We start from the raw sequence: 115343 nt of genomic DNA, 5'->3' as shown, positions 1-115343 counted from the left end.
TTGGGCATCACCCGGGTGGGCGTGCAGGACGATTTTTTCCAGCTCGGTGGCAACTCCATTTTGGCTATCTCCTTAAGCCACAGAATATCCACAGTGCTGCAACGTGAGGTCAGTCTGGCCACTTTGTTCAGACACAAAACCATAGCCCAACTGACAGAACATGGCCTGAGCAAACAAGCTGTGCTGATCCAGCCTGCGACTGTGACAGAAAAACCTCTGTCTTATGCACAAAACCGACTGTGGTTTTTACAACAGTATGAACAAGACTCCAGCGCTTATCATATTCCGTTGTTGCTTAAACTCAGCAGCCATAAAACAGACTGGTTAGCTGTTGCGCTGCACGCCGTACTGGAACGCCATCAGGTGTTGCGTTCTGTTTACCACGCTTTCGATGAACAGACAGAATTACAACTAAGGGACGCGGGTACCCTTTGCATAGAGCATCATCACTGCGCTTTACCTGCATTGGATCAGTGGCTAAAACACCACATCAGTCTGCCTTTTGATTTAACAGAGCAGTTGCCAATACGCGCCAGTCTGATCCACACAGAACAAGAGCAGTACCTGCTGCTGGTGATCCACCATATAGCTTTTGATGGCTGGAGTGTGGATCTGCTGCTGAACGAATTGAGTCTGTACCAACAGCATCTGGTGTCAGCACAACCCCTGCACTTACCTGAATTACCGGTGCAATACAGCGATTTTGCCATCTGGCAACGGCAGTTTTTAGCTGTGGACGAGCTGGAACGTCAACTGGATTATTGGCAACAACAATTACAGGGTTTTGAACCACTGCAATTACCAGAGTCAATGCCACGACCAAAAGCCTTTGATTACAAAGGTTCGAACTTACAGCTGACGCTTGAAAACGACTTGAGTCTGCAGTTGAAAAAACTGGCCAGACAACAACAGATCAGCTTAAACAGCCTGTTATTGGCCGCCTTTAATCTGTTGTTATCTAAGTACTGTAATCAGCAGGACATCGTCATCGGCTGCCCTGTCGCTAACCGGCACTATCAGGGCACTGAATCCCTGATCGGTTTTTTTGTGAACGCCTTAGCTATACGAAATCAGATTGACCCGGAGCAGCCTTTCAGTGCTTTTGCTTTGACTGTGCATCAGGGGCTGGTTGCAGCACAGGGCCATCAGGATGTGCCTTTTGAGCTGATCGTCGACAGAATGCAGGTGGAACGGGACAGCAGTCGTCACCCTATTTTTCAGGTGATGTTTTCAGTCCAGAGTTTTGGTCAGACAGAACAGCACTGGTGTCAGCTGCAAAGTGTTGATCAGCTCTACCCTGTGGCCAAACATGATTTAACCTGTTTTGTCACAGAGCATCCAAACCATCTGACGCTGGAGCTGAACTACGCCAGCTCCTTATTTAGCGCAGATTTTATCACGCAGCTGGCAGAGTCTTTCCAGAGCATTCTGCTGCAATTGCTACAGCAGCCGGATGCAAAGTTAACCAGTTTTGAGGTGATAAGCCAGACGCAGCGGCACTGGCTGCTGTATGACAATAATCAGCACCAGCAACAGCTTCCATTCAGCCATTTGTCAGAGTACTGGCGCCATTCAGTGGCCAGGCAAAACACAGCCACAGCGCTGCGTTGCAACGGCATCAAGCTGAGTTATCAGCAACTGGACCAGTTGTCGGATCAGCTCGCTGGCTATATCCATCAGCAGCAGTATTTATCAGAGCGGCCTGTGATTGCCTTAGTGCTGGACAGATCCATTGAGTTGTTTATCTCCTTGCTCGCCAGTATCAAACTGGGGGCAGCCTATCTGCCCATCGACAGCAGCACTCCGGCAGAGCGTATTGCCTTTCTGCTGGAGGACAGTCAGGCCGATTTGGTGATTAGCAGCGAAACCCTGCGCCACCTGATCCCACAACAGCTGCTGGTGTTGGATTTAAACCAGCTGGAGCTGTCTGGTGTTCAGGCGGAATTACCTGAGCTTGAGCTATCGCCACGGGATCCTGCTTATATTATTTACACTTCCGGTACTACAGGTTTGCCCAAAGGGGTGTTGATCAAACAAAGTTCAGTGGTCAATTACATTACCAATGTGGCCAACAGCAGTATGACTCCGGGGGCTGTGGTGGATTTCTCCTCCAGTATGGCCTTTGATCTGAGCGTCACCACCACCCTGGCGCCCTTAATGCTGGGCAACGAGATTGTCATTTTTACTGAAACACTCAAAGACTTAGATGCCTACCGCCAGCATCTGATTTCAGAGCAGATTACCTTTGCTAAATTAGTGCCCAGCCTGGCTGAACAAGTGTTTTTAGATGAGCATCGCATTCACCTCAACTGCCTGATGGTGGGCGGTGAAAAACTCAAAGCTCAGCAAAAAGCCTTGTTATTGCAACATTGTGATCGGCTTTTAGACGAATATGGCCCAACCGAAACCACAGTAGGTGCTTGTCTGGCGAATGTGGCTCTGGATCAGGGCATAGGCCGCTCTTATGCCAATTACAAATTGTATGTGCTCAATCCAGAGCAAAAACCTGTACCTGTTGGGGTATGGGGAGAGCTGTATATTGCAGGCCATGGCGTGGCTTTGGGTTATCTGAACCGGCCAGAACTGACAGCAGAACGTTTTATCGCCAACCCTTTTGATCAAAGTGAAGACTACCAACAACTGTACCGCACAGGCGACACAGTACGCTGGTTGCCAGAGGGTGAACTGGAATATCTGGCACGAAACGACAGTCAGGTGAAACTGCGGGGTTACCGTATTGAATGTGGTGAAGTCGAAGCCGCAGTAGAGCAATTGGAACAGGTGCAGCAGTCTGTTGTGGTGCTGAAACAGGTCGGCCAACAGCAGGCGCTGGTGGCTTATTATGTGGCTGCTGAAAAGCTGGATGAGGATCTGCTGCGTGACAGGGTCGCCAGTTTTTTACCAGACTATATGCAACCTGCTTATTATCAGTGGCTGCCCGTCTTACCTCTGACTCATAACGGTAAGCTGGACCACAAACAATTGCCAGATCCGGTGATCCGGCAGCAAAAATTCGAGCAGGCAGAGGATCCGTTAGAGCAACAATTGCTGAGTATCTGGCAACCTCTGCTTGCCGTAGAGCAACTGGGCGTCAACGACGACTTTTTCCGCAGTGGCGGCGACTCTATTTTGTCTATTCAACTGGTGTCACGTTTACGTAAAGCTGGCTTGAGTTTGTCGGTCAAAGATCTGTTTGAACATCGCACAGTGCGAAGCTTAGCAAGACATCTGCAGTCAGCCACCATAGAGAGGCCCGGCGTTCAGCCTGGTCTGGCGCAAGGCCAGTTTGGTTTATTGCCGATACAACAGAGCTTTTTCCGGCAGCTTGAGCAAGGACTGCTCCAACAGCCCCATCACTGGAATCAGAGCTTTTTTATTAAAGTGCCAGGGCTTGATCCGCAGCAACTGCAAAAGGCCTGGACTGCACTTATTCAGCATCACGATATTCTGCGCTGCGTTTTTGTCTCTGACCAGGGTCAGTGGCAACACAACTACAGTGCACAACAAGGCCGTGAAGTGACACTGATTGATGCCAGGGCTTTAGATGAAACCCAACTGGCACAAGAGTTAAATAAGCTACAACAAAGCCTGAATATTGAAACAGGTCCTTTGTATTCTGTGGCTTACCTGATCGATGCTGAACAGCAAGGCCGGATTTTTGTCTGTTGCCATCATTTACTGATAGACGTCGTCTCCTGGCGTATTGTGCTGGAAGATTTATACGCGCTTTATCAGGGCAAACCTGTGGCACAAAGCACCAGCAGCTATCAGCAATGGGTCAGTTACCTGCACTCCTACCCCACAGTCTTCGCTGAAGAAAGCAGCTATTGGCAACACTTAGCCCAACAACAGGTCGATTACACAGCTTTAGTCACACAGCCAGAGGCGAATAAGAGCCAACACCGTATTGAGTTTTCAGCAGAGCTGACGCACAAGCTGTTAAAACAAGCTCACAACGCCTATGACACAGAAATTAATGACCTGCTGCTGACCGCCCTTGCCAAAGCTCTACAACAGCTATTTGGTTTGGATGCCGTTTCTGTCACTCTGGAAGGTCATGGCCGCCAGCCCCGGGACAACCAGCTGGATTTAAGCCATAGCATTGGCTGGTTTACCAGCCAGCATCCGGTGCATTTGCAGGCAGCGGACGAACCCGGACTGGCGATACGTCAGGTGAAACAACAGCTTCGGCAAGTTCCAAACAAAGGTTTAGGTTTTGGTGCCTTTGCCGGGCAGCTTCAGCTGGATTTACCTGCGGTGCAGTTTAACTATCTGGGTGTATTAAGTGCGGACAACCATGACGAATGGCTGTTGCAACTGGATGAGCTGTCTTGTGGCATAGCGCCTTGCAATCAGCAATCCTGGCTGCTGGATATCAACGGCGCTGTAGAACAAGGCCAGTTGTTTTTTGATATCAGCAGTGCTTTGTCTGAAGAGCAAAGTAAAGAGTTTAGCCAGCTATTCAAACAGCAGCTCACGGGGTTGACTGAACATTGTGCCGCTTTGCCAGACGCCGGCCCCAGACAAAAAACACCAGCAGATTTTGGTGTGCCTCTGACGCTGGATTATTACGATCAACTGATGAAACAGCACCAGCTGGACGCCATTTATGCTGCCACCTCTTTGCAAAAAGGCTTTTTGTCTCATGCGCTGATGCACCCGGACGATGATGCCTACAGAGTGCAGTTTGTCATTGATTATATGCAACGGCTGGATGTCGATTTATACCGTCAGGCCTGGCAACTGGTGGTGCAACGTTTCCCTGTGCTTCGAACCAGCTTTGACTGGGCTCAGCAGCCAGTGCAGTTGATCCACAGCTCAGCTCAGCCTGAACTGGTGCTGCTGAACTATAGTCAGTCAGACCATGCAGCGCAGCTGTTGCAGGAGCTACAACAACAGGACCGCCAACGCGCCTTTGACTTACAAAAGCCCTGCCTGCTACGGCTTTATCTGATCAAACTTTCTGAGGATCATTATTGCCTGTTACGCAGCGAACACCATTCGATTTCGGACGGCTGGAGTGGGCCGCAATTGATGAAAACTCTGCATAGTTATTATCAAACTTTGTTAAGCGGCAGCAAACCCACAATCACAGTGCAACAAAGTTACTTGCAGGCACAAAGTTATTACCAATATCACCAGCAAAGTTGTCAGGCGTACTGGCAACAACAACTGGCCGATATGACCACAGTCAATGATTTATCGCCGCTTTTTGATCTGCCATTCACCAGAAAAGCAGCAGAGCAGCATCTGGTCACTGATGCAGGTCAGGTGTTTTGTCAGACCAGTGTGTCAGCTTTAGCTGAACTGACACAACAACATGGCATCACCTTGAGCACTTTGCTGCAGTTTGTCTGGCACAAGCTGATTGCCAGCTATACCTTTGCCACCCAAACCATAGCAGGCACAACGGTCTCAGGCCGTGCTTTGCCTGTCGAAGCCATAGAAGAAAGTGTCGGGCTTTACATCAATACCCTGCCACTGCTGGTGAATTGGGATAATAGCAATACGGTACTGCAGCAGTTGCAGCAGATCAGCAAAGCCATTAACTCAATGAACCATTTCTCTTTTGCTGATTTGGCTGAGTTGCAACGCGGACGAGGCTCGTTATTCCAGTCCATTCTGGTGTTTGAAAACTATCCGTCCGCCGGTGAACAACAAGATATTCAGTATCAGTATCGCGAAGCCTTTGAAAAAGTGAATTATCCGCTGGTGCTGGTGGCCTATCAGCAAGGGGACAGTCTGCATTTTGGCCTGAAATACGACGCGACCCATTTGTCAGGCCACAGAGCCAATGAATTACTGTCGCAGCTTAATCTGTTGCTTGCCGCTTTACCTGATGCTTTGCTGCGGCCTCATTCAGAGCTTTGTATTCAGCAATCCACTACAGCAGCCTGGTGCCTGCAAGGACCCAAACGCGCTTTACCTGCGCCTGATATCATCCATTGGTTTGAACAAACAGCTGGGCGTTACCCTGATCAGAACGCCATCTATTGTGACAGCAACTATCTGAGCTACCGTCAACTGGACCAACTCAGTGATCAACTGGCATGCCGGCTTCAAACACAGCTGCAAAGCCAGCCTGATGCAGTGATAGCACTTTGTCTGCATAAATCTGCAGTGATGATTATCGCCATGTTGGCGGTGCTCAAAGCCGGAGCTGCCTACCTGCCACTGGTACCTGATGCTCCGGTGGAACGCACTCTGTTTATGCTAAAAGACAGCAGAGCTTTACTGGTGCTGACAGACGAAGAGAATCACCCCTCTGTCGCCGCATTCAGCCCCTGCCCAGCTATGGCGCTGGATCTGAAACAAATGCAATCAGAGGCTGAGCAGGCTGACAAACCCAGCTGGACAGTAGGCAGTAACCAACTGGCCTATCTGATTTACACCTCAGGCACCACAGGCCAACCTAAAGCTGTGATGACAGAACATCAGGGCCTGGTGAATATCAGTCAGTCCCAGCAGTTATTATTGGCGCATAAACCTGGCGACAAAGTGCTGCAGTTCTCAAATTATGTCTTTGATGCCTCAGTGTTTGAGATTTTCCCTGTATTAACCAGCGGTGCTTGCCTCTATCTGCTGCCACAACAGCTACAAAATGATGTGAATGGACTGGTGGACTACCTCTGCACTCATCAGATCATCACGGCTTTTATCAGTACTGCAGTGATCAAACATCTGTATGGGCTGGAGCGCACTAAGCTGAAACAACTTTATACAGGGGGCGAATCACTGGAAGGTTTGCAGCAGTTACCACCTTGCACCTTATGGAATCAATACGGCCCAACCGAAGCCAGCGTTTGTGTATTACAAAGCCAGGTGGTGGATCATAACAACATTGCGATAGGCCGCCCTGTACAAAATATGCGGGCTTATTTGCTGGATCACTGGGGTTTGCCTGCATTACCTGGTGCTATTGCCGAGCTGTGTTTAAGCGGTATAGGCCTGGCGCGCGGTTATTTGGATGCAGCAGAACTTAGTGCAAGGAAATTCAGGGCCAACCCATACAGTTCTGAACCAGGTTTTGAACGTTTGTATCATAGCGGCGATTTGGTCCGCCTTGGCACTGACGGTCAGCTGTATTATCTGGGCCGTCGTGATCAGCAAATCAAAATCAGGGGCTACAGGGTTGAACTGGGCGAAATTGAGCAGGCCATACTGCAGCATCCGGCCGTTGATCAGGTGCTGGTAATGCAGCGTCAACAGGACGAGCAGTTACTGCTGGTGGCTTATTACCTGTCGCGCCAGCAGGTGGACAGCAAAGCGCTGCAACAGCATCTGAAAACCTTGTTGCCAGACTATATGCAACCTCAGGCCTGGGTAGTGCTGGAAAAAATGCCACTGTCAGCCAGCGGAAAAATTGACAGAAATGCGCTGCCAGATGCGATATTTGTTACAGGTTCAGTCAAAGCCAGTACAGAGACAGAGCGAAAAATAGCACAGCTTTGGCAACAAAGCCTTGGCGTCAGTGATCCTGGTATAGAGGATGATTTTTATCAGCTGGGTGGAGACTCTATTCTGGCCATCAGTCTGAGCCAGCAGATCGCTTCAGCTTTTGCTTGCCCCCTGAGTGTCAGCGACTTTATCAGAGCTAAAACCATAGCGGCTCTGGCTCAGATCATCGATCAACACCTGCTGCAGCAAAACAGCTTCGACAGCGGAGAGATTTAACCATGCAGCTAACAGAGCTTTTATATCAGATCAATGAGCGTGGCATTTTTTTATGGGTAGAGCAGCAGGAAGGCGTTGAGGACAAACTGAAATTTTCTATTCGCCAGCCTCTGGCGGATAAAGATCAGTGGCTGGCGAAAATCAAACCACACAAAACTGAGCTGATCGCCTTGCTAAAAGGTGCTGGAGTGCTGTCGGACAGCCTGCAGTTGCCTGTAATTTATCCAACCAACCAGCAGCCCTTTGTTTTATCTTTTGCACAAAAAAGGCTGTGGTTTTTACAGCAGTTTGAGCCAGACAGCGCCGCCTACAATGTGCCGCTTATCTTAGAAATGCAAAACGGCAACTCAACACAAAACGCTGTTGCCGCAGAGCAGGCTTTAGTGGCCGTGCTGGAGCGGCATCAGGTATTACGTACTGTGCTGATACGGCAAAGCGCTGAACCTGTAGGTGTATTAAAAGCCGCGACAGAACTGGAGTTTAACCACCAGATACTGCACCCAGAGCTTGATCAAGATGCATTGCATCATCTGCTGCGGCAAGAACTGTCCAGGCCTTTTGTGCTGGAGCAACAATTGCCGGTGCGGGCTTGTTATTACCAGCGACCGGACCACAAAGCGATTTTGTTGATCACTTTGCACCATATAGCCGTAGACGGCTGGAGCCTGCCTTGTTTATTGCACGAGTTTCAGCAGTTTTACCTGCACTTTAGTCAGGGTACTCCAGTTCAGTTAGCCCCTTTGACTTTGCAGTATCAGGATTTTGCCTGGTGGCAGCAGCGACTGCTGCAAGGTGAGCTGCAACAGCAGCAATGGCAATTCTGGCAACACCAACTCAGCGACGTGCAGACACTGGAATTACCTCTGGATCGCCCCAGACCCGCGACTTTTGATGCAAAAGGCGACACGGTAAAGTTGCAACTGGACAGCAGCACTTCAGAAAGCCTGCATCAATTAGCCCGCTCTTTAGGCTGTAGTTTTTATGCCTTAACCTTATCGGCTTATTTTGTGTTATTGCACAAATACAGCCAGCAAAACGATCTGCTGATTGGCACTGCAGCAGCCAACCGTCATTACCCGGGCACCAGCGATATGATTGGCTTTTTTGTCAACAGCCTGGCCATTCGCTGCCAAACCAGAGCAGACATCAGTCTGACTGAACTGGTGCGCTCTGTGCACCAGAGCCTGATTTCTGCCCAGCAGTATCAGGATATGCCTTTTGATTTGCTGGTAGAAAAACTGCAGTTACCCAGGGATCCAAGCTGCCATCCTTTGTTTCAGGTGTTTTTTGCAGTGCAACAGGCCGATGAACAGGCCCAACAGCAGGAGTTCAGCCTGCTGACCCCTGAAGGTCTGTATCAGGTTGCCAAATATGATTTATCGCTTTTTATCACTGAAGCCAAAGATGGCTTAACGCTGGAACTGAACTATGCCACAGCTTTATTTGATCAAAGCACTGTGGCACAGATGCTGGCGCATTATCAGACTGTATTAAAGCTGTTGTTAGCAAAGCCCACTTTGCCATTAAACCAGCTGCAGCTATTAAGCCAGCCGCAACAACAGCATCTGCTGCTGGAACTCAACGATACGGCCAAGGCTTTACCTGATGTATCCAGTGTCACCGCATTATTTTCTCATCAGGTGAGCTTAACACCTCAACACAGAGCCCTGAGTTTTGTCTCAGACAGCTTAAGCTATCAGCAGTTGGATCAACGCAGCACTGAACTGGCCTTAATGCTGCGCCCCCTGCTGGAGGCTTCGCCATCCAAACTGGTGGCGTTGCTGATGTTACGTTCGCTGGAGCTGATTGTGGCTATTCTGGCTATTCATAAAGCCGGTGGCGCTTATGTGCCTGTAGCAGCTGAATTCCCGCTTGAGCGCCAGGATTATATTTTAAAGGACACCCAAGCCGCAGCTTTAATAAGCCATCAGGCGCTGCGCCACAAAGTCACAGCGCTGTCGGGTTCCACTCCGGTGCTTTGGGCCGATACAGGGTTATGGCACCAACCGGCGCCAGAGGTACCGGCACCAGAGAACAGGGCACAACAGCACAGCTTGCCAGACAAGATTGATGGCGATCAGCTGGCTTATATTATTTATACCTCTGGCACCACAGGAAATCCAAAAGGCGTGATGCTGGAACATCAGCACCTTTTGAACCGTATTGACTGGATGCAAAACACTTACCCGCTGACGGCTTCGGATAAAGTGCTGCAAAAAACCCCATATATTTTTGATGTGTCGGTGTGGGAGCTGCTATGGGCCAACGCTTATGGCGCTGAAATTGTGCTGGCAGAGCCTGAAGGCCATAAAGATCCGGATTATTTGTACCAACTGATTGAACAACAACAGATCACAGTGCTGCATTTTGTGCCTACCATGTTTCAGGCCTTTTTGGATGATCTGCAACGCCGTGGCCGCATTATTCCATCGTCGTTGCGTTATATTTTTTGTTCAGGCGAAGCGCTGCCTGTCGCCACAGTGCAGCAATTTCAGCAGCTGGATCAGCAGCAAAACACCCAACTGCATAATTTATATGGCCCTACAGAAACGGCCATAGACTCCAGTTATTTTTATTGTCAGGGCGAACTGCGCTGCGTGCCTATTGGCAAACCCATCCAGAATACCCAGTTGTATATACTCGATAACAACCAACAACTGGTGCCCAAAGGCGTGGCGGGCGAGCTTTATATTGCAGGCCATGGCGTAGCCCGTGGTTATCTGAATTTGCCGGAGCTGACAGCTGAACGCTTTTTAGCTAACCCTTTTTACCATGCCACAGACAATGCTCAAGCTGGCCGGCGTATGTATAAAACCGGTGACAGAGTAAGAATGCGTGCTGACGGCAATATAGAGTATCTGGGCCGCAATGACTTTCAGGTGAAATTACGTGGCTTTCGTATTGAACTGGGTGAAATAGAAGCGGCGCTTTGTGCTTTGCCACAGATAAGCCAGGCCTTAGTGATGGTCAAACAAGCCTCAGGACAAGACCAGCTTGTGGCCTATTGCCAAACTGAAGCCATGCCAGAAGCGGATCAGCTGCGTGCTTTGTTATTAAAAAAATTGCCCGATTATATGGTGCCTGAGCATTTTATTGGCCTGAGCCGTTTTCCGGTGAATGTAAATGGCAAGCTGGACCGCAAGGCTCTGCCAGAGCCAGAACTGAAAACAGAGCAGTATGTAGCACCAGCCACAGAGCAGGAAAAACAGCTCTGTGCTTTATGGCAACAGGTGCTGAAATTAGACAAAGTGGGAGTTGAAGATGATTTTTTCCGCCTCGGTGGCAACTCCATACTGGCGATCAGTGTCTCTCATGCGATGGCCGAACTGTTGCAGGCCCACTACCCTGTAGCACGGCTGTTTGCCGATAAAAACATTCGTAACGCGTTACTGAATATAAAGCAAAATTCAAACCTCAGTTTAAAGCAGAATAGTCAACAGCAGCGGGCTATACAGCCCTGTTTTCTGGCCGAACCCAGCTTGTCTTTTGCTCAGCAACGGCTGTGGTTTTTGCATCAATACGATGCAGGCAATACAGCCTACAACATTCCTGTTGCGTTACAAGTGCAGACAGGTTCGGCCCTGCAGTTGCAACAAAGCCTGACGCTGCTGGTAGAACGGCATCAGGTATTACGCTCTTTGATCAGGCAAAAAGATGAACAAGCCCATTTACTACTACAAACCACAGACAGCTTCAGGCTGGAAACCCTGAAGCTTGCTGACGATGAGTTTGCCGAAACTTTTAAGCGCTGCGTCAACTACTGCTTTAACTTAGAACAGGACATCCCCATCAAAGCCTGGTGTTTTGAACTGACGTCAGGCCAAAACATAGAAAACACAAAAAACACAGTGCTGTTGATCAACATTCACCACAGCGCTTTTGACGGCTGGAGCCATGGCCTTTTTATGGCAGAGCTGGAACAGGCCATGCATCATTTCTGCAAAGGCCAGCCTCTGCAGTTAGCTCAGTTGCCACTGCAGTACCAGGACTACGGCCACTGGCAGCGTCAGGCTTTTGCCGAAGGTCAGTTTGACTCCCAGTTAAACTACTGGCAGCAGCAGTTGCACCAGTTAAGCCCACTGCAGATGCCATTGGATAAGCCACGCCCTGCCAAACTCAGTTATGCCGGTGATAACCTGCTGTTTCAGTTTCCTGCTGCTTTAACCACTAAGTTAAAAGCGCTGGCAGCTGCTCGTGGTTGCACCTTATATAGCCTGATGTTGTCAGGTTTTGCTGTACTGCTGCATAAGTACTGCGGCCAGCAGGATATCCTGGTCGGCACACCTTTTGCGAACCGGCATCATCAGCACACAGAGCAACTGATTGGCTTTTTTGTCAACACCCTGCCGCTTCGCCTGCAGATACAGCCCGATCAAAGCGCTGAGCAATGGCTTGAGCATGTGGTGGCCAGGGTCACAGAAGCCCAACTGAATCAGGACCTGCCCTTTGAGTATCTGATTGATCTACTGAAGCTGCAGCCGGATCAATCCCGTCATCCGGTGTTCCAGCTGCTGTTTTCGATGGACCAGTTTGAGGATACAGCCCAATCGGACTATTTTTCTGCCTTTGATTTAGGCGAAACTTATCAGGTCGCCAAATACGATTTGTCTTTGTATATCAAAGATGAAGGTGAAGAGTTACTTGGAGCGCTTAACTTTTCCACTGCGCTTTTTAATAAAAACACTATGCAGCGCCTGACCGAACGTTATCTGGTGTTAATGCAGCAGATAGCAGAGCAACCTCAGACCAAAATTGCTCAACTGCAGTGGTTTAGCGCTGCAGATCAACGGGTCTTGTCCGAAACAAAAGCAGCAGCTCCTGAGCACAACAGCGCCAGTTTTGCCGGATTATTTTACCAACAAGCAGCCCAAAGGCCGACACAACAGGCTTTAGTCTGGCAAAACCACAGCTGGACTTATCAGCAACTGGATCAAGAATCCAACCAGCTCGCCCATCAGTTACGCCAGCAAGGCTGCGACAGGGGTGATTTAGTTGCTTTGTTGCTGCCACGAGGGCCAGAGCTTATTTTGTCGATACTGGCCATACTCAAAGCCGGTGCCGCTTATGTGCCCATCAGCCCGGATTACCCGCTGCAGCGCATTCAGTTTATGCTGCAGGATGCAAAGTGCCGCCTGCTGTTGACCGACAGAACAGACTTAGCAACTGAAGTTGAGCTCTATAACCCAGCGAGCAACAGGCATCACAACCAGCCCAAAACCGCCTTAGCGCTTTACGCCAGCAGCACAGATCTGGCCTATGTGATTTATACCTCAGGCACCACAGGCCAGCCCAAAGGTGTGATGATTGAACAGCACAGCTTTACTGACTTTTTGCTGAACTTCCCGCTTTATATACCGGATGATCAGCAGGTACAGCTGCTCTCTTTAACCTCTGTCACTTTTGATATTTTTGGCCTGGAGTATGGTCTACCCTTGCTGCGTGGTGGCACTTTGTATTTATCCGATCTGCAAAACGCTGTGCCGGATTTACAACGCCATCCACAGATTAATATGCTTCAGCAGACCCCTTCGGTGTTACGTACCCTGCTGGCGATGCAGGGAGCTGATTTCAGCGCTGTCACTTGTCTGGTTGGTGGTGAGGCACTGGATCATGACTTATTACAACAGTTACAACAGCAGTTTACCCAGGTGGTGAATGTGTATGGTCCTACTGAAACTGTGATTTGGAGTACCTGCCATCTTTACAACAACAATACAGACAACAATCCGCTGCTGATTGGCAACGCCTTGCCGCATGAGCAGATTTATGTGCTGGATTCAGAGTTACAGTTCCTGCCTTCTGGTGTGATTGGCGAATTGTTTATCGGTGGTGCCGGATTAGCCCGGGGTTATCTGAACAGGCCGGAGCTGACGGCAGAGCGTTTTATTATTCACCCACAGAGCCAGCAGCGACTGTATAAAACCGGTGATCTGGTGAAACAAAGACTGGACGGTCAGCTGGAATACAAAGGCCGGACTGATTTTCAGGTCAAAATTCGTGGCCATCGTATTGAATTGGCAGAAATTGAAAGCACATTGCAACAAGACAGCCGCATACATCAGGCTCTGGTGCTGGCCGTGCAAGAGCAACAGAGTGACGCTTATCTGCTGGCCTATTATCAGGCCGATTCTGAGCTTAGTGCAGAGCAACTGACAGAGATCGTCGCCCGGTATTTACCTGATTATATGTGGCCTGAAGTTTATATCCGGGTTGAACAATTTAGTCTGACGGCCAATGGCAAACTGGACAGAGCCGCATTGCCAAAGCCAAGACGGGATCAAACGGCAGCAGCAGAGTATCAGGCGCCAACAACGGCCTTTGAGCAGCAGATCTGCCAGATATGGCAACAGGTGCTGGAACTGGATCTGGTGGGCCTGACGGATGACTTTTTCCGTTTAGGCGGTAATTCCATGAAAGCCTTGCTGCTGTGCCATAAGTTAGCCAAAGAGGCCGCCTGGCCGCTGGCTGTGGCCGATTTGTTTCACTACAGAACTATTGCTGCGCTTATCAAATACTGCAGAAGCAACAGCACAGGCAAGCAGCAACACCTACCTGTATCAGAGCCTGATAACCACAGAGCTCCGTTGTCTTTCTCACAAAACCGGCTGTGGTTTTTGTATAAGCTGGAACCACAAAGCACGGCTTATCATATTCCTATGTTACTGCAGCTGAAAACACTGGATGTCGCTCGTTTGCAACAGGCATTCACTGGCTTAGTTCAGCACCAACAGCTGCTTTGCTCCGTCATTGAAGAGCATGAGGGCAAAGCCTGGCAGCAACTGGTGTCTGTTGAACGTTTTCATCTGGCTTATCACCAACTGAAGGCCGCTCAATTGCCGGAACAGATCCAGGCTGCAGTGCAGATGCCTTTTGTGCTTGAGGCGCAACTGCCCATTCGTGCCACTGTATTTGAGCTTGACGACGGTACTTATTATTTACTGATCCTGCTGCATCATATTGCTTTTGATGGCTGGAGTATGGACTTGTTATTTAGTCAGTTGGATACCTTATACCAACAACAAAACCATACTCTGCCGCCTTTGGATTACCAGTACCGTGACTATGCGCGCTGGCAGCAACAAAAGCCCGTGGCGCTTGAGCAGAACCCCTATTGGCAGAATTTAAACCAGGTGCCACCGCTGGATTTACGTCCCTGCTACCCCAGACCAAAAACCTTTGATTACCAGGGCGCTGACTATCACTTTAGCCTGGGCCAGAGTTTATCCGCCCAAGTGCAGGCGTTAGCCAAACAGCAGCAGGTCTCTGTTTATAGCCTGTTGCTGAGCGTCTGGAGCTTAACCCTGCATAAACTGACGGGGCAACAGGACATACTGCTGGGCACTCCTATGGCCAATCGCCAACTGCCTGGCTCTGATGCCTTAATAGGTTTTTTTGTCAATACTCAGGTACTGCACCATAGCATCCATCCAAAGGCTGACTTTCCTGCCCTGTTAGCGCAAGTGAGCCGGCAAAATACCGAAGCACAGCGTTATCAGCACTTGCCTTTTGAACAGCTGTTGGAGCAACTGTCCATAGAGCGGGACGCAAGCCGTCACCCGCTGTTTCAGGTGATGTTTTCAGTCCAGACTTTTGCGGAAAAAGCCTCAACACTGGACTGGTTAAGCCCTGCCCCTTTGCCTGCTGGCGGATGCACTGCCAAATACGATCTGTCGTTGCAGCTGGAGCTGCGCGATCAACAGATCAGCGGCGTACTGAACTATGCCAGTTCTTTATTCAGCGAAAAACGTATTGTGCTGATACAACAAGGTTTTGTGAATCTGCTGCAACAAGTGGTCGACTCACCTCAAAGCCAGAACAGCCAGCTGTCTTTGCTTACTACAGAGCAAAAACTGGCTATGCTGGCACTGGGCGACAGGCAACAGACCCATTCAGATAAAAATTCAGCGAAAGAGTACAACACCACACTCAATGCGTTATTTGCACTTCAGGTGGCCGCTTATCCACAGCAGATAGCCGTGCAACTGGACGATCAACAGCTGACTTATGCAGAGCTGGATGCTTTATCCAGCCAATTGGCGCATCAGTTAGTGCAACTGGCTGGTGAAAAGCAGCAGATGATCGCTCTATTGCTGCCACGGTCCATCTGGATGATAGTGGCTATTCTGGCCGTACTGAAAACAGGTTCGGCCTGGGTGCCAGTTGAGCCTGCAACTCCTTCACAACGCCTGCAGCATATACTCAAAGACACCGAAGCTAAGCTGGTTTTGAGCCTTTCTGATGCTTGTCAGCATGGCCAGCAGGATTTACCAGAGCAATGCCAGATGCTTTATCTGGACCAGCTTGATCTGTCGCAGCAGGCCAGGACTGCGCCTGGTATTCTGTTGTCAGAGCGGGATTTAGCTTATGTTATTTACACGTCTGGTACTACGGGTGTGCCTAAAGGTGTGCTTATTGAGCATCAGTCTGTGCTTAATACGGTGCTGCAACAGCGGCAAAGATACCAGACAGGTCCTGGCTCTGTGCTTTATCTTGGCCTGTCTTATGCCTTTGACGCTGCTGTGGCTGTGATTATGAATGCGCTGCTCTCTGGTGCTAAGTTATTGCTGAGTAAAGAAATAGACTTTAACCAGCCCAGTATGCACAACGTCAGTCATCTGATTTTATCCGGTGCTGTGCTGGATCTGTTGCAGCCAGATTGTTTTCCCAAGCTGAAGTATCTGATTTATGGCGGTGCTGCTGCAAGCTCTGCCGCCTTACAGCGCTTTAGTCATGTTGAAATTTATGCCGAATATGGTGTCACTGAAGCTGCTATTACCTCCAGTCTGGCGAAAGTCGACCTGACTCAGCCCGCTGGCATTGGTTTACCGCTGAACCATATCAGCCTTTATGTGCTGGACTCTGAACTTGAGCCTGTGCCTGTTGAAGTGACAGGCGAGCTTTATATTGGCGGTGTAGCTGTTGCCAGAGGTTACCTGAATCAACCAGAGCTTAACCTGGTCTCTTTTATTCCAAGCCCCTTTATTGCCGGTGATCGCTTGTATAAAACCGGTGATCTGGTGCGCTGGCATCAGGGCGATAAAGACAACTGCCAACTGGTCTTTCAGGGCCGTAAAGACAAACAACTTAAATTACGTGGTTATCGTATTGAACTCGCAGAAATAGAGCAGCAGTTGCTAAGCCATAAAGATGTGCAGCAGGTGGCGCTGAAGCTGCATCAGGTGAATGGCCGTGATCAGTTGTTGGCTTATCTGGTGAGCTCAAAGCCCGATATAGAGCCCATAGTTGCAGAGCTAAAACCACGACTGGCCGATTTTATGCAACCCGATCACTGGTTATGGCTGCCGCAATTGCCCTTGACCAGCAATGGCAAGTTAGATGAAGCGGCTTTGCCTTTGCCACAACTACAACACGGTTATATTTGTCCTGCCACCCCCACAGAAAAGCAACTGGCAATGCTTTGGCAACAACTACTGGGTGATGTCACAGTCGGGCGCAATGATGATTTTTTCCAGTCAGGAGGCGACTCCATACTGGTGATGCAGCTTGCGGCTTTATTGAAAAAAGCCGGCTGGCACTGCACTGTGAAAAACCTGATGCAACACCGCAGTTTAAAAGCCATGGCGCTACTGCTGGATCAACAACAAGAGCAACAGGAAATGATTGCAGAGCAAGGGCAACTCAGCGGTAGCTTTGAGTTGTTGCCCATTCAGCACTGGTTTTTTGATTTGGTGCAGTCGGGTCAGATAGCTAACCAGAACCACTGGAATCAGTCGTTTTTACTTAAAGTGCAGCCGTTAAAGCCAGAGCTGTTGCTGCAAGCGGCCAGACAACTGGTTATGCATCACGATATGTTAAGAGTCCGATTCAGCCGTACGGCTGATGGCTACCAGCAGTCTTATCTGGCCGATTTGCCGCAGTTTCATATCGAACAACTGGACCGCTCAGCCGTTACAGAAGAGGAGCTGGAGCAGCAATTATCAAAATGGCAAAGCCAGTTTGATATTGAACAAGGCCCGCTGTTTAAACTGGCTTATCTGTACAACTACCCGGATCAAAGCGCACGGCTGTTTTTTGCCTGCCATCATTTGCTGATTGATGCAGTCAGTTGGCGTTTGCTGGTGGAAGACTTAAAAGCTCTTTATCAACAGCAGCAATTGCCAGAGAAAACCAGCAGTTACCGGCAATGGGTCGCAGAACAACAGGCAGCACCACAGCTGTATCCGGCGTTTTATTGGCAGGCCTTTTGTGCGGCTCTGCCTGAAATAAAAAAACCTGCGATCACAAATAGTACCCAGGCGCAGTTGCAACTGACAAAAGAGCAATCGAAGGTGCTGATGCAGCAGGCTCATCTGGCTTATCAGACTGAAATCAACGAGTTATTGTTGTCGGCTTTAGCCCTGGCATTGCGGGACATCTGGGGCAATACCGATCAGGCTGTGCTGCTGGAAAGTCATGGCCGCCAAACGACTAACAGCAGTCTGAACCTGAACCGGACTTTAGGCTGGTTTACCAGTTTTTATCCTGTGCTGTTAGCTGCGACTGACGATCTGGCACACAACATTCATTACAACAAAGAAACGCTGCGACGCGCTTCAGGCTATGGCCAGAGCTATATCAGCTCAGGTTGTTACCGCCAGGCTAAGGCAAAACAACTGGCGGTGAGCTTTAACTATCTGGGACAAATTAATGCGGGTAACGCTGCCGATGACTGGCAGATCCTGGCTGAATCCAGTGGCGCTAATTATCCATCACAGCAGGATGCTCTGGACCCTGTGAGTATTTTGGCTGTGTTTCAGGATCAGCAGCTCAGATTTTCCTGCACTTCCTTGTATGGCCAGCAGTTTAGCGACCAGCTTGCCCACTGTCTGGAACAGCGTCTGCAGCAGCTGATTGACCATTGCTTGCAGCACAAAGGCCCTGTACTCCCATCGCTTTGTGATTACCCGCAGTTTGCTCCGTACCAGTTGCACCAGGGAGAACAAGCCAACACAGTCTTTGTGTTTCCGCCAGGTGAAGGTGATAGTGTTGATTTTTATCAGCCTTTGCTTCAAAAGCTGCCCAACACCCGTGTGGTTTTGTTCAATAACTTCTACCGTTATTTAGCAGAGCAGCATGCCGGACAAGCTGCGTTAACAAGTTTCACTGAGCTTGCTCAGCAGCTTATTCCGCTGATTAAACATCTGCAACCACAAGGTCCATGGCATTTTGTTGGCTGGAGTTTTGGTGGTGTACTGGCACTTGAAGTCTGTCGTTTGCTGGAGAAACAGCAGCAAACACCAGGATCTGTGCAACTGATCGACAGCTATTTCAGTCTGAATAAAGCCCGGTTGGGTTCACCAGAGCTGGATACACTGCTGGTCAGTTACGACAGCAGTCAGAATATCAACGCCCGGCATCTGCCCTCAACTCAAGTGCAGAGCAAAGTCAGGTTGTATAAGGCATCCTGTCCTTCCGGCGGTAAATTGGCGGAGAATTTGCAGCTGTTAGAACAGGCCTATCTGAGGACCCCGGCTAACTTTATTGAAGACTTTGCGGCCAAAGTTGAAGTAGTACCTTACCAGGCCGGACATTTTGACCCGCTGACAACTGAACTGGCAGAGGCTTTGGTGTTGGGTGTCGCGGCCGGGCTTGGCACTGCCAGTCCATAGGCACAGCGGTATCAATAAAGGGGCGGGGATAAACCCCGCCCCTACATTTTTTGCAGGATACAGATGAATTGGCATCAGAATTATTGTAGGGGCGGTCCTTTAGGGTCGCCCGCTGGCATTGGTATTTTAGCTATTCATCCACTGCTGTACTGCCGACACCAACTCATCCGGATGGAACTTGGCAATAAACTGATCGGCACCGACTTTTTTCACCATGGCTTCGTTAAAAACGCCACTTAAAGAGGAGTGCAGAATAATATGCACATGGCGTAAATGCTCATTGGCTTTTACTTCAGCTGTTAAGGTATAACCATCCATTTCCGGCATTTCGATATCAGAAATAATCAGCGGGACTTTGCCTGAGATATCACCGCCCAACTCCTGCGCTTTGGCTTCGAGCCAATTCAGCGCCAGGCGGCCATCATTCACAGTTTCAACATTAATACCTATGGTAGATAAAGCACGTTTTACCTGATTACGGGCTACAGCTGAGTCATCTGCCACTAAGACAGTTAAATCTTTAAAGTCTGCGTTTTTAGCTTTGTCTTTCACTGCTTCACTGACAGTTTCATCTACCGGAGATATTTCGGAAAATACTTTTTCCACATCAATAATTTGCACCAGCTTTTTATCTACTTCAGTCACAGCAGTTAAATAATGTGAACGGCCTGCACCATGAGGCGGAGGTAAAATTTGCTCCCAGTTCACGTTAACAATACGGTCTACACCACCGACTAAAAAGCCCTGGGTATTACGGTTGTATTCAGTCACCAGAATAAAAGCATTGGATAAATCGGAAATAGGTTTACCACCAGTGGCCTGACTTAAATCTATCACTGTCACAGGCACACCACGTAAATGCGCTATGCCACGCACATGAGGATTGGCACCCGGCAATTCGCTGAGTTCAGGGCAACGTATTACTTCACGCACCTTGAATACATTAATGCCATAAGGCTGAGGCCCATGCAGACGAAACATCAGAAGTTCGAGGCGATTTTGACCGACAATATTGGTGCGCTGGTCTACTGAATTCATCAAACTGGTCATACGATACACCTCTTCTTACTAAAATTTTGTCGCCCAGACAGGCTTTATGGCACCAACACAGAGTAGTACTGACTTAGCTAATCGACTAAATATCAGATTTACTTAACTTTTATTTTAACCCAGGCTCGCTTTATTATACATACAGCTTTTGGTGACACTCTTGATCTGCATCATAGCTTACCGCCTCAAAATGAAAAATACGATAAAAACTAAAATTTAGCAACAATGTACCCACAGAGCTGACACTACAAAACAGAAAAAATGCGAATGAGTTAATAGCATAGCTGGCATACCACAGATAAACAGCGGAAAAAATAAACTTTATATCAATAAAGTAATGGGCTCAGACTGTGACAAGGGGAATAAAACCAGACAAAAACCAATGCAGCTAACCAGGCTCATATTTCTGTTTTACCGGCAGTTTTAACATCACAGAGGTCTCCTTGCTGTCTGACAACCAACTCACCTCTGCACCAATAGCTTTAGCCCGGTGTAATTGACTGGCAAGCCCCCTGCCACCGCTTTGAATGGCGTCAGTCAGTTCAAACCCACCACCATTATCAGTCACTGTAACCACCACAGAATCCGCGTCAAGACGGGTGCTTAGCGTCACTTCTGTGGCTTTGGTATGTTTAATAATATTGGTGAAAGCTTCCTGCAAAATCCGTAAAACGTGTAACGAACTTCTGGGATCAAGCCAATCCAGCGGCGGGATCTGCGCCACTTTCCACTGCAAACGAATGCCGGTATTTTCAAGCCTGGCCCCCAGACGAAACCTCAAAGTGGCCAGCAGCAGCAATAAATCGTCATCGACAGGCTCTATTGAATCAATAGCCAGTTTCAAATCGTCGATACAATCTTTCAGTACACCAGCCAATTCACCCGACTGCATTTTGCCATTTTCAACCACTCGTAAGGCACTGACCAGAGACGAACCTAAGCCGTCATGCATTTCCTGCATCAGCCTTTGTCGTTCCTGCTCCAGCGTCTGAGATTTTTCAATAGCACGCAATTTTGCATTGCTGTTGGCCAGTTCAAAGGTCATGGTAATAGCGGACAATGTTGTTTTAGTGCTGTTCAACAGCTGGCCCAGCAAGGCAAAAAAGTACAGAAAACCCGCCATAGCCAAGGAATGGTAAATAATGTCTTCCATAAACCAGAGCTTAGAAATGATACCTGTCACTTGCGGCAAGGCAAAAGCAAGATAAAACAGCGGAACAGGCGACAAGGTTGCCAGACTCCCCCCTAACATGCCGGCAAAAACCCCCATCACTAAAATGCCTTCAACGTCACTGACATTACTAAGTACCAGCCAGCTCAGCAGCCCCCAGGTGCAACCGTCAACCAGATGCAGTACGGTATATATCATGGCTTTACGCCGGATTTTCACCTCAAGCCTTGTGCGGTTCAGACAATACCAGCTGTAGAGTTGCAGCAGCAGGTTGGATGAAACAGCCCCAGCCGCCCACCAGTGCAGGTAAGGCGTATTGACTTCATTCGAAAGTGTCCACCATACCAACAAACAAATGGGAATGATCACCAGAGTGCTGCGAAAGTGCCGCATGACCAAAGTGAGTTGTTGCTGCAAGATCTGTGGTTCTGCCAGACGAAACGGGTTATGCATATTCAGGCTCAGCTCAGTACAGAGTAAGTTTCACTCTTGTGATTAAAAACAACAGCTTATTTATCCAGTAACCCCTGGATCCTCGCTTCATAAATAGCTTCAGTTTTAGAGTTTACTTTCAGCTTGGCGTAAATACGTCTGATAAACGTCAGTACAGTGTGATGAGAGACGGCAATTAAAGCCGCAATTTCATTGGAGGTAAAACCTTTGGTGATTAACTCCAATACCTCCTGTTCTCTGGCTGAAAGCGTAACACAGCTGTCATCCGCCTTCACAGGAGCTTTATTCATCAATGCCTGATCTGGCCGGAACCGCATCAGTATTTTACGGGCGATCAGCGGACTGATAGGGCTGCCACCCGAGTGCAAACTACGTAGTTCACTGATTAAATTTTGTTGGCTGCTGTCTTTTAATAAATAGCCAGTGGCCCCGGCTTCAAGCGACTTCATCACATTGGATTCATCGGCAAAGGTGGTGCTGACCATAATGTTGCAGGTAGGCCATTGCTGATAAGCCTGTTGCACCAGCTTGATACCAGAACCATCAGGCAAACCCAAATCGACAATTAATATATCTACTGGCGGCGCTTTGAGTAGTTTTAAACCTGCTGACAGAGTTCCGCTGACTGCAACTAAAGCCATATCTGGCGCCAATTTCAGCGCTTCTGCAACCGCCGTCTGAAAACCTGTGTCGTCATCCACTAAGGCAACTCGCACAACGGACGGATTAATTTGCTGCGGCATAGAAGAAAACTACCTCAAAAGATGAAAAGGCTATCCTTGTTTATCACTTTATCGGCGTAAAGGAAAAACACTCTGTTTTTCACTGTCGTTGCCAAATGCTGCTCAGCAGTGCTGTTGGGTAGTACTCCAAACAGATAGTCGAGTATAGCCTAACTAAATTGTTGTTTAGCCTTCAATTTGTCACTAGTTCTAGTGACAGACTGACTCCTGACTGAGCGCCTATGATGAATGTCAGTCGAGATGGCAAAACAACAAAAAGCGCCACAGGATAAAACACAGGGTTACTCGAAATCCAATGTGTTTATCAGGCCAGAGGAGCTGTACCCATGCTAAAACGAGGTCCGTTTCCACCGGGACAGCTGTACCCTTTTGCACTCTCACTGGCGGTTTGTAGCTTAGTGGCCTGTACAGCCAACACCACTCCTTTTGGTCAATCCGGTCACCTGAGTGCTGAAGCAGTTGCCAGCCAACGTTACCTGCAAAAACCTTATGGTCCTGTGCAACAAAATTTGACTGAAGGTATAGCGGCTTTAACCCAGGGTAATGCAACAAAAGCAAATCAGGCCTTTAATACAGCTATTTCTTTGGATATGCACAATGCGGCTTTACATACAGCCAATGCATTGGCCTATCAAATTCGCAGCCGCCATGGTGAACGGGATTTATTTGAACTGGCTGAAACCGGTTTTCTGATCGCACTGGAGCAACAGCACGACTCACAAAACGCTGTGTTACAGCTGGCTCATTTGTACCTTGAACATAAAAAATATAAACAAGCTCAGCTTGCTGCGGCCTACGCCCTGAAGCTGGATGCCGCTGATCCGGAATCCTTACAGTTGCTGGCCAGCGCTTCTTATTATCTGGGTGAAACTGAACTGGCATTATGGGCAGTACAACGACTGCAAAACATTGCGCCTCAGGATGCCACCACAAACCGGATCTCCCTTCTTATTTACAGTTCAGCCGGATTAACGGCTGACGCCATAAAGCTGTACCAGAGTGTGCAGCAGAACCTCAATGCACAAGACCAGCAAAAACTCAGTCAACGTCTGACACAGTGGCAAAGCTCGTATCAATTCAATGATACGAGCCAGTTGCCTGATGAAAAGAGCAACATAGTGCCTCTCCCTCAGCCCGCAGCTTCAGTAAAGACAACTGATGCATCAGGCCCGGTGATGTATGCCTGGTCTGACTGTGTACAACGCCTGACACCAGTTGCAGAAACATCAGACACAGATTCAGGTTCAGACGATTCACCAACTCAAGGTGTGGCAGTGGATGAAACCAAAGTATTGCCCAGCCTGCCCTCACCTTGTTTAGGACGGCCCTTGCCACAAATGGCGGTCATTGATGTGGTGATTTTGCGCAACAACCAGCTTAATACCTCCAGCACAGGGTTAAATTTGCTGGATAACCTGGCGGTCAGCATTCAGAACACCACCAATAAAGTAACCACTACCACCTCAGGTGAACCCGGCATCACCAACACCACCTTAACCAGAGATATAGGTTTGGGTACTTCAGCAGGCGGTGCTATTGCCTATTCGCTGAATATTGCCAATGTGACAGAACAAACCACCGAAGTGGTAGCCCGCCCCAGCTTATTGGTGCTGGACAGGCAGTCTGCACAGTTTTTCTCAGGATCAAATATTGCAGTGGGGCTGGCTGGCAGCGATGGTGGCTCAAGTTCATTTAATCAAATCAATGTGGGGGTCAGTCTGTCGGTTACCCCTACTTTTATTGACGACGAACATATGCTGTTGAACGTCAAAGCCGCCCGCACCTTTTTTGAACCTATCACCGGCTCTTCCACCTTCTCGCAATCCGTTCAAACCTCAAGAAATACGGTGTCCGCCGCCAGCAGTGTCAAAGTCAATGAAACCCTGATTTTATCCGGCCTGGTGGAAAGTGAAGTCATTTCCGGCAGTTCAGGTGTGCCTTTGATTAAAGATATTCCGGGTGTAAAAAACCTGTTTTCAAGAAATACCCAACAGTCCTATAAAAAATCTGTGCTGATCCTGATCACCCCACGAAGGGTGCCAAGCTACGACAGAACACTGCAAGGCGCCGAAACCTCAGAGATACAAGCCGAAGAGCCTGCAGAAAGCATGAAAGAGTTGCGCCAGTTGGCCCACAAAGAACTCAGCGAAAAATGGCCTGATCTGATGGCCCGTACTCAACCTATGTCTCGCAAAGTTCGTGCTTTTAACGCCAGAACCCATGATATCCAACTGGATGACTGGTTTGCCTTGCCACGGATGCAAAACATTTTACAAGAGGTGACTGAACCTTAAATCAGCACGACCTGATGTATTTATTTTGGAGTTTTTTCACAGGATGAACACTTGATCGCTGGAAGTTGTGCTCATCCCGCCCAACCACAACCGGAGTTACACAATGAACTTAAAGAAACATTTCACGTTATCTATTGCTGCAACAGCAGTGCTTTTATTAACTGCAGGCCAGGCTCATGCTCAGTCAGGCTCACGCCTCTGCGGTTTTATTTCAACAGATACAGCAGGTAAAGTAGGCCTGTTATACGAAGCCAGAACCAAAGATGCTTCATACAAAAAGCAATGTGATGAAGCCATCAGCAAAATGAAGCAAAAAATTGAAACTACTGCTGAGCTGAAAGCCATGAACTGGCAGGAAGTAAAACGCTGGACATGTGAAGACGTAGGTAACAAAGGCTTTGTCAATCCGGGTGAAAGCTCTGACATCTGCGAAAAAATGGAAGCCAAAGTAGGTTACAAAGTCGTCAAAAAAGGCCCTGCAGCAGCCGAATACACCAAGCAATAATTGTTTTGTCTGAAGCCCTGTAGGGAACAGAGTTAACCTCTGATCTTCAGCGGGTTGCGTATTTTTCCGGCAACCCGCTTATTGTTTTTGTACTTCCTGCCGCACTCTGTTCAGCCCTTGCTTCTGATTTTCACTATCACCCTGGCTTTAATTTTTATTTGGCCTGAGCTTAATTTGTTTTAAGCTGTCAGCGGCAGAACAAAAATCATGGAACTCATATGAAAATCAAAGCATTAAGCCTGCTGACTTTGTTAGCTTGCTCAGGCCCGGTTTGGGCGGATAAACAGTATTCTTACACTATTCTGGTCGACAACGGCGTCAAAGCCGGCGAACAGATAGTCAAAATCAGTGACAGCGGTGACATCAGCGTTCGTTATATTTTTAAAGACAATGGCCGTGGCCCTGAACTGGATGAAAAAATCAGCTTAAACAAAGAAGGTTTTATTCAGGACTATCAGGCCAAAGGCAATACCACTTTTGGCTCTGTCATTAATGAAAGCTTTAAAGTTGAAGGCAATAACGCCAGCTGGAGCACAGGCCAGGAGCTACACAAAGCGCCTTACCAGAACAACGCCTTGTATCTGCCGGTCGACGGCTCGCCTTATCTGTCTTCTATTGCCATAGCTGCTATGGCGAAAAGCGGCAAAAACTCTTTGCCTTTATTACCCAGCGGCACTTTAACCCAGCAAGTCGTCAGCGAACTGATGGTAGATAACGGCGGCGAAAAACAACAGGTTCAATTGCTGGTGCAAACAGGAATAGGTTTTGAACCTAACTTTGTCTGGGCCACCCAAGGCGAAAACCCCAGGCTTTTTGCTTATTTAGCACCTGGTTACCTCACTCTGATTGAAGAAGGCTGGCAGCACAATGCCAAAGCCATGCTGACTATCCAGCAGCAGGCAGAAACAGCTTTACTTGAAAAGCTGGCGCAATTGCCGAAAAAGTTACAAGGCCTGACGGTGGTTCGTAATGCCCGTATTTTTGACAGCCAAAGCCTGAAACTAAGCGCAAGCAGCGATATTTACCTGCTGCGGGGCAAAATCACCAGCATAGTGCCAGCCGGAACTTTACAGAGCCCGGTACAACATGAAATTGATGCCTCCAACCGTATTGTGTTACCAGGCCTGTTTGATATGCATGGCCACTTGTCCCGTTGGGAAGGCCCTTTGCATTTGGCCGCAGGTGTTACCACCTTAAGGGATATGGGCAATGACAACGCCACCTTGCAGCAAATGATGGATGAAATCAGTGCCGATCAGCTGTTAGCGCCAGCCATAGTGCCCACAGGTTTTCTCGAAGGTGAAAGCGCCTTTTCAGCCCGCAATGGTTTTGTAATTAAAGATTTACCCGAAGCCAAAAATGCAATCGACTGGTATGCGGCCCATGGTTATCCGCAGCTGAAAATTTACAACTCCTTTCCAAAAGAGATCCTTAAAGACACTGTAGCTTACGCCCATAGCCGTGGTTTGCGGGTCAGCGGTCATGTACCGGCATTTTTAAAAGCCGAAGACGCCATAGCAGCAGGTTTTGATGAAATTCAGCATATTAATCAGCTGATGCTGAATTTTTTAGTCAAAGCCGACACAGACACCCGCACCTTAGACAGATTCTACCTGCCTGCCCAACAAGTGGCCGACTTAGATTTACAGGGCAAAGCAGTGCAGGATTTTATCCGGTTGCTTAAAACCAACAAGGTCACTGTTGATCCCACACTGGCGACTTTTGATTTCCTGAAAAAAACCGACGGCACTGTGGGTGAACCCTGGCGCGCTATAGTCACACACCTGCCGCCTGATATTCAGCGCTCTTATGCCCGCGCTGAACTGGATATTCCTGATGCAGCCACTGCAGAGCGTTATGCCAAATCCTATGCCAAAATGGTTGAGTTTGTAGGCATGATGTACAAAGCCGGCATTCCTGTGGTAGCAGGCACAGACGAACTGGCAGGTTTTACCTTACAGGGTGAACTGGAGTTATTAGTCAAAGCCGGCCTGACGCCAGCCGAAGCTTTACAGGTCGCCACCCTAAACGGTGCCCGTTACAGCAAAGTGGAACAGCACAAAGGCCAGATTAAAGTGGGTTTTGACGCCGACTTATTGCTGGTCGATGGCGACCCAACCAAAAACATCGGCGATATCCGTAAACTGGCGCTGGTGATCACCCAGGGCAAAGCCATGGTGCCTTCGGATTTATACCGCCAACTGGGTATAGAACCTTTTGTCAAAGAGACTGTAAAAATCCGCGACTTTGCCACAGAAACAGCACAAGGCGGTGGCAAAACCCGGCAAGGACACCGGCATTTGCATTAAATTCCATAGAAACAAGGGGCGATCTTTATGGTCGCCCGCTGTCCTAACGGCCTGACTTCGGCACATTTTGCATAGACTTCAACTGCTACCCGAATGATATCCAAATGTCTTAACGGGCCTGACTTCGGCCCATATTCCACAGAAACTGTAGGGTGCGACCTTTATGGTCGCCCGTTGTCTTCACGGCCTGACTTCGGCCCATATTGCATAGTATGGTAATGGCTTATTATGAGCCACTGGAGTGAAATCCAGACCAAAATCGAGGAACTTATTGAATAAATAGTTCAGCCACGTATAGTGATCAGGCTTTGGCAGAGAAACGAAATGCTCTTTAAAAAACAGTTACAAAGGCGTTAAAAAAATAGCAAACTTTGTACCTATAAAACAGTGCGATAAATTTGATTGCAAGCTGTTGATTTTGTTAAAAGAAAAAACAGCTTGGAGCCAAAGCACTGCCCCGCCAACTAAGGGGATTAAGACATTAAGCTCGGTCTCGGTGTAATCCTCTGGCGCCAAAGCACTGCCCCGCCAACTAAGGGGATTAAGACCAGGTGACAGCGCATTTATTGCATTCCAAGCAAGCCAAAGCACTGCCCCGCCAACTAAGGGGATTAAGACGCAGCTGATACCTGCCACTTGCCGTTTTGCCAAGCCAAAGCACTGCCCCGCCAACTAAGGGGATTAAGACTCAGGTGTAACGCCTTCACGCCATATGTATCTTGCCAAAGCACTGCCCCGCCAACTAAGGGGATTAAGACATGATGACCGAGCTTCTTATTACACCGTTAATAACGACACTGGGGGTCAGGTCTTGAATCCTGCACGCATTAGGGCCAAAGTGCTGCCCCGCCAAATCAGGGGATTAAGACTCTTCAATTGCCTCTTCTACTGTAGTGTTTTTGCCAAAGCACTGCCCCACCAAATAAGGGGATTAAGACACACTCACCCTATTTGAAAAATCATTCATTTTAGCCAAAGCACTGCCCCGCCAACTAAGGGGATTAAGACAGAGCAAAATTAAGATCATACTCTGCATCAACGCCAAAGCACCGCCCCGCCAAATAAGGGGATTAAGACCGAATACGGCTTCTGGACTACGAAAGACACTGGGGGTCAGGTCCTGAATCCTGCACGCATTAGGGCCAAAGTGCTGCCCCGCCAAATCAGGGGATTAAGACATCTAACATATGCCGAGACGTCAACTCTATTTGCCAAAGCACTGCCCCGCCAACTAAGGGGATTAAGACTTTTCTTCATAGTTTCGGTCCGCCCTTTCTTGGGCCAAAGCACTACCTTAAAAATACACGATTTCCAATCCTCTGCGGGTGACCATAAAGGTCGCCCCTAGGCTCAATCTGAGGCTATAGCTTCAGGCGATCTGATTAGCTTAGCTGTACGTCTGGGATCTGAAAAAATGTGTAGCAGGTAGAATCTGCACCTAAGGTGGCCAGAACATCCGACTGATGTTCTGGCTTTAGAGGAGCTTTTTAGAAGTAGTAATTCAGGCCAACAGACAGATTGCTGGACTTAATTTTTATCTCATAAGGCCCTTCAGAGAAGGTTTCATCCGGCAGTTGGATGTATTCAAGATTCACAGCAAAATTGTTGGCAAATTTAACTTCAGCACCCAGACCCAGAGCAATACCATTGACCGTATCCGTTTCTGAAAAAGAGAATGTCGAACCAGTTGCTTTGTAGCCAAAATCCGTTTTGCTGTAGCCTGCAACAGCAAAAACTGAAAAAGCATCAGACAAACTGTAGTTGGCTCTGGCTAGCAACATAGTTTGCAGATCGACGCCAAATTTTTCGCTGTAGTCGCCGTCGCGGTCAGATTCATCTTTTACACCAGTGCCGACACGGGCTTCTACTGCAAAATAATCATTGAATGAATAACCAGCCAAAGCGGTCAGGCTGCCAAAATCCACAGAAGAATCACCGCCACTGGCTTTTAACGTAGTTTTGTTGTACTGACCACCAAAGTAAAAGTTCTGCATTTCAGCCTGAACTGCAAAGCTACCTACTAAAGCCCCAACCAACACCATTTTTTTAAACAACATAAAACGTCCTATTTTATTTAGTGCAATAATCGCGGCGGTTTTATATCTGAAATGAGTTTGTTAGTAAATAGTAACAGCTAAATAACATCATTAGTGGGGCGGACGATATAGCTACAGAGGCGACGACAGAGAGGCAAAGTGTGGGCATAGTCCTGACCATGCCCCACTTCGTTTGATTTATTGCGACAGGCTTGCTGTTATTGGCTGCACATCCAGGCCATAACCTAACCACACCGCACCAATCAGCACCACAGAAGATGCGATCAACAGTTTCACCATCAGTGGCCAACAAAAACGGAACCAGTGGCCGTAAGGCACGCCGGCAATACCTATAATGCCCATCAGCACCGCATTGGTTGGAATAATCATATTGGAAAAACCATCGCCAAATTGGTAGGCCAATACAGCCACTTGCCTTGGGATCTCTAATAAATCACTCAGCGGCACCATCAGCGGCATGGTGACATAGGCCTGACCACTGCCCGAAGGGATAAAAAAGTTCAGGAAGGTTTGGATCAATAACATCCCAACAACCGCAATTTCAGCGCCAACGTAAGACAACGGCAAAGACAAAGCATGCACCAGCGTATGCAAAATCTGACCATCTTCCATTACTAAAGAAATTCCCCGCGCCACACCAATTAACATGGCTGTGGTGGTGAGCTCCATTGCACCTTCAATAAATTTCTGCGCAGCAGTGTCCGCTGAAACCCGGCCAATCACTATGGTGAACAAACCCCAGGCAATAAAGCAGGCGCTTAATTCATACAAATACCAACCATGCGCCCGTATGCCATAAGCCACTACACCAATGGTGCTGACGAAACTCAGCAGGATCAGCCGGTGCCGCCAGTTCAGCTCTGGATAACCTGGTGTCGCTTTATCGCCCAGCGGACAAGGCAAACCGGCCACCATAGACTGTGATGGATCCGCCTGAACTTTTTTGGCATAGCTCCAGACATGGTGAAAACCAATCAGCACAAAAGGCAGGAAAATAGCCAGCCGCAGCGCCATGCCAGACAACACCGGCAGATCAGCAATTTGCTGGGCAATCACCACGGTAAAAGGGTTGATCGCTGACACACCATAACCAATGCCATAACCGGCCACCGTCATCCCTACTGCGGTCATCGCATCCAGTCGCATCGCTTTACACAGCGCCACCAAAATAAGCACAAAGGGAATATATTCACCGGCAGTACCTATAGCGCTGGACGCCATGGCAAAACAAAACACCACCATCAGGATCAGCATTTGTGGCCGTTCGCCGTAGCGGCGCAATAAGCGACCGATCAGCGCGTCGACTGTGCCGGTAGCGCGGGCAATGGCCAACACACCGCCTAAAATCAGCACAAAGAAAATAACATCCTGGGCACTGGCGAATGCCCGGGGTATAGCTGTTAATAACTGCCATGGACTCAGATAGTGCTGCTCTTCCACCAGCGCAAAAGTGCCCGGCACCACAGCAGCACGGCCATTGGCAAGAGTTTGAGTTTCAAAAAAGCCCTGCGGCACAATCCAGGTGGCGATCATCGCCAGCACCATCATGCCAAAAAGTAGCGTCAGGGTATGAGGAACCTTGATAAATTTCTGCATTGTTAACATTTCTTTTTCAGTTCAGATTTAAGCGCGCCAGTATACAAGAAAAATTCCGCACCAACACCCGTAACCTGAAGTTAACATAAGACACGCCCTGAGCTGTACTTTTGCAACCTCAGTTTAAGTGTCAGAGCACCGACGCCACAGAGGTTGAGGGATGATTACCGGGGACGAGGGCCCGCCAAATAAGGGGATGAAGACTGATAAGTTTTCTGAGTTTTAATGTCTTGATGCCAAAGCACTGCCCTGGTCACTAAGACAAATAATCCGGACGAGCAGAAAAACTGAGTGATGCCGATGCGCTATTTCACTGTGTTTGATTGCACTGTGTATGATTGCATAAGGATCAGTCTGAGGAATTTGGCGCACTGCTGCTTTGCAGCGAGTGCAGCCAGAAAATCGGGATCACTGAATAAAGCTAGATCAACGCAACTTCAATATCGTCCTGGTCAAAACCAAAGACGCTACCATCAAAGTCTACCGACAAACGGCAGCTGTTTCCCGGTGAAGATATCCGGACTATATGCCCTACCTGACCATAACATTCGCTGGTTGAGTCCGTCACTATTACATCAAGACCCACAGTCCACAGTGGTTTTGTCATCAGTTTCTCCAAAATTGACGCCTGATTAATACAACAGGTATTAATCATCAGCCGGGCAGTGTACGCGAATTGACCTTTTAAAGCGAGATAAGCTTGCAACTGCTTTACCGGCATGCTAAGGAATCAGTATGTGCAATAAAGCCTGAGCCCTATAAAGATAGTGCTGTCCTATGCAGTTAAAACCATCAGATTTAACTACAGCAGATAGGAACGGCCTGGAGTTACAGCCGCATTTCTAACGTATTGGATATCAAAGCACACAGATTATTTACCAGGTTATCTTTTGTGCTTTCACCGAATAAATCAACGGAACTTGCTGACCTCTATGTAGCAACTGATAACCAAGGTTGGGTACATATTCTAAGCCGTTAAAGCAGTTGTAGGGGCTATATTTATACTCAGAGAAGCCTTGAATGATGAGGCCTGCTCCAATCAGCGCTGTGATGACTTCGCTTAGTGAGTGGGGCCACGTCACTATCTTTGATTTAGCCCCGTCACAATTCTCAGTATAAGTCCCCTCTTCTTCAACATCAGGCTTCGCCTGAGGGAAATAAGAGTAGCCACCAAGCAAATCATTAAATGTATGAAATTCTATAAGATGGAACATCCCCCCGTTTTGAGTGACTTTGCTATAGTGTTTGCCCATTCGTCGAGATTTGGTAACCAACACAGCACACCATAGGACGTATAAACAATATCGTATTGCTTTGTATGTTCGCGGCCAAACTGGCAAACATCACTCTCAATAAAGGTGGCTTCTAACCCTAAGTCATTTTTAAGTGCATTGGCTTGCCCTATAGCGTTGCTGGATAAGTCCACACCTGTGACGATCGCCCCTAACCTGGCCCATGACAAAGTGTCTTGCCCAAAATGGCATTGCAGATGTAGTAACGACTTTCCTTCAACATTGCCAACTTCGTTAAGCTCGACAGGATTGAGCGAACATTTTCCTTTTTTGAACGAATCAAGGTCGTAGAACTTTGAATCGACATGAACTTCTGTTCTTTTGTCCCATGCGTTTTTATTTATTTGCAAATAGTTCATTTATTATCCTGTATATCACCTGAATGTTTTTGCTGAAACAGCATAAAATCTGCTGGATAGACAACTCACTTTTCATACAAGGGCCTTTAGCTAAGCCACAAGAACTAAATAACTGGTAACGTATTCATACTCAATGCGGTTGGTGTCTTTGGTTTTGTTTGGCGACTGATCAGATCACGCAAACCGCATTGAGATCCCTTACGCAAGTGATCTGTTAAACGGAACAGTTATTTAGTTGATTTTCTGCTTTCCGTTTCCAATGCACATCCACAAAATCACGAAGCCCTTTTGGTAGTTTCGATGCTCTATAAGACACCATTTTTTATGCTTTTCCATTCCGTCTTTTACTCGTTTATACAAGCGTTTATTGCCTCTAAGGCAGGTCGCTAACCCTTACTACACCACCCTGAAATAGCCCCAGGTAAAGTACTTTTTGGTTATTTTCTATGCGACTGGTCATACTGAACACTCCACCATATATGGTGTTGTCTGAATGAGTGTACTTCTTCCACGTTTTCCCGGCATCATGGCTGATATCAATAATAAGCGGCTGTGGAGCTATACTTTTGGTCCAGCCAGCTGTATAAAAATGACCTTCATTTTCACTGTCTGGGATAACATCGAAGTAAAAACGATGTTCATTATTAACAAAGAATCTTTGCCAATCATTTCCGCCATTTTTGGACTGAATAATTCCGCCTTCAGCACAAACGAGCAGATGTTGTTCATCAAATGGCGAGTAACGTATAGCAAGAACTACACTCGGAGCGGGCAACAGCGCTGTCGCGGCCAAACTAAAATCTAAAGTTCGTCCCTGTGTCAGACTATGTTTCCTTAGCACTAAACTTTCGAGTGCCCCTTGGCCTCCATACCAAATATCAGTCTTATCCGAGCTTAGCGTAATGGATCTTAAACCTGTCGAAAACGCCCCCCAGAAGCCATCAATTACCTCCCAGTTGCGACCATGGTCGGAAGAGCTGGCAACGACATCAAACCCAACGCCATATAAGTAACTATTTTCAACAACCATTTTAAATAGAGGTTCGTGGTTACCTTGCTCAATATGCTCGCCACCAAAGTTATGTACAATTTTTTGCCATAACTTTCCGTTATCTAAACTTTCGTATAGCTCATAGCGGGTGGGATTGCCCACTAGTGGATCGGCATCTGAAGTACTGATGATCCAATGCCCGCTGTTGATTACTGCCCAATCAATGATCCGCCACGAAGAGTCACCAAGTAACTCCCAACTGTTGCCTGACGTCTGGCGATATAATCCTTTATCGGTTGCTGCGTGCAGACTACCGTCAATTACTTCTAGTTTATAAACGATAAGGCCGTTTAGACCGACAGATCGAACGGTCAACTTCTGCGAGTTATCGTTGTTAGTATCGGTTGAGCTTGAACCACAACCATATATCGCCAGTAACAGCGTAAACAAGTACAGTCGAATGTTTGTATTGAAATAATCTAAGCGCATGTGTCACCTCTGAACACTAAATCTCTCGATGATTGTTTTATGTACACACTTGAATATCAACCTACCCAAAGGGGCTCTGGTAGGATTGAATGTTGGTCTCATGATGGTCCAATGGTGTCCAATGTTTTTTCTACGCCAAACTCAAAAACAGGTCGTAGGCATTTACAGCCTCGACTATGCACGACTCGTGTGGCATGCAGAATTCGTCGTAAAACCTCAAAGTGTCGTCCAGTAGGAACACTAAGTTGTTCACCGATAAATGTCGGTGGGGAACGTACTTTCGTCCCAGGCAAATCTGCTTGTAACCCATCAAGGTCATCAGCGAGATACCACTTAATCCAACGATTCACACTGGGCCTTGCGGCCTGTAACCGCCGGGCAATCTCAGCTTTGGGCTTCCCCTGAGCCCACAACAAAATGGCATTGGCTCTGCGCGCCAGTGGCCTGCTTGGGTTCCATTGCATCATTTTTTAAGGTGGTACAGCGCCTGTGGCGTAAAAAATGGTAACGTATTCATACTCAATGCGGTTGGTGTCTTTGGTTTTGTTTGGCGACTGATCAGATCACGCAAACCGCATTGAGTTCCCTTACGCAAGTGATCTGTTAAACGAAACAGTTATTTAGTGTTAAACCAGACCAGAGCAAGCTTAACGTCAAGATCGTCTGTTCCGCTAAATACGATAGAATTTACCTGAGGCGTTTAAAATTAAAAGCCAAACAGTAGCTCCGCAAACAGCTACTATTTGGGTAAGCCCTAAAGTATTAGCACTTGCCGGCCGCTTTTAGCAAAGTGTTACACACAGTCCCACTTTTTTGCTCTGTCCCGCCAGCTTCAAGCACACTGCAAACCGCGTCAGAACCACTGGACATGCCAAAACTCATTACTTTGCCAAAACCAGATGATTCATATATATAGCAGTTGTACCTTGTACCCTCTTTAGTACTGATAGCATATTCAGTTCTCACAGAGCCACCAGGTGCTTCTCCTTCGCGCTGATTGGTAATAGTGAAACTGCCGACTTCCCGGCCAATCGCAAAAGCAATTTTTTGCTGTGCTTTGTCTTCGGGAGTTGCGGTGACAGCCTTGTTGCCTGACATGGTAGCGCAACCTGAGGCGGCAGTGGCAAGCAGCAGTGGAAACAACAGTCGATTAAATTTGTGTAACATTTTTTTTCCTTCCAGTTGATAGCAGGCCACGGCTTTTGATTCATCCTGGCCCAGAGTTTTGCTGTACATTTTGTGGTTGTTTAACAGGTTTTCTATTCAACTGGTTTCAGTTGCTGCAGGTCCCCTTAGATTCAGAGCTGTTTCTGTTGCGGCTGGCCAGATCACGACGACCGCCCCCCGCTTCCTGCCTGTATCGCTATGTCGATGAGCATCTGGCAAGCTGTCTGACGGATAAATCCGCTCTGTCACGGCATGGATCTGTCCCTGAGCAGCCAATTGCAGTAATTGAGTTAAATCTTCACTGCGTTCATCCGATGGGCCACTGATACAAACTTTTCCGTCTTTTCGTCTGGTCATCAGTTCCGGCAATCCGCCAGCTACAGCGACATACCTGCCTTTGGTTTTTAGTAGGGGTAAACATTCTCGAAAGCTTCGTGCTGCAACAGCATCAATAATCACGTCAAACTCAGATTGAATGGGTAAGGACTCAGCATTGTCGTACGCCAGCGTTTCGTCAGCCCCAAGCTCGCGCATCAGTGCCTGATTACGTTGACTGGTTAAGGTGGTGACTCTGATCCCCTGAAGTCGGGCAAGTTGCACCAGGGCGACGCCAACAGCACCAGATGCGCCTATGATCAAAAGATGCTCACCAGTCTTCAGCGCTGCTTTTTTTAAGAAATGCATAGCGGTTAAACCACCAAACGGCAAAGCCACTGCTTCGGTAAAGCTCAGTGTTGCAGGTTTTAACGCAGTGCAGTGGCTGGCTGAAACTACACAATACTCAGCATGGGCCCCCTGCCTGAAGCCCGTCATAGCAACCACATGATCACCAGGCTTGAAATCAGTGACTTTAGTTCCAACTTGCTTTACGACCCCGGCGACATCGACTCCGAGCACCTGCTGACGAGGACGACGTAAACCAAATATCAACCGGCCAATCAACCCCATACCCGATGGAAATCTGCAGCTGCGGATCCTTACGTCGCCCGATGACACTGTACTGGCACACACCTGAACTAAAATGTCGCCTGCGCCAACTACAGGTAAAGGACGATACTGCAATTGCAATACATCTGCACCGCCATAGCCTGTACAAATCCAGGCTTGCATGAGAGAGGGTAATAATAGCGACATTCAGGCCTCTTGACTTACACTGTAAGTTGAATGGAATTAGCCTAATGCTTACACTGTAAGTACGTCAAGTTAAACTTTGTATTTTTTGTAAGAGTGTGATGCCTAAAGAAAAACCTGCACTATCAGTGCAACGTATAGTAGAAAGTGCTATGACCATTGCCGATCAGGCCGGATTGGACGCATTAAGCATGCGGAAAATAGCCAAAAGTCTGAGTGTCGAAGCGATGTCGCTTTACAACTATTTGCAAAATAAAGAGCTATTGCTTGATGCAATGGTCGAAGCTGTAGTGGCTAAAATTGATCTGCCAGATCCAGCCTTACCATGGAAGATGGAGATGAAGAAAAGATGCAGCTCCGCCTATCAGGTACTGAAAACCCATCCCTGGGCTGCCCATTTATTAATGGCGCGACTAAATGTTGGCCCTGCCATGTTGCGGTACGTCGATGCCAGCCATGGTTGTTTATTGATGGCAGGATTTAGCCATAAAGATGCCGATCTTGCCCGCAATCTGCTGGACAGTTATATCTATGGTTTTACCCTGCAAGAGCTGACGTTTCCAATCGAGCCTGACGACTATGCCAGTACTGCCGCAGAATTTCAGCCACGCCTGGACAGCAGTGTTTATCCGTATTTAACAGCGCTTGCGGCCGAGGTAGCATCAGGCCGATATGATGGCAAACTGCAACTGGAGTTTGGGTTGGAGTTATTGCTTGAAGCCTTGGAATCAAAACAGAAGTCAAAGCTGAAGTCTTGACCCGCAGCAATTAGACAATGAAGTGAACTCAGTGTGGTCCGGCGCAAAGTGCCGAAGCCGCACTTTTCAGTATCAGCGCTCTTTGTTCTAGTTCCTGGTTGTAGTTCCTGCCATCGGGTTCAGGCCAACAACTACTACAGCGCTTTGATTTATTCAGTCACTTAAAAAACAAAAACGCCACCTAAAAAGGCAGCGTTTGTGTTTTAGAATTTGGTGCGTCCTAGTGGACTCGAACCACCGACCCCCACCATGTCAAGGTGGTGCTCTAACCAACTGAGCTAAGGACGCATATGTTGTGTTGTTACTATATCGTCACAACGGGCGCTATGTTATGCAGCGCATGCTTTGCTTGCAAGCACTTTTTTTAAAAGACGGTGTGTTTGCTGTTATTTTAAACGCTTCAAGGCTTTAGGCTGGTCTTTGCTGGTTCAACCTGGTCCACCAACGGCAGTAGTCCTGCCGCTGCGGGCATATACCTTAGCTCAAAATCTATAATAGGGTGACAACTGTTGTTTTGCGTTTGCCTTTCGGCATCCGTTAAAGCTCTGGCCTGAAACACTTCACCCGCCCTGGAATTTTGACGGAATTGCTCGCGTATCAGCGGCACGTTACAAGGCAATAGCTGCAAAAAATCCTGTCGCTTTGCTTCAGAGATTAAAGCAGCACCAGCACCATCCTGCACCCAAAGCTGCAATGTCTGGCTTTGCAACTGATGCGCTGCCGCCAGCCATTTTTTTGCAGGAAGCTGGCCGTTGTAAAACAAGCTGATAGCCAAAGGTTTTTCTAACAAACCATCTAACCCTGTCAGCTCGCCGCTTAACCACTGCAAATAAGATGCAGAGGTAAAATCTGTATCGTTCAGCTCCATCGGCAAATACCAGCCTTGCAGCTGAAGTGGCAGCTGTTTTAAGACATTGAGCCAGTGACGACGTACTTGCAGAGATAACTTCAGTTGCTGCTTAAAATAGAGCTGCTTTTGCGGCTCAGCACTCTGCATCTGCTTAAAATAATCCGGGTCGGCGTATAAACCAAGCCAGACGGGGATTTGCAGTTGCTGCAATGCGCCAAGTAACGCGGACGATGGGCCTTGTGGATCAAAAAAAGCCACCTCCCCATGCTGCCCCCACTGCAATGCCAATGCGGTCATGCCTTGCTGCTGTGCCCGGGTTAAGATGTATAGCCACTGCTCAGCACTCAACTGCTGATCGCGCAACAAAGGCTGATAAAATACGGTGCTGCCCCCTGCTTTGACAGAAAAACAGCAGATCAATATTGATAAGACAGCTGCAAAGATAAAGCGTGTTGATCCCTGCTTAAATCGCCGGCCAGTTGATACTGCCATTCCAGGTTGATCTCCAATTTATGCCGGTACGCATCATACTTAGTTTCGCCCAAGCCCAAACGTGACTGCAGACCCAATCCGGTGGTCCACTGCCAGCCTTCGGCATTCAGATTGGTCGTTGCGGCTTTTTGTTTACGGTAATCCAGCTGACTTAATACATAAGCACGGGTGACCTGAAACAGACTATCGTCATAGCGAACCACCTTGCCCTGTTCAAACTTAGACTGCAACAGAATTTGACCGTCGGCGGGCCAATACACTGCATCGACAAATAACTTACGTTCTCGCCAATGATCCAACTCTGGTTGCCATTCGGATCGCCATTGACCCTGATTAAGAAAATCACCGGTCAAACGCACCAAAGTACGCCAGTCACCTTTGCCCAGGGGATATTGCTGTACAGCAGCACTCAACCACAGGTTGGTATTATCTAAAGCTTTATAGGCCATACCAAATTCCTGACCAAAGTTGCGGTAATACTGTTCGCTGCTGCCATTGGCTGAAATTTGCATGTATAAACTGGTGTCACGTTGTAAAGTATCGGTAAAATGCTCCAGCCGCACTGAAACTTCATTACGCACAGTTTCGGGATCAGGCGCAGGCTGCGTTGCTGAACCGAGTACCGTCAGACTGGCACCATGACGCAACGCTGTGCTGGCGCTGACTTGCCAGTTCTTTGCTATAGTCTGATGGTAACGCTTTAACCGATACAGCTCTGTTTTGCTCAGTTTATTTTGTTTGTCAGTTTTGTGCTGACGGTCAATCGACTGCTTTAACCAATACAAGGTTTCATCGGCATCCCTCTCTTCTGCCGACAAATAAGCCACTTGCCCTGCAATGGCAACATCATTGGCATACTGGCTCTGGCGCGCAGCATAACGTAAATGCTTTAGTGCTTCTTTAGTGCGATTCATACCCACCAGCAAGTAGCCATAGCCAGCATGTAACTCTGCCTGTTCGGGCGCTTTGGCAAGCGCTGCACGCCAGGCTTGTTCAGCTGCCGGATAATCCTGCATTGCCTGATATATCCAGGCCTTTTGCAGATACAAACTGATCCATTGCTCTTTGCTGGTGCGAACTATTTTATCCAGATAGGCCAAAGCAGCTTTGTTTTGTTGCTGCTTACGTTTTAGTGCGGCGGCTTCCAGATACCAGAGCGCCTGATCGGCGGAAGAGAGCAATAAATATTGCTCACCTGTCCCCAGTTCATCCAACTCCAGCGCCAGTTGCGCAGTATTTTGTTTATCGTCATCCGATAAACTGCTGATATCTAAAGAAGTAAAGGATAGAAATGCAGCAACAGGGTCATTTAATTTCTGCTGCAAATAAGCAATATTCAGCACGTCCGACTCTTGTGGCTGCAACTGATAAGCTTTTTGCCAGTGTAACAACGCAAATTCCGCTTCATGCTCTTCCTGACACAAAGCCAGACTACGCCAACCTAATGCGGTGCTTGCTTTACCTGCCAACAAGCTCAGCGTTTTATCGCAACGTCCGGCTAAACGCCATAGTTCAGCGCGTTCAGCGGCCAGTATTGTCCAGCTGTCGGTTTTTGCTAATACCGCTGTATTAATGGTTTTCTGCTGCTTTAAAAGCTCCAGTACCCGCTGTGGTAGTATCTGCTGACGCTGAATGTCAGCGTCAAAGGGCAAGGCTTTTGCCAGCAGAACCAGCGCTTTGTCGGCTTCGTTTGCCAGAATATATTGGTAACTCAGTTCATCCAATGTAGGGGCACTGGCTTTGTACTGATGCAGTTTTTGCATCGACTGCATTTTCTCTGCACTGGCGGGTAAAGCCTGAGTACTGGTCAGGATCAGATCATACTGTGCACTTTGTTTAGGATCGGTCAGTAATTGCTGTAATACCTGTTGATACTGCCCTGCTGCCAGACGTTTTTGCGCCACTAAGCGCCGTTGCTGCGCCTGCAAATGCTCTGCGGCCAGATACTCTGTACTGATCTGATCGGCATTAAGCCATTTCTCGGCGTACACCAGCCAGCTGTCAGGATTAGTGCTGGAAGGACACTGCACAAACATCGCATTCGCGCGGTTTTCATCACCCGCCTGCATATATAAATCGATGCGCTGCCAGCAGTTCAGTTGTAACCTCTCAGCCAATAAAAAAGCAGTATCCCAGTATTTCTCAGCCACAGCCCACTGCAGTTTCTGCAGCATTTCATCAGGGTTTAGCTGGTGATACGTTTCGATAAAGTCAAAGCTTTGCAAAGCAGCGTCCCAGTCCTGCAACGCTATGTGCTGCTGCAATAGCTGACGGTGATACATCAACGCGGCTTCAGACTTTGGTTCGGACTCAATCAGAAACAAGGCTTTGTTTGCGTGCCCTGTTTGCATCAGCGCCATCACTAATCTGGTTTTATCTTCAGCGGATAACTCTTCAACTGGCAAAGATGATAAATCGCTAATCACCTGATCGGTGAAACGTAACGATTCAGCTAAAGCCGCATTTAACTTGAGTACTTCTGCTGGTAATGGCTTTTTTGCCGCCAGCCACTGATAAGCCTGCTGCTCTTGCTTTAATGCAATAAGGCGGGATGTCACGAGTGTCGCAATCGCCAGTTGATCGTCAACATTCCAGCCAGGCCACAGAGCATCAAGCGTCGGTAAGTCAGGCAAAGACTGCTGTTTTAATAACAGAGTCAACCACAGCGGATACAAGCCTTGTTGCTCTGACACAGGAATTTGTTGCAAGGTTGAAGCCGCGGCTGATAAATCCTGAGCTTCAATCTGGTAACGAAAAACTAATGCAAGTAATTCAGACTGACCTGGCACCAAAGTCAGGGCTTTATTAATTTCAGCTATAGCGGCAGGTAAATCATCTTTTTGCTGCAGACGATAGGCTTTTTCGACATAAGGATAAGTGCGGAATTTCTGATAGTCCGTCATAGGCGCAGCAGTGGCAGAGCTGGTCAACAACAGCACTACGAAAAGCCAAAACCGCATCAAACCACAACCTCTTGTCGCTGAGTTTTTTGCTGTGGTGCCAGCTCTTGCACCAGTTGTTGTATGGTTTTCCGGCGGTTTTGTTGCAGTTGAACTACTTCAGCCAGATTTTCTGCACTAACAATGCCTTCCTGCAGCAAATAGTCTCCCAAACGCAAACCACTTTGATGATCAAAACTAATCAATACCTGATTAACAACAGCGGGTTCCAGTAAAGCGGCCTGAACCAGCGCATCACCAAAAGACAACTGACTGGCGAGATAACTTTGTCTGAGCACAGCCAGATCGGACTCTGTGATCAGTCCCTGACGCAGACAGTGCGCAATATAAGCTGAGGGGTTCAGGTCTATTTCCTGCCTGTACCAATATCGGATCCCTAAACTTACGACACCATAGGCACAAATGCACAGCTGAACTTTAACACCTGTTTGACGTTCAATTTGCGACAGAGCAACGGGAGACAGCTGACTTTCACGCACCAGAGTTAATACACCATTTTCCTGCTTAACCGGCAACACCATATATTTCAGCGCCAGCCTGTCTGGGAAACTGGCGATCAGTCCGCCATCAATAGCAAAGGGATCAGCATCCACATAAGGTAATTCCAGCTGTTCAGCCACTGCTTTACCCAGTTGAGCCGGAGTCAGCATACCTAACCTTAATAATGACTGGCCCAATCGTTCACCTTTTTGCTGTTGCTCTAAACCAAAATCCAGCTCCTGCTGCAACAAGGTGCCTTGTGCCACCAGTATTGATCCTATGGATCGGGTGGCACGGTTTTGACTGATGCTTGGGTATTCGTGCGAGGTTTTGTCCCAGGCCACACGACGTGGATCACCATGCTGCAGCACCTGCTTCCAGGCCCGCACATTGGCAAAAAAGTTAATGACATTGCCCCACAGCTGACGTGGGACAGACAATAGTGCCTGCCCTATACCGTAATAGCGACGCACAAACACCATACGTTGAAACAAGCGGTTGATAAAAAAGAAGAAGTTCAAACCCAACAAAGTTTGCACCAACGGATCATCCACAAAGATGGATAGAAAATGATAGCCATCGGCAATCAGTTGATCGTATAACCAGAACAGACAAAGCTGCGCAAAAATTAAGGTTGAAATAAAGCTGACAAAATAAGTGATCACCCCTTTACGGTCGCGCCATAAAAAGTAATTTAACTTCCAGTCGTCAACCCAACGATGAGTTTTGAAGCCCTGAAACACAATACCTATGATCCAACGGCTTTTTTGTCGCACAGCTGTATGAAAAGTCTCAGGGAAATACTCTCGTACACAGACTACATTGCCATGACTTTGACTGCGACTACGGCTTTTTTCCGCATAGCGGGCTAGCAGGTTATCTGTGACTGGGAAACGAACAAAAATCTCTTCCATACCCCAGTGTTTTAGCCTGAATCCTATGTCGTAATCTTCAGTTAAAGACTGCACATCAAAAGGTAAACCGTCCCCTTCCTGAGATAGCTTAATAATAGCGCGACGGCTGAAACAGGTGCCTACACCAGCACTCGGCACCTGACCAACCATAGATTCACGTACAACGACGTCTTTACCGTGGCTTTCGGAAAACTCATCCAGATAATGGCCAGATGTAAAGGCAAAAGGGCCCTTGGCGAAGGGGTAAACCGGCAGTTGGATCAGATCTTTTTTCGGTAACAGATAGTTGAATAGCCTCAGTTCCATCGCAGACACCACATCTTCGGCGTCATGCAGGACAAAACCGGCAAATTTCACCTGAGTGCGGCGTTCGAAGTCCAGAATGGAGGTAATGATATTGTTCAGACAATCCGCTTTACTGGTGGGCCCTGGTCGTGCACACACTACTTTATGTACATGAGGAAAACGGGCACAGGCCGCATCGACATCCGCCTGAGTAGCTGGATCATTAGGATAAGTACCAACAAAAATCTGATAGTTTTCATAGTCCAGTTCGGCCGCAGCAAATTCGGCCATCTTACCGACCACTCCAACCTCTTGCCACGCAGGTACCATAATGGCGATAGGCTGTTCTTTCAGGTGAAACAGTTCCTGCTCATCAAATTTTTTCGTATTGCGGTAAAAACGGAAATAACGGCCCCAGTGGCGCATCCAGTAGTAAAGATCAATAAATACGTCATCCAGTGCAAATACCAACAACATCAGCATTAACACCACAACGATGTAACGCAGCACATAAAGATAATTGGCAAGCAAGTCAACCAGCGTCATTCATACACCACAACAACGCCAATCCTAGCGAACTACAAAACAGGGAAGAAACAGAGGATACCAAATGGTATTAATTTTATCAAATTAACTTTAAAGAAAAGTAAAAAGTATTAGTTTTTTCATTTTTAAGCCTATTTTTGCGGCAGTATAAACAAAAAACATATAAATGTGAAAATGTTTATTTCACTGAAGAACTATCGCCTTTTGTTATAAAATTGAACAACGGCCTCACCACTTCTGCTATGGTTTTGTCTGATAATCCCGACAGCGCTAAATGAACAGAGCTATTTATTAACGGGAGAAAGCGAGCATGTTATAGTGTTTTTTTCGTTTTCTAAGATAGAACTGTGATCTTTACACCTGTCCATACCCTTGAATTTGCCGAACTGGCTAAACAAAAAATTGTTGAGTTTAATGCCTTGCACTGGGATGCGACCAAAAGGCAACAGTTGGGATTTAAACTGGAAGATAGTGAAGGCCACTTAATAGCCGCAGTGGCTGGCCGTACTTTTGGCCATTGGTTTTATCTGGAGTCATTGTGGCTGGACGAAAAAGTTCGGGGAAAAGGCGTAGGATCAAAGCTACTCATTGAGGCTGAAAGCCTTGCTAAAGCAAGGGGTTGCAGCTTTGTCATTCTCGACACTCTGGATTTTCAAGCCAAGCCTTTTTACGAGCGCCATGGCTATCAGCTGGAGTGGACTCAAACCAACTACCCTTTCACCGGCTGCAAATACTTTATGACCAAAAGACTTTAATCTTTCTTTTGCTCAGCCTGATACACAGACTGCACCCAGTCAGGATTGCCATCATTGGGTGCAGGCTGAATACCTAAGATGCGGCACATCAGGTTATACAATTCAATATTGGAAAAAGCCGGAATTTGACTGCCTGCAGCAAAGGCTGGCCCATGCCCGACAAAAATAGCCTGCATAGCCGGACTATTATTGTCATAACCATGGCTGCCTGTGACAACACTACGACCAGGCTTTTCCAGCCATTCTTTTTGCTTATGTTTTTGCATTAAACGCCAGCCTGCTTCAGGCACCACCAAAATGGGTGCTATACGTTTGCTGTTCTGATAAAACCAACGTTCTGGTAAATCTGCTTTTTTATACACTTTGGCCTGAGGTGGCAGTGAGTGTTTTAGCTGTTGGTAAATAGCTTCTAATTCGGCTTTTTTCGGAAAAATGGAAACAATCTCCGGGGTCCACAACACCAAAGCCGCTTTTTTCTGATCAAACAGCTGGTCCAGCACTATCACCTGCTGCTGTGGCACTTTGGCCATACCATGGTCAGATACCAGCATCAGGTTCATGCTATGAAGCAGTCCTCTTTGTTCCAGCCCTTTCACCAGCACAGCCAGCGCCTGATCTACATCAGCAATAGCTTCAGCCACCTGTTTTGATTCAGGACCATAGGCATGGCCAGCGTCATCCACAGAGCTGAAATACAATGTCAGAAATTGGGGCCGCTTCTCCAAAGGTAAATCCAGCCAGGCCAATACTGAGTTCACTCTGTCTCTATTACTGATTGAACCATCGTAAGCTTGCCACAAGCCAGGCCTTACCCCTTTGATCGCAGCTTCGGTACCTGGGAAAAAATAAGTGCCGGTTTTAACCCCCTGCTTCTCTGCTGTGACCCAAATAGGTTCACCCAGCCACCAACGGCTATTGGTGACTTCTTCTGGTTTGCTCATACGAAATACCGCATCAAAATCAGCATCATAAATATTGTTTTCGACAATACCGTGATTCGCAGGGTACAAACCTGTAGCTATGCTGTAGTGATTGGGAAAGGTTTTTGTCGGGAAGACCGGCTGCATACTAAGGGCTCTGACACCAGCTTGTGCCAGTTGATGTAAAACAGGCGCTTTATAAGTCTCCCAGTACTGCTGGCCAAAACCATCGATGGAGATCAGCAACAAGCTGTTCGCCTGAGACTGCGACTTTGCTTCTGCGCTATGAAGATCCAGACTGAGTACTAAACACAACAAAAACAGAAAAATACTACGCACAAAGCACCTGTTCATCGCAAAAAAACAGCAGTGTACTGAGCACCGTAGGCAGTCATATGACAAAACGACCAAAAGTAAAAAAAATGCTATCAACTGCTAAAAAGCACGGCCTTGTCGTCATAAAAAGTGGTTCAGGCCACGACTTGCCAGCGACCGCCTTTGGCAGGTCCTGTACGAAGCAGTTTGCCTTCCGCCTTTAACTTCGCCAGTTGTTTTTCTATGGCTCTGGAGCTTAATCCAAGTTCATCCGCTATGGTTTTAGCACTTAATCTGTTGTCTTTTTTCAGTTTCTTTAAAATCTGATCTTCGGTTTTATACCAGGGCCCTGGCGTTTTTGTTTTCACTTTTTGTGGTTGCAGCTGCACAAATTGTGTCAAATCGACCAAAGGCTGATCCGGTAAATGTGCCGTCTGGTTGAGGTTACTTAATTCGGATTGCTGTAATTCCAACTGTTCTAATTCGGTGTTCAGCGTTTCGTGAATACTGCGCAACATAAACAAAATAAAAGCTGTTGCATCGTACTTAGGCACGGACTGGCGCAAGGCTTTTTGGTAGTCCCGTGTTTTGTCTTTAAGCACAGCAGTAAAAGGCAAATAAGCAAAACAAGGCTGCCACCGAATTAAAACTAAATGTTGCCACAAGCGACAGAGACGGCCGTTGCCATCAGAAAATGGATGAATAAATGCCAGTTGATAATGCATCAGGCAGGATATCAATAAAGGATGCACCTGTTCATGCTGCAGTTTGTCCAGCAGCTCATCAACCAAAGCCTTCACAGTGGCCGGTGCAGGTGGCATATGCACCAGCTTGTGACCTTCATAAACACCAGCACCCTGCTTTCTGTAGTGTCCGGCATCAGAGGATACTGAACTCATAAAAGCGCCATGTGCCTTGCGTAAATCGGCACTTTGATAAGGATTAAGCTGATCCAGTTGTTGATACAACGTCAGGGCATTTTGTGCTTGTTGTATATCCTGCACCAAAGCCACTACACGTTTACCTGCAGCCAGCTCCTGCAACTGCACAAGAGATAAAGAATTGTGGTCCAAAGCCAGACTGGCCTGTAAAGACTTATTCTGCAACACCAGACGTTGCTGCAATGAAAGCGAAGTGACAACAACGGACCATTGCGCCATTTGCTGTTCGATGCGTTGCACTAAGTCCGGGATCTCCGGATTCGGCTGATAAAAAGTCTGGTACTTATCCATCACAGAATCACCTGTATTTATTCAATATATTTAATTTATTGACCAGCTAAGACTAATAGAGGTTCACTGAAAAAACAAAGTGTTAGCAAGTTTTTAGCGATTTTTCTAAATTTATGGAAATAAAACCGCAAAAACTGAATAGAACAGCTTGCTTTCGTTACCCGCCTCAATAACTATTGAGGCAGAATAAATCAGGATCTTTAACCAGCATGACTGCGGTTGAACAAGATGAAAAGCAGGAGTTTTTGTGCCGGTAAAGCGTTACTCTACGTCTGAGCTTACGCTGCGATTTTGGGCAGCTATTGCGTTGTTATTTACTTTCAGCGCGATTTTTGTTGCTTATGTCTATGCAGAAAAACGTATTGATGCAGCCAATGATCAGCGGGTGTATTCGCTGAAAATCATCGGCGAGTTGCGTCAGTCTTCCGATGATTTAACCCGTATGGTGCGAAGCTACATTGCAACGGGGGAGCATCGCTACAAAAACCACTTCAATGAAATTATCGCAATACGAAATGGCCAGTCGGCCAGGCCCGTCAATTATCATCAGGTGTACTGGGATTTAGTTAGCGAAGAAAACCAGAGACCCCGCCCCGCTGGCTCCCGTGTCGCATTATTGGATTTAATGAAAGCCACAGGTTTTACCGATGCCGAAATGTCTGCCTTACAGGAAGCCAAAATTCAGTCCGACCTGTTGGCAGTGACAGAGCAAAAAGCGATGCAACTGCTGGAAAGACCTGAAATTGATCCGGCGCAAAAAGAGAACAACAAACAACAAGCCCTGCTAAGCGTGTTTGATCTGAACTACCACAATGCCAAAATCGCCATCATGCAACCCATAGCCACTGTGTATAGTCTGGTGGACGAGCGCACAGCAGATGAAGTAGAGGATGCGATGTTTTACGCTCTGGTGATGCGTATTCTGTTTATTCTGTCCGGTTTACTGCTGTTTTATTCGCTTTGGGATATTAAAAGAGTTCACAACAGTATTTTGGGTGCTTCTGTCAGCCATTTATACGACCAGATTAAAGCTATGGGCCGGGGTGAAGTGCTGCAAGGCGCAGATCTGCGAAAAGCTAAACCTGGCAGCATTATGAGCTGGCTGGGTGCTACCCAGCTTCGGCTGAACAGCTCAATTCAGGAACGTCAGACTCTGATCCAGACGCTGCAGCAAAAAGAGCAGTACCAACGCACCCTGATTGACAGCATTCCTTTTGTAGTCTGGTTAAAAGATATTCACGGCCGCTATCTGGAAGTAAACCAGAAGTTTGCTGAGCAGTTTCAGCATCGAAATACCAGCCAGTTGGTGGGGAAAACAGACGCCGACTTATTTGATGCACAACGTGCTTTAAGTCATGTGGTCCATGATAAACAAGTACTGACATCAGGCCAGCCACAGGTGATCCGCTCGCAACATAAAACTGAAACAGAGCAGTCCTGGTATGAAACCTACAAAGCCCCTGTATTGGTTGATGAAGAGTATGTAGGCACTGTCGGTTTATCCCGGGATATTACACTTGAGCACACCGCAGACAACAAATTGCGCTTATCTGCCAGCGTGTTCACCCATGCCCGCGAAGGCATTATGATCACCGACCCATTAGGTGTGATGATTGATGTGAATCAGGCCTTTACCGAGATCACAGGCTACAGCGCTAAACAAGCTATAGGCTGCACCCCACGTTTATTGCAGTCTGAGCATCTGGATGAACTTACTTTTAGTTCCATGTGGCAAAGCCTTCAGCAGCAAGGCTTCTGGTCTGGTGAACTCTGGAGTCGCAAGGCGTCAGGCGAAGATTTTTTTCAAAGCCTGACCTTAAGTGCTGTCCTGGATGATAAAGGCCAGTTACAACATTATGTCGGGCTCTTTTCTGATATTACCAACCAGTACCAACAGCAACAACACCTTGAAAAAATTGCACTTTATGACTCCATGACGGGCTTACCAAACCGTAGCGCTTTAACCCGGCAGTTACAGCTGCTGCTGAAAAAAGCCACTGAAGAGCAGATGCTGGCTATTGCTTATCTTGATTTAGATGGTTTTAAAGAAATTAATGACCGGCACGGCCATGAAACCGGCGACCAATTCTTAATCGCCTTGTCCGAACGACTGCAGTCTCAGCTTGAAGAAACCGAGTTGCTGGCCCGTATCGGCGGTGATGAATTTGTGGTGTTGTTGCCTGCGCTGAGTGATAAAAAAGCCGGGCTTGCCAAAATTCAGCAACTGCTGGATGTGGTGGCTAAACCGCTGAAAATAGACGAATGGATGTTGTCGGTGTCTGCCAGTATAGGCCTGACCTTTTACCCTCAGACGGATGCCACTGAAGCAGAACAGCTGGTACGTCAGGCCGATCATGCCATGTATCAGGCCAAGCAGGATGGTAAAAACCGCTGTCATGTCTTTGATACCGACTATGCCCGCAGTTTACGTGGCCACCAGGAAACCATAGTAGAAATCAGACAAGGCCTGGCACTTAAACAGTTCAGATTGTTTTATCAGCCCAAAGTTAATATGCACACAGGTGAAGTGATAGGTGCAGAAGCGCTGATCCGCTGGATGCATCCACAAAAAGGTATGGTCGCTCCTGCCTTATTTTTACCTGCGATAGAACAACATAGTCTGGGAGTGGAATTAGGCTATTGGGTGATTGAAGAAGCACTGCGTCAGTTGGCCGAATGGCAACGTCAGGGTATGACTATCCCTGTTAGTGTCAATATCTCAGCCTATCACTTACAGCAGCTGGATTTTGTGAATCGCCTGCAATTGTTACTGCATTTTTATTCAGATGTGCCAGCCTCTTTGTTGCAACTGGAAATTCTGGAAACCAGTGCGCTGAATGACTTAACCCATGTTCAGGCCGTAATGCAGGCTTGTATTCGCAGTGGTGTCAGTTTTGCGCTGGATGATTTTGGCACTGGTTATTCGTCCTTAACCTATTTAAAACGTCTGCCCGCAACAGTGCTGAAAATAGACCAGAGTTTTGTCCGCGATATGCTGGTTGACCCGGACGATTTAGCCATTCTCAAAGGCATTATTGTATTGGCCAATGAATTTAAACGTGAAATTGTTGCTGAAGGGGTGGAAACCACAGAACACGGCGAAATGCTGCTGCAATTGGGTTGTACTCTGGCTCAGGGCTACGGCATAGCCCGTCCTATGCCAGCCGAGCAATTTATGCCGTGGAAAAAAGCCTGGCTGCCGCCTGATGTCTGGGCCACAGCATCGGTGGGATCGGGTATTCAGCCTTCAGGCGCCAATAAAACATTGACCACACACTCTCAGCACAGAGCCGTTTAAACCAGCGGCATCTGGTCGTGCAAAAAAGGCGACAGCCAAAGCCACATCCTGAGGTAAACCCGCCTGACTCAGCGAGTTTAACCGCCGTCCCACTTCACGTGGGATGGCCGGCATAGCTGCTGTCATTTGAGTTTCAATAAAACCTGGGGCTATGGCGTTAAAGGTAATGCCTCTGTGGTCCTGCATCGCCATATACTGGCAATACCCGACCAAAGCGGCTTTTGAGCTGGCATAGTTGGTCTGGCCTTTTTGCCCTGCCAAACCATTCATCGACGACAACAACACCACCCTTCCACCGGACTGGATCAATTGCTGTTCCAACAGCAGTGAATTAATAGCTTGCACTGCACGCAGGTTCACGTCCAGAGTTTGAGTCCACTGGGCTTCTGTCATTCTGTGAAATAGTTTATCGCGGGTGATACCAGCGTTGTGCACCAGAATATCCAGTGTCAGACCTTGCTCTGTTAACCAGTGCTGCAATTGCTGAGCACTGTTGCTCTGACTGATATCCAGCACCAGGCTTTTGCCTTGCAGCTGCTGCATCAAGGCGTTAAGTGCCTCTTCGGCTTGTGGAATATCCAGCCCAATAACGCTGGCTCCCTGCTCTGTCAGCGTTGTAGCTATGGCAGCACCAATGCCACGGGCTGCGCCTGTCACCAAAGCAACTTTCCCCTGAAGTGGTTTTTGCCATGGGCTGAGTTCAGCTATTGTTACCGCACCTACTGGCAAGACCTGACCTGTGATATAAGCCGAAGCTTTAGACAGGAAAAATTCTGCAACAGGCAACAGGCTCTGCTGTACGCCCTGGCGCAGGGATAATAAATTTGCTGTACTGCCAAAACGCCCCAGCTCTTTGGCAATGGAGCGGGTAAAGCCCGATAAAGCAGCAGCTGCGGCTGCGGCATCTGCGTTGCTGGCATCAGCCACAGCTCGCGCCAGTATCAACACACGGCCATTTTTCGCCAACACAGGTAAAACACTGTGTAAGTGTTGCCAGACTAAATCCAGCTCTTTGGTATTTTGCAGTTCAGTACCATCAAAAATAATGGCCTGAAATGGCCCGACTGACGCTTCATCAAAACGACTATCAGGCAGAAGGCTTAAATGCTGACGCAACAACACACTGTGCGGGGATATTTTGCCACACAGCAGCACTGAACCACTAAAACATGCGGCCTCTCCTTGTGGTCGTTGCAAAGGGGTCGCTTGTGGCACACCACACCAGCGACCTGCTGCAGAATCTAATAAAGCGCTCACCCAGGATGTCATGGCTAGTCTCTGTCGGCTTAAAAACTTCAGTTATCTTAACGGCATACCGGCAGTGATACCAGCTCTGGCTAATGGCAGACTCAGGGCCAGTTGGTGAGCGTAAGGCAGAAATAGATAGATTTAACAGGGAACCGACTCTGTGCCCTGCTTTGTCTGCTGGATTTGGTTATTTTCCATCGCAACTCTCCTACCACTCAAGCAATCAGACCGCAGTACCGACTTAAAAAACAACGATAGCACTGAGTCCAGGCACCTTGTGATCACTTCGCAATGCACCACTTTTAACGAAAATGCACAACATCTGTGCAAATCTGCAATTTATATGTTGAAAAAACGCTCGGTCTGCATTATAAACAAAAAGACAACGTTGTTTATTGTCGATAAAAATAACATTCACATCAACAGGACAAGACATGAAAACATTCTCCATGCATCCGTTGGCGAGAGGCATTCATATGCTTCTGACAAGTAGCACTTTGTTACTCCCCACTTTCGTTTTGGCAGAGCAACAAACAGAGCCGCCCATACAGGAAGAACAAAAAAATAATGAGGAAAAAGAACAGCAGGATATCGAAATAATTCAGGTGTCTTATGGCTATGCCTCAGTTGAGAAAAAAGATCTGACAGGTGCTATAGCCACTGTTCACGTGGAAGATATTGCCGATATGCCCGCCGGGAATATCATGCAAAATTTGCAAGGCCGGGTACCAGGCCTGCACATAACCACCAACGGCAACCCGAACTCAGCGGCCACAGTGCGTATTCGTGGCCAGGGTCTGGGTCCTTTGGGAAACAATGACCCTCTGTACATCATTGATGGCATTCCGACTAAATCAGGTCTGCACGAGATCAACAGCAATGATATAGCGGACGTGCAGGTCCTGCGTGATGCTGCTGCGGCCAGTATTTATGGTTCACGTGCCGGCAATGGCGTCATTGTGGTCACGACAAAAAAGGGCCATGAAGGTCTTGATTTTAACTTTCGTTTTAATCAAACCCGCGAAAGTTACAGTTACGATTTAAACCCCCTGAATACCGAACAACGAGGTATGGCCGTTTGGCGTGCCGCAGTGAACGATAAAACCAATCCAAATTCAGCAAGCCCCTTGTATAACTTTGACTGGAATGGCGATTACGATAATCCACAACTTAACAGCGTAAATCTTCCTGCTTTTACGGATCCGGACAATCTGCAACGCCCTGCCGACACCCGCTGGTTTGATTTAGTCACCCACGAAGCCGATGTGCGGGACTTCAATGCGTCTTTATCCGGAGGAGATGAAACTAGCCGGTTTTACAGTTCATTGGGGTATTACAACTCAGACGGCATAGTGGATGGTTCTAACTTTGAACGTATGGCCTTTCGGCTGAATTCAGACCATGAACTGATTAAAGACCGTTTAAAAGTAGGTCAAACTTTTCTGCTGACCAATCAGGTTGGCAACCTGATCAATGATTTAGCAGGACAGATTCTGGGTTTATCCATTGAGCAACAGTCCATAGTGCCGGTTTTTAACGATGAAGGGGGCTGGGGAGGCCCTGTACCTGGCATCACGGACAGAGATAACCCGGTCAGGATCATTGAACAAAACCGTGACAATAATCACCGTTTCAACAAAGTGATGCCTGGCTTTTATGCCGAATACAGTCCTTTAGAGGATCTTAAACTCAAAAGCAGTTTAAGTGTCGACTACAGCCAGTTTTACTTCCGTAATTTTACCCGTAGTTTTAAAGCCGGAACTCTGACTTTCGGCGACAGGCTGACGGTCGATAACAACTGGAGCCGCAGCATCATTGCCAGTAATACCGCCAGTTACAAAGTGGTATTGGATGAGAAACACAGCTTCAATTTGCTGGCTGGTATTGAACAAATCAACTTTAAACGCGAATCGGCCCGCGCTATAGGGTCTGGTTTTGCCTCCAATGATCGTGATTTTGCGTTTTTATCTCAGGCCACCAGGGATGTGCGGGTTGAAGGTGATGGCGACAGCTGGGCACTGGACTCTCAGTTTGCCCGAGCCGACTATAACTACGATGATCGTTATCTTGCATCAGCCACAGTGCGACGCGATGGCTCATCCCGTTTTGGCGAAAACAATAAATACGGCACCTTCCCAGCCTTTTCTGCTGGCTGGGTATTGTCCAACGAAGAGTTTTTTAATCTGGCCTCTGTTTCCAACCTGAAACTAAGGTTGAGCTGGGGTGAAACCGGTAATCAGGAAATTCCGGGCAATGCCACCGCGACCACTTATATCCCTCGTTACGCCACTCAGTCTTTGTTTACTAATCAACAGGACGAAGGCACGGCTTATGACATTACAGGCGCCAATGGCGGTACTTTGCCTTCAGGTTTTGTCCGTGCTCAAACCGGTAACCCTGACCTGAAGTGGGAAACATCCACACAAAGCAATATAGGCCTGGATATTGACCTGTTTTCCAACACTGTCTATGCAAGCTTCGATTGGTATCAGAAAGAAACAAGGGACATTCTTACGCTGACCCGCCCTATCGCGACTTTAGGAGAAGGAGCACAAAAATGGGTCAACGGCGGCACCATCGAAAATAACGGCTTTGAAATGATCTTAGGTTATCAGGACTGGTTAAGTTTCGATGGCTGGGAAGATCTCAAAGTGGACGCATCCTTTAATTTGTCCAAATCCAGAAATAAGGTCACAGCTTTACCGCAAGACGTGATCAACAGCTTTGGTGGCAACGGCCAGGATAAAACTATTCTTGGTCGCTCCATCAACTCTGTATACGGTTATGTGGCCGATGGTTTGTTTCAAAGCCAAAGCCAAGTGGATGAACATGCAACTCAGGCGGGTGCAGCTCCGGGACGGATACGCTGGGCTGATTTGGATGGCAATGGTGTGATCAATGAAAACGATCAGGACTTTTTTGCCACTACAGATCCTGATTTTATCTATGGCCTGAATCTGACGCTGAACTACAAAGACTGGGACTTTAATATGTTCTGGCAAGGGGTGGAAGGGGGACAAATCCGTAACAACTGGCGCCTTTTTACCGATTTCACCTCGCTGAATATTGGCTCTAACTATGGCTCAAGAGTATTGGACGCCTGGACTGTGCAAAACAGCGACTCCACAGTACCAGCCCTGACGTTGGTAGATACCAATGGCGAAGGCCGTCAGTCCAGCTTTTTCTGGGAAGAAGGCAGCTATCTGAAGCTCAGAAATATTTCCGTGGGGTACAGACCAAATATCGACCTGCTGGATAAGTTTGGCATTCAGGAAGCCCGGGTTTACCTGCAAGCCTCTAATTTACTCACTCTGACTCCGGGTGGAACCTTAAGCGAAGATCCGGAAACACCCAATGAAGTCTTCCCAGTGCCGCGCCGTATCACTCTTGGCCTTGAAATGACCTTTTAACAGCAATTTCAGCACTTCAACGAATGAGAACTACTATGAAACAGCTTATATACCCTTTATTCTGCAGTCTGCTTGCACTCCAGCTGACAGCCTGTGGCGGAAGTGACGATCTGGACGTGCCGCCAAAGGCAGTACTGACACCTGATCAAGTCACCACAGTAAGTAATATAGATGCACTGGTGATTGCCACTTATAGCTACCTTGGCAACGACCATTACACAGCACCCAACTTTTTATGGCCTACAGGAAATCTCCGGGCTGGAGATGCCCACAAAGGCGGCAATGGCCCTTCCGATATCTTTGCTTACCATGCTTTATCTATGTTTGAACCTATAGTGCCGGAAATGGAATCTTTCCCGCCCGATCTTATTGATTTAAATGATAAAAAATGGAGCCGCAATTACACAGGCATTTCCCGTGCAAACGAAGTGCTGCGTGTCATCGCCAACGCCGACAGCCAGGTAAGAGATACGCTGCAGCAAAAAGTTGCAGAGGCTCGTTTTGTCAGAGCACTGTTTTACTTTGACCTGAAAATCCACCATAAATGGATCCCATGGATAGATGAAACACTGTCGCAGGAGCAAATACTGGCTGCCAGTAACCGCGATCTGACGGATCAGCAGCTGTGGGACAAAATAGCGGAAGATTTTCGTTTTGCTATGAACAATTTGCCTGATGTACAAAAAGATGTAGGCAGGGCATCCGCCCTTTCTGCAAAAGCATTGCTGGCCAAAACCCTGTTGTATCAGGCTTATGAGCAAGATGATCAACACAATGTGATTGCCATCAATACAGACAAGCTCAACGAAGTAATCAGATTAGTGACAGAAGTCGAGCAGTCGAATGTCTATAACCTGCACGACGACTATGCAAAAAACTTCCTGGTTGACTATGAAAATGGCGTGGAATCCGTGTTTGCGATACAGCGTTCGTTAAATGACGGATCTCCGGATGGACGCGGCAGCTGGGCCAGCGCATTAAATGCTCCTCAGTCAGGTGGCTTTGGTTGTTGTGGTTTTCATGTGCCAACAGAAAACTTTGTCAATGCTTTCAAAACCGGCGCTGATGGCCTGCCTTTGTTTGATACAGGGAATAACGCCATTTATAACAAAGACACTGACGCTGTAGACCCTCGACTGGATCACACTGTCGCCATGGAAGGTAAACCTTTTAAATACGATGCCAATTTAATCCATGGTGGAGATTCCTGGTCCAGAGCACCAGCTATCTATGGAAACTACACAGGGATGAAAGATTTAGAACATCCTGACTGTGATTGCCGTGGTGAAAATGGCCCCTTCCCTATTTTCTCGCTGAACACTGTACTGGTGCGTTTCTCAGATGTGCTGTTATGGAAAGCTGAAGCTCTGATTGAACTGGATCGAATGAACGAAGCAGTGCCTGTTATTAACAGGTTACGCCAAAGAGCTGCAGCCAGCACAGCCCGTTTAAACAACGCCAGTATCTACAGAATAGGTCAATACAGCGCTTTCAACTCAAAAGACGAAGCCCGACAAGCCCTGCGTTGGGAGCGTCGGTTGGAATTGGGACTGGAAGGTCATCGCTTTTTTGACCTGGTGCGCTGGGGGATAGCTAAAGAAAGCCTGGATCAGTATTTCCTGATAGAAAAAGGCCGTAAACCTTACCTGCAATCGGCTCATTTCACCAAAAACAAACACGAATACCTGCCGATCCCCAATCTGCAGATCAACTTAAGCGGCGGGTTGTACGTCCAGAACCCGGGATACTAACCAGCACCAGTCAGAGCAGGCCTGGTGTCCGCTCTGACTGGTGCCATTAAAGAAGAAAGATATGAATAAAATTTTGTATTGGGCGATGACAGTTGCCGTCGCTGGTTTTTTGTTTGGTTTTGATACTGCCGTTATTTCCGGTGCAGATAAACCAACACAAGAGCTATGGCAAAGTTCCCCCCTGTTTCATGGCTTATTTGTGATGTCCTCAGCATTATGGGGCACAGTGCTGGGTGCATTGTTCGGCAGCTGGCCTTGTGACCGCTTTGGCCGTAAATTCACACTGGTGCTGATTGGTGTGCTTTATACACTATCCGCTATTGGCAGCGCTTTAGCTCCTGATCCTTACAGCTTTGCAGTGCTGCGTTTTATTGGCGGCTTAGGTGTGGGTATGTCCTCTATTGCAGTTCCGGCCTATATCGCAGAAATTGCTCCGGCAGCCTGGCGTGGCCGTCTGGTTGCGTTGTACCAGTTCCAGATTGTATTCGGAATTCTGGTCGCATTCCTGTCGAATTATTTGCTGGCCGGCACTATTGATGCCGACTGGCGATTAATGCTGGGTGTAGAAACTATACCGGCGCTGGCTTATTTATTGATGGTGTTACGTGCACCTGAAAGTCCCCGCTGGCTATTGCAACAACAAAAACCTGAGCAGGCCAGAGCCGTCTTTCGCCAGCTTGGGCATCAGAATGCTGAGCAAATTATTACCGATTTCCAGCGTGAGCAACGGGTTCACGCCAACGAATCCTTGCTGACAAAACGCTACCGTTTTCCTGTCATGCTGGCATTTCTGATTGCCGTCTTTAATCAGGTGTCCGGTATCAATTTTATAATTTATTACGCCCCCCGTGTTTTTGAACTGGCAGGCCTGGATAGCTCAGCCTCATTGCTGTCCAGTGCAGGTATAGGAGTGATCAACTTGCTCTTTACCATGCTTGGGCTCTATCTGATTGACCGCCTGGGTAGAAAAACACTGATGTATATAGGCTCTGTGGGTTACATCCTGTCGCTGGCAACCGTCAGTTGGGCCTTCTCCAGCGGAGTCACTGGCTACTTTGTTGTGGGTGCCATTTTTACCTTTATTGCAGCCCACGCCATAGGCCAGGGCGCTGTGATCTGGGTCTTTATTTCAGAGATATTCCCAAATGCGGTGCGCTCTAAAGGCCAGTCACTGGGTTCAGGTACTCACTGGATCTTTGCTGCTCTGATCACCCTGATGATGCCATGGGTGCTTGCCCATTTCAGCGCGGCTCAGGTCTTTGCATTTTTCACATTCGCCATGGTGTTACAACTCATTTTTGTCAAAACCATGATGCCAGAAACCAAAGGCAGGACCCTGGAAGAGTTATCCGGTAGCCTGCTGTCGAAGGAGATATAACCTTATGCGTCGTATTTATGTTTTATGCACAGCTTTAGTTCTGGCAGGCTGTAACCTGCCTTCAGCACCAGAAAAAAACCAAGCTGGAGCCCTGCCGCTTTATCAGGAACAATACAGGCCACAAGTACATTTTACGCCTGAACAACGCTGGATGAACGACCCAAACGGTATGTTTTATTACCAGGGCGAATACCACCTGTTTTATCAGTACAATCCAGATGCATCAGTGTGGGGCCCTATGCATTGGGGCCACGCTATCAGTAAAGATCTGCTGCACTGGGAACACCAACCCATTGCGTTATATCCGGATCAGTTAGGCACTATATTTTCAGGTAGCGCCGTTGTTGACCATAAAAACACCAGCGGCCTTGGCACTAAAGAAAACCCGCCTATAGTGGCCATTTATACCTATCATGACCCTGTAGGGGAAAAACAAGGCAGGACAGATTTCCAGACTCAAGGCCTGGCCTATAGCCTGGATAAAGGCCGGAGCTGGATAAAACACCCGTCAAATCCTGTGCTGGCAAATCCTGGGATCAAAGATTTTCGTGACCCTAAAGTGGTATGGCATGAGCAGAGTAAAAAATGGATTATGGTATTGGCACAGGCAGATCATATAGGTTTTTACAGCTCGAAAAACTTAATCGACTGGAGCTTTGAAAGTAACTTTGGCAAAGACTGGGGCAGCCATATTGGCGTTTGGGAATGTCCGGATTTAATTCTGCTGCCCATTGAAGGTTCAGATCAACACAAATATGTGCTGATTGTCAGTGTAGGTTCAGGCGGTCCGAATGGAGGCTCTGCGACTCAGTATTTTGTCGGTGACTTTGACGGCAAAAGCTTTCAATTGGATGAAGACTGGCAACAGGCATTAAAACCTGAAGCACCAGTATTTCCACAAGGGCAAATCTTCGCTGATTTTGAAAGTGGATTACAGGGATGGACTGCAGTGGGTAACGCCTTTGCGAATGCGCCAACAGCTGGTGCTCACCCGGAACAGGCACCAGTGCAGGGTTTTGAAGGCCAGTATCTGCTCAACAGTTTCGCCGACAAAGACAAGGCCACTGGAACTTTAACATCAAGCCCCTTTACTATTAGCAGCAGCTACATCAACTTTATGTTGGCTGGTGGCAAATTTGATGAAAAGCTAGGCATGAACCTGTTGGTCGATGGCAAGGTAGTCCGCACTGCAACAGGCCAAAATAGCGAAAATTTTCAACTACATAGTTGGGATGTGACAGAACTGAAAGGGCAGCAGGCTGTGTTGCAGGTGATCGATGAGATCAGCGAAAATTGGGGACATATTTATCTGGATCAGATTGTTTTTTCCGATAAACCTGCTTCTTCTAAAGTAGAACCTGCACTCTGGCTGGACTATGGTACGGACAATTATGCAGGCGTCACCTTCAGCGCTATACCAGGAGAGCTGAAACAGAGCATCTTTATGGGCTGGATGAGCAACTGGCAATATGCACAAACGGTTCCAACTGAAGTATGGCGTAGTGCCATGACCTTACCACGACAGTTGAATCTGGTGCACAGTGATGGTCTGTTACGCCTGAAATCTACACTGATACCTGAACTGCAAAAGCTTGAGTTGAATAAAAAGCAATTTGGACCACTTTCAGGCCGGCATACAATAGCTTTACCTAAGCCTGAACATCAGTCAGGTTCCAGCCGTATTGACCTGAAGCTGGAGCAACAGCAAGGTGTGTCAGAGCTGATCCTGCATAATCAGGCGGGTGATCAGGTAAAAATTGAGTTTGATTTTGTCAAAAAAGAACTACGACTTGATCGCAGACAGTCTGGTAAGGTGGGTTTTGATAAGCATTTTGGCAATGTGCAAACAGCACCCATGATGGGGGATTTCAGTAAAAACACCCTGACCTTAGTGCTGGATGAATCGTCACTGGAGCTGTTTTGGCAAGATGGTCAGGTGGTGATGACCGCCCTGCTGTTTCCACAACAACCTTATGACAGCTTACAGTTGGATCTTGCCGAACATGCGTCCATCGGGCAATTGACCTTAACAAGGCTGAAGTCAATCTGGACAAATTAGCCTAAACCCTGAAGGGGAAAGAGCAGATGCAACAATACCGCCTGAATTACTGGTTGCTGAATGGCGCATTTTTCAGCTTTTTTGTTGCCTGGTCTTTTTCCTTCTCATTTTATGCCATTTGGCTGAAACAAAATGTAGGCCTGACGGCAACAGATATTGGTTTTGTCTTCAGTATAAATGCCCTGGTGGCATTTATACTGATGCCCTTCTATGGCTATTGGCAGGACAGGTTAAGCGAAGGTAAAACCCTGCTTTATGTGGTGGCTATCACCATTTTATGTTGTGGACCATTTTTTAACTGGCTTTATCAACCCTTGCTTAAGAGTAACTTCTGGCTGGGTTCCGGAGTTGGAGCTCTGTTCACTGCGGTGAGTTTTGGCGCAGCTGTAGGGGTGCTGGAATCTTTTATTGAACGCTTAAGCCGCAGAGATGGTTTTGAGTTTGGCCGCTCCAGAATGTGGGGATCTCTGGGCTGGGCCGTCGCCACATTTTTTACGGGTCTGTTACTGAACTGGTATCCGCAATCAGTTTTCTGGTTATCCAGTCTGGCCGGTATTGTTTTCTTGTTTTGCCTGATACGGGTGACCACCCCCACCTCCTCTGCTCCACAAAGTTGCCAGCGGCACATCACAAAGCCTGGTCTGTCTGATCTGCTGCAGGTATTGAAACTACCGGAGTTTCGGCGTTTTGCATTTTATATCATCAGTGTTCCTTGTATTTATCAGGTATTTGACCAGCAGTTTCCGGTTTATTTTGCCTCTAAGTTTGCAAACCCTCAACTGGCAAATATCTATTTTGGTTATCTGAATTCTTCGCAGGTTTTTCTGGAGGCCGCACTGATGTTTGTAACCCCGGCACTGGTGAACCGAATAGGGGCAAGGCGGGCACTGATTTTAGCCGGTGGTATTATGGCGATAAGAATACTGTGTTCAGGACTGGCGACAGACATTCTGGCTATTTCTGCGTTAAAGCTGCTACATGCGGTGGAGCTGCCTGTGTTATTGGTCGCCATGTTCAAATATATAGCTGCAGTCTTCGACTCCCGGCTGTCCACTACCTTGTATATGGTCGGATTTTTGCTGTTCAGCCAACTCAGCGCTATGTTGTTGTCGCCATTTTTTGGTTATCTGTATGACCACTATGGCTATGCTACCTCCTACCTGCTGATCGGCAGCGTTGTGGTGTGTTGCACCCTGTTGTCAGCATTCTGGCTGGCGCCTGCGCCGACAAATTTAAGGCCTGTTTCACAATGAGCCACGGCTGATCAGTCTGAATGGTAGTTTGCTTGCCACCACATCAGTGCGTTCATCCAGCAAATAATTAAAGGCCCAACGCCCCATTTCATAGTGAGGCAATGCCATTGTGGTTAGACTGGGCTGCAATAGCTCCGGGATCAGATCCCAGTTGTCAAAACTGCCAATACCAATATCTTCTCCCACTTTCAGACCCAGAGACTGCAATACAAAATATATTTCCATCGCCATTGGATCCTGACCACATAAAATAGCATCAGGTTTAAATTGTTTTATCACTTCGCATGCAGCCAGCCGCGCTCTTGAAATCAATTGGCCATCCTGTTCAACAATCACGGATTCAATATGCAAATTCTGCAATGACTCCCCTCGCTTTTCAAAAGCGCGGATAGCCCCGGCTTTACGTCCTTGAGCGGCAATAATACGCTCATCAAGATTCAGAAAAGCGATACGTCTATAGCCTTTATCCAGCATAGCGCCGACTATTTGTTCGCCTGCAAGCTCTTCATCCGGCACAACAGTCGCAAAACGCCCACAAGAGGTATAACAATTCGCTAAAACAGTGGGGATCTGAGTCAGGCTATCGGGCAAACTGACCTGGCGATGGTACATAGACGCATAGATAATGCCTTCCACCCTGTGTTGGAATAAATGATCCACCGCAGCTTCCAGACTATATTTGTGCTCATTAATGTTCAGTACCATCAACTCCCTGTTGTGTTTCCACGCCATTTCCTGGGCACCGCGGATTAAATCAAAGGTGTATGGGATCCGTAACAACTCGTCCGCAATAAAACCAATAACGCCGGATTTTTTACGCCGGGTCATCTGAGCGGCGCGGTTTGGCCTGTATCCCAACGCCTCAACAGAGCGTAAAACTTTCTCTCTGTTTTCTGGTTTTACCGTTGGGTCGTTGTTCACAACACGGGCTACCGTTTTAAAAGCCACTCCGGCATGTTTTGCCACATCTTTAATAGTTACCATAGCCGGTGCTCTCTCCAATAAGCCTGTCCGCATATTTCATCGCTTTTCGCCATCCCCACTTGATACTATCTGGTTGCTTTCTGGTTAAAGACAACGTCAAACCCTATATCAGATTTGGTCTCTGGGTCAATTCCTGCATATAGTGCCTGAAGTCCATAGCTGCTGAAACCGAACGTATTGATTTTTTTACAAGATAAACTCAGTACTGGAATGCTACACAACCCCCAAGCAGAAGGGACAACGTTGTTCTTACTGTTTGGGGGTTGTGCAAATGAGTCCTAAGGGTTGAGCGATTTAGCCTTTTTTCGCCCAGGCAACACACCAGCCTTCGGCGTGAACCAGCTTAGCCGGGAAAATATTGCAACCCCGTAACGCTTCGCCATCTTTGCCTTGTATATGCAAACAATTGGCACAGTTGGCACCTTCCACTGTGGATTTTTCAACATATTTCATGGCCACAGCCATAGGATCGTCCGCCTTCACCACTTCCTGTGCCACAACATGCAAGGCTGTTCCGCCTAAAGTGATGCCCACTAAGGTAGAAGCCGATAGTTTTAAAAAATTACGTCTGTCTAAATTTCCCATCTTTTACTCCGTTATTTTAGAAGCTGCACCAGAGTGTTCTGCCCTCTGGCTTACAGGCTACGGAGTATGTGGCAAATAAGACTGCCTGGATTTGATCTAAAGCAGTGTCTGGTCAGATTAATCTGGCAAGTTCCACAGACAGCAGTGAGAGAAGCAGTCGCACACTCAGGATTTAGTCACATAAAACTTTAGCCACTGGGCTATGGTGCCTTGCTGTTGTTGTTCACGCAGATACTGGTTAAAAGCGGCAAGCTGGAGTTTCCAGCGTGGATGAAAAGCCACAGTTAAACCAACAGGGCTGAATCCGTTGGCTGAGCGATACAGTTGTTTGTCAGGAAAGTGGTGATGCAACAACCAGTTGGCGACGTGCTCATTCATAAAAGCATAATCACAACGGCCATTGAGTAACATATTCAGTTGAGTCAGTTCGCTGGGCGAATCCACTCTGGCCGCCTCATTGCTGTTAAAAAATGGGGTTAAGGCTTCGTAGATATAATACTGGCGGGTGCAAATGGCTTTGCCTTTGACCCAATCCGCTAACTGTCCTTGTGCTGCCATCGGCTGACGGGCAAATAAGTAGTCCTGATGTTCCAATAAAGGTTCTGAAAATAGCAGTTGTTCAGGATATTGGGTCCACTCTTTGGCCAGTAAAATGGCATCCACTTCCCCTCGATAGAGCCTGTGTTCGGCGCGGGTTCTGTTATCAGCCACATACTGAACGCGGATATTTTGTTGGTTGAAAAAATCCTGCAGCACTTCTGGCACCAGTCCCACCACTTTTTCAGTGTTTTCGTCCTGATACATATAAGGAGGCACTTGCGGATAATACAATACAAATTTCAGCTCTGTGGCTTTAGGTGCGGCCTGCACTGCTGTAGAGGCACCAAGCCCAGAGAGCAGTACCAAAACACATACTTTCCATAGTTTCATTGTTTTACCTGTTAAACCAGAGCAGAACATCGCTGTGTGTAAAATGGATAATACAAGCATGAGCGTTTTTATCAAATAGTTGTTTTTAGTCTGCTCTGTCAAAAAATTACAGTCAAGCTGTTGTCAGCCAAGCTCTGGTGACATAGAGTGCCGCCACAGTCTGCTTTTTTGAATCTTATCTTCTATGAAACACCGTATTTTGTGGCTTGGCCTCACCAGCCTTATTTTGTCGGCCTGTAGTCAGACGTCCTCCGGCATTCATCACTCCAATCAGTTTGCCAACAATGGTTTGGATAAAAGAGCCCAGGCATTCAGTGGCACTTACAGGCAGCAACCAGAAGCCGTCTTAAACACCCAATGGCTGACCCCGCAATTTTTAGAAGGACTTGAACGACAGCTGAACTACTTAAATAAAAAATCGGTGCCACTACAGCATAATTTACCCGGCTTAGCTGTCAGTAAAAGCCAGTTGCAGCAAACAATACGTGATTTACAGGCCTGGGCAGAACAACCCTCAGCACAAGGCGGTAAGGCTTTTGCCTTGCATCAGTTGGCTGGTGAAGATGGCAAAGGCAACGTGCAATTTACCGGTTATTATGTACCGGTGTTTAAAGTGCGTTCCACACCGGATGCAGAATACAAATACCCTATTTATCGCAAACCTGCTGGCTTAAATCAGTATCCAAGCCGTGAACAAATCGACTTTGAGCAGGTGTTGGCCGGGCAAGGTTTAGAGCTGTTTTACAGCAACAGTCTGGTTGACAACTTTTTTATGCAGGTACAAGGCTCTGGTGTGGTTGAAGATGAGTACGGCCAGCAGCATTTATTAAGTTATGGTGGCAGTAATGGCCATTCGTATCGCAGTTTAGGCAAAGTACTGATTGAGATGGGTGAATACACGGCAGACACCATTTCTGCCACTGCCATTAAAGAATGGCTGGCGAAAAACCCGGACAAACAACGTGAACTGATGAGCAAAAACCCCAGTTATACCTTCTTTTCACCAGGCCTGGATAAACCTGTAGGTGCAGCCAATGAACCCTTAACGCCATTGCATTCTGTGGCTGTCGATCCGGCTTTTATACCATTAGGTTCCATAGTGTTGGCGCAAGTACCATTGCTGGATGCCAAAGGTGAATTAACAGGCCATGAGTTCAGATTGATGCTGGCGCAGGATAAAGGTGCAGCCATTAAAACTCCGGGTCGTATTGATGTCTATCAGGGTATAGGAGATGAAGCTCAGCAGCGCAGTGATAGTTTGCGGCATTACGGTAAAATCTGGCTGGTATTGCCTAAAGGGCAGAGTCATTGACTCTGCCCTTATGTTGTTCAGTTTAATTGTTTAGTTTAAGTCCTGGTTCAGGTGCTTTTTCAACGCCTGACCTGCCTGATCCAGCGCTGCTTGTGTAGCTGGTACATCGGCTAGTACGTTCAGTAAACCGAAGTCGTGGATCATGCCGTTGTAGCGTACTGAAGTCACAGTGACACCAGCAGCATCCAGTTTGTTGGCATAAGCTTCGCCTTCATCACGTAATACATCCAAAGCTGCGGTTTGCACCAAAGCTGGTGGTAAATCGCTTAACTGCTTAATGCTTGCGCGCAGTGGCGAGGCATAAATCTCGTTACGTTGTGCAGGGTTGGTGGTGTAATTGTCCCAGAACCACAACATCATGTTTTTGGTCAGGAAGTAGCCGTCCGCAAACTGGTTGTACGAGCTATTTTCAAAGTTAGCATCTGTTACAGGCCATAACAGCAACTGGAATTTCAGTTTTGGCGTGCCTGCTTCTTTGGCTTTTAAGGCTACCACTGCCGCCATATTGCCACCGACGCTGTTCCCCGCTACGGCCAAACGTGAGCCATCTATATTGAGCTCTTTGCCATGCTCCGCCACCCACTTCGTTGCAGCATAGGCCTGATTAATTGCCGTTGGGTACTTCGCTTCTGGTGATGGGGTGTAATCCACATAGATAGCTACTGCACCAGAGCGGCTGACTAAATCACGGATCAAACGCTCGTGCGTTGGGAAATCCCCTAATACCCAGCCACCACCGTGGAAGAACATAAAGGCTGGTAATACGCCTTTGCTGCCTGCAGGACGAACCACCACCAGTTTTAATGGTTTACCATCGATAGTGATGGTTTTTTCACTGACATCAGCGGCTGGTAATTTGGCACCGGCTTGTGCGCCTGTTAAGACAGCACGGGCATCTTTAGGCGACAACTGCTCTAAAGGTGTGCCACCGCCCTGAGCCAGCGCATTTAAAAAGCTTTGCGTATGCTGTTCAACACCCGGACCACCAGCGGCGAAAGCACTGTTAATCCCTAAAGCAATGACTGTTAAACCTAAAACTTTACGAAATCTGTTCATGTTTATCTCCTCGCCGCAGCGGTTTATTGGGTGGCGATAACAGGATACTTATTCATCTAACTGTTATCGCAATACATTAATAATTAAAAAAAGTTCTGTTTATCAGGCTGAGTGCAGTGCTGTTAGCTCACAATTACTAAACGCACATCAATATTGCCGCGTGTTGCATTGGAGTAAGGACACACCTGATGGGCTTTAGTCACTAAGTCCTGCGCTACTTCATTGCTAACGCCTGGCAGACTGATGTGCAGTTCGATATCCAGACCAAAACCACCAGGGATTTGACCAATACCTACTTCAGCTGTGATTTTTGCATCGTTACCAATCAGCACTTTTTGTTGTGAAGCGACATATTTAATGGCACCTAAGAAACAAGCTGAGTAACCAGCAGCAAATAACTGCTCAGGGTTCGTCGCTGCGCCACCTGCCCCACCTAATTCTTTAGGTGTGCTTAATTTCACATCCAATACGCCGTCTGAAGACACTGAACGACCGTCACGACCTGCAGTTGAAGTTGCTACTGCTTTGTAAAGTACTTGCATGATGTATTCCTCTGTTAAGTTTGTTTGCGATATGTATTATCGCGATAACTGTATGATTTAAAAAAATGGGTGAACTCACCCGGTTTTACTTCTGTTACTGCCAGTCCTTACGGACCTAATCTTTACTCTTTAAGAACTCTTTTCTACCTTCTGTATCTGGTCATTTGACTGCTGTTAAACCAGCTGTTTGCCCCGACTTGTGATTATATTATTGCGATAACTATTATTTCGCAAGTTTAATCTTAAACTTTTTACCAACTATTTTTTAAGCTGTTGATTAGCTTGAATTTAAAAATAAAAAAAAGGGCCTAAAAGGCCCCTTCCTATCGCTTTAGTATTTATAGTTTTTTAGTTAACTGAGCTCTGAGCTCTATCAATTCCTGCCGTAACGCATGGATTTCAGTTTCCGCTAAACCACAACTTAACCCTACAGTACGATTCACCTGCACAGCCTGCTCACGCATGGCCCAGCCTGCTTTAGTTAAACGGATTTCCAGTGTACGTTCGCTCTGTGGATTACGGGTGCGGATCAATAAGCCCATAGCTTCCATACGTTTAATCACCGGCGTTAAAGCCCCTGAGTCTATGTGCAGCTGCTCGCCCACGTCTTTGAGCGCCAGACCATCGTTCTGCCACAAAATCAGCATGATTAAATACTGCGGATAGGTCAAACCTAAGGTATCGAGCAAAGGTTTGTACATTTTGGTCATAGCTAAAGAGGTGGAATACAAAGCAAAACACAGCTGCTGATCCAAATGTAATGCTTTTTGGCTGGTTGGATCCAGGGCTGTAGTGCTTTGATCGGAAGAATTCGCCATGCTGATAATGCCTTTGCCGGAATAAATAAACCGCAAGGTTAATCAGCATGCTGTTAAAGGTCAACTTCTTCTCTGTGTTTCTGCCAGTGCCATTTTGTTTTCAAGCGCCACACTAAGTCGCCGGTAGAGCTGCTCAAACCACCATAAATGCCCCTTTTTGTAAAACAGCTGCACCCAAAGAAGCTGCAGTGCCAGAAAACCGGCGGCAATACCAGTCAAAGCTAACCTGTCCAGGCTACCAAACCACTCTGGATAAACCCAACGAAACAGCAACACCATCAGCAGGGACTGCCAAAGATACAAAGACAAAGAACAGCGGCCGCAGTGCCTGAGCAGTTCAATCATTTTTGGTAAAGCAGGCGCAATCAGCATAAATAATCTGATGTAAATCAAAGCAAAACATAAGTCAGAGACGATTTGAAATGGCAAAGGAATTTGCCCTTGAACTGCGAGCCCAGTCCAGAGCAGTGGCAATAAAGCACAACCAAATGCCAGCAGCAATAAAGTATAAAAGTGCTTTTTTAATAAGAGCTGCCAGTCTGACTGCATGCCCCAGATCGCAAGTAACATCATGCCACCACACCACCAGTAACTTACCAGCAACAAATCCAGTGCAATCAATCCGACATACTGAATTTGTTGCCATAACTGCCCAAGGTAAGGCCCGGTATAAAGTGTGATCAGTTGGGATATCTCTTCCGGAGTAATAGTCTGTCCAGACGGGCCCTGCCAGAGCAGCGCCGGAATAATCAATCCGGCAACCAGATAAATTTTGGCATAACGAAGTTGCTGATCAGGCGTCCAGTGCAACACCTGCTGCCATAATAAGCCCAATGCCACCACGGCATACATCAGCAAAATATCACCCGACCAGATAAAAATGGCGTGGCAAAACCCTATCAGCAACAAAGCCAGCATTCTGGCTTGAAGCCTGGCCCCGGACTCACAGGATTGACGCCACAACAGATACAAACTGGCACCAAATAACAAGGTCAGCAGACTGATAAATTTACCCCGGATCAATAGCAGATACAGCTGATACTGCAACTGGGATAGCAACGGCATAGCGTCTGAAAGTCCGGCCTTTTCTGCCAGTTCAAGTGGATAAGCAAAGGCAAACACATTCGCAAATAAAATCATCAGCACGGCAAAACCACGCAGTGCATCAAATAGATGCATTCGTGCTGACAATGGGGATACTGCGTCCATGCAAACAACCTCTGTTTATACTTTAAAGCGCGTGACCAACGAATTTAAATCCACAGCTAAGCGGGATAACTCATGAGCAGAAGCGCTGGTCTGATTGGCGCCTGCTGCAGTTTGTGCGGCCAAATCACTGATATTCACTATATTACGGTCTATTTCACGAGCTACTTTCGCTTGTTCTTCGGCTGCGCTTGCAATCACCAGATTACTGTCGCTGATTTTATTAATCCGCTGGGTAATAATGGTCAAAGCCTCACCTGCAGCCTGAGCCACTGTGAGCGCATAGCCTGCTTTTTCACTGCTGTGTTTCATCGCATTCACTGCATCACCAGTACCACTGCGAATTTTGGCAATCATCTCTTCGATTTCACGGGTAGAGGTTTGAGTACGGTGAGCCAGAGCTCTCACTTCATCCGCAACCACAGCAAAACCCCGACCTGCATCCCCTGCCCGGGCAGCTTCTATCGCCGCATTCAGCGCCAGTAAGTTGGTTTGTTCAGCTATAGCACGGATCACATCCAGCACTTTGCCTATATCCTGCGATTGCACCGCCAGGCCCTGAATAAGTTCTGAAGTTAAAGCCACATCCTGATTCATATCGCGGATAGCAGTCACAGTTTCATCCACTTGCTGCTGCCCTTGCACTGCCATTTTAGCCGACTCAGTGGATTGCTCTGAGGTGTGAACTGCGGTTTGCGCCACTTCATCCACAGCAGAGCTCATTTGTGTAATGGCAGTGGCAGCCTGCTGAATTTCATCATTTTGTTGCTGTAAACCACGAGACGAATCTTCAGTCACTGAATTCAGTTCTTCTGCTGCTGACGCTAATTGATTCGAAGAGTTGGAAATATGGCTCATCGCGTCCCGCAGGTTATGCTGCATTTTCAGCAGAGCCGCCATCAGCCGGCTGGCTTCATCTTCACCTGTGACCGTTATTTTTTGAGTTAAATCGCCTGACGCTACGGTTTCGGCCACAACAACGGCTTCTATCATCGGCGTGGTGATACTGCGGGTCATCCACAAAGCAATGAAAATGCTCACCACTACGCCAATCCAAATTGCACAGATCACCAGGATCTTGCTGGTTTCATAGCTCTGTGCAGACAACTTTGTTTGTTGCCCTGAGTATTCACTATTCATCTGCGCCAACTTCACCAAAGCCTGGGTCATCCGGTCCGAATGACCTGTTAACTCCTGATTGCTGATACGAGTGGCTTCAGTTTTGTCTGAGGCCTCTAATGCCTGTAACAAAAGGCCCTGACCGGTAAAGTATTCTTGCTGAGCTGAAATAAACTGCTGATAAACAGCCCTTTCCCCATCAATAGAGATTAGTTTTTCGTAGGCTTGCTGGGCTGCTGTCACTTCTGCCCGGACTTTATCAAGTGCTGCCTGATATTCAGCTTTTTGTGCTTCAGTCTCAGCCAGCATCAGACGAAAAGTAAAGATCCGAACCCGCATCATGCTTAAGTTCAGCGTCGCCAGACTATCCAGGCTGGGCAAAGTATTACTTTCAATTTCAGCAGCCACAGTGCGCATTTGCGCCATATTCATCAGCGCCATACTGCCTTGCAGCAGCACCAGTACACCCAATACAGCAAAACCAGCCAATAAGCGGGCACCAATTTTATAATTCCTTAAAAACATACCTATCCATCCTATGTTGCGGTAATAACTAACAAAACTCTGTTGCCACTAAAAAGCATAGGCGACTAATTACATAAAAACTCAAAAACTTACGGCGCATTTACTTTCATTCCTCGTATTTGTACAGGCTAAACAACTGCTGAGCCTGAAGCCATAAAGTACCAGGCTCGCCGTTAGCTACAGCTTTGCCATCAACCTCAATAACAGCTGCCACTTCTTTACTGGAACTGGTGAGCCAAACCTCATCGGCGCAAAGCACTTCGTTTTTGCTGACAGGTCGTTCTTCCACCTGGATAGTGCTGTGCTGACGCAACATATTCAGCAGCAACTGACGGGTAATACCGGGTAAAATCTGAGAACTCAAGGGCGGTGTGATCACAACGTCGTTTTTGACAATAAACACATTAGTGGAACTGCCTTCGGTTAAAAAGCCCTGCTGATCAAACAAAATACATTCGTTTAACCCCAAAGCCGCAGCTTGCTGATGATGCATTACATTCCCCAGCAAAGCCGTAGATTTAATATGGCAGCGCTGCCAGCGCAAATCTGTGGAGGTCATCACTTTATAACGTGGCGCTTTGTCGATATCCGCTTCTGGTTCAGCTGCTATATCAAAACAATAAGCAAAAATAGTGGCCGAAATATCCTGCGGGTAAGCATGGGCTCTTTTGCTGTCAGTACCACGGCTGACATGCAGGTAAATGCCAAGATTACCAGCGCCGTTTTGTTGGATCAGTTGTTGTACCAACTCTTTCCAGTCTTGTGCTGTTAAAGTGCAGCGGATCTCCAGCGCAGCTAAACCTTGCTGTAAACGCTGAATATGAGCGGCAAACCCAACACAAAGCCCGGCATAAGATGGGATCACTTCATAAATGCCATCACCAAATAAAAAGCCTCTGTCCATCGGCGAGATTTTTGCGTCCTCTGCAGGCATAAATTGCCCGTTTAAATAGACCACACTCATGGTTGTTCCTGTAGTTTCTTAAATTTCAAAACAAAGTTGTTGTAAGTCGCGAATTAACTGCATGGCATGTTCTGGCGGCAAACTGTCTTCGGTGATACTGGCAAGGCCTGTCACACCATCAACACAACCCCGGTTGACTAAATACTGTAAAAGCTCTGCAGGCTGACAATCGAGCAACCAGCCCTCGCCTGTTTCTGCATCTTTGATTGCGGATACCAAAGCCAGGAGTCCATAGGCCGCCCAGTTGGATACATCAGCCAGCAGTAATTCATCACAGCCCGTTACCGCTGGTGTAATAGCCAACTGCGACAGAGCCTGATAAATATTTCCCATGCCAATCTCATTGCCACCATCCCCAATCGCTATAGTCGGACAGCTGGCCTGCTGAAAAAACACATCAAAGTTGGCACAGCGGGCGCTGATATCCACAGCCCGCATATTGTAATAGCGACCATCAGCGGCCAAACCTGGTCTTTCTATTGAAATAATTAATTCAGGGGTTAATTGCTGCAACGACTTCAGGGCAAATGCTGCCGCATCGACGCTGTTTACCGGTAACTCCAGACAGGCATAGTCGTTTTTTAGCGCAGAAAACAACGGATCACCACAGGCCAGCATAGCTCTGGCCCCCAGCTTTTCGACAAGCTGATACAAAACAATAGCCCCCACAGGTCCGTCGGTTTCGAAACTATCGCCGACCGGAAAACCTGTGCCTATCAGCACCAGCCCTTTTGCTTTTGCGATTAAACGAGCGGCTCTTAAGTAAGAACCTGCTTTCAGATAAGGCAATAAGGTCGCCATCCCCCGTACATTCTGCCGCACCAGCATCTGCTCTATCTGTTGGCTGAGTGGTAGCAAATCTTTCAAACCAGACTCCGGAATTCCATAGCAAGCTCAGCCCAGTAGCGGCCTTGTTGCATCTGTTCAGCTTTAAGCTGCTCTGGTGATACAGGGTAAAAACGGATCGGATGGCCTTGCTTACACTGAGCTAAAGCGGCCGCATGCCGCGCCAGAACAACGCCGGGTTTAGGATACCCCCCTAAGGTTTGTCTGTCGTTTAACAGCACTATAGGTAAACCATCAGGTGGCAATTGCACTGCGCCATAACAAATACCTTCGGATAATAAAGCCCTTGGCTGGTATAACAGTGGATCACCTTGCAAGCGATACCCCATGCGATCATACAAAGCGGACACCTGATAGTCGGTACTGTACAGCTGCTGCCACTGAGACTCGTCAAACCAATGTTGCTGATAACCAGGTAGCAGGCCAAGTTCCAGCGGTGCAGAATAATCAGGCCAGAGTTTCTCAGGCAAAGCCCACAATAAAGGCCGGTAGACTGAAGCAGCAGGTAAAAACTGGCCTGGCTCTAATGCAGCTCCGCCAATGCCTCCGATTTTCTCCCGCAGCACAGTGCTGTTGCTGCCGAAATCTTTTGGCAGTTTAAAACCTCCGGCTACGGCCAGATAACAACGCAAGCCGGATTTGGCAAAACCAAGTTCAATTACATCATCTTTTTTAATGCGATGAGTGTGCCATAAGTTTTTAGGCTGACCGTTTACTGTCAGAGGCATAGCACCACCAGTGACACAAAACACAGTGTCTGTTAATGCCAGCACACTAAAACCACCTACGGAGACTTCAATCTGACAGCTGGGATTTGGGTTTTGCAGCAACAAATCGGCGATACGATAGCTGGCATAATCTGCAGGCCCGCCCTGAGTTAATCCCAAATGGGCATAACCAAAACGGCCCTGGTCCTGCAAAGTGGCTAGTACTCCGGCTTTTAACACGACAAAAGCAGACATCAGCACAGCTCCTGCGGCAACTGGCCACCCAAAGCCAAAAACTCTTCTCTGCTGATGGATTGAAAACGCACTCTATCGCCCACGGCAAAAGGCATCAAGGGCTTTGCCGTACCGGCATGTTCAGGTTCAAATAATGACGTTGGACATAGACCCAAAATATTCCAGCCCCCTGGTGACTCAGCCGGATAGACAGCGGTTTGACGGTCTGCAATAGCAACTGCACCTTTGGGCACTTTAGGGCGTGGGCTTTTTAATCGTGCTGTGGCAAGGCGTGCGTCTAATTCACCCAAATACGCAAAACCCGGTGCAAAACCTATGGCGTACACTCTGTACTCTTCAGCCTGATGCAGTTCAATCACCTGCTCTGTGGTTAAGCCTGCCTTATGAGCAACATGGTCCAGATCCCAGGCATTGTGGTAATACACAGGTAAAGTCAGCAGTTGGCCTAGCTGCTCAGTACTGGCAGCGCAGAGTACTAGCTGTTGTTCCAGCATAGTTTTAATAGCCAGCAGCCCTTGATGCTGAGGTTTGAGCACAATCAGCAATGAAGCATAAGAGGGCAACAGCTCCTGCAGTTGCTTATCAAGCAGGCTGCGGATTTGGTGTTGTAACTGCTGAAGCTGTGAAAGATTCTGCGCCGATATTTCTGCCGATAAATACAGGATCAGTGCATTTTCACCGGCCAGTTCCAGTTGGATCATGTTGTAGCCAGTAACTGACGAATGGACTGCACTAAGGCAAGTGCTGCGGGATTGTCACCATGCACACACAAGGTATCAGCCTCAATAGCCACTGTTTGCCCTGTATCACTTTGCACTGTGCCACTGTGCAATAACTGCTGTACTTGCACTAAAGCGGCCTGATGATCCAGTACGCTGCCCGCCTGACTACGGGGTGTTAACGAACCATCTTTTTTGTAACGTCGGTCAGCAAAAGCTTCAAACAGCAGTTCAAGCTTGTAATGCTCTGCCAACTGCTTATGTTGTTTTGCAGAGCCTGTGGCCAAAAGCATCAGCTTTAAGGGTTTATGGTAACTGGCAACCGCCTGCATCAGGGTTTCAAGTAAAGCCGGGCTTGCCATCATATCGTTATACAAAGCGCCATGGGGTTTGACGTAACTCAGCTCCAGCCCAAGGCTTTTTGCCACCCCATCCACTGCAGCTATCTGGTACCAGAGTAAATGCTTTAACTCATCAGCCGCCATGTTTACCGAGCGGCGACCAAAACCCTGTTTATCGTCGTAGCTCGGATGAGCACCAATCTCCACCTGATGATGTTTAGCCAAAGTTAAGGTGTTTACCAGTACTGTCGGATCGCCAGCATGAAAACCACAGGCGATATTGGCCTGATCAATCAGCGGCATCACCTCTGCATCCAGCCCCATTTGATAAGCGCCAAAACTTTCGCCTAAATCACAGTTCAGTTTCATAACAGCTTTCATTAAAAACTCGCTAAAGAAGAATTTAAAAGATCGGTCACCAGCATATGACCAGGGCTGTGGCTAATACAAAAATCTGGTTTGGCTTGTTTAATCACCGCCTGAGGCGTGACACCACAAGCCCAGAATACCGGTACTTCACCTGGTTTGATGCTGACCGCTTCACCATAATCCGGTGATCGGATATCAGAAATACCAATAGCCTGCGGGTCGCCAAAATGCACAGGAGCGCCGTGCACAGCTGGAAAACGACTGCAAATTTGAATGGCTCGTATTGCATCCGCAGGCTTCATAGGCCTCATACTGACTACCATGTTGCCAGAGAAACGCCCGGCGCTGACACAGGCCAGTTGAGTGTTGTACATAGGGACATTTTTGCCTTCGCTGATATGCCGGATTTCTAATCCGGCAGCAAGCAAAGCCTCTTCAAAAGAAAAAGAGCAGCCAATTAAAAAACTGACCAGATCATCCCGCCATAAAGCCCGGATATCCAGCACTTCGTCCACCAGTTCGCCTTGCTTAAAAACCCGGTAAGAAGGTAAGTCGGTGCGAAGATCAAGGTCCAGCCCCAATTCAGGCAGTAAAAATTGCCCGGGTTCAGACACAGCCACTAAAGGACAAGCTTTGGCATTACGCTGGCAAAACAGCAAAAACTCAGCAGCAGAGCTTTGAGGCACTATTGCCATATTGCACTGCACATAGCCTGAAGCTAAACCGCTGGTCTGCCCCTGAAACTGGCCTGTTTTGATCTGTTGGCGTAATTGGTATGGCGTAAGCAGATCCATCTTTGCTGCCTGAAAAATGAGAGATGAGTTCATACTAGCGGATTTAGTGTCCCTTCCCAAGTCTGCACTGCGAAAGGCAAAGTAAAGCAGATCCGGCTCAGGCCCATAAAAGCTCAGAATAGCCCGGTCGGTAAAAACAAAAAGAGCACCGAAGTGCTCCGCAGGCAACAGCCAAAAATCCGGTTCTGACAAAAGGCATCGGCTGAGACTACTGTAAACAAAAATGCTCAGCTACAGCACGTATATATGGTCGGTGACGTGGGACACGCCTGGCGTACTCCAGACTGACACTAATGCTTTATCATGTTCGGACCAGCTATTGACTGTGCCCGTCAGCACAACATCAGACTCTATCACTTCAACCACTATGGCTGTTTCCATTTTTCGGCTTTGTCGTGCCAAAGCGGTTTCGATATCTTTTTTTACCGTGCCAGCCAAATTTCTGGGCGTTAAACGGATCTGATTGGTTACACCACGTACTCCAGCCAGAGAACGCAAAGCTTCAGTCGCAGCGCGGCGCTGATAGTCAAAAGCCACTTCACCCGTTAAGTGGATCCAGCCCATAGATACAGTAAGTTCGATACCATGGGGAGGAACATGACTGGACCACTGCAGTACAGCTTCAGCCACCCGGGTTAAATCAACATCCTGATACACATGCTGATGAGGCAACGAAACCACCAGCTGATTATCCAGCGACTGCACACCATAGACTCTGTGTACTGCGCATTGCACATGCCACAGCTCAGCCAAAGAAGATACTCTGCCTGATAGGGTCACAATGCCACCATGGACCAAAACACTAATAGGGTCGGCCTGCACAGCGCTGTCCCATTTCAGTTCTGCTTTAATATCCAAGGCCAATTGTTGATCTGATTTCATCGATTCCATTCCTGGTGCTTTGTCTAATTGTGCTGCTCCGGCAGCCCCCATAATAAGCTGGCCAGTTCATTGGCATGCTCTTCTTCGGTTTGTAAAATCTTCTGGATAAGCGCAGTGCTGGTGGGATCATCGTCACCAATAAACCCCAGCACCTCTTTGTAATGATCAATAGCCACCCGCTCTTCAATCAGGTTTTCTTTGATCATTTCATATAAATTCTGACCTGTGCCAAATATGGATTGGCCTCGTTCAATGACACCTTGTGGGGAGAAATCAGGTTCGCCGCCCAATTGCACTATGCGCGCCGCCAGCCAGTCCACATGCTGTAATTCTTCATTGGAATGGTGTAAAAACTCTGCGGCCACTGCAGAGGCATGAATACCTTTGGCTAAAAAATAATGGCTGCGATAGCGCAGTACACAAATGAGCTCAGAAGCTAAAGCAGCATTTAATAAAGACACCAGATCACGACGCCCGGCCTGATAGCTATGAGTAACAGCACCTGTTTCCAGATGTTGTCTGGCATGCTGGCGTAATACTTTATGTTTGGTAATTTCCATACTCATAAGCACTTCCTGTTGGACCATGGCAGCTAACTTACTGTACAAAAATCAAACCGAATGTGCGTTAACGCACTAAATTGACAAAAAATGACAAATCAGATGGACTTTTAAACCATCTGATTGATTTAAGGATTTATTTCTGATGTTCAGGCTGGTCTGGCGAGCGCTGACAGCTTTGTTTAAAGCTGCTGATTTGGTGATCAGCCTGTTCCCTGGACAACGCATAGTGTTCCTGTAACAACCGGCTTAGTCTATGGGGCATACCTTGTGATTGCAGCAAGTCGGCTCTGGATAATTTAGTCCAGCATTGCTGCGCTGCATCCAGATCCAGCAACCATAATTGTTGCTGATCAGACAAAGACCCGGCAGCGGATAGCGCTGCCTGATCCTGTGGTGTATTACGGTTTTTCATCAACAAAGCTCCTGTAGTCTGTTGAAGACTAAAGTGGTGCTGCAGCTGTATTGGCGATAATGACTTCTACTCTGCGGTTTTGCTGACGGCTGGCGGCAGAATCATTGTCGCTGACCGGTGCATGTTCGCCTAAACCTCTGGCCGTTAAGCGATTAGAGGCAATGCCCTGAGCTTCCAGATAACGGCGCACCGAATTGGCACGGCGCTCTGACAAGCCCTGATTAGACTCTGAACTGCCAATGCTGTCGGTATGGCCTTCAATCTGCACAGTGCGATCCTGATAACGATTTAAAAAGCCGGACAGTTTCGACAAATTGTTCAGTGAACCTTCTTTGAGCTCAGCACGGCCTGTATCAAACAGCACATCACCCAAAGTGACCACCCAGCCTCTTTCGGTTTCTTTTGCATTCAGGTCTGCGATTTGTTGCTGTAATTCCAGAGCTTGTTGTCTGGCCAATTCTGATTCGGCCTGAGCTGTGGTTGCATCCTGCCTGGCCAATTTGGCCTCATACCGGGCCGCATCGGCTTCCTGAGTTCTGGAATCCAGCCGTGCACCTGCTTGTTGTGCACCTAAGGTTTTGTATTGCTCATCCAGATAACTGGTTTGGGCCACAGCTTTGGCTATTTCCACTTTTTTATCCGCCAGCTTGACTCTGTACATGGCCAGAGCTTTGTCTTTCGTTGGCTGCTCAGCGGCTAATACGGCGGTTGCGGCTTGCTGTACTGGCAATACGGCTCTGTTGGCCAGATTAGGATCGGCCTGCAATGCAGTCAGTTTTTGCCTGACAGCGTAGGATCCTTCAGGTTTCTCCACCTTCGAACTACAGGCAGATAAGGTCATCACACCAGCAACCAACACAAGGATTGGGGTAGTACCTGTCAGAATTTTCATTGCATTTGTCCTGTTTTACGTTGCATTTCCTGCTTCAACACATCGATATTCTTTTGCATATCGTCAATCACAGCACGGACTTTCCCTTCACCGGCACGGGCTGACGCCAGTTCAGCACCAGCTTTGGATAACTCGGCATAGCGGCTGGCCGCCAGCATGTCTTCATTCTGTACTGCGGTGCGGGCTGACACTAAATCAGCCCTGGCTTCCAGCAACTCAGGTAAGGCGTAATCACTTGCTGTGATGCGCTCAGCCGCTGCTATAGCTTGTTCTGCTGCCTGAATTTGGCCTACAGGTGCTTCTGGTGCTGATGCACAAGAGGCAAGTACGGCTGTCAGGCTTAACATCAATACAGTGTTGCGGACAGATGGATAGCGACTTGAGAAATACGAAGATAAATTCGTGGATAGATACATGGTAACTCCCTGATCAATAATCAAAAAACAACAACAAACAGCAAAGCTCTTCCTGAAACTCAGCCGATACGAGCCTGCCTGTTTTTGCATACTGAACCATAAAATCACAGTGATCGGTGCGCTGGCGCTCATATAAAACAGTTACTTTTAATGTAAAAATGACAACAATAACAATTTAAAACAAAGTTAATTAGCTGCTTTGTGCTCTGACCCACATACAGCAGTGTTTAGGTGCTATAGTCTGGCCCTTCACTCTGAGCAAAAGGATTTGAAGTTAAGATTTTTCAGGGACCAGATTGCCACCCCATAAAAGGATGTATTTATGCCAACTCGTACCGATGGCGCAGCTCCAAACTCAAGCCTGAGCGGCCCGGCGTTAACCGATGAATTCCACAATTTTATTGCTGACATCGAAGATTTACTCAAAACCACCACTTCATTAACCGGAGCGGAATTTGAGCAAGCCAAGAAAAAGCTGACTGAACGTGTGGCGACAGCCAAAGCCTCAGTGGAAGATATAGGTCATAACTTTGCCGCCAAAGCACGTCACTCCGCTGAAGTAACAGACCGTTATGTACACCAGCAGCCATGGCAGTCTATTGCTGTCTGTGCAGCCGCCAGCTTCATATTAGGCGCTTTCGTCGCCCGTTGTAGCGGTTCAGGTTCTAAATAACATGACGTACGCCGGCCCTTTGAGGTCGGTTTTTCTAAATGGAGTTTGCATGTCGACACCTGAAATGGAAAATGCCAACACAGGCTCAGTTGGTTTTGATCCTGCCCGCTGGCTCTGGTTGCTCGATAAAGCCAGTCCGCAACTGATCACACAACTGGGTTTACATGGGCAGTTGATGCATTTGGAATGGCAGCAGGAGAAGCGCCGTTTGCAATGGATCATGCTCTACAGTGTGCTGAGCATCAGTTTTGTGTTTTTGGCCTTCCTGTTTGCAGGTTTTGCTTTGCTGTACCTGAACAGAAATAACGAAAGCTTTACCTTATTCATCTGGACTTTGCCGGTGTTTTTTACCTTATTAGCCACAGCCTGTTTTTTTATCATCCAGCGCTTAGGCAAAAAAGGCCAGAGTGCATTTAGCACAAGTTATCAGGAGCTAAAAACCGACCTTCAGCTGTTAAGGCGTCAGGTATGAATGCAGACAAGGAATTACCCCTGCAGGTACAGATCCTGTTGCTACGCCAGAAAATGGCACAACAACGCCTGTTGATCCAGCAATACATAGGACCACAGTTGCAACAAGAGGCGGATCAATTTCCCCGCAGTTTGGGCATGAGGTTGTTACAACAACAGCTGTCAGGTGCCGCCCCCTGGTTGATGGGACTGAAAAATAAACTTCATGGCAAAGAGTCGGCTTTACTCTGGTCTGTTGCTCTGACGTTGGGCCAGCACTGGTTGAAAAAAAAACGTAACACTCAGGAATAGTTGCCGTCTACATCTGTGGATCACAGACTCATTTAATTCGCACAGACCTCTATGTACGACGACGTACAGACTTCAGGGCCGGAACCGCTGAAGCTGGGGTCGATCGGTCTCTACCTTAAATTTATACATGGAGTTTCAGATGCCTCATTTAAAAGGAGCGCAGAAAAACCATCTGCTGGCTGCCCTGCCTGCCGATGTTCAGGAACGATTATTACCCCATATGGAGTGTGTTGAATTACCTCTGGGCAAAGTCTTGTATGAATCCGGCGATACATTGCGTTATGTCTACTTCCCCACCAATTCTATTGTCTCCTTATTATATGTGATGGAGAGTGGCGCTTCTGCCGAAATTTCGGTGGTGGGGAATGAAGGTTTAATTGGTGTCGCTCTTTTTATGGGCGGCGAAAGCACCACCAGCAGAGCCATAGTGCAAAGTGCGGGCCAGGCCTATCGTTTATTGGGCCAACGCTTAAAAGATGAATTTAATCGCCATGGCGCTTTGCTGCATACCTTACTTCGCTACACTCAGTCCCTGATCACTCAAATGGCTCAAACGGCCGTGTGTAACCGCCATCACTCTATTGACCAGCAATTGTGCCGCTGGTTGTTGTTATCACTGGACAGGCTGGAAGGGAATGAACTGGTGATGACACAGGAACTGATAGCCAATATGCTCGGGGTGCGCCGTGAAGGAGTCACAGACGCGGCCGGACGTTTACAGCGCTTAGGGGTGATTGAATACCACAGAGGTCGTATACAGGTGCTGAACCGGGTCAAACTTGAAAGCTTAAGTTGTGAATGTTATGCCGTAGTGCGTAAAGAATCAGACCGTTTATTAGCCTGGGCCAAATACACAGACAAAGTTTAACCTTGGGTTTCATACTTCGTTTTAGCTAAGTTTTGCCCCTGGTGGCCCCGGACATGCTCAGCGGCTTCGTAATGCGTGTATCAGCTCAAGCTGAGTCATAGATGAACTGCCACTGATATGCTTTTTTCGGGCTTTTTTGCGCAAGGTGTCAATAGGCTCTTGCTCTAATCTGCCTGGTTCAGCCTGGCTAAGCTGCGTTTTATCGGCGTTTTTTGCTGAGTTTTTCCGCTTCGTATGCTTTTCCCTTTTAGCAGCTCTGGTACCTGATGCTGCGAGTTCATCAGCACCGGATCCTTTTTTTATAGTCGGGCGGGCCACAGGCTGATTTTTTTTGTAAGGAACTGCTTTTTCTTCCTCGTTTTCTTCAAGGTATGTTGCTTTTTTTCTTTGATCTTTAGTGTATTTTTCTTTGCTGCCAGCAGCCATCACACTTCCCCTACAGACTCTCACACCTGCTTCAGCACAGGCTCAGTTTTATAGTGGTCAGGCATGAACTGCCAGCAGCCCTGACTTGCCAGCAGCAATGCCTGTGTTTATTCCTTATCGTGTGTTGCGGCCAACTCTTTCGCCATTTTTAAATGATTTTGCAGTTTAGGTAAGGTTTTAGTCGCAAAAGCTGCTATCTCAACATCATCAGAGAGCGTAGCCCGCTGGAATAATTCGATAGTGTCTTCGTGTGCTGCAACCTGGTTTTTTGCATAACCTTTATCAAAGGATTCACCATCACGTTGTTCTAACATGAATTTTTTCGCTTTGTTGCTCAGTTCTGCTTCATCAGATACCTCAAGGTTTTTCTTGCTTGCAATACCTGCGAGTTCGGCGTTAGCGGCTGAATGATCAGTAATTATTGTTTGGGCAAAGGCTTTGATATCAGCAGAGCTTGATTTCTGTTGCGCCATTTTTGCGCCCTCTATTTTTGCAATGCCTTTTGCAGATACTTCTTCCACAAAGTCGTCGGCATCGATTTTGTCCGCAGCAAAAGCCAGGCTTGATGCTGCACCTAAGATACATACCAGAGCACCAGTGGATAGAATTCTGTTCATGTTCATCATTGAATACCTCATTGGATTAATTTTAAATTCGGAAAGATAACCAACAACAGGGCTACCAGAGCGAACCCCATACTGGCGAATAAAAACACAGGTTTCAGTATGGTATCGAACATTGAATGGCAAAAACCGCAACTCCGGAACGGATCGGGTCGCTGTTATTTTTCATCAGAAAAAACAGTTAAACCTTTGACTCAAAAATTAATTTCACGGAAAAAAAATTCTCTGTACGGCGCCGTACAGACCGCGCAGAAGAATCAGATGATGCTAATGCTGGTCAATGTTGACCGTAGATTAATACATGGAGTTTTGGATGCCTCATTTAAAAGGCCCACAGCAGAATCATCTGCTGGCTGCCCTGCCTGCCGAAGTTCGGGAAAGATTGTATCCGCATATGGAATTTGTTGAATTGCCTCTTGGCAAAGTGTTGTATGAATCCGGCGATACCCTGCGTTACATTTACTTCCCCACCAATTCCATCGTCTCCTTGTTGTATGTGATGGAAAGTGGCGCTTCTGCCGAAATTTCGGTGGTGGGTAAAGAAGGTTTAATTGGTGTCGCACTCTTTATGGGCGGCGACAGCACCACCAGCAGGGCCATAGTACAAAGCGCTGGTCAGGCCTATCGTTTATTGGCACAACGTGTAAAAGATGAATTTCATCGCCATGGCGCTCTGCTGCATACATTTTTGAGGTACACCCAGGCCCTGATCACTCAAATGGCACAAACTGCGGTCTGTAACCGCCATCACTCTATTGACCAGCAATTGTGTCGCTGGTTGTTATTGTCGCTCGACAGACTGGAAAGCAATGAACTGAAAATGACGCAGGAGCTGATTGCCAATATGCTGGGGGTGCGTCGTGAAGGAGTCACAGATGCGGCCGGACGTTTACAACGTTTAGGGGTGATTGAATACCACAGGGGTCATATACAGGTGCTTAATCGCGCCAAACTTGAAAGCTTAAGTTGTGAATGTTATGCCGTAGTGCGTAAAGAGTCAGACCGTTTATTGCCATGGACCAAAAGCCCTGCCAACGCCTGACCTTCCCCCCGGATAAACAGATCAGTCAGTCTGGGTTGACTGACCTCTGGCTCTGCTTCGCTTTATCCGGCGACGCAGTTTTTGCATAAAAGCAGGACTTAAACAGGGCCTGCTTTTTTCAAGCTGCACAAGGGCTGTTACCAACGGTACAGCAGCGGGTTGTTTCTTCATAACACAGCCTTTGTTCTGTCCGTTGTACCTTCTTTCTTTTTATAGTTCCGGATGATCATAAGTAAGCCTGCTTCAAATAAAGATTCAACCTGACACAATGCCGCAAGAGGCTTCTGTGCGTCAGCGCTCTGACACCAAAGTTTAGTGCTGTGGCGAACAGAAATCTGCAATCGAATCAAACAGAATAGAATTTAGTACTCCTTAACAAGGCGCGTCTGATGCATACAGACCAACCGCACAACAAACTTTTGCAACAACTGTCTGACGAAGAACAACAAGCGGTCATGCGACACAGCAAAACCATCAAGATGGAATTTGGCCAGCTGTTATGCGAAGAAGGAAAAAACTGTGGTTATGTTTACTTTCCTTTGTCGGGTTTTATCTCCGTTCTGACGTCGATGCAGCACAATCAAGGCTTAGAGGTTGGCTTAATTGGCAATGAAGGTATGCTCGGCGTTTTATCTTGTGTGGGTGTGCATGCTTCGCCTGTACAGGCTGTAGTTCAGGGCGATGGTACAGCCTTGCAGATTGAAACCCAGGTTTTTGTCTCTGAACTGAAGCACAGCATTAAATTACAGCAATTGATGCAACAGTATCTGGCATTTTATGTCGTCCAACTGACCCGTTTAGTCTGCTGCAATCATTACCATGAAACTGAACCCCGTTTGGCCCGCTGGCTGTTAATGACCCACGACAGAGCTGGCGGCGATCAATTTTTTCTGACCCACCAGTATTTAGCCTCTATGTTAGGAGTAAGACGCAGCAGCGTGACTGAAGCTGCAGGCTCTTTGTTACAAAAAAAAATCATCGATTACCACAGAGGCCAAATTCATATTTTAAATCGAGCCGCACTGGAGAAAGCCTGCTGCAGCTGTTACCGCGATTTACTCGACAAGCAGCAGCTTTTTTTACCTGACTTACCTTATCCAAATACCGGCTTTGTTCGTTGACGAACGGAAGCTACGCCCTGAACGGGGCAGACTCGGGGTCCGGTATGATGCCGCTGCGCCGGCAGCTCAGGCGAAAGCCTCAAGGAGTTCTCAGTGAATTACAACGATAAAGACCAATATGGCATTTATAAAACCAGTAACCTGCCTGAACATGGTAATCAGGGCCCTGGTCCTGGCCTGATGGGCGCCGAAACCCTGATAGGTAATGATGTCTACAATCAGCATGAAGAAAAAGTGGGTGATATCAAAGAACTGATGTTGGATATGAAGGACGGCAAAGTCAGTTATGCCGTATTGTCCTTCGGCTCTTTTTTAGGCATGGGTGAAAAACTCTTTGCGGTGCCATGGAATGCACTGATCCTGGATACGGAAAACAAAAGATTTAAACTGGACATTGATAAAGACAGGTTAGAGAACGCGCCTGGTTTTGATAAAGATAACTGGCCGGATATGGTCGACAATACATGGCGCGAACTGATCCATAGCTACTACAACAGAACCAACTGATTGCACAGCGCCTGATGAAAGAGTGCTGATGGTATCAACAAGCTAAGCCCTGAACCCTGATTTCAGGGCTTTTTCATTATAAGTACGCCAACGCACAGACGACTAAAACCACTTCCCTCAAAGTAGGCTTTTCGCCAACTATATGGAGTACTTCATGTTAGAAACTATTGTTGCGGTGCTGGTGATCTTATGGCTTTTGGGCATGGTTTCATCCTATTCGCTGGGGGGGGCATTGCACCTGTTACTGGTTGTTGCCCTGGTGCTTTTTGTACTGCGTATAGTGCAAAGACGCCGTCTCTGACCACAGAACCCCGGCATTATTCTGCTGTTTTATTGACTCAGGTTGCCCAGTGAACCAGCCCTTTTGGGGTCTGAACAAAGTAACCTTTATTGGAGAATACATATGATTATTAAACCATTATTGCTGGCGACCTTGCTGGCAGTGACAGTCCTTGGCAGCCTGAGCTGTGCTTCTACCCGTACCTCTGAAGGCACAGGCGAGTATGTCGACGACACAGTGATCACCGCTAAGGTGAAAGCGGCATTTTTGGGCGAAAAAGGCTTAAAAGTGGCTGAGATTAACGTCGAAACCTTCAAGGGCACAGTGCAACTCAGTGGCTTTATTAATTCGCGTGCTGATGCAGACCGCGCTATTACGCTGGCTCGTAACGTATCTGGCGTAACGTCGGTAAAAGACGACATGCGTATTAAATAAGCTTTTTCTTACTTTAGCGCGGCAGCGCACTGAAGTGCGCTTTGATTCCTCCTACTTTAGTTAAGCGTCACCCCCCTGCATGCTTTGCACTTTCGCAGAAGCATACAGGTCAAGGAGAATACTAATGACTACATCTAAAGATAAAACAGCGAAGATCAGTCCTATTATTGCCGGCACACCTATTACTACGACCACAACAACAAAAGATCCAAAAACGACTAAAGCGTCAACAGCTGCAACCACACAAAAAAGCCAGGGCCTGACCAGCCCACAGCAAAACAAAACAACAGATGATGCCTGGCAAAAACGTGTCGGCGCTGCACATAAAGTGTGGAGCAAGCTGTCCGAAAGCGAGCTGAAAAAATCAGCAGGCGAACCGGCTAAATTATCTGAACTGGTGCAAACGCGTTACTCCATCAGTCGACCGGATGCCGATAAGCAAGTGAAGAACTTTATCGATAATCGCGGTTAATTCAACAAAGGAAAGCCAGATGAAACTGATAAAAAAACAACATTCCGCCTTACTGGTACTGATGCTCAGTAGTTTATCAGTTCCAGTGCTGGCTCAAGACAACAAAGCCAGGCAGGACCTGCTTGACGCACGGCTGGAAAGTCAAATTTTGACCACCTATCAGCTCAGCCCTTATTTACGCCACGATGACATCAGTGTCGCAGTGAAAGATGGTAAAGCCACTATCACAGGCAAAGTAGAAAGTGATGTAAACAAAGATTTGGCCACCGAAATTGCCCAAGGCGTAAAAGGTGTCAGCGATGTTGATAACAAGATGATCACCGAAGAAAACTACCAGACACCAGTGCGTAAAGCTGGTCCAAGTTATGCCGAAATTATTGACGATGCCAGCGTTACCGCAGCAGTGAAATCTAAATTGATGTGGAGCCGCTACGTCGACAGCGGCAGCACTAAAATCACCACAAAAAAAGGCATGGTGACCTTAACAGGAACTGCGGAAACCAAAGAAGCAGTTGAACTGGCGGGAAATTTAGCCATGACCACCCGCGGCGTAATGTCGGTGGACAATAAACTGACGGTAGAAGTCAACCCGGATAACAAATCCAAACCCGGTACTGTGATGGCAGACAGCTGGATCACCACCAAGGTTAAATCCACTTTTATGTACTCCCGTAATGTCGACGGCTCGGACATTGCGGTCAACACCAGCAAAGGTGTGGTGACTCTTGAAGGCCTGGTTGACAGTGGCTCTGAAAAAGCTCTGGCCGTGCAACTGGCTGAAAATATCAAAGGTGTGCAAAGCGTAAAGGCTGGCAGTTTAACCTTTAAATAACGTGTTTTAAGTAACGATTTTGCGGTTACAGCTGCTGATATGGCCCAAAGCAGCACCTGTGACAGCATGAATTAGCTAGTACTCTAATCCAGGTATTAGCTAATTTTTTTTGATTTTTTCCTCGCCGAACCTTCTCTTTCGCATTTATCCAACAGATCCGCATAAAAATCAGCCAACCAGCCAAATAAAGACTTCAGCCGAACTGGAAAGCCACAGCTAATTGCTGCAGTATAAAAGCTTAACTCTGTGTAATGGGAAGCTGCTGTGCCTGATAGTTTAAGTTTATTACCCGCCATAGTGGCTATTGCCGTTGTCATCTGGCGCAAAGAAGTTATTTTGGCGCTGATCCTGGCCGTTGCTTGTGCCGAAGTTCTACTTTATTTAAAACAACCCGAATTGAGTGTATTTGGCGCTTTATTGCATGGTCCGGTGCAAAGTCTGGAGCGTATTATTTCTGTCACCTCTTCTGCCGATAACAGCAGGATCCTGCTATTTTCTTTGCTGATAGGGGCGCTAATGGCTTATATGCGGGATTCTGGTGGTGTGTCGGCTATGGTGGACTGGTTTATCCGCAAGGGAGTGGCTCGCACTAAACGTCAGGCCGGCTTTATCAGTTACGGCATAGGCATTCTGGTCTTTATCGAATCCAACCTGAGTGCTTTAACAGCAGGCATAGTCTCCCGTGGTTTGTACGATAAATTTAAAATGAGCCGCGCCCGCCTGGCTTATATAGTCGACAGCACCAGCGCTCCTATTTGTATTTTGGTGTTACTTAATGGCTGGGGTGCTTATGTACTGGGGCTTTTAAGCACTTACAACTTGCCGGAGTCGGCAATCTCCGTTTTAATTGGCAGTATTCCACTGAATTTTTATGCCCTCTTTACACTGATTGTGGTGTTCTACACCATCTATACCGACAAAGTCTATGGCCCGATGAAACAGGCCGAAATTGATTTAAATACAGTGTCTAACCAGAGTGATATTGAAATAGCTCCCAGCAGTATGTCGCTGATGTTAGTGCCCTTACTGACTCTGGTTCTGGGTATGGTTGCCTTTATGCTCTGGACAGGCAACGGTAGTTTAGTCGAAGGTTCAGGCGCCAAAGCTGCGCTCTACGCTACCACTTTAGCTTGTGTGGTGGCTTATGGCCTGATGGCTTACAGCCGGAAATTTAATCATCAGCAACTGGTGACTATTGGTTTTAAAGGCATGAGTGAGCTGCTGCCTTTGGTCAGCATAGTGTTATTGTCGCTGGCTTTGGGCAGTGCGATGAAAGATCTCGGCACCGGGCTTTATGTCGCTTCTTTTGTTAAAGAGTCCACACCACTGGTACTTATCCCCGCTTTACTTTTTATCGCGGGCGCCATTATTTCTTTTACCACAGGCACTTCGTGGGGCACTTTTGCTATTTTAATTCCTATTGGTATGCCGCTGGTAGAAATGCTGGGCTTGCCCCCTTCTCTGCTGCTGGCCGCTATTTTAAGTGGGGGGATCTGGGGCGATCACTGCTCACCTATCTCCGATACCACTGTGGTCAGTTCAGTCGCATCAGGCTGTGATGTATTGGAACATGTAAAAACTCAGCTGCCTTACGCACTGTTTTGTGGCTCTTTAGCGCTGATCGCCTTTTTAATCAGCGGCTGGTTAATGATTGGCTAGAGCTGGTTAATACTGAAGATAAATGGGATGAACATCAGATGAAAACACAAGCCTTAGTCGCCTTTAGCTGTTTTATGGTGCTGTCCTGTGCCAGCACTGTCCAGCAACAGAGTTCTGCCCCCAAAACTGCGCAAGCAAAACCAATCAAAGAACAACGACCTGTTCGGATTGAAGCCACTAAAGCTGCCGATATAGTGGATGTACTGACAGTGACCAGCAAAGTTCAGGTGAGTATGGCTTATGCTGGCGATAGTAACTTTACCGGCAAAGCAGTACCAGGATATCAGGCCAATAGCTGCTATTTAGAAAAAAATGCAGCTCAAGCTTTGGCCAAAGTGGCACAACAGGCAGAGCGTTTGGGTTATCAGTTGCAACTGTTCGATTGTTACCGGCCTCAGCGTGCATCCAACCACTTTATGGTGTGGCTTAACAATGCAGCAGATCAAAGCACTAAAGCGGCTTATTACCCAAACATAGAGAAAAACCAGCTAACCCCGGGTTATATAGCTGCCCATTCAGGCCATAGCCGCGCATCTACTGTGGATTTAACCCTACTGCGAAAAAATGCCGCAGGACAGTGGCAACAGCTGGATATGGGGGGAACTTATGATTTATTTGACCCTGTGTCGCATTCAGACAGTGATGCTGTGAATGCACAGCAAAAAGCCAACCGTTTATTGCTCAAAGATCTGATGCAACAACAGGGTTTTGCCCCTTATGCCATGGAATGGTGGCATTTCACGCTTTCCAACGAAAAATACCCTGACACCTACTTCGATTTTGAGATCCGCCAGCCGTTAAACTAGTAAAGCTACCAGTAGGCAATTCAATAGCTGTAGCTATACTCAGCAGTGGCAAGTCAGCTGAAAAGCTGCACACGCAAAACTATGGGCCTAAGGTTGAATCAACTAAGGTTGCCAGGTTGCAGCATTCTATCAGGAGAATTGTAAATTCATCTGTTTGCTTCAGCCCAGTGCGTCCTCTGTCCATGGTTTTTCCTCCTCGCCAGTAAGCCAGGTGCTTTGCGCTCTAAAAATGCAGCGTGCTGCTTAAGGATCACTAGCAGGAACTGATTGAGACTACATCGGAGGTATGGGCAATGTTCAACACCAGGCTAAAAACCGAGTTAATGCAAAGTCAGCAGCAACTTCAGTCTTACACTCATTATCTGAATTCAATTAAGCAAAATATAGCGGTGATCGAATTTACCCCATTGGGTATCATACTGAGCGCCAACCAGGCTTTCCTTGATACTGTGGGTTATAGCCTGGATGAAATAACAGGCCAGCATCACCGTATCTTTTGCGAAGCGGACTACGCGCAAAGCTCTGACTACAGCAATTTTTGGCAGCAACTGGCCGCAGGAAAAAGTCAGTCCCTGACCTTTTTACGATTGGGTAAACAAGGTCAGAAAATTTGGCTGGAAGCGACTTATTTTCCGGTGTTGGAACAAGGCGTCGTGACCAAAGTGGTTAAGTTTGCTTCTGACGTTAGCGATAAAACCCGCCAGCAGAAAGAGCAGGAAGCTGTGATTGATGCATTGCAAAAATCACAGGCCATTATTGAATTCACCCCTGAAGGTGAAATTCTCAACGCCAACACAAACTTTCTAACTACTGTAGGTTACCCCCTGGAGCTGATCCGTGGTCGCCACCATCAGATGTTTTGTTTTGATGATTTTTATCGGGAAAATCCGGATTTCTGGCAGGACCTAAAGCAAGGCCACTACAAAACAGGCCAATTTGAACGCAGAAACAGTCAGGGAGACTCGATTTGGCTTGAAGCCACCTACAACCCGGTGTTTGATGAAGACCACAAGGTAGTGAAAGTCATTAAATTCGCCAGCGATATTACGGCACTGATCAAACAACGTCAGGCCGTTAGCCAGGCCAGCATGACAGTGCAGCAGATCTCACAGCAAAACAGTGCACTATTTTTGCAAGGCGTTGAATTGTTAAGCCAAAGTGTTCGCAACTCGCTTTCTATTGAACAGGAAGTGGCACAAGCTTCTGAGCTATTGCAACAACTGGCAGAGCAGTCTCAGGCCATTTATGCCATGGTGAATACCATTCGCAGTATTGCTGATCAAACTAATCTGCTGGCGTTAAATGCCGCTATTGAAGCCGCCAGAGCTGGTGATCATGGCCGTGGTTTTGCAGTGGTTGCAGATGAAGTCCGCAGCCTGGCTTCACGCACTGGTGTCTCCACTGTCGAAATTGAGCAGGTGGTAAAAACCAATCTGGGCCTGACACAAGATGCGCTGAGCAGAATGGAGCTTGCCTGCGCTGAGTCTGAAAAAGGCAGTCAATTGAGTCATCAAACCTCCACTGTGTTCACTGGTATTCAGCAAGCCAATACCAAAATGACAGACGCCATCGCTGAACTGGCCACTTTTGTCTGATGCCATTTGTACCGGAACATGACCTGAGGTAAGGTGCTCCCTTCATCCACATTGACGAAGGGGATAGTTTTGTCTGCACTTTCAGGTATTCGCCATCTGATCATCATCTGCAGTTCTCTGTTTATTCTTGCCTGTAGTCATAGCGGAGAAATACAACAAGAGAATGTACTTTTGCTTTTACAGCAGAAGCTACATCAGGCTGGTTTACCTGCAGATACCCTCGCCTTTGTCGCTTATCCGCTGGACAATCCGGCTGAAAAAATCAGCTTTCAGGCCGATAAATCTATGCAACCGGCCTCGACCATGAAGCTGCTGACCAGTATCACTGCATTGGAACAATTAGGCCCGGCTTATCGAGGTAAAACTCAGTTACGCTCTTATGAACAAGCTCAAAAAACCATGCAACACCCTTTGGTGCTTAAAGGTGTAGCTGATATGGATTTTACGCTGCAAGAACTCTGGTACTTGCTGCAACAGGCGCATGATCAGGGCATACGTCAGGTGCCTGCCTTTCAGATCGACCGCAGCTGGTTTAATCCGGCCCGTCCTGAGCTAACGGCCTTACCTTTTGATGAAACGCCACGCGAATATTACAACCTGCTGCCAGATGCCTTGTTTTTACAACGTAATATGCTGGGCATCAAACTAGAGTCCACTGCGGATAAAGTCTCAGGGCAATTCTACCCTTCGCTAAAAGGGCTGGAGCTGGTGACAACTCAGGTTCAGTTAACAGATATGCCCTGCTCAGAGTGGTATCCACATCCACAACAGCTGGCCTTTAAACGTCAGCCAGACGTTGTGCAACTGGTGTTGCAGGGTGAGTTTCCGAAAAACTGCCAAAAACGTGATTATTTGCAACTGATCAACAGAGTGGATTTCAGCCGTTTAGTCATTCAGCAACTGTGGCAACAGATCTCCGGACAAAAAGACGTTCCTGTACTGGAGCAAAAAACAGCAAATGCCTCAGTGCTGCTGGCAGAACATCAAAGCCGCACCCTGGCTGAAGTGCTGCGGGATATCAATAAAAGCTCAGACAATGCCGTCACCCGTCAGCTGTATTTAGCTTTAGGCGCGCAACAAGGCAAAGCTGAAACTGAATGGACAGCAACGACCTCAGAGCAACAAATACGAGACTTCATCAGCAGTTTAGCTTTGGATCACCGCAGCCTGACGTTAGAAAACGGCTCTGGTTTATCCCGCACCGAACGCATCAGCCCGTTGTTGATGACAGCCCTGCTACAGCATGCTTACCAGGCCAGCTATCAGCCGGAATTGATCGCAAGCATGCCTCTTGCTGGCGTGGACGGCACCTTAAAGCGACGTTTTACTCAACCTCAGACTCAAGGCAAAGCACGATTAAAAACCGGCACTTTACGTAATGTAGTGGCACTGGCGGGTTTTGTGACAGACCAAAGTGGCCGCATCTGGGTGGTAGCCAGCTTTATCAATGACCCCAAAGCTGGCCGTGGACGGCATGTACTGGATGATTTGATTGAATGGATCACCAGACAAAACAACAAAAATAGCCAGCAATAGGCCAGTCTGTCTGGTGTAGTGCTTTACTTCATGTTAATCTTCTTGATAACTATTCTCATCTAAGTATAATTAATGGAGTGTTTGATGAAAAGTTCTGCATTGGTATTCAGTTGTGTTGTGTTAGTCGCCAGCTCATTGACGGCTATGGCGTCTGAGCGCCCGGATCATTTTAAAGGCAAAGAGTCCAAAACTCTGGCTGAAGCTGTGGCTAACTTTAAAGAAGCCAATCAACGTTTTGCCCAGCTGCAATCAGCGCAGCTTACGCCTGAGGCTATGGCTGAAATTCATCAGCTTACCTACAGCATGGAAGTAGCGCTGGAAAAAATTCATCAGGAAACAGCCCAACTCAAAGTGGTGCTGGAAGAAGTGCATCTTGCTTCTGAAAAAATGGATACCAATACAGTGCAGCAACAAGGTGCTTTGTATCTGAAAAATGCGACGACGCTGATCAAATAAGGCTGAGGACAGCGACGAATAAGCCCTCTGTTGCCTGTGACCTAAAGCCCCTGGCGAAAAAAAGGCCAGTCTCAGGACTGGCCCCGCAAACCCTATTCAAACAGGGTTCTGCTGCTTCAGGACATTCATCAGGAATGCGGGTATACACCCTATTTTTCGTAACTCAAATCCATTTTAGCTACGAAGTATTTAGCCCGGTCGCACCCGGACTAAAACCATGCAGAGCAGCCAAACGCGGCTCTGTCAGAATACAAGGACAAACAAAAACTGAAAAAACTGATGAGTCAGTTTATGCTCCGGTAAGTTCACCTATACAATGTAACCGATTACAAATCCATCTGTAGTATGCCAGACCCTGAGCTGAAACAGAACGCCCATTCTGAAAAAAATGACCACTAATCAGGCAAGACACTGACAGATCCAGCGCTTGCCAAGCGATTTTGAATACGCTTCAATGTCAGCTGTAATTCATGAACTGGTCAACAGAGCCCGCAGAGGAATAATGGCGTCCACTTTTTCACCTTTAGACTGGCTGATGTTTGTTTTGTATTTTGTGCTGCTGGCCCTGACCGGCTGGTGGATCAACCGCAGTGGTGCAAAAAACAGTCAGGAATATTTTATTGGCAGCAACAGCATGCCGACCTGGCTGGCAGCCATCTCTGTATTAGCCACAGCTCAATCTGCCGCTACTTTTTTAGGTGGCCCTGATAGTGGCTATCGCAGCAATCTGACCTACCTTGCCAGCACTCTGGGCGCTTTAATGGCGGCTTTTTTTGTTGGCTACTTTTTAATTCCACGATTTTATCGCTACAAAGTCAGCACTGTTTATGAACTGCTTGAATTACGTTTTGGCAGCAAAGCGAAAAAACAGGCGGGGTTAATGTATTTGTTTGGCCGTATCTTTGCCAATGGCGCCCGGCTTTATATGGCAGCTATAGCTGTGTCTATGATCTTATTTACCGATATTGCCTTGCACCATGTAGTTTGGTCTATCGCCCTGCTTTGTCTGGTGGCGTTGTTGTATTCGATTTTTGGTGGCATTAAATCTGTGATTTATGGCGATGCTTTTCAGTGTTTTGTTTATGTTGGCGCCGCAGTCCTGGTGCTGCTGTATTTATGGCAGTCTATTCCTGCCGATTTTGCTACGGTCTGGCAGGCGTTAGAGCATCCGCCTGAAAACGCCGCCAGTAAACTGCTTCTGATCGACACCAGCTGGGATTTTAGTTCAGCCAGTGCTTTTACACTCTATTCCAGTGTCACTGGCCTGTTTTTGCTTTACATCGCCTCTTTTGGCTTGGATCAGGATATGACCCAACGCGCTCTAACCTGTAAAAATGCCCGCCAGGGCTCTTTAGCCATTATCTGGTCTGTGGTTTTAGTCATACCTGTGACCCTGCTGTTTATTGTCATTGGCTTTTTATTACATATCTTTTATCAAAGACCGGATCTGATGGCGGGGTCCGGCGCTATGATGCAAAGCAGCCAGTTCAGCGGCGAAAATATCACTGTTTTTATGTATTACGTCTTGCATGAAATGCCAGCCGGTTTGCGTGGTTTAGTCACAGTAGGTGTGATAGCTGCAGCAGTCTCTACTCTGACATCAGGTTTAAATTCTATGGCTTCTGTGATTATTCAGGATTTATACAAGCCCTGGCAGCAACAGCGCTCAGAGAAACCAGAACCCTATTATGTTGCAGCTGCACGCTGGTCTATGTTGCTTTGTGCTGCTGCCTTGGCGTTGATGGCGATGTTATGTTTCTACTGGCAACAAAAAAGCGATATGCCACTGCTGACTTTTGCTTTAGGCGTGATGGTATTTAGCTACAGCGGTTTGCTTGGGGTCTACGCCAGTGCACTTTTTAGCAAACGTGGCAGCCCCACATCAGTATTGGCCGCTTTAATAGCTGGTTTTGTCATCACGTTGCTGCTGCAACCTTATCTGCAAAGCTATTATTTACCTGTGCACTGGCAGTTTGATTTGGCCTTTAGCTGGCAGCTTTGTATAGGTTTTGCCTGCTCTTTTGTGATTTGTCAGTTGGGTAGAAACAGTCACGCCGTGGCACAAACAGAACTCAACGGAGTGCCGGCCTGATGCGAAGTTTTCTGCTTTTAGTCTGCTGCATTGCTTTTAGCTCTGCTGCTTTTAGCTGTAGCGCTCAAACCAAAGAGATCCAAACAGGGGCCAGCCAGCTGGCAACAGGACCGGGCTCTTCCCCTGTTGAGCTGGCATCTAAACAGACAGGCCTGGTGGTGAATCAAAGCTCAGTGGTGGGCAACACCCATCTGGTTGAGTTGTTATTGCAGCAAGGTCTGCAGGTAAAAAAGATCTTCTCGCCTGAACATGGTTTTCGTGGCACTGCTGATGCAGGAGCCAAAGTAGAAAACAGCATAGACCCACAGACTGGATTAGCTGTGTTTTCCTTGTATGGCAAAGACAAAAAGCCACCAGCAGAAGCACTCGAAGGTATCAATCTGTTGATTTTTGATCTGCAGGATGTGGGCGTGCGTTATTACACCTATTTATCCACTTTGCATTATGTGATGGAAGCAGCCGCAGAGCAGAATATCCCGCTGCTGGTGCTCGACAGACCCAACCCCAACGGCGCTTATGTTGATGGCCCTGTGCTTGACAAGAACTACCAGTCTTTTGTTGGCTTGCACCCTATCCCACTTTTACATGGTATGACGCTGGGCGAACTGGCTTTGATGATCAAAGGCGAAGGCTGGATTAATAAGGCTGAACAATTAAAGCTCTATGTACTGCCAGTAAAAAACTATCAGCGGGATATGCCGTATGAGTTACCGGTGCGGCCTAGCCCGAATCTGCCGAATGCTCAGGCCGTAGCTTTGTATCCGTCTTTAGGATTTTTTGAAGCCACTCCTTTAAGTATTGGCCGGGGCACCGACTTTCCGTTTCAGGTGTTGGGTTATACCAATCCACCTTTAGGAAAATTTGCCTTTAGCCCTGTGCCTAAAGTTGGTGCAGCCCTTCATCCACCATTAAAAAACCAGCTGGTGTTGGGGCTGGATTTACGGGAAGTAAAAGCTGGCGGTCTGGATTTGAGTTATTTAATTCAGGCGCAGGCTGTTTTTGCCACACATCAGTTGACACTGTTTAATGCGCCGGATTTTATGGATAAGCTGTCAGGTAGCAGCAAGCTCAGGCAACAACTGGAGCAAGGCTGGACAGAACCCCAAATTCGCCAGAGCTGGCAGAGTGAGTTAATGAAGTTCAGGCAACAACGCCAGCCTTATCTGCTGTATCCGGACCACCACTAATCAAGCCGGGAAAAGCTCTGCCATCTGAGTCAAAGTAGCGCCCGTTACACGGTTAATGCGCCAGTCGTGCAGCATCACAGCACCTAAGGACTGATAGAAGTCGATAGCGGGTTGATTCCAGTCCAGCACAGACCATTCCAGACGGCCACAATCACGTTCTACCGCCAGCTTCGCCAGATAAGTGATCAAGGCTTTGCCCACCCCGACACCACGGCAAGCTGGTTCAACAAACAAATCTTCCAGATAAATACCAGGCTTGGCTAAAAAGGTGGAGTAGTTATGGAAAAACAACGCAAAACCCACGTCTTTGCCCTGATAATTAGCCAGCACTACTTCAGCATAAGGGGTGGCATTAAATAAGGTGTCACGCAACTTTTGTTCAGTCGCCACCACCTGATCTGACAATTTTTCATACTCAGCCAATTGCTGAATAAAACTTAAAATAGCGGGCAGATCCGCTTCAGTAGCTAAACGTAGTTCAAGACCCTTTATGCGGGTTGAAATAATGCTCATCAGAATTCCTTAAAAAAAAGATGGGTCAGAAAAATAACGACACAAAAAACAAAGGGGCCAGAGTCATTGATCCGCTATTCGCACATCAATGACTCTGACCCCTTGGCCAACAACGGGCTAATTACTTAGCGCGGCTGCGGTATTCGTCAGTACGGGTGTCGATTTCAATCTTGTCGCCGATTTCAACGAAAGCAGGAACCATTAACTCGAAACCTGTGTCCAGCTTAGCTGGCTTCATTACTTTACCTGAAGTGTCGCCACGGGCAGCAGGTTCAGAGTAAATAACTTCACGTACAACGAATGGAGGTAAGTCAACAGAGATAGCTCGCTCGCCGTAGAAAACGACAGAACACTGCATATCCGGAACCAGATATTTCAGAGCATCCGTCATGTTGTCAGCTTCGATTTCGTACTGGTTGTACTCAGCATCCATAAATACATACATTGGGTCTGCATAGTAAGAATAAGTCACTTCTTTGGTGTCTAACATAACTTGTTCGAACTTGTCGTCAGCACGGTACACAGTCTCAAGACCGCCCCCCGTTAACAGACCTTTCATTTTCATTTTTACAACAGCGGCGTTACGACCAGATTTGTTGAATTCAGCTTTCTGAACAACCATTGGCTCGTTGTTGACCATGATCACCTGGCCAGCGCGTACTTCTTGAGCAGTCTTCATCATAATTGAAATATCTTCTTGTTAGGAAAAATTGCGCGACATTATAAGTTTATTTTCAGCAAAACGCACGAGGTTGCTGGCAAGATCTTGCTGCTGAATTAAATATTCCTGCCACTTTTTGTTATGCAATTGAATTTGTTCACTAAATTCTTTGAATGTCGCAAATTCTGTACTGATATCCTGCTCCAGATTCCATGCCATATGCAATTGTTCTATACAGGCTTTTTGTTCCTGTGACGCATGCTGCAAATACTTGTCTAAAAAGGCCTGCAGTTTGATTAAATGCGCCTGCTCTTCCTGTCGGTAAATTTGCCAGATAAAAGCTTTACCCGCCCAATGGGCTCTGATCACCGAGTCTTCACCTCGGACAAAGTTAATATCACAGCAAGCCAGAAGCTCATCGTACATAGGCTGTGGCATAAAATCTAAAATGCGGATACTTAAAGAGTTATGGTCAAAACGCCCGGTTTGAAGTTCGGAGAAAAGTTGGGTTAAATCTGTTGCCAGTTGCCCTTGCGGTACCAGTAATAAGGTTGTTTGTGCTGCATTCGCTAATTGCTCCAGCCATGGGCGGATCTGTGCCTGACTATAAGCAAATAGTGAGATTTTTTGCTGATAGTTCATCGCATCCAACAGGCCAAGTTTTTGCCAAAACTGCTGTTGTAGCTCTGTTGAATTACGGGACTTCACCAAAGAATCAACCAATCCCCGCTCTCTTAATAAACCACCGGTTTGCTCAGTAAAACCAGGGAAAAAGAAATACTTTTGCAGTGGTAACGTCGGATGAGGCGATGGCAAGGCATGACAACCGTGCACCCAGTCTTCTGCCGACAGGTATTCCAGATTAAGCCATAAAGGTTTGTCAGTAAAAGAAGCCATCCACTGTAAATAAGATGGTGGAATAGTGCAGGCTAAAGCTTCTATTACCAAATCCGGTCTGTCTGACTCTGTAAGCTCTGGCAATACAACAGTCCAATGCCTGACCAGCACCTCATTTTGCAGCTGACTGGCGAGATTTGGCTTTATGCTATGGCAAATTTTCTGAAAGCTGACTAAATCGTCGACCCACAAGGTGACTTGCCATTGATGTTCACTTTGCAACTGCCGGGCTAAACGCCAGCAAATGCCAATATCACCAAAGTTATCTACTACAGAGCAAAACAAATCGCAGCGCATGTTTTACCTTCACCTATCAGATCAATTGGCTGACCAAAGCTTTCAGCGCTTTGGCCATTAAATACAGGGTGGCGATACTAAGCAGCAGACAACCCCAAAGCAAGGCCTGATACCATAATTTATGCGCACCTTGTTTTAATTTTTGCCAAAAGCTTTCTGGTCTTTGCCAGTCTGGTAACTGTCGAAACAGTAGCAGCGTAAGCCATGCCAATAACACCCAGCCGAGTAATACTACGGATAATAACAAGGCGACTTCGTACACCACAGAAGGGCCTTGTAGCAGGTAATAAAACCCAAAGCCAAGCGCATAAAATCCCAGAAAGACTAAGCCAAAACGCCAGAAATATAGCCTTTGTGCCAATTGTTGCGCTTTGCTAAGCAGTTTCATACGCCCTTCTCTTTCAGACTCTCTGTTAAGGCGACTGGATACAAAGGCATCAAACCAGCTTGCCCTGTCATATCAGCCACCAGCCAAATTTGTTCAAACGGATGTTTGGGCGGAATTTGTAATAAATGCGGCGTTTGAGCCAGTTCTTCGGCGTGCCAGTCCGGATGAGCATTACGGATCACCAGCCAGACTTTTTCAGAATCATAACTTTTTTGCGCTTTGTTGATGATCAGTTTATCCAGCGCCTGTAATAAACGTTCTGCCACAGGAAATTGCGTCAGTGACTGCAAAGCTTCAAGCGTGCCTCCTTTAAGTTCTCGGCCAAGGATTTTCATTGCTTCGGCTTCGCTGCCATACAAATGAGCTATTTCCAGATCCAGCCGCTGCTGCTCCAGATAACAGGATACATCAGGCTTAGCTGGCTCGTTATGCCAGATATGTTGCATTTTGACGCCGAATTTGTGCTGGTACAGTCGCATAAAAAGTTTGGCGGCCTGATGTTCCAGCGCTATTTTTTCATCGATACTGCTTTTCATCACACCCAACAAAGTTGTGTTTCGTATAAGCTTGTATCTTAACGAAAAAAAGTCAGGTGGTTATGCATTTTTTAATAACGCTAGTGATGCTGGTTGTGCTGGTTCTGCCCGCCGTTGCTGCAGACGTTGTATGGACCTCGTTAAAAACCAAAGCTGGCATCAGTCTAAGTTACAGATACGCCCCTGCTCTCGAAGTCAAAGCCAGTGCTTTTTATCCGGGCACACCAGAGAGTTTTTTACTCTTACTCAAAGACACAAAATCAGTGCAACGTTGGCTGAAACAAAGCGAGGACGCGAAGCTTTTGGACGGCAGTACAGAAAGCCACTGGAAGGTCTACACCCGTTTTCAATCCGTCTGGCCTGTTAGCCCAAGGGATATGGTGACCTGTGCAGATGTGAGTAATACGGAAAAAAACATGCTTATTGAAATCAGCGATTGCTCAGATTTAATGCCGGAAACTAAAGGCTATGTGCGAATTCGCGATGTGAAAGCTGTCTGGACTTTAACTCCCAAAGATCAGGGGTTTGACATGCAGTATCAAGGCAGTGCCAACCCGGGCGGTGAATTGCCACAATGGCTGGTAAAACAACTGACATTAAGCTCGTTACGCGCCAGCTTTGTTGCCTTTAAAACCGAACTAAAGCGCCCAGCTTATCAGGCAAAAGCAACACAAGCTACTCATTAGATTTAGGTTGTTTTTGTTTCAACTGCTCATAAGAGCCAGCATTTGTCACTTTGCTGTAGCCCAAGCCTCTTAAGGTTTCCAGCGCAATACCTGAGCGGCGGCCACTGCGGCAATACAGCTGAATATCAGCCGTTTTATCAACACTGACTGCTGAGATTTTTTGTTCAATTTCATCATAAGGAATGTTGATCGCACCTTCTAAATGCCCAGCCTTGTATTCCTCGACAGTGCGCACATCAATCCACAGGTTTTGCGCTACCGCCATAGGCCCCCACAGCAAAAGTAATACCAAAAATTTCTTCATGCCCAAAGTCCTTGTCCATTTAATAAAAACAAAAGCATAAAACAACTGACTGCAACTGACAACAAACCTGGCTTAGACCACAAACTTAAAACAACAGCCAGAATAATGGTCCAGGCTGCTGAAGTCGCATTCAGAAAAGTCAGCGCCAGTACAGAAGCTATCAGCACAGGTAACACATTCATCAGTTTTAAAACAGAGCGCTGCTTTAAAGTGCAGCAGCTTAACCAGAAGTAATGCTGTGATAACAACTGCTGCTGCCAGAGTTTTTGCTGGGCATAACACAAAAGTGCTAAAGCCCAGATAAACACAGAGTTGATAAAAAGCAAAGCTTCCGCTTTTAGTTGTTGCACCAACCAGTACTGCCACAAAGCCAGCACAAAAATAATCAGTAATAACAAAGCTTTATTTTGCTGCTGCCCTATAAACCAATAGAGCCAATATTGAAATAAAGACCCGGCAGACAATGGGGTTCCACTCAAATGATGCTGTAAAACCCTCTCGAGCAGCATCAAAGCTAATAGCGGCATCCCCCAAAAGGTGACAACAGGCAACATAAATACAGCAAAGAGGGCCAGCCAGCTGGTTTGTCGCGCCTGAAAACCCCAAGATAAAACCAGCAGCACCAGCAGTAACTGGATGGCATCCAGCCATGCCATAGTTTTTCCACTGAACAGCAGATAAATAAATACCGGCAACGTCAAAAACCAGAAAGGTAACTGGTTTAACAGCGCCATCAGCTTATTGCTAAGCCATGCTACTTTGGCTGACGGCGCCAGACTTTCGACAAAGTACTGCTCAGCTGTCGCCTTTTGCTGCCAGGCTATAGAACCTTGCCAGCAAAACATAATCACCAGCAACATCTGCAGATAAGGCCAACGCTCAAAAGTAGTTAGCTCTGGGTTAAATAACTGAAAACCCAATAAGACCAAAGGTGCCCAGAGTCCTATCAGCGCATGGCCTGCAATCAGTAACAGCATAAAAGAGAATTGCTTCAGCGGTGCAAAAGCGTCCGCTGCCTGTTGCCTGAACAGCTCATAACGGAGCAAAAGATAAGTGCCCACCGGCCTTTAACTCCAGATGTTGATTAAGCTCCAGCTGAAAACTTTGTGGTGATAAATGACTGGCGATCAGCACCAAAGCCCCCCGCTCTTTCGCTGCTTGTAACTGCGTGCAGCAATAGACTAAAGAATCCGGGTCCAGTGCGTTAAAAGGCTCATCCAGCAATAACAACTTCGGCTTTGCCGCCAAAGCTAAAGTTAAACTCAGCTTCTTTTGTTGGCCTAAAGACAACACGGCCACTTTTTGCTGCAGTAAAGGCTCCAATGCAAAAGCTTTGGCATGCAGTAGCAGCTGTTCCATTGCAGTGCCGCGACAACGCGTCACCAACTGCAATACGCCCAACACCGTATTGTCCTGCAAAGGCGCAACGGCATCTGCACTGATCCCTACCAATGTCTGATAAGCAACACTGCCCACCAAAAGTTGATTAAACTCAATACTGCCCTGCTGCGCTTTATCCAGCCCGGCTAAAACCCGCAATAAACTGGATTTACCACTGCCATTAGCACCACTTAACCAATGTAAACCTGGCACTAACTGCAGCTTTAAATTTGAAAACAGCTGCTGCTTGCCATAGCCAAAGCTTAAATTATTAATATTCAACATCTTAGTTTATCCAGTTGCTATACAGCTCAGTCAAGACCGGCAGCACAGACAACACCAGTAACAAGGCCATAGCCCAATTAAAAATACGCTGATGCAAAGGCTGATTTAATACGGAACGTAGTAACGCGCCACAGGTTAACCAGACGCCCACACAAGGAAAACTGACCAGCAAAAACGCAGCAGTGATTTGCGTCACATCCCACCAGGCGTTACCTGCAACTGTGGTAAAAGCAGCGACAGCACCTGACGCCATGATCCAGGCTTTGCCATTCACCCATTGAAATAAGGCCGCTTGCAGAAAGCTAAAAGGTTTAGCATCAGAGCCTTCTATGCTGCTGGGAGTACTAGAGCCGATTTTCCAGGCCAGCCACAGCAAATACAACACCCCCACCACTTTGATCCACAGATGCAACTGTGGAAAACGTTCAAATACCACCCCAAAACCCAAACCAACCAACAGCACCATCAAAGGGAAACCAAAACAAATGCCAAAAAAGTGCGGCAGGCTGGCTTTGACCCCATAGTTCACACCAGAGGACAACATCATAATGTTATTTGGACCTGGGGTTACGGTAGTGGAAAAGGCAAAAAACAACACAGCAAAAAAAACGTCCACAACAACTCCAGAGGACAAAGCTTTAATGCTTTGAATCTAAAGCAGATCAGATAGAAAACACAAGATGAAAAATCACAGCAGCAAGATTTACTCTGGAAGGTACCAAAGTGCAGACTCTGTTAAAGGTGTGAGTGGTGGCAAAAGTGGGTTGTGAAGTTTGATCAGTTTACGCTCAGACAAACGCATTTTTTTAAGATGATCGGAAAAATATTTCTGAAACAACAGATCAAAGCTGCCATCAGCAAGCGCCATCCTCAGCCCCTGCTCTATTCGTTCGGCCAACTGAGCATTGTTGTTCGAGACAAAAAAATACACAGCACCCGGGTAATGCAACAGCCATTCAGCCTCAATGGCTAAGCCTTGCTTTGACCACTGTTGCTGCTCAGCTTCTATTTCAATTGCGCTACGCGGCACAGCATCTACTCTTTTGTGCAACAGCATCTGAAACAAACTCTGATAGCCTGAGGCTTCCACCACTTTAAATTTATTGTGTCGCAGTATGTCAGTGTCCACCCAGTCATGCACCTGCGATATCAATTGCCGTTTTAAAGCAGTTTCGTCTTTTAATGCACTGAATCTGGGCTGATCCTCTGCACGAATAAGCAAGAGCCGATAAGTGCCAAGGCCTTTGTAAATAGGGATCCGTATTGGTAAAAAGCGCTGTTCACGTTCAATGGACGTCATGCTCCACACCACATCCACCTCAACACCTGTCTCCAGTAAATGCATAGCCCGGCTTTTTGATACTCTTACTGAAGTGCTTTTAAGCCTCGCCGTGCCTGAAGCTTTTTTTAACGCCATTTCAAGTAAAGCTATAGGGTATTCAGAACGCTGATCTCCGGAGTCTTCGACAGCAGGATAACGCACAGTGTCAGCAGTCAATGGGAACGACAGGCAAAGCAGTAAACCGAGGGTAACTCTTAGCATCCAGCAGATCCGACTAAAATGAACTGCTTAGAGTCTAATCGATAATGTGGGTCAGATCACATTGTTAACTGTGAACTATGTGATCTGACCCTGTTTTTTAGTCTTCGAAGAAGGTATCGCGCAGCGCTACAGTGCGGTTAAACACCAAATGATCCGGCGTCGAATCTTTATTGTCGGCACAGTAATACCCTTCCCGCTCAAACTGGAAAGCTTTTTCGGCTTCAGCAGCTTTTAAGCTTGGCTCAACCCATCCGGTTTTCACTGTGAGTGAAGCCGGGTTAATTACAGCTAAAAAGTCTTCTTCAGCTGCAGGGTTTGGCACTGTGAACAACTTGTCGTAAATACGGAATTCAGCAGGTACAGCTTGTGACGCTTCTACCCAATGAATAACACCCCGTACTTTACGGCCATCCGCTGGATTAACACCTAAAGTATCGGGATCGTAAGAACAAATCAGTTCAACAATATCGCCGGCTTCGTTTTTGATCACTTCATCGGCACGAATCACATAAGCGCCACGTAAGCGAACTTCGCCCCCTGTCACCATACGTTTGTACTTTTTGTTGGCTTCTTCACGGAAGTCCGCACGGTCTATATACAAAAAACGGCCAAACGGCACTTTACGGCTGCCCATGCTTTCTTCTTTTGGATGGTTATGTACATCTAACCATTCCACATCGGCGGCGTTGTAGTTGCTGATGGTGACTTTTAACGGGTCTATGACCGCCATAGCCCTTGGTGCATTGGCATCCAGATCTTCACGGATGCAAGAGTCCAACGCACTGATTTCAATCATATTGTCTTGCTTGGTGACACCAATACGTTTGGCGAATTCACGCAGTGATGCTGGCGTAAAACCACGGCGACGTAAACCTGCAATAGTAGGCATACGTGGGTCATCCCAACCCGCTACATGGCCACCTTCCACCAGGTTGTGCAGCTTACGTTTACTCATCACCTGATATTCAAGATTCAGACGGGAGAATTCGATTTGCTGTGGATGACAAGCAATAGTGATGTTGTCCAGGATCCAGTCGTATAAACGGCGGTTATCCTGGAATTCCAGTGTACATAACGAATGCGTAATACCTTCCAGCGCATCAGAAATACAGTGCGTGAAGTCGTACATTGGGTAAATGCACCACTTGTCGCCGGTTTGATGGTGATGGGCAAATTTAACACGGTAAATCACCGGGTCGCGCATACACATAAAAGCCGAGCTCATATCAACTTTAGCGCGCAGCGAACATTCGCCCTCTTTAAAACCACCGGCACGCATTTTTTCAAACAGCGCCAGGTTTTCTTCAGGTGAAGTATCACGGGTTGGGCTGTTTTTACCAGGCTGAGTTAAGTTGCCACGGTATTCACGCATTTGTTCTGCGTTTAAGAAACAAACATAAGCCAAACCTTTGTTAATCAGTTCAACCGCATAGCCATACAAGGTATCAAAGTAATCTGATGAATAACGCACATTGCCAGACCAGTGAAAGCCTAACCACTTCACGTCCTGCTGAATAGAGTTTACAAAATCGATATCTTCTTTTTCAGGGTTAGTGTCGTCAAAACGTAAATTACACTGGCCCTGATAATCTTCAGCGATGCCAAAATTCAGACAAATAGATTTCGCATGACCAATGTGCAGATAACCATTGGGCTCTGGCGGAAAACGGGTCACAGTGCCGCTGTGTTTGCCAGAGGCCAGGTCAGCGTCGATGATCTGACGAATAAAGTTAGTTGGGCGATGTTCAACGTCCGCCATAAAATTCAAATCCTTATTTGAAGAACCAGCTGCAGAGTGTGCCGGATAAAATTACTGAAATATGGCGGCATTATAACAGCTGAAATGCTTCTGACTACCCGCTTGCACGGCTGAATTTAGCGGGTCATTTTTTTGACAAAAACTACCACAAAAAGCGCAATGGTAAAGCTGCCGGTAAAGGCTTCAATAGCTGCCACCAGCCGCGAGCCTCCAACAGGAGTAATATCGCCATAACCCAGAGTAGTAAAAGTGACCACTGAATAGTACATGCAGTTAAACAGTAAATTCAGATTCTGCTGCCAGCTCTGTTCGCTTTGGTACATCAGCACTTCGCCCTGATAACTGACACCTAAAAACAAATAAAAAAAGCTGCAGATAAAAATCAGCAATAACGAAAAAAGCACGACCCGCACCGGTTCTTCACCATAACCACAAAACACATCTATTAACTTGGAAAACAGACGTTTATGTGACCAGACCGGGTATTGAAAACGCCGCATCCGCAGTTCTTGCTGAATGTAAAAGCCTGCTCTGCTGAACAAGCCTTCATGTTCAGCCGCTTTACGCAGGTCGCGGTAAATTTCTTCTGATTGTTCAAAGTAGTCCAGAGCCATGGCCCGGTCTTTGATTTTAACCGCCTGACGGGCAATGATTTCCTGGCGTAACTGATCGCCTAACTGAATGTGCTCAATGCGGGCACCCGTCCATTTCACGCCCAATAAATTGGCCTGCTGCAATTCAACCCAATGTGCATTGGCGTCACGTAAATCGGCTTTCATTAAATTAGCCTGATGCAATTTCACTTTGTATAAATGGGCGCCACGTAAATTGGCGCGATATAAATCGGCATGGGTCAAATCAAAACCCGACTGTGAAGGACCTGCAGCCAGGTTTAAACCCGGAATATCGGCGCGGCGCAAAGAAATACCCCGCATCTGACCACCATTACGGGCATAAGCTTCCAGGGCACAGCAATCTTCCGCTTTTTTACATTGAGTGGGGTCGTGCCAGTAACAAAGACCTGATGAACCTGCGGGTTCGGTACATTTATGACCTTCATCTTCTTCATAACAACATAAGGGGACAAAAGCCGCAGCAACCACAGCCATAACCACACCTGTTCAGTTCCGGGAGCTTTTAGTCTAGCCCAGCCTCACAGATTTTGAGTTGAAACAGCAATTAACCCAGCATTTCCATATAGACCAACTCCCAGACATGACCATCTAAATCCTGAAAACCATGAGCATACAAAGAACCATGATCTTGTGGCTGGTTATATGTTTTACCACCGGCTCTCAGCGCCTTTTGCACCAGTTCATCCACTTCAGCTTTGCTGTGGCAACTTAAGCAGTTCAGCACTTCAGTCTGCTGATGGCTGTTGATTAAAGGTTTCGGGCTGAAGGATGCAAACTTGCCTTTTGTCAGCAGCATCAGATAAAAGCTATCAGCCAGCACAATGCAACTGGCGCTATCGTCACTGAATTGCGGGTTAACCCCAAAACCCAGCTGCAGAAAAAAGTCAGTGGAGGCTTTTAAATCGGTAGCGGCTAAGTTGATAAATAATTTGCGGTTCATGATTTTCCTTATCGAATAAAGACCAAACTCAGAGTACTCTGCAAAGAAGAAAAATCAATCTTTCAGCAAAACCAAAGCTGAAGTTGTAATACCGGTTGCTCCCCACAGATAACCCAGACGCATATCTTTTTGAAAGTCAGTAAGAGTTTCCATACAAAGCCTTATGTTCAGTCACAGAAGCGCCGCAGAACTTAGTGCGGCATCTACGATAGGACGCAAAAATCCTTGTTGTACAGCCTGATACAAAGCTGAGTGTTAATTAGTGCGCCATTCTTTATCCAGCCAATCGTACATCAATAGGCTGTAATTTGCGGCGATCATCAAAGCTTGCTCCGCATCAGTGGCTTGTTGGTGAACCCAAAGTCTTGGCACTTTGCCCTCAAAAGCTAAAGCAGCCTGCTGCAGTTGATTGGCGCTGATAATGACGCCTGTGATTTGCCGACCCCAACCTGGGCCCTGGACCCATTGGTTATTGATCAGCTCCAGTCGATCGGTCACAGCTTTGATCTGAAAGCTTTGCCTGTCGCCTCGCAGTTGCATACGAGCCTGAGCATTGTTTTTTGTTTCCACTACTAATTGCCAGTTTTGACTGGTTGTGCTCAAACTGCACCCCAGGTAGCTATGCTCTCGTTGCTGATCTGTGGAAACGACTTGCTCTGAGTTTTCAGAATTACGAAATTCTGTCACTGCATTTAAGTACATAATACGGCAGTGAGTTTGTACCAAAGTTTGTCCTGCAAAGTTGACATCAAAAGCAAAATCGCGTTTGCCCGTTTCCTCCATTTGCTTCACAAAATCGCTTTGGTTGTCAGTCAGGTCGTCCAGAATAAAGTTTAACAAGCTCTTTGGCTGCTTTTGCTGACCAGGGATGCCTGAACTAATCAGTCCCGGGCTGGCTTGAGTGGTGTTTTGCCAACTCACCTGGGTCGATGCAATACTGAATTGTCCAAGTTGTTGTTGATACGCCTTTTCAGTGAATTGCCAGGCTGGCTTTTTCACCTCATATCTGCTGCTGTTTTTTTCAAAATCTGAGTCCAGCGCTATAGTACTGTCCTGAACGTTCTGACAGGCGGTTAACAAGGCAATACTGGTGAGAGTAAATAAAAACCGAAAGTTAGTAGTGAAGAGTTCAAAGGCCATAAAAATTCTTAGCATCAGTGGTTTTAATGAGTTGTTCAGATTTTAAGGGATTGATGGTAAAAATTCATGGGTTTATCTTACACAGCAGAACATTTATTTAAAACCAGCTCTGCGTTACTCCACCAATTCATAAAAGCGCTTTTTATGAGCCAGATAATGTTGCCATATACTATCCAGTTGCGCCTGATACAAAGCAGATGTTTTGTGATAATGCAGTCCATGCTCAATCAGCAAATCAGCCAGTTGTATGGCCGTAGCCATCGCATTAAAGATGCCTTGTGAAGACAAGGGGTCAAAACTCAGTGCCGCATCACCAATGGCAAACCAGCCTTCACCGCTGCCTTGTGATAGTTTTGACGAATTAGCTGCAACCACAGCATGCAGTTGCTCAGTGCCCGGAATGATCTGTTGCACTAAAGTACCAAGGCCCGGCGCTTCGGCAGCGGCCTGTAAAAAGCTGCGGCTGCACTGACTTAAGTGTTTGTCCAGTTGACTGGCCTGGATTTGTAAGGCAAAAAGCCTGGCCTGAATCGCTGTTCCGGTTAAATCGGCTTGTGCCTGCAGCGCACGATCAAAAGGCAACTTAGGTAATGGCGCGCTGTACCACCAACCCACTGATACTGAACTTAACACACTGATATGCTTACGAACTTTCACTGCAGCCGTCAGCCAGACCGACAACTGCTGATCAAAGTTCTGTCTGCTTTGCCCCAACGCACGGGCAAAACTGCTATGACGACCTGTGGCATCAATCACCAGTTCGCAATGAACCTCTGTCCGCTGCGCGTTGTGCTGCAATTCAACACACCAGCCATCCTGTTTTTGTTCGCTTTTGACAAAACGTGCAGGCCAAAGACAAGACACACCCCGCATTTGAGCAACGTCACGCAATTGCTGCTCAAATAATTGCCGATCCAGATGCCAGCCATGCCCATCAGGATTGACGAGTTGATCAACCACTGTAGGTGTTTCAGTGCCCCAATAAGACAACAGGCCATGAGAGGTTAAATGACCTGCATTTAACAGCTCCAACAGCCTGAGTTTATGCAAAATACGCCCTGCGGCAGGAGCCATGCACTCACCTACCCTTTCTTTTGGGATAGCATGCAGATCCACCAGCACTACTGAATAAAATGGCGCTAAAGCAAGGGCGGCAATACAGCCGCCTATGCCTGCGCCTAACACCAGTATCTGTGTTTTAATGACCAGCTTATTATCATCCATGTCTTGATCCCTTCCCTGCTTCGCCAGCTTAGCGCTTGCGTAATCTGTTGGCTTTGTCAGTCTGACTAAGATCCGGTCTGCGTTGCTGTGGCGGTAATGCTTTTAAATCCTCTTGCTTATCCGCTTTGGCTTTTAACAACTGCACTGGTTTATCCGGTGTCATGCCCACTTGCATCACTGTCGGGAAATGGCTGACGCCCGCTTTGCTTTGTGGCAATACCACAGCCAGATCGGCAAAATGATCAATCATGCTGTTAATTTGCGCCAGATAATCAGTGGATGGGCCTATAGGTAAATCATCCAGCCAGAACTCACGCTCATTAAAAGCCTGCTGACGTTCAGGCAAGGGTAAAGTTTCGTTAATCACTTTGGCGTAATTGGCCTGATTCAGCATATTGTTGGGCACACGGGCTGGCCAGAAAGTGGGCAAATAAGGGTCATAAGCCAGGTTGTACCCATCACGGCAACTGGCGGTGTCGGTTTGCCATGGAATAGCCATCCAGCGGGTAATACCACCGGCCACCTGACCACTGCGAATAGGACCGTTGATTTGTAATGCAATTTGCGACGTCATTTCCGGACCATAATTAATGCCATGAGTGGGAGCTGTATCTTCAGCATGGCGCAAGCGAAAGGCTTCAGAATACATACCAGCAGTGCGCATAGGCCAGGTCATTTCACAGCCGGGATGAAAGGCATCAGCCAGACAAAACTCCATAGCGGCACGAGTTAACATATCAGGTTGCTCACAAAGCGGCACTTGCTCCAGAAGTTGAGGCGGCAGCTTATGGGGTTCATAATCGGCAATAAAATTGCCGTTCACCCAGTCGGCTAAAGCACGCAACTGCAACGAAGTTAAAGATACAAACTGGCGCGGTGAAGCCGTGGCGCTGACGCTCATCGCATCACCATATAACCAGGGCCACAACTGAGGTGAAGCAGCGGCGAAACTTGGATCCCAGCTTTGGGTATTGCTCTGACCATTCGGTGTGCTAAACGCAGTATCCAGTGAACGGAAATTATGCGCCAGAGTGCGACGCGCTTCCTGCCAGGTGCTGGATGGATCAGACAAACGTTTCATCCACTCTTCGGAGGTAAAATCAAAAGCGCTGTTCCAGCCAAAACCAGCGGCATATCCGGCGTTTACCCATTGCAGATCGGTTAAACGCTGAAAAATGGGCAAAATATCATCAGTAAAAGACGGACGCCCCGGCATAGGCAACTGCCCCGCTTCAACAGCTATATCCCGCATTAAATCCCACATAGTGCGAACCGACTTTTGCATAGGGGCATAGTCAGGCGGCGCGCAGACTACCCATGCTGGTTTGACAGGCAGAGTTTTCCCCTCGTAGTGCACTGTGGCTGTGATCGGACCGTCCGAGGTATCGTCATACCAACCTTCATTATTACCAAAGGTAATAGCAGGTTTACCTTCAGGGTTGGCCGACTTGCCATGGCCACCCAACATCAGTAAACGCCCTTCGTCATCGGTACGCATTTCACCTAAATACACAGAAACACCGGTAAAAGTGCCAACAAACTTAGTGCTGCTGCCATCCACCTTTTTGCCAGACACCGTATTGGCGCCACCATCTATTAATAAAGTGCTGCGATCTTTAACCAAAGCATTTCGCAACAACGAAGGATCGGCTTCTGCCGCTTCAGGAATATCCAGCGCCAATTGAAACTCATACCAGGAGGCTTTTTGATTCGCCAGCCGTGCACTCCACTCTATACTGGCATTGTTGGCAGTTAATTCTTTCACCACCTGACCAGAGGCATCAAAACCATAGACCCGAAAACGCGCGGCCTGGCGCTTTAACGCCCCGCTTGCATCCCGATAAAAGGCAGGGCTTTGGGCTATAGGTTGATTAACCTCAGGGCCGATAAAAAACTCATTCGGGCTATTGCCTACCCTCATCACCCCTATAGGCGGATAAATAGCGGCACTGACAATTTCGGCTTCGGGTTGATTGCTGGACGAAGAAAAAAGCTGGCTCATAAGAATATTCCTTTCACTGGGCTAAGTAAGTTAAAGCTCCTGCGTACGGCTAATGCAGTGTGTTGTTTTAATGATAGAAACACGAAAACCAGCCTAGCCCAATAAGGAACAGATGTAAATGCAAGGTGATATTTTTCAGAATGTTGCAGAAGGGTTTAAGCAGAGGCTTGTGATCTGGCTGAACAAGCCAAAGCAGTATCAGAGCATTAGCACAAAATTTTCGCTATGGTTTTAGCTTTCGCCAGCTCATCAATCAGCCTGTCTAAATAGCGGATTTTTTGCATCAAGGGATCTTCAACTTCCTCTACCCGAACACCACACACCACACACCAAACCTTTAATCATTTGGGTGCATCAAAGGAGCCATATTGAAAAAGGTCTTAAAATCAGCCCCCTGCTCAAGTTGCTGTTGCAATGCAGCAGCGCTATAACCTGTCAGCCAACAGATGATCTGATCCTCTTCTGCTTTAGTACGATTTTTACGCTCAGCTTTTTGTATATAACACTGATATACAACAGAAAATAAAGTGGTGAAAATGCGGTGTTCTGACATGGTGATCTCGTTATAAATCAAGCTATGGCAGCAGATGGTCGGCCTTGCTTAAAGCCATATTAACCCCGGGTAAGGCTGCTGTTTTAACGAATTTAAGCGACTCTGTAAATTACCACTGTGTATTTCCAATTGATGACCATCCGGGTCCAGAAAATACAGCGAATAACCTTCGCTTTTGTTTTGCTTCCACTCCGTCACTCCAGCCTGCCGCAACTTTGCCACAAAAACAGGGAAATCGTCTTCGGTTATATCCAAAGCTATATGAGAATAATCTTTGGCTGGTGACACCTCATCGCAGGATAAGCAAAACCATAAGTCACCAAGGCTAAGATAAGCACCTTGCTCCCAACGCACATGCGCTTTCATGCCAAGCAACCCGCTATAAAACAGCAATGACTGCTCCAGGTTACTGACTGCTATGGTGATATGGTTTATTCCTTGAAGCACAAAATTTCCTTAGCCGAATATAACCCTGAGACTTTGGCGCAGAGAATGGCGTATTTTCAGTAACTTAGGTAACAGGCAGCAAGTTAGCAGCCCATTAGATCCCATAATCGCGTTCAACTTTGGCGATCCTGGTTTTAAAACTGCTATACCACTTTTCATGGCCAAGTTTCTGCGCTGCCAGATGTTCAGTATTGCTTTTCCATTGCCTTATCGACTCCAGATCAGTCCAATAGGAAACAGTAATACCCGAGCCTTCTTTGGCTGATTCAATACCCAGAAAACCCGGTTGTACAGCAGCAAGCGCCACCATCTTGTCAGCCATTTCAGCATACCCATGATTTCCGTCAGTGCGAAGCGAAGTGAAAATCACAGCATAATATGGAGGGTTTGGCGTATTCACTAAGGCAGACATTAAGACTCCTTTTGGTATTTAATTTGGCCGCTTATCGAGGCTGCATCCTGTTCACTCAAGCCACATTTGCACAGTTCAACTGGCAAAAAAGAGCAAAAGCCAAACAAGCCCCTTTCAGAGGCGTATTTTTGATTTTTACAACGCATTATCAATCTCAGCTAATGTTCTTTCGATAAAACGAATAAAAGCTTTTTCTGGCACAAAAACAGCCCGGTTTTCAACATTGAACCGCTGGAATATTTTTTTTATTTGTTCGTTATGCTGAATTTCGCTGAGCTGCAGCCCACTTTCTTTTAACGCTTTGACTTCAGACACCCAATCCAGAGTGTTTTGTCTGAACTTTTTTAATTCCTCTTTACTGGTCGGTTTGCCATGACCAGGAATGATCAGGCTGTTTTCATCTCCCAACTCGAGAATCGCATCCACAGCACTGACAAAGCCAGCCACTCCGCCGGCGTAAAAAGTGGGATGCCAGTCTGTATCGTATATATCACCGACAAAAATACTATTACTGCTTCGATGAAAGAATATGTTGTCGGCTGAACTATGAGATTTAACTTCTACAGTTTTAATCTCTGCCCAATCTATTGTTGAACTCAACAGCTTAGCTCCGGCATTAACAAAATAGCTATTGCCGCCTGAATGGTCATCATGCTGATGGGTATTCAGCACATAAATATGCTGACTGCCATAGATCCCGTTGAGTTGTTTGCTCAGAACCCTGAGGTTATTTTCTCCAGGCATAGGATCAATTAAAACAATCCCTCTGCTGGTTTTGAGTGCACCTGTATTGGTGTTGTAGTTTGCTGATTTTAAGAGATAAGCCTCATCTGAAAGTTTAGTCACCAACATTTCTGCCGTAGCAGCGAGACTGATAAAGGGGTACAGACAAAGCATAACAAGTAAGACAACTTTCATTCAAATTCCTTTTTCTCTGACGCTATTTTCATCTGATGAGATAACACCACAGCAACCAGAACAGGCCTTATCAAATGTGACGAACAGTTAAAATAGCAGGGTAAGAGGAAGACGGGGACAGTCTTGATTTTTATTCAAGCCATGACTCCAGGGGGCTTGTTTGACCTTGTCTTTAGCCAGTTCAATCACGGCATGACCCAGCTGGACCAGAATTGGGTGTGATTTCGGGTTTTAATGAGCGAAACATTGGTGTCAGCGAAACATTGGTGTCAGGTCTTGCCCTTTGCCCCAACGATTAAATTAACGCCCAAACTGGAGCGAAACATTGGTGTCAGGTCTTGCCCTTTGCCCCAACGATTAACTCAACGCCCAAACTGGCAAAGGTCTTTCACAACGGCTTGAGTTTCTTCAGAAAACAGCGCCATCTGTGCATCCGTCAACACCCCATAATGCTTAAGCGCGGCAATCTTAAAAAAGGCGTTGCTGCGTTTCAGGTCATTGAACATCTTTGCTATTTTTTCGTCTTCTTTTTCGATTAATTTATAAAGTTGCAAATAACTTTGATGCTGTTGCCCTGCTCTGTCAGCTGAGAGTTTTTCAACGCGTTGGAAAATTTGTTCACAGGCGACGTTAAGTAATTCGTCTTTTAAATCCCTGATCCTTTTCCAATCTCGTTCAGGTATGGATTTCATTTGGTGATCTCCTGAATGCAATAAGGCAAGGGTAATAAACCTTTGACCAAAGCCTTGGTTTTGTTCTGTTTATTTGTAACAAACTAGCGCCGATGTACCTGTATTTCAACAGTTTTTATCTGAACTTTGAAATGATGAGGATATAAAAAGCAGATGAATAGTGAGGTTGAACACTTAACCCAAACAGGCGACTATAAAGGTCGCACCCTACACAGCAGGGTATCAAATCAGCTATGGCTTTTAAGCAGGTTTTCCGAGGAAATAATTCAGGAAATGTAGATGTATAAAATCCAGAAATAATAAGGGCGGGTATAAAACCCGCCCCTACGGCAACTGGTTAATCAGGAGGAAAAATCCCCCGAATTAATTACCAGCCAGTCAGTTCTTTCAGTGCTTTACCGATATCGGCTAAGCTTTTCACGGTTTTCACGCCAGCGTCTTCCAATGCAGCGAACTTCTCGTCAGCTGTACCTTTACCACCAGAGATGATGGCGCCTGCGTGGCCCATGCGCTTACCCGCTGGTGCAGTTACACCGGCGATGTAAGACACTACTGGCTTAGTCACGTGTTGCTTGATATAAGCAGCAGCTTCTTCTTCAGCTGAACCACCGATTTCACCGATCATAACGATGGCTTCAGTTTGTGGATCGTCCTGGAATAATTTCAGGATGTCGATGAAGTTAGAACCTGGGATTGGGTCACCACCAATACCTACACAAGTAGACTGG

At 47.2% G+C, this 115343-nt stretch carries 95 protein-coding genes, 1 tRNA gene, 1 CRISPR repeat array and 1 riboswitch (2 of these 98 running past the window's edge); of the genes, 33 read left to right on the top strand and 63 right to left on the bottom strand.

Going from position 1 to position 115343, the window contains the following annotated elements:
• A protein-coding gene (locus J2W69_RS03045) for a non-ribosomal peptide synthetase (protein ID WP_310274440.1) crosses the window boundary here: on the top strand, positions 1-7674 show its 3' end. It extends 10125 nt beyond the left edge of the window; 7674 of the gene's 17799 nt are visible here — the last part of the coding sequence; its start codon lies beyond the left edge, outside the window; the stop codon is at positions 7672-7674.
• Positions 7675-7676: 2 nt separating this feature from the next.
• Positions 7677-19283 carry a non-ribosomal peptide synthetase gene (locus J2W69_RS03040; RefSeq protein WP_310274439.1) on the top strand — a complete coding sequence of 3869 codons (11607 nt, stop codon included), beginning with the start codon at positions 7677-7679 and terminating at the stop codon, positions 19281-19283.
• A gap of 126 nt (positions 19284-19409) precedes the next feature.
• On the opposite strand, the gene J2W69_RS03035 is transcribed toward J2W69_RS03040, so the two are convergent.
• From J2W69_RS03035 to J2W69_RS03025, 3 genes are all read right to left on the bottom strand, one after another.
• A complete protein-coding gene (locus J2W69_RS03035) occupies positions 19410-20333 on the bottom strand; it encodes a chemotaxis protein CheV (protein ID WP_310274436.1) in 924 nt (307 codons plus the stop codon).
• Between the two features lie 388 nt (positions 20334-20721).
• Positions 20722-21957, bottom strand: a complete 1236-nt coding sequence (locus tag J2W69_RS03030) for a sensor histidine kinase (protein ID WP_310274434.1) — start codon at positions 21955-21957, stop codon at positions 20722-20724.
• A 56-nt stretch (positions 21958-22013) separates the two neighbouring features.
• Complete coding sequence (locus J2W69_RS03025; protein WP_310274432.1) at positions 22014-22700, bottom strand: response regulator; 687 nt, start codon at positions 22698-22700, stop codon at positions 22014-22016.
• A gap of 326 nt (positions 22701-23026) precedes the next feature.
• On the opposite strand from J2W69_RS03025, the gene J2W69_RS03020 reads away from it, so the two are divergent.
• The 3 genes from J2W69_RS03020 to J2W69_RS03010 all read left to right on the top strand — a co-directional run bounded on the left by J2W69_RS03020 (position 23027) and on the right by J2W69_RS03010 (position 27808).
• Entirely contained in the window at positions 23027-24994 is a 1968-nt protein-coding gene (locus tag J2W69_RS03020; protein ID WP_310274430.1) for a type II and III secretion system protein, read from the top strand.
• Between the two features lie 103 nt (positions 24995-25097).
• On the top strand, positions 25098-25499 hold the full coding sequence (locus J2W69_RS03015) for a hypothetical protein (RefSeq protein ID WP_310274428.1): 402 nt from the start codon (positions 25098-25100) through the stop codon (positions 25497-25499).
• 218 nt (positions 25500-25717) lie between these two features.
• Positions 25718-27808 (top strand): amidohydrolase family protein, encoded by a 2091-nt coding sequence (locus tag J2W69_RS03010; RefSeq protein ID WP_310274426.1) that lies wholly within the window; start codon positions 25718-25720, stop codon positions 27806-27808.
• A 443-nt stretch (positions 27809-28251) separates the two neighbouring features.
• A CRISPR array of direct repeats spans positions 28252-29055; the repeat unit is 37 nt; unit sequence GCCAAAGCACTGCCCCGCCAACTAAGGGGATTAAGAC.
• Between the two features lie 240 nt (positions 29056-29295).
• On the opposite strand, the gene J2W69_RS03005 is transcribed toward J2W69_RS03010, so the two are convergent.
• The 9 genes from J2W69_RS03005 to J2W69_RS02970 all read right to left on the bottom strand — a co-directional run bounded on the left by J2W69_RS03005 (position 29296) and on the right by J2W69_RS02970 (position 36893).
• Positions 29296-29865 carry an outer membrane protein gene (locus tag J2W69_RS03005; protein ID WP_310274424.1) on the bottom strand — a complete coding sequence of 190 codons (570 nt, stop codon included), beginning with the start codon at positions 29863-29865 and terminating at the stop codon, positions 29296-29298.
• Positions 29866-30042: 177 nt separating this feature from the next.
• Complete coding sequence (locus J2W69_RS03000) at positions 30043-31461, bottom strand: YfcC family protein (RefSeq protein ID WP_310274422.1); 1419 nt, start codon at positions 31459-31461, stop codon at positions 30043-30045.
• Positions 31462-31882: 421 nt separating this feature from the next.
• The gene (locus J2W69_RS02995) at positions 31883-32068 is read right to left on the bottom strand and encodes a hypothetical protein (RefSeq protein WP_310274421.1); all 186 of its coding nucleotides are present in this window, start codon (positions 32066-32068) and stop codon (positions 31883-31885) included.
• A gap of 268 nt (positions 32069-32336) precedes the next feature.
• Complete coding sequence (locus J2W69_RS02990; protein ID WP_310274419.1) at positions 32337-32675, bottom strand: hypothetical protein; 339 nt, start codon at positions 32673-32675, stop codon at positions 32337-32339.
• Entirely contained in the window at positions 32660-33112 is a 453-nt protein-coding gene (locus J2W69_RS02985; RefSeq protein WP_310274417.1) for a class I SAM-dependent methyltransferase, read from the bottom strand. The genes J2W69_RS02990 and J2W69_RS02985 overlap by 16 nt, the downstream gene beginning before the upstream one ends.
• Before the next feature lie 373 nt (positions 33113-33485).
• Complete coding sequence (locus tag J2W69_RS02980) at positions 33486-34592, bottom strand: beta propeller repeat protein (RefSeq protein ID WP_310274415.1); 1107 nt, start codon at positions 34590-34592, stop codon at positions 33486-33488.
• A 98-nt stretch (positions 34593-34690) separates the two neighbouring features.
• Complete coding sequence (locus J2W69_RS20620) at positions 34691-35056, bottom strand: helix-turn-helix domain-containing protein (protein WP_405047867.1); 366 nt, start codon at positions 35054-35056, stop codon at positions 34691-34693.
• Positions 35057-35354: 298 nt separating this feature from the next.
• Entirely contained in the window at positions 35355-35759 is a 405-nt protein-coding gene (locus J2W69_RS02975) for a hypothetical protein (protein WP_310274413.1), read from the bottom strand.
• A gap of 96 nt (positions 35760-35855) precedes the next feature.
• Complete coding sequence (locus tag J2W69_RS02970) at positions 35856-36893, bottom strand: NAD(P)-dependent alcohol dehydrogenase (RefSeq protein WP_310274411.1); 1038 nt, start codon at positions 36891-36893, stop codon at positions 35856-35858.
• 98 nt (positions 36894-36991) lie between these two features.
• Between J2W69_RS02970 and J2W69_RS02965 the strand changes: the two genes are divergently transcribed.
• Complete coding sequence (locus J2W69_RS02965) at positions 36992-37648, top strand: TetR/AcrR family transcriptional regulator (protein ID WP_310274409.1); 657 nt, start codon at positions 36992-36994, stop codon at positions 37646-37648.
• A gap of 211 nt (positions 37649-37859) precedes the next feature.
• Here J2W69_RS02965 and J2W69_RS02960 read toward each other — a convergent pair.
• The 4 genes from J2W69_RS02960 to J2W69_RS02945 all read right to left on the bottom strand — a co-directional run bounded on the left by J2W69_RS02960 (position 37860) and on the right by J2W69_RS02945 (position 44175).
• Positions 37860-37936: transfer RNA gene (locus J2W69_RS02960), tRNA-Val, on the bottom strand.
• Positions 37937-38048: 112 nt separating this feature from the next.
• Entirely contained in the window at positions 38049-38918 is an 870-nt protein-coding gene (locus J2W69_RS02955; RefSeq protein ID WP_310274408.1) for a DUF4434 domain-containing protein, read from the bottom strand.
• On the bottom strand, positions 38915-41950 hold the full coding sequence (locus J2W69_RS02950) for an NfrA family protein (protein ID WP_310274406.1): 3036 nt from the start codon (positions 41948-41950) through the stop codon (positions 38915-38917). The genes J2W69_RS02955 and J2W69_RS02950 overlap by 4 nt, the downstream gene beginning before the upstream one ends.
• Positions 41950-44175: a glycosyl transferase family protein gene (locus J2W69_RS02945; protein WP_310274404.1), complete on the bottom strand. Its 2226-nt coding sequence runs from the start codon at positions 44173-44175 to the stop codon at positions 41950-41952. The genes J2W69_RS02950 and J2W69_RS02945 overlap by 1 nt, the downstream gene beginning before the upstream one ends.
• A 347-nt stretch (positions 44176-44522) precedes the next feature.
• Here J2W69_RS02945 and J2W69_RS02940 point away from each other — a divergent pair, with 347 nt between their 5' ends.
• Positions 44523-44930 (top strand): GNAT family N-acetyltransferase, encoded by a 408-nt coding sequence (locus J2W69_RS02940; protein ID WP_310274402.1) that lies wholly within the window; start codon positions 44523-44525, stop codon positions 44928-44930.
• Here J2W69_RS02940 and J2W69_RS02935 read toward each other — a convergent pair.
• On the bottom strand, positions 44927-46189 hold the full coding sequence (locus J2W69_RS02935; protein ID WP_310274400.1) for an alkaline phosphatase family protein: 1263 nt from the start codon (positions 46187-46189) through the stop codon (positions 44927-44929). The two genes, J2W69_RS02940 and J2W69_RS02935, sit on opposite strands and share 4 nt — an antisense overlap.
• A gap of 131 nt (positions 46190-46320) precedes the next feature.
• Complete coding sequence (locus tag J2W69_RS02930) at positions 46321-47397, bottom strand: Fic family protein (RefSeq protein WP_310274398.1); 1077 nt, start codon at positions 47395-47397, stop codon at positions 46321-46323.
• A 247-nt stretch (positions 47398-47644) separates the two neighbouring features.
• On the opposite strand from J2W69_RS02930, the gene J2W69_RS02925 reads away from it, so the two are divergent.
• Positions 47645-50695 carry a sensor domain-containing protein gene (locus J2W69_RS02925; protein WP_310274396.1) on the top strand — a complete coding sequence of 1017 codons (3051 nt, stop codon included), beginning with the start codon at positions 47645-47647 and terminating at the stop codon, positions 50693-50695.
• Here J2W69_RS02925 and J2W69_RS02920 read toward each other — a convergent pair.
• Complete coding sequence (locus J2W69_RS02920) at positions 50645-51964, bottom strand: 3-oxoacyl-ACP reductase (RefSeq protein ID WP_310274394.1); 1320 nt, start codon at positions 51962-51964, stop codon at positions 50645-50647. The two genes, J2W69_RS02925 and J2W69_RS02920, sit on opposite strands and share 51 nt — an antisense overlap.
• A 413-nt stretch (positions 51965-52377) precedes the next feature.
• Between J2W69_RS02920 and J2W69_RS02915 the strand changes: the two genes are divergently transcribed.
• The 5 genes from J2W69_RS02915 (at position 52378) to J2W69_RS02895 (ending at position 61794) form a co-directional block, all read left to right on the top strand.
• Positions 52378-55353 carry a SusC/RagA family TonB-linked outer membrane protein gene (locus J2W69_RS02915; RefSeq protein WP_310274392.1) on the top strand — a complete coding sequence of 992 codons (2976 nt, stop codon included), beginning with the start codon at positions 52378-52380 and terminating at the stop codon, positions 55351-55353.
• A 35-nt stretch (positions 55354-55388) separates the two neighbouring features.
• Positions 55389-57104: a RagB/SusD family nutrient uptake outer membrane protein gene (locus tag J2W69_RS02910; RefSeq protein ID WP_310274390.1), complete on the top strand. Its 1716-nt coding sequence runs from the start codon at positions 55389-55391 to the stop codon at positions 57102-57104.
• Between the two features lie 61 nt (positions 57105-57165).
• Positions 57166-58482 carry a sugar porter family MFS transporter gene (locus tag J2W69_RS02905; protein ID WP_310274389.1) on the top strand — a complete coding sequence of 439 codons (1317 nt, stop codon included), beginning with the start codon at positions 57166-57168 and terminating at the stop codon, positions 58480-58482.
• A 4-nt stretch (positions 58483-58486) separates the two neighbouring features.
• Entirely contained in the window at positions 58487-60541 is a 2055-nt protein-coding gene (locus J2W69_RS02900) for a glycoside hydrolase family 32 protein (RefSeq protein WP_310274387.1), read from the top strand.
• 26 nt (positions 60542-60567) lie between these two features.
• Positions 60568-61794, top strand: a complete 1227-nt coding sequence (locus tag J2W69_RS02895; protein ID WP_310274385.1) for an oligosaccharide MFS transporter — start codon at positions 60568-60570, stop codon at positions 61792-61794.
• On the opposite strand, the gene J2W69_RS02890 is transcribed toward J2W69_RS02895, so the two are convergent.
• From J2W69_RS02890 to J2W69_RS02880, 3 genes are all read right to left on the bottom strand, one after another.
• The gene (locus J2W69_RS02890) at positions 61786-62778 is read right to left on the bottom strand and encodes a LacI family DNA-binding transcriptional regulator (protein ID WP_310274383.1); all 993 of its coding nucleotides are present in this window, start codon (positions 62776-62778) and stop codon (positions 61786-61788) included. The two genes, J2W69_RS02895 and J2W69_RS02890, sit on opposite strands and share 9 nt — an antisense overlap.
• Before the next feature lie 294 nt (positions 62779-63072).
• Positions 63073-63363 carry a high-potential iron-sulfur protein gene (locus J2W69_RS02885; protein ID WP_310274380.1) on the bottom strand — a complete coding sequence of 97 codons (291 nt, stop codon included), beginning with the start codon at positions 63361-63363 and terminating at the stop codon, positions 63073-63075.
• A gap of 165 nt (positions 63364-63528) precedes the next feature.
• The gene (locus J2W69_RS02880) at positions 63529-64293 is read right to left on the bottom strand and encodes a substrate-binding periplasmic protein (RefSeq protein WP_310274378.1); all 765 of its coding nucleotides are present in this window, start codon (positions 64291-64293) and stop codon (positions 63529-63531) included.
• Positions 64294-64477: 184 nt separating this feature from the next.
• Between J2W69_RS02880 and mltA the strand changes: the two genes are divergently transcribed.
• Positions 64478-65605: a murein transglycosylase A gene (gene mltA / locus J2W69_RS02875; RefSeq protein ID WP_310274376.1), complete on the top strand. Its 1128-nt coding sequence runs from the start codon at positions 64478-64480 to the stop codon at positions 65603-65605.
• Positions 65606-65635: 30 nt separating this feature from the next.
• Here mltA and J2W69_RS02870 read toward each other — a convergent pair whose 3' ends face one another.
• The 16 genes from J2W69_RS02870 to J2W69_RS02795 form a co-directional block, all read right to left on the bottom strand.
• Positions 65636-66661, bottom strand: a complete 1026-nt coding sequence (locus J2W69_RS02870) for an alpha/beta hydrolase (RefSeq protein WP_310274374.1) — start codon at positions 66659-66661, stop codon at positions 65636-65638.
• A gap of 122 nt (positions 66662-66783) precedes the next feature.
• Positions 66784-67203, bottom strand: a complete 420-nt coding sequence (locus J2W69_RS02865) for an organic hydroperoxide resistance protein (RefSeq protein WP_310274372.1) — start codon at positions 67201-67203, stop codon at positions 66784-66786.
• A 338-nt stretch (positions 67204-67541) separates the two neighbouring features.
• Positions 67542-68021 (bottom strand): MarR family winged helix-turn-helix transcriptional regulator, encoded by a 480-nt coding sequence (locus tag J2W69_RS02860; protein WP_310274370.1) that lies wholly within the window; start codon positions 68019-68021, stop codon positions 67542-67544.
• Between the two features lie 60 nt (positions 68022-68081).
• Positions 68082-69230, bottom strand: coding sequence for a DUF418 domain-containing protein (locus tag J2W69_RS02855; RefSeq protein WP_310274368.1), 1149 nt, complete (start codon positions 69228-69230; stop codon positions 68082-68084).
• A 15-nt stretch (positions 69231-69245) separates the two neighbouring features.
• Entirely contained in the window at positions 69246-70871 is a 1626-nt protein-coding gene (locus J2W69_RS02850) for a methyl-accepting chemotaxis protein (protein ID WP_310274366.1), read from the bottom strand.
• Between the two features lie 106 nt (positions 70872-70977).
• Positions 70978-71835, bottom strand: a complete 858-nt coding sequence (locus J2W69_RS02845) for an aminotransferase class IV (RefSeq protein ID WP_310274364.1) — start codon at positions 71833-71835, stop codon at positions 70978-70980.
• A gap of 18 nt (positions 71836-71853) precedes the next feature.
• Positions 71854-72702, bottom strand: coding sequence for a glutamate cyclase domain-containing protein (locus J2W69_RS02840; RefSeq protein WP_310274362.1), 849 nt, complete (start codon positions 72700-72702; stop codon positions 71854-71856).
• The gene (locus J2W69_RS02835; RefSeq protein ID WP_310274360.1) at positions 72699-73643 is read right to left on the bottom strand and encodes a 5-oxoprolinase subunit C family protein; all 945 of its coding nucleotides are present in this window, start codon (positions 73641-73643) and stop codon (positions 72699-72701) included. The genes J2W69_RS02840 and J2W69_RS02835 overlap by 4 nt, the downstream gene beginning before the upstream one ends.
• On the bottom strand, positions 73643-74344 hold the full coding sequence (locus tag J2W69_RS02830) for a 5-oxoprolinase subunit B family protein (RefSeq protein WP_310274358.1): 702 nt from the start codon (positions 74342-74344) through the stop codon (positions 73643-73645). Before J2W69_RS02830 ends, J2W69_RS02835 begins: the two co-directional genes overlap by 1 nt.
• Positions 74341-75072: a 5-oxoprolinase subunit PxpA gene (locus J2W69_RS02825; protein ID WP_310274356.1), complete on the bottom strand. Its 732-nt coding sequence runs from the start codon at positions 75070-75072 to the stop codon at positions 74341-74343. Before J2W69_RS02825 ends, J2W69_RS02830 begins: the two co-directional genes overlap by 4 nt.
• Before the next feature lie 11 nt (positions 75073-75083).
• Positions 75084-75866: a putative hydro-lyase gene (locus J2W69_RS02820; protein ID WP_310274354.1), complete on the bottom strand. Its 783-nt coding sequence runs from the start codon at positions 75864-75866 to the stop codon at positions 75084-75086.
• Positions 75867-76097: 231 nt separating this feature from the next.
• Positions 76098-76748, bottom strand: a complete 651-nt coding sequence (locus J2W69_RS02815; RefSeq protein ID WP_310274352.1) for a BON domain-containing protein — start codon at positions 76746-76748, stop codon at positions 76098-76100.
• A gap of 23 nt (positions 76749-76771) precedes the next feature.
• The gene (locus J2W69_RS02810; protein ID WP_310274350.1) at positions 76772-77314 is read right to left on the bottom strand and encodes a ferritin-like domain-containing protein; all 543 of its coding nucleotides are present in this window, start codon (positions 77312-77314) and stop codon (positions 76772-76774) included.
• A 130-nt stretch (positions 77315-77444) separates the two neighbouring features.
• Positions 77445-77723: a hypothetical protein gene (locus J2W69_RS02805; RefSeq protein WP_310274348.1), complete on the bottom strand. Its 279-nt coding sequence runs from the start codon at positions 77721-77723 to the stop codon at positions 77445-77447.
• Between the two features lie 28 nt (positions 77724-77751).
• Positions 77752-78615 carry an OmpA family protein gene (locus J2W69_RS02800; RefSeq protein WP_310274346.1) on the bottom strand — a complete coding sequence of 288 codons (864 nt, stop codon included), beginning with the start codon at positions 78613-78615 and terminating at the stop codon, positions 77752-77754.
• Positions 78612-79031: a DUF4398 domain-containing protein gene (locus J2W69_RS02795; protein WP_008899497.1), complete on the bottom strand. Its 420-nt coding sequence runs from the start codon at positions 79029-79031 to the stop codon at positions 78612-78614. Before J2W69_RS02795 ends, J2W69_RS02800 begins: the two co-directional genes overlap by 4 nt.
• A 322-nt stretch (positions 79032-79353) precedes the next feature.
• Here J2W69_RS02795 and J2W69_RS02790 point away from each other — a divergent pair, with 322 nt between their 5' ends.
• The 4 genes from J2W69_RS02790 (at position 79354) to J2W69_RS02775 (ending at position 81334) form a co-directional block, all read left to right on the top strand.
• Positions 79354-79704: an ElaB/YgaM/YqjD family protein gene (locus J2W69_RS02790; RefSeq protein WP_310274342.1), complete on the top strand. Its 351-nt coding sequence runs from the start codon at positions 79354-79356 to the stop codon at positions 79702-79704.
• 49 nt (positions 79705-79753) lie between these two features.
• Positions 79754-80176, top strand: coding sequence for a phage holin family protein (locus J2W69_RS02785; RefSeq protein ID WP_310274340.1), 423 nt, complete (start codon positions 79754-79756; stop codon positions 80174-80176).
• On the top strand, positions 80173-80466 hold the full coding sequence (locus J2W69_RS02780) for a hypothetical protein (RefSeq protein ID WP_310274338.1): 294 nt from the start codon (positions 80173-80175) through the stop codon (positions 80464-80466). The genes J2W69_RS02785 and J2W69_RS02780 overlap by 4 nt, the downstream gene beginning before the upstream one ends.
• A 139-nt stretch (positions 80467-80605) precedes the next feature.
• Positions 80606-81334, top strand: a complete 729-nt coding sequence (locus J2W69_RS02775) for a Crp/Fnr family transcriptional regulator (protein ID WP_310274335.1) — start codon at positions 80606-80608, stop codon at positions 81332-81334.
• A gap of 57 nt (positions 81335-81391) precedes the next feature.
• Here the strand turns inward: J2W69_RS02775 and J2W69_RS02770 are convergent, their stop codons facing one another.
• Both J2W69_RS02770 and J2W69_RS02765 read right to left on the bottom strand, forming a co-directional pair.
• Complete coding sequence (locus J2W69_RS02770; RefSeq protein WP_310274333.1) at positions 81392-81760, bottom strand: hypothetical protein; 369 nt, start codon at positions 81758-81760, stop codon at positions 81392-81394.
• A 107-nt stretch (positions 81761-81867) separates the two neighbouring features.
• Positions 81868-82509 (bottom strand): DUF4142 domain-containing protein, encoded by a 642-nt coding sequence (locus J2W69_RS02765; protein ID WP_310274331.1) that lies wholly within the window; start codon positions 82507-82509, stop codon positions 81868-81870.
• A gap of 187 nt (positions 82510-82696) precedes the next feature.
• On the opposite strand from J2W69_RS02765, the gene J2W69_RS02760 reads away from it, so the two are divergent.
• From J2W69_RS02760 to J2W69_RS02695, 14 genes are all read left to right on the top strand, one after another.
• A complete protein-coding gene (locus J2W69_RS02760; RefSeq protein ID WP_310274329.1) occupies positions 82697-83425 on the top strand; it encodes a Crp/Fnr family transcriptional regulator in 729 nt (242 codons plus the stop codon).
• A gap of 389 nt (positions 83426-83814) precedes the next feature.
• On the top strand, positions 83815-84546 hold the full coding sequence (locus J2W69_RS02755; RefSeq protein ID WP_310274327.1) for a Crp/Fnr family transcriptional regulator: 732 nt from the start codon (positions 83815-83817) through the stop codon (positions 84544-84546).
• Positions 84547-84639: 93 nt separating this feature from the next.
• Positions 84640-85053: a PRC-barrel domain-containing protein gene (locus tag J2W69_RS02750; protein ID WP_310274325.1), complete on the top strand. Its 414-nt coding sequence runs from the start codon at positions 84640-84642 to the stop codon at positions 85051-85053.
• A gap of 154 nt (positions 85054-85207) precedes the next feature.
• A complete protein-coding gene (locus J2W69_RS02745; RefSeq protein WP_008899486.1) occupies positions 85208-85354 on the top strand; it encodes a lmo0937 family membrane protein in 147 nt (48 codons plus the stop codon).
• 102 nt (positions 85355-85456) lie between these two features.
• Positions 85457-85768, top strand: coding sequence for a BON domain-containing protein (locus J2W69_RS02740; RefSeq protein WP_310274322.1), 312 nt, complete (start codon positions 85457-85459; stop codon positions 85766-85768).
• A 124-nt stretch (positions 85769-85892) separates the two neighbouring features.
• Entirely contained in the window at positions 85893-86240 is a 348-nt protein-coding gene (locus J2W69_RS02735) for a hypothetical protein (RefSeq protein WP_310274321.1), read from the top strand.
• A gap of 19 nt (positions 86241-86259) precedes the next feature.
• Entirely contained in the window at positions 86260-87072 is an 813-nt protein-coding gene (locus J2W69_RS02730) for a BON domain-containing protein (RefSeq protein ID WP_310274320.1), read from the top strand.
• A gap of 264 nt (positions 87073-87336) precedes the next feature.
• Positions 87337-88731 (top strand): Na+/H+ antiporter NhaC family protein, encoded by a 1395-nt coding sequence (locus tag J2W69_RS02725; protein ID WP_310274318.1) that lies wholly within the window; start codon positions 87337-87339, stop codon positions 88729-88731.
• 38 nt (positions 88732-88769) lie between these two features.
• Positions 88770-89537, top strand: coding sequence for a M15 family metallopeptidase (locus J2W69_RS02720; RefSeq protein WP_310274316.1), 768 nt, complete (start codon positions 88770-88772; stop codon positions 89535-89537).
• Between the two features lie 37 nt (positions 89538-89574).
• Positions 89575-89661: riboswitch (cyclic di-GMP riboswitch) on the top strand.
• A gap of 169 nt (positions 89662-89830) precedes the next feature.
• Positions 89831-91132: a methyl-accepting chemotaxis protein gene (locus J2W69_RS02715; RefSeq protein WP_310274314.1), complete on the top strand. Its 1302-nt coding sequence runs from the start codon at positions 89831-89833 to the stop codon at positions 91130-91132.
• A 69-nt stretch (positions 91133-91201) separates the two neighbouring features.
• Complete coding sequence (dacB, locus tag J2W69_RS02710; RefSeq protein WP_310274312.1) at positions 91202-92668, top strand: D-alanyl-D-alanine carboxypeptidase/D-alanyl-D-alanine endopeptidase; 1467 nt, start codon at positions 91202-91204, stop codon at positions 92666-92668.
• 84 nt (positions 92669-92752) lie between these two features.
• Positions 92753-93124: a DUF6746 family protein gene (locus J2W69_RS02705; protein ID WP_310274310.1), complete on the top strand. Its 372-nt coding sequence runs from the start codon at positions 92753-92755 to the stop codon at positions 93122-93124.
• Between the two features lie 454 nt (positions 93125-93578).
• Complete coding sequence (locus J2W69_RS02700) at positions 93579-95216, top strand: sodium:solute symporter (protein ID WP_310274309.1); 1638 nt, start codon at positions 93579-93581, stop codon at positions 95214-95216.
• Positions 95216-96403 (top strand): exo-beta-N-acetylmuramidase NamZ family protein, encoded by a 1188-nt coding sequence (locus tag J2W69_RS02695; protein ID WP_310274307.1) that lies wholly within the window; start codon positions 95216-95218, stop codon positions 96401-96403. The genes J2W69_RS02700 and J2W69_RS02695 overlap by 1 nt, the downstream gene beginning before the upstream one ends.
• Here the strand turns inward: J2W69_RS02695 and J2W69_RS02690 are convergent, their stop codons facing one another.
• The 5 genes from J2W69_RS02690 to J2W69_RS02670 form a co-directional block, all read right to left on the bottom strand.
• Complete coding sequence (locus J2W69_RS02690; protein WP_310274305.1) at positions 96404-96916, bottom strand: GNAT family N-acetyltransferase; 513 nt, start codon at positions 96914-96916, stop codon at positions 96404-96406.
• A gap of 121 nt (positions 96917-97037) precedes the next feature.
• A complete protein-coding gene (gene efp, locus J2W69_RS02685; protein WP_473091917.1) occupies positions 97038-97598 on the bottom strand; it encodes an elongation factor P in 561 nt (186 codons plus the stop codon).
• 18 nt (positions 97599-97616) lie between these two features.
• Entirely contained in the window at positions 97617-98771 is a 1155-nt protein-coding gene (gene earP / locus J2W69_RS02680; RefSeq protein WP_310274303.1) for an elongation factor P maturation arginine rhamnosyltransferase EarP, read from the bottom strand.
• A gap of 16 nt (positions 98772-98787) precedes the next feature.
• Positions 98788-99159 (bottom strand): hypothetical protein, encoded by a 372-nt coding sequence (locus J2W69_RS02675; protein WP_310274301.1) that lies wholly within the window; start codon positions 99157-99159, stop codon positions 98788-98790.
• Positions 99156-99695, bottom strand: coding sequence for a hypothetical protein (locus J2W69_RS02670; RefSeq protein WP_310274299.1), 540 nt, complete (start codon positions 99693-99695; stop codon positions 99156-99158). The genes J2W69_RS02675 and J2W69_RS02670 overlap by 4 nt, the downstream gene beginning before the upstream one ends.
• A gap of 62 nt (positions 99696-99757) precedes the next feature.
• On the opposite strand from J2W69_RS02670, the gene J2W69_RS02665 reads away from it, so the two are divergent.
• Positions 99758-100381 (top strand): START domain-containing protein, encoded by a 624-nt coding sequence (locus tag J2W69_RS02665; protein WP_310274295.1) that lies wholly within the window; start codon positions 99758-99760, stop codon positions 100379-100381.
• Here J2W69_RS02665 and J2W69_RS02660 read toward each other — a convergent pair.
• The 18 genes from J2W69_RS02660 to sucD form a co-directional block, all read right to left on the bottom strand.
• Positions 100371-100685 (bottom strand): rhodanese-like domain-containing protein, encoded by a 315-nt coding sequence (locus tag J2W69_RS02660; RefSeq protein ID WP_310274293.1) that lies wholly within the window; start codon positions 100683-100685, stop codon positions 100371-100373. The two genes, J2W69_RS02665 and J2W69_RS02660, sit on opposite strands and share 11 nt — an antisense overlap.
• Positions 100682-101746: a hypothetical protein gene (locus J2W69_RS02655; protein ID WP_310274291.1), complete on the bottom strand. Its 1065-nt coding sequence runs from the start codon at positions 101744-101746 to the stop codon at positions 100682-100684. Before J2W69_RS02655 ends, J2W69_RS02660 begins: the two co-directional genes overlap by 4 nt.
• Positions 101718-102350 (bottom strand): ABC transporter ATP-binding protein, encoded by a 633-nt coding sequence (locus J2W69_RS02650; protein ID WP_310274289.1) that lies wholly within the window; start codon positions 102348-102350, stop codon positions 101718-101720. The genes J2W69_RS02655 and J2W69_RS02650 overlap by 29 nt, the downstream gene beginning before the upstream one ends.
• Position 102351: 1 nt before the next feature.
• A complete protein-coding gene (locus J2W69_RS02645; RefSeq protein WP_310274287.1) occupies positions 102352-102966 on the bottom strand; it encodes a LysE family translocator in 615 nt (204 codons plus the stop codon).
• Positions 102967-103053: 87 nt separating this feature from the next.
• Positions 103054-103893, bottom strand: a complete 840-nt coding sequence (locus J2W69_RS02640; protein ID WP_310274285.1) for a substrate-binding periplasmic protein — start codon at positions 103891-103893, stop codon at positions 103054-103056.
• 97 nt (positions 103894-103990) lie between these two features.
• Positions 103991-105652: a glutamine--tRNA ligase gene (gene glnS / locus J2W69_RS02635; RefSeq protein WP_310274282.1), complete on the bottom strand. Its 1662-nt coding sequence runs from the start codon at positions 105650-105652 to the stop codon at positions 103991-103993.
• 116 nt (positions 105653-105768) lie between these two features.
• Positions 105769-106761 (bottom strand): ion channel, encoded by a 993-nt coding sequence (locus J2W69_RS02630; protein WP_310274280.1) that lies wholly within the window; start codon positions 106759-106761, stop codon positions 105769-105771.
• A 70-nt stretch (positions 106762-106831) separates the two neighbouring features.
• Positions 106832-107227 (bottom strand): VOC family protein, encoded by a 396-nt coding sequence (locus J2W69_RS02625; RefSeq protein ID WP_310274278.1) that lies wholly within the window; start codon positions 107225-107227, stop codon positions 106832-106834.
• Positions 107228-107482: 255 nt separating this feature from the next.
• On the bottom strand, positions 107483-108367 hold the full coding sequence (locus J2W69_RS02620) for a hypothetical protein (RefSeq protein WP_310274276.1): 885 nt from the start codon (positions 108365-108367) through the stop codon (positions 107483-107485).
• Positions 108368-108481: 114 nt separating this feature from the next.
• Entirely contained in the window at positions 108482-109591 is a 1110-nt protein-coding gene (locus J2W69_RS02615; protein WP_310274274.1) for an NAD(P)/FAD-dependent oxidoreductase, read from the bottom strand.
• A gap of 28 nt (positions 109592-109619) precedes the next feature.
• The gene (locus J2W69_RS02610; protein WP_310274272.1) at positions 109620-111593 is read right to left on the bottom strand and encodes a LodA/GoxA family CTQ-dependent oxidase; all 1974 of its coding nucleotides are present in this window, start codon (positions 111591-111593) and stop codon (positions 109620-109622) included.
• A 206-nt stretch (positions 111594-111799) separates the two neighbouring features.
• Positions 111800-111877 (bottom strand): DUF2200 family protein, encoded by a 78-nt coding sequence (locus J2W69_RS20615; RefSeq protein WP_405047866.1) that lies wholly within the window; start codon positions 111875-111877, stop codon positions 111800-111802.
• A gap of 53 nt (positions 111878-111930) precedes the next feature.
• Positions 111931-112146, bottom strand: coding sequence for a DUF2200 family protein (locus tag J2W69_RS02605; protein WP_310274270.1), 216 nt, complete (start codon positions 112144-112146; stop codon positions 111931-111933).
• A gap of 48 nt (positions 112147-112194) precedes the next feature.
• Positions 112195-112593, bottom strand: coding sequence for a fosfomycin resistance glutathione transferase (fos, locus tag J2W69_RS02600; protein WP_310274268.1), 399 nt, complete (start codon positions 112591-112593; stop codon positions 112195-112197).
• 94 nt (positions 112594-112687) lie between these two features.
• Positions 112688-113005 carry an antibiotic biosynthesis monooxygenase family protein gene (locus J2W69_RS02595; RefSeq protein ID WP_310274266.1) on the bottom strand — a complete coding sequence of 106 codons (318 nt, stop codon included), beginning with the start codon at positions 113003-113005 and terminating at the stop codon, positions 112688-112690.
• 135 nt (positions 113006-113140) lie between these two features.
• Positions 113141-113923, bottom strand: a complete 783-nt coding sequence (locus J2W69_RS02590) for an MBL fold metallo-hydrolase (protein WP_310274264.1) — start codon at positions 113921-113923, stop codon at positions 113141-113143.
• Positions 113924-114285: 362 nt separating this feature from the next.
• Complete coding sequence (locus tag J2W69_RS02585; RefSeq protein ID WP_310274262.1) at positions 114286-114615, bottom strand: hypothetical protein; 330 nt, start codon at positions 114613-114615, stop codon at positions 114286-114288.
• Between the two features lie 367 nt (positions 114616-114982).
• Positions 114983-115343, bottom strand: partial view of a succinate--CoA ligase subunit alpha gene (sucD, locus tag J2W69_RS02580; protein ID WP_008899439.1) — the end only. It continues 512 nt past the right edge of the window; the window shows 361 of its 873 coding nt (coding positions 513-873); the start codon falls outside the window, past its right edge; the stop codon is at positions 114983-114985.

The sequence above is a fragment of the Rheinheimera soli genome (genome assembly GCF_031457405.1).
Taxonomy (GTDB): Bacteria; Pseudomonadota; Gammaproteobacteria; order Enterobacterales; family Alteromonadaceae; genus Pararheinheimera; species Pararheinheimera soli_A.
Note: the sequence above shows the minus strand (reverse complement) of the source record. Positions and strands in the feature narration are given on the sequence as shown.

What these genes read in the sequence shown, in the direction of transcription:
- glnS (WP_310274282.1), bottom strand. Translation starts at nt 105,652, where the DNA reads ATGGCGGACGTTGAACATCGCCCAACTAACTTTATTCGTCAGATCATC.
- J2W69_RS02785 (WP_310274340.1), top strand. Translation starts at nt 79,754, where the DNA reads ATGTCGACACCTGAAATGGAAAATGCCAACACAGGCTCAGTTGGTTTT.
- J2W69_RS02625 (WP_310274278.1), bottom strand. Translation starts at nt 107,227, where the DNA reads ATGAACCGCAAATTATTTATCAACTTAGCCGCTACCGATTTAAAAGCC.
- J2W69_RS02800 (WP_310274346.1), bottom strand. Translation starts at nt 78,615, where the DNA reads ATGAAAATTCTGACAGGTACTACCCCAATCCTTGTGTTGGTTGCTGGT.
- J2W69_RS02605 (WP_310274270.1), bottom strand. Translation starts at nt 112,146, where the DNA reads ATGTCAGAACACCGCATTTTCACCACTTTATTTTCTGTTGTATATCAG.
- efp (WP_473091917.1), bottom strand. Translation starts at nt 97,598, where the DNA reads ATGATGAAGACTGCTCAAGAAGTACGCGCTGGCCAGGTGATCATGGTC.
- J2W69_RS02585 (WP_310274262.1), bottom strand. Translation starts at nt 114,615, where the DNA reads ATGAAATCCATACCTGAACGAGATTGGAAAAGGATCAGGGATTTAAAA.
- J2W69_RS02945 (WP_310274404.1), bottom strand. Translation starts at nt 44,175, where the DNA reads ATGACGCTGGTTGACTTGCTTGCCAATTATCTTTATGTGCTGCGTTAC.
- J2W69_RS02815 (WP_310274352.1), bottom strand. Translation starts at nt 76,748, where the DNA reads ATGAAATCAGATCAACAATTGGCCTTGGATATTAAAGCAGAACTGAAA.
- J2W69_RS02930 (WP_310274398.1), bottom strand. Translation starts at nt 47,397, where the DNA reads ATGGATAAGTACCAGACTTTTTATCAGCCGAATCCGGAGATCCCGGAC.
- J2W69_RS20620 (WP_405047867.1), bottom strand. Translation starts at nt 35,056, where the DNA reads ATGCAATGGAACCCAAGCAGGCCACTGGCGCGCAGAGCCAATGCCATT.
- J2W69_RS02895 (WP_310274385.1), top strand. Translation starts at nt 60,568, where the DNA reads ATGCAACAATACCGCCTGAATTACTGGTTGCTGAATGGCGCATTTTTC.
- J2W69_RS03040 (WP_310274439.1), top strand. Translation starts at nt 7,677, where the DNA reads ATGCAGCTAACAGAGCTTTTATATCAGATCAATGAGCGTGGCATTTTT.
- J2W69_RS20615 (WP_405047866.1), bottom strand. Translation starts at nt 111,877, where the DNA reads ATGCAAAAAATCCGCTATTTAGACAGGCTGATTGATGAGCTGGCGAAA.
- J2W69_RS03005 (WP_310274424.1), bottom strand. Translation starts at nt 29,865, where the DNA reads ATGTTGTTTAAAAAAATGGTGTTGGTTGGGGCTTTAGTAGGTAGCTTT.
- J2W69_RS03000 (WP_310274422.1), bottom strand. Translation starts at nt 31,461, where the DNA reads ATGCAGAAATTTATCAAGGTTCCTCATACCCTGACGCTACTTTTTGGC.
- J2W69_RS02885 (WP_310274380.1), bottom strand. Translation starts at nt 63,363, where the DNA reads ATGGGAAATTTAGACAGACGTAATTTTTTAAAACTATCGGCTTCTACC.
- J2W69_RS02755 (WP_310274327.1), top strand. Translation starts at nt 83,815, where the DNA reads ATGCATACAGACCAACCGCACAACAAACTTTTGCAACAACTGTCTGAC.
- J2W69_RS02640 (WP_310274285.1), bottom strand. Translation starts at nt 103,893, where the DNA reads ATGCTAAGAGTTACCCTCGGTTTACTGCTTTGCCTGTCGTTCCCATTG.
- J2W69_RS02730 (WP_310274320.1), top strand. Translation starts at nt 86,260, where the DNA reads ATGAAACTGATAAAAAAACAACATTCCGCCTTACTGGTACTGATGCTC.
- J2W69_RS02980 (WP_310274415.1), bottom strand. Translation starts at nt 34,592, where the DNA reads ATGCGCTTAGATTATTTCAATACAAACATTCGACTGTACTTGTTTACG.
- J2W69_RS02900 (WP_310274387.1), top strand. Translation starts at nt 58,487, where the DNA reads ATGCGTCGTATTTATGTTTTATGCACAGCTTTAGTTCTGGCAGGCTGT.
- J2W69_RS03015 (WP_310274428.1), top strand. Translation starts at nt 25,098, where the DNA reads ATGAACTTAAAGAAACATTTCACGTTATCTATTGCTGCAACAGCAGTG.
- J2W69_RS02740 (WP_310274322.1), top strand. Translation starts at nt 85,457, where the DNA reads ATGATTATTAAACCATTATTGCTGGCGACCTTGCTGGCAGTGACAGTC.
- J2W69_RS02595 (WP_310274266.1), bottom strand. Translation starts at nt 113,005, where the DNA reads ATGTCTGCCTTAGTGAATACGCCAAACCCTCCATATTATGCTGTGATT.
- J2W69_RS02615 (WP_310274274.1), bottom strand. Translation starts at nt 109,591, where the DNA reads ATGGATGATAATAAGCTGGTCATTAAAACACAGATACTGGTGTTAGGC.
- J2W69_RS02790 (WP_310274342.1), top strand. Translation starts at nt 79,354, where the DNA reads ATGCCAACTCGTACCGATGGCGCAGCTCCAAACTCAAGCCTGAGCGGC.
- J2W69_RS02630 (WP_310274280.1), bottom strand. Translation starts at nt 106,761, where the DNA reads ATGGCTGTGGTTGCTGCGGCTTTTGTCCCCTTATGTTGTTATGAAGAA.
- J2W69_RS02660 (WP_310274293.1), bottom strand. Translation starts at nt 100,685, where the DNA reads ATGAAGAAATTTTTGGTATTACTTTTGCTGTGGGGGCCTATGGCGGTA.
- J2W69_RS02975 (WP_310274413.1), bottom strand. Translation starts at nt 35,759, where the DNA reads ATGTTACACAAATTTAATCGACTGTTGTTTCCACTGCTGCTTGCCACT.
- J2W69_RS02805 (WP_310274348.1), bottom strand. Translation starts at nt 77,723, where the DNA reads ATGAAAAACCGTAATACACCACAGGATCAGGCAGCGCTATCCGCTGCC.
- J2W69_RS02610 (WP_310274272.1), bottom strand. Translation starts at nt 111,593, where the DNA reads ATGAGCCAGCTTTTTTCTTCGTCCAGCAATCAACCCGAAGCCGAAATT.
- J2W69_RS02850 (WP_310274366.1), bottom strand. Translation starts at nt 70,871, where the DNA reads ATGTTTTTAAGGAATTATAAAATTGGTGCCCGCTTATTGGCTGGTTTT.
- J2W69_RS02590 (WP_310274264.1), bottom strand. Translation starts at nt 113,923, where the DNA reads ATGAAAGTTGTCTTACTTGTTATGCTTTGTCTGTACCCCTTTATCAGT.
- mltA (WP_310274376.1), top strand. Translation starts at nt 64,478, where the DNA reads ATGAAACACCGTATTTTGTGGCTTGGCCTCACCAGCCTTATTTTGTCG.
- J2W69_RS02820 (WP_310274354.1), bottom strand. Translation starts at nt 75,866, where the DNA reads ATGGATCTGCTTACGCCATACCAATTACGCCAACAGATCAAAACAGGC.
- J2W69_RS02810 (WP_310274350.1), bottom strand. Translation starts at nt 77,314, where the DNA reads ATGAGTATGGAAATTACCAAACATAAAGTATTACGCCAGCATGCCAGA.
- J2W69_RS03035 (WP_310274436.1), bottom strand. Translation starts at nt 20,333, where the DNA reads ATGACCAGTTTGATGAATTCAGTAGACCAGCGCACCAATATTGTCGGT.
- J2W69_RS02965 (WP_310274409.1), top strand. Translation starts at nt 36,992, where the DNA reads ATGCCTAAAGAAAAACCTGCACTATCAGTGCAACGTATAGTAGAAAGT.
- J2W69_RS02830 (WP_310274358.1), bottom strand. Translation starts at nt 74,344, where the DNA reads ATGATCCAACTGGAACTGGCCGGTGAAAATGCACTGATCCTGTATTTA.
- J2W69_RS02905 (WP_310274389.1), top strand. Translation starts at nt 57,166, where the DNA reads ATGAATAAAATTTTGTATTGGGCGATGACAGTTGCCGTCGCTGGTTTT.
- J2W69_RS02860 (WP_310274370.1), bottom strand. Translation starts at nt 68,021, where the DNA reads ATGGCGAATTCTTCCGATCAAAGCACTACAGCCCTGGATCCAACCAGC.
- J2W69_RS03010 (WP_310274426.1), top strand. Translation starts at nt 25,718, where the DNA reads ATGAAAATCAAAGCATTAAGCCTGCTGACTTTGTTAGCTTGCTCAGGC.
- J2W69_RS02735 (WP_310274321.1), top strand. Translation starts at nt 85,893, where the DNA reads ATGACTACATCTAAAGATAAAACAGCGAAGATCAGTCCTATTATTGCC.
- J2W69_RS02970 (WP_310274411.1), bottom strand. Translation starts at nt 36,893, where the DNA reads ATGTCGCTATTATTACCCTCTCTCATGCAAGCCTGGATTTGTACAGGC.
- J2W69_RS03020 (WP_310274430.1), top strand. Translation starts at nt 23,027, where the DNA reads ATGCTAAAACGAGGTCCGTTTCCACCGGGACAGCTGTACCCTTTTGCA.
- J2W69_RS02720 (WP_310274316.1), top strand. Translation starts at nt 88,770, where the DNA reads ATGAAAACACAAGCCTTAGTCGCCTTTAGCTGTTTTATGGTGCTGTCC.
- J2W69_RS02675 (WP_310274301.1), bottom strand. Translation starts at nt 99,159, where the DNA reads ATGAAACTGCTTAGCAAAGCGCAACAATTGGCACAAAGGCTATATTTC.
- J2W69_RS02795 (WP_008899497.1), bottom strand. Translation starts at nt 79,031, where the DNA reads ATGTATCTATCCACGAATTTATCTTCGTATTTCTCAAGTCGCTATCCA.
- J2W69_RS02780 (WP_310274338.1), top strand. Translation starts at nt 80,173, where the DNA reads ATGAATGCAGACAAGGAATTACCCCTGCAGGTACAGATCCTGTTGCTA.
- J2W69_RS02835 (WP_310274360.1), bottom strand. Translation starts at nt 73,643, where the DNA reads ATGTCTGCTTTTGTCGTGTTAAAAGCCGGAGTACTAGCCACTTTGCAG.
- J2W69_RS02650 (WP_310274289.1), bottom strand. Translation starts at nt 102,350, where the DNA reads ATGTTGAATATTAATAATTTAAGCTTTGGCTATGGCAAGCAGCAGCTG.
- J2W69_RS02695 (WP_310274307.1), top strand. Translation starts at nt 95,216, where the DNA reads ATGCGAAGTTTTCTGCTTTTAGTCTGCTGCATTGCTTTTAGCTCTGCT.
- J2W69_RS02700 (WP_310274309.1), top strand. Translation starts at nt 93,579, where the DNA reads ATGTCAGCTGTAATTCATGAACTGGTCAACAGAGCCCGCAGAGGAATA.
- J2W69_RS02880 (WP_310274378.1), bottom strand. Translation starts at nt 64,293, where the DNA reads ATGAAACTATGGAAAGTATGTGTTTTGGTACTGCTCTCTGGGCTTGGT.
- J2W69_RS02995 (WP_310274421.1), bottom strand. Translation starts at nt 32,068, where the DNA reads ATGACAAAACCACTGTGGACTGTGGGTCTTGATGTAATAGTGACGGAC.
- J2W69_RS02985 (WP_310274417.1), bottom strand. Translation starts at nt 33,112, where the DNA reads ATGAACTATTTGCAAATAAATAAAAACGCATGGGACAAAAGAACAGAA.
- J2W69_RS02865 (WP_310274372.1), bottom strand. Translation starts at nt 67,203, where the DNA reads ATGCAAGTACTTTACAAAGCAGTAGCAACTTCAACTGCAGGTCGTGAC.
- J2W69_RS02745 (WP_008899486.1), top strand. Translation starts at nt 85,208, where the DNA reads ATGTTAGAAACTATTGTTGCGGTGCTGGTGATCTTATGGCTTTTGGGC.
- J2W69_RS02665 (WP_310274295.1), top strand. Translation starts at nt 99,758, where the DNA reads ATGCATTTTTTAATAACGCTAGTGATGCTGGTTGTGCTGGTTCTGCCC.
- J2W69_RS03030 (WP_310274434.1), bottom strand. Translation starts at nt 21,957, where the DNA reads ATGCATAACCCGTTTCGTCTGGCAGAACCACAGATCTTGCAGCAACAA.
- J2W69_RS02910 (WP_310274390.1), top strand. Translation starts at nt 55,389, where the DNA reads ATGAAACAGCTTATATACCCTTTATTCTGCAGTCTGCTTGCACTCCAG.
- J2W69_RS02990 (WP_310274419.1), bottom strand. Translation starts at nt 32,675, where the DNA reads ATGTTCCATCTTATAGAATTTCATACATTTAATGATTTGCTTGGTGGC.
- J2W69_RS02915 (WP_310274392.1), top strand. Translation starts at nt 52,378, where the DNA reads ATGAAAACATTCTCCATGCATCCGTTGGCGAGAGGCATTCATATGCTT.
- J2W69_RS02620 (WP_310274276.1), bottom strand. Translation starts at nt 108,367, where the DNA reads ATGGCCTTTGAACTCTTCACTACTAACTTTCGGTTTTTATTTACTCTC.
- J2W69_RS02775 (WP_310274335.1), top strand. Translation starts at nt 80,606, where the DNA reads ATGCCTCATTTAAAAGGAGCGCAGAAAAACCATCTGCTGGCTGCCCTG.
- J2W69_RS02705 (WP_310274310.1), top strand. Translation starts at nt 92,753, where the DNA reads ATGAAAAGTTCTGCATTGGTATTCAGTTGTGTTGTGTTAGTCGCCAGC.
- J2W69_RS02845 (WP_310274364.1), bottom strand. Translation starts at nt 71,835, where the DNA reads ATGAGTGTGGTCTATTTAAACGGGCAATTTATGCCTGCAGAGGACGCA.
- J2W69_RS02760 (WP_310274329.1), top strand. Translation starts at nt 82,697, where the DNA reads ATGCCTCATTTAAAAGGCCCACAGCAGAATCATCTGCTGGCTGCCCTG.
- J2W69_RS02870 (WP_310274374.1), bottom strand. Translation starts at nt 66,661, where the DNA reads ATGAACAGATTTCGTAAAGTTTTAGGTTTAACAGTCATTGCTTTAGGG.
- J2W69_RS03025 (WP_310274432.1), bottom strand. Translation starts at nt 22,700, where the DNA reads ATGCCGCAGCAAATTAATCCGTCCGTTGTGCGAGTTGCCTTAGTGGAT.
- J2W69_RS02950 (WP_310274406.1), bottom strand. Translation starts at nt 41,950, where the DNA reads ATGCGGTTTTGGCTTTTCGTAGTGCTGTTGTTGACCAGCTCTGCCACT.
- J2W69_RS02890 (WP_310274383.1), bottom strand. Translation starts at nt 62,778, where the DNA reads ATGGTAACTATTAAAGATGTGGCAAAACATGCCGGAGTGGCTTTTAAA.
- J2W69_RS02670 (WP_310274299.1), bottom strand. Translation starts at nt 99,695, where the DNA reads ATGAAAAGCAGTATCGATGAAAAAATAGCGCTGGAACATCAGGCCGCC.
- J2W69_RS02770 (WP_310274333.1), bottom strand. Translation starts at nt 81,760, where the DNA reads ATGGCTGCTGGCAGCAAAGAAAAATACACTAAAGATCAAAGAAAAAAA.
- earP (WP_310274303.1), bottom strand. Translation starts at nt 98,771, where the DNA reads ATGCGCTGCGATTTGTTTTGCTCTGTAGTAGATAACTTTGGTGATATT.
- J2W69_RS02715 (WP_310274314.1), top strand. Translation starts at nt 89,831, where the DNA reads ATGTTCAACACCAGGCTAAAAACCGAGTTAATGCAAAGTCAGCAGCAA.
- J2W69_RS02855 (WP_310274368.1), bottom strand. Translation starts at nt 69,230, where the DNA reads ATGGACGCAGTATCCCCATTGTCAGCACGAATGCATCTATTTGATGCA.
- J2W69_RS02920 (WP_310274394.1), bottom strand. Translation starts at nt 51,964, where the DNA reads ATGACATCCTGGGTGAGCGCTTTATTAGATTCTGCAGCAGGTCGCTGG.
- J2W69_RS02825 (WP_310274356.1), bottom strand. Translation starts at nt 75,072, where the DNA reads ATGAAACTGAACTGTGATTTAGGCGAAAGTTTTGGCGCTTATCAAATG.
- J2W69_RS02690 (WP_310274305.1), bottom strand. Translation starts at nt 96,916, where the DNA reads ATGAGCATTATTTCAACCCGCATAAAGGGTCTTGAACTACGTTTAGCT.